Annotated in this window: 97 protein-coding genes, 2 tRNA genes and 2 pseudogenes (2 of these 101 cut by a window edge); 43 read left to right on the forward strand and 58 right to left on the reverse strand. The window is 63.8% G+C overall.

From position 1 onward, the window contains the following. The 5 genes and pseudogenes from A5636_RS01870 to A5636_RS01890 form a co-directional block, all read left to right on the forward strand. Window positions 1-1,676, forward strand: partial view of a CaiB/BaiF CoA transferase family protein gene (locus A5636_RS01870; protein ID WP_065156991.1) — the 3' portion only. Its footprint begins 673 nt before the window's first position; only the last 1,676 of its 2,349 coding nucleotides appear in the window; its start codon lies beyond the left edge, outside the window; the stop codon is at window positions 1,674-1,676. Between the two features lie 5 nt (window positions 1,677-1,681). Beyond that, window positions 1,682-1,882: a ferredoxin gene (locus A5636_RS01875; RefSeq protein ID WP_065156992.1), complete on the forward strand. Its 201-nt coding sequence runs from the start codon at window positions 1,682-1,684 to the stop codon at window positions 1,880-1,882. Further along, window positions 1,879-2,994: an NDMA-dependent alcohol dehydrogenase gene (locus A5636_RS01880; protein ID WP_065156993.1), complete on the forward strand. Its 1,116-nt coding sequence runs from the start codon at window positions 1,879-1,881 to the stop codon at window positions 2,992-2,994. The genes A5636_RS01875 and A5636_RS01880 overlap by 4 nt, the downstream gene beginning before the upstream one ends. Before the next feature lie 98 nt (window positions 2,995-3,092). Further along, window positions 3,093-4,176, forward strand: a pseudogene (locus tag A5636_RS01885) (NAD-dependent epimerase/dehydratase family protein). Between the two features lie 68 nt (window positions 4,177-4,244). Then, window positions 4,245-4,631, forward strand: coding sequence for a nitroreductase family deazaflavin-dependent oxidoreductase (locus A5636_RS01890; protein WP_065157172.1), 387 nt, complete (start codon window positions 4,245-4,247; stop codon window positions 4,629-4,631). A gap of 29 nt (window positions 4,632-4,660) precedes the next feature. On the opposite strand, the gene A5636_RS01895 is transcribed toward A5636_RS01890, so the two are convergent. The 7 genes from A5636_RS01895 to A5636_RS01925 are packed head-to-tail and all read right to left on the reverse strand — an operon-like array spanning window position 4,661 to window position 12,946. Next, a complete protein-coding gene (locus A5636_RS01895; RefSeq protein WP_065156994.1) occupies window positions 4,661-6,511 on the reverse strand; it encodes a flavin-containing monooxygenase in 1,851 nt (616 codons plus the stop codon). Beyond that, complete coding sequence (locus A5636_RS01900; RefSeq protein WP_155763496.1) at window positions 6,501-7,832, reverse strand: cytochrome P450; 1,332 nt, start codon at window positions 7,830-7,832, stop codon at window positions 6,501-6,503. The genes A5636_RS01895 and A5636_RS01900 overlap by 11 nt, the downstream gene beginning before the upstream one ends. Before the next feature lie 20 nt (window positions 7,833-7,852). Continuing rightward, on the reverse strand, window positions 7,853-9,433 hold the full coding sequence (locus A5636_RS01905) for an AMP-binding protein (protein ID WP_155763497.1): 1,581 nt from the start codon (window positions 9,431-9,433) through the stop codon (window positions 7,853-7,855). A 41-nt stretch (window positions 9,434-9,474) separates the two neighbouring features. Continuing rightward, window positions 9,475-9,843, reverse strand: coding sequence for a nuclear transport factor 2 family protein (locus tag A5636_RS01910; protein WP_065156996.1), 369 nt, complete (start codon window positions 9,841-9,843; stop codon window positions 9,475-9,477). Window positions 9,844-9,889: 46 nt separating this feature from the next. Then, entirely contained in the window at window positions 9,890-10,744 is an 855-nt protein-coding gene (locus tag A5636_RS01915) for an enoyl-CoA hydratase/isomerase family protein (RefSeq protein WP_155763498.1), read from the reverse strand. 47 nt (window positions 10,745-10,791) lie between these two features. Next, window positions 10,792-11,964: an acyl-CoA dehydrogenase family protein gene (locus A5636_RS01920; RefSeq protein ID WP_065156998.1), complete on the reverse strand. Its 1,173-nt coding sequence runs from the start codon at window positions 11,962-11,964 to the stop codon at window positions 10,792-10,794. Continuing rightward, window positions 11,948-12,946: an acyl-CoA dehydrogenase family protein gene (locus A5636_RS01925; RefSeq protein WP_065156999.1), complete on the reverse strand. Its 999-nt coding sequence runs from the start codon at window positions 12,944-12,946 to the stop codon at window positions 11,948-11,950. Before A5636_RS01925 ends, A5636_RS01920 begins: the two co-directional genes overlap by 17 nt. A 251-nt stretch (window positions 12,947-13,197) precedes the next feature. Between A5636_RS01925 and A5636_RS01930 the strand changes: the two genes are divergently transcribed. After that, a complete protein-coding gene (locus A5636_RS01930) occupies window positions 13,198-14,400 on the forward strand; it encodes an FAS1-like dehydratase domain-containing protein (protein WP_253900453.1) in 1,203 nt (400 codons plus the stop codon). After that, window positions 14,397-16,118: a class I adenylate-forming enzyme family protein gene (locus tag A5636_RS01935; RefSeq protein ID WP_253900454.1), complete on the forward strand. Its 1,722-nt coding sequence runs from the start codon at window positions 14,397-14,399 to the stop codon at window positions 16,116-16,118. Before A5636_RS01930 ends, A5636_RS01935 begins: the two co-directional genes overlap by 4 nt. A 14-nt stretch (window positions 16,119-16,132) precedes the next feature. Here the strand turns inward: A5636_RS01935 and A5636_RS01940 are convergent, their stop codons facing one another. Next, on the reverse strand, window positions 16,133-16,870 hold the full coding sequence (locus tag A5636_RS01940) for a TetR/AcrR family transcriptional regulator (protein WP_065157000.1): 738 nt from the start codon (window positions 16,868-16,870) through the stop codon (window positions 16,133-16,135). Between the two features lie 402 nt (window positions 16,871-17,272). Here A5636_RS01940 and A5636_RS01945 point away from each other — a divergent pair, with 402 nt between their 5' ends. Next, window positions 17,273-18,280 (forward strand): oxidoreductase, encoded by a 1,008-nt coding sequence (locus A5636_RS01945; protein ID WP_065157001.1) that lies wholly within the window; start codon window positions 17,273-17,275, stop codon window positions 18,278-18,280. 48 nt (window positions 18,281-18,328) lie between these two features. Here A5636_RS01945 and A5636_RS01950 read toward each other — a convergent pair whose 3' ends face one another. From A5636_RS01950 to A5636_RS01980, 7 genes are all read right to left on the reverse strand, one after another. Beyond that, on the reverse strand, window positions 18,329-19,597 hold the full coding sequence (locus A5636_RS01950) for a cytochrome P450 (RefSeq protein ID WP_065157002.1): 1,269 nt from the start codon (window positions 19,595-19,597) through the stop codon (window positions 18,329-18,331). Window positions 19,598-19,695: 98 nt separating this feature from the next. Then, entirely contained in the window at window positions 19,696-20,910 is a 1,215-nt protein-coding gene (locus A5636_RS01955) for a cytochrome P450 (protein WP_065157003.1), read from the reverse strand. Between the two features lie 42 nt (window positions 20,911-20,952). Further along, the gene (locus tag A5636_RS01960) at window positions 20,953-21,981 is read right to left on the reverse strand and encodes an SDR family oxidoreductase (RefSeq protein WP_065157004.1); all 1,029 of its coding nucleotides are present in this window, start codon (window positions 21,979-21,981) and stop codon (window positions 20,953-20,955) included. Beyond that, window positions 21,974-23,116, reverse strand: a complete 1,143-nt coding sequence (locus A5636_RS01965) for a spirocyclase AveC family protein (RefSeq protein WP_065157005.1) — start codon at window positions 23,114-23,116, stop codon at window positions 21,974-21,976. Before A5636_RS01965 ends, A5636_RS01960 begins: the two co-directional genes overlap by 8 nt. A 4-nt stretch (window positions 23,117-23,120) precedes the next feature. Beyond that, window positions 23,121-24,233: an ABC transporter substrate-binding protein gene (locus A5636_RS01970; RefSeq protein WP_065157006.1), complete on the reverse strand. Its 1,113-nt coding sequence runs from the start codon at window positions 24,231-24,233 to the stop codon at window positions 23,121-23,123. Between the two features lie 61 nt (window positions 24,234-24,294). Continuing rightward, the gene (locus A5636_RS01975; protein ID WP_065157007.1) at window positions 24,295-25,143 is read right to left on the reverse strand and encodes a CbbQ/NirQ/NorQ/GpvN family protein; all 849 of its coding nucleotides are present in this window, start codon (window positions 25,141-25,143) and stop codon (window positions 24,295-24,297) included. A 174-nt stretch (window positions 25,144-25,317) separates the two neighbouring features. Next, window positions 25,318-26,958 (reverse strand): nitric oxide reductase activation protein NorD, encoded by a 1,641-nt coding sequence (locus A5636_RS01980; protein WP_081287559.1) that lies wholly within the window; start codon window positions 26,956-26,958, stop codon window positions 25,318-25,320. A 300-nt stretch (window positions 26,959-27,258) separates the two neighbouring features. Here A5636_RS01980 and A5636_RS01985 point away from each other — a divergent pair, with 300 nt between their 5' ends. From A5636_RS01985 to A5636_RS01995, 3 genes are all read left to right on the forward strand, one after another. Continuing rightward, complete coding sequence (locus A5636_RS01985) at window positions 27,259-27,852, forward strand: nuclear transport factor 2 family protein (protein WP_301336662.1); 594 nt, start codon at window positions 27,259-27,261, stop codon at window positions 27,850-27,852. Window positions 27,853-27,972: 120 nt separating this feature from the next. After that, entirely contained in the window at window positions 27,973-29,310 is a 1,338-nt protein-coding gene (locus A5636_RS01990; protein WP_065157010.1) for a TetR/AcrR family transcriptional regulator, read from the forward strand. Window positions 29,311-29,672: 362 nt separating this feature from the next. Further along, window positions 29,673-31,178 (forward strand): MFS transporter, encoded by a 1,506-nt coding sequence (locus tag A5636_RS01995; RefSeq protein ID WP_081287560.1) that lies wholly within the window; start codon window positions 29,673-29,675, stop codon window positions 31,176-31,178. 30 nt (window positions 31,179-31,208) lie between these two features. Here A5636_RS01995 and A5636_RS02000 read toward each other — a convergent pair whose 3' ends face one another. Continuing rightward, window positions 31,209-31,835 carry a TetR/AcrR family transcriptional regulator gene (locus A5636_RS02000; protein WP_065157011.1) on the reverse strand — a complete coding sequence of 209 codons (627 nt, stop codon included), beginning with the start codon at window positions 31,833-31,835 and terminating at the stop codon, window positions 31,209-31,211. 112 nt (window positions 31,836-31,947) lie between these two features. On the opposite strand from A5636_RS02000, the gene A5636_RS02005 reads away from it, so the two are divergent. The 6 genes from A5636_RS02005 (at window position 31,948) to A5636_RS02030 (ending at window position 37,310) form a co-directional block, all read left to right on the forward strand. Further along, window positions 31,948-32,361, forward strand: coding sequence for a limonene-1,2-epoxide hydrolase family protein (locus A5636_RS02005; RefSeq protein ID WP_065157012.1), 414 nt, complete (start codon window positions 31,948-31,950; stop codon window positions 32,359-32,361). Beyond that, entirely contained in the window at window positions 32,358-33,290 is a 933-nt protein-coding gene (locus A5636_RS02010) for an SAM-dependent methyltransferase (protein ID WP_065157013.1), read from the forward strand. The genes A5636_RS02005 and A5636_RS02010 overlap by 4 nt, the downstream gene beginning before the upstream one ends. 26 nt (window positions 33,291-33,316) lie before the next feature. Continuing rightward, on the forward strand, window positions 33,317-34,036 hold the full coding sequence (locus A5636_RS02015; protein ID WP_065157014.1) for a hypothetical protein: 720 nt from the start codon (window positions 33,317-33,319) through the stop codon (window positions 34,034-34,036). Window positions 34,037-34,402: 366 nt separating this feature from the next. Then, window positions 34,403-34,963: a hypothetical protein gene (locus A5636_RS02020; protein WP_065157015.1), complete on the forward strand. Its 561-nt coding sequence runs from the start codon at window positions 34,403-34,405 to the stop codon at window positions 34,961-34,963. Next, a complete protein-coding gene (locus tag A5636_RS02025) occupies window positions 34,960-36,306 on the forward strand; it encodes a Dyp-type peroxidase (protein WP_065157016.1) in 1,347 nt (448 codons plus the stop codon). Before A5636_RS02020 ends, A5636_RS02025 begins: the two co-directional genes overlap by 4 nt. Then, window positions 36,303-37,310, forward strand: coding sequence for a hypothetical protein (locus A5636_RS02030; protein ID WP_065157017.1), 1,008 nt, complete (start codon window positions 36,303-36,305; stop codon window positions 37,308-37,310). Before A5636_RS02025 ends, A5636_RS02030 begins: the two co-directional genes overlap by 4 nt. A gap of 290 nt (window positions 37,311-37,600) precedes the next feature. Here A5636_RS02030 and A5636_RS27690 read toward each other — a convergent pair whose 3' ends face one another. Then, window positions 37,601-37,792, reverse strand: coding sequence for a hypothetical protein (locus A5636_RS27690; RefSeq protein ID WP_437339786.1), 192 nt, complete (start codon window positions 37,790-37,792; stop codon window positions 37,601-37,603). A gap of 43 nt (window positions 37,793-37,835) precedes the next feature. Then, complete coding sequence (locus A5636_RS02040) at window positions 37,836-38,288, reverse strand: hypothetical protein (RefSeq protein WP_253900456.1); 453 nt, start codon at window positions 38,286-38,288, stop codon at window positions 37,836-37,838. Window positions 38,289-38,433: 145 nt separating this feature from the next. On the opposite strand from A5636_RS02040, the gene A5636_RS02045 reads away from it, so the two are divergent. Beyond that, a complete protein-coding gene (locus A5636_RS02045) occupies window positions 38,434-38,823 on the forward strand; it encodes a hypothetical protein (protein WP_155763499.1) in 390 nt (129 codons plus the stop codon). A gap of 843 nt (window positions 38,824-39,666) precedes the next feature. Further along, a complete protein-coding gene (locus tag A5636_RS02050) occupies window positions 39,667-40,224 on the forward strand; it encodes a type IV toxin-antitoxin system AbiEi family antitoxin domain-containing protein (RefSeq protein WP_065157019.1) in 558 nt (185 codons plus the stop codon). A 158-nt stretch (window positions 40,225-40,382) separates the two neighbouring features. Here A5636_RS02050 and A5636_RS25175 read toward each other — a convergent pair. After that, a pseudogene (locus A5636_RS25175) lies at window positions 40,383-40,578 on the reverse strand (helix-turn-helix domain-containing protein); the annotation flags it as partial. A 394-nt stretch (window positions 40,579-40,972) separates the two neighbouring features. Between A5636_RS25175 and A5636_RS02055 the strand changes: the two are divergent. The 3 genes from A5636_RS02055 to A5636_RS02065 are packed head-to-tail and all read left to right on the forward strand — an operon-like array spanning window position 40,973 to window position 42,915. After that, entirely contained in the window at window positions 40,973-41,209 is a 237-nt protein-coding gene (locus tag A5636_RS02055) for a hypothetical protein (protein WP_065157020.1), read from the forward strand. 1 nt (window position 41,210) lies between these two features. Further along, window positions 41,211-42,110 carry a hypothetical protein gene (locus A5636_RS02060; protein WP_065157021.1) on the forward strand — a complete coding sequence of 300 codons (900 nt, stop codon included), beginning with the start codon at window positions 41,211-41,213 and terminating at the stop codon, window positions 42,108-42,110. A gap of 28 nt (window positions 42,111-42,138) precedes the next feature. Continuing rightward, window positions 42,139-42,915 (forward strand): hypothetical protein, encoded by a 777-nt coding sequence (locus tag A5636_RS02065; RefSeq protein WP_155763500.1) that lies wholly within the window; start codon window positions 42,139-42,141, stop codon window positions 42,913-42,915. Here the strand turns inward: A5636_RS02065 and A5636_RS26750 are convergent. Continuing rightward, window positions 42,912-43,526: a hypothetical protein gene (locus A5636_RS26750; RefSeq protein WP_216638800.1), complete on the reverse strand. Its 615-nt coding sequence runs from the start codon at window positions 43,524-43,526 to the stop codon at window positions 42,912-42,914. The two genes, A5636_RS02065 and A5636_RS26750, sit on opposite strands and share 4 nt — an antisense overlap. Window positions 43,527-44,048: 522 nt before the next feature. Here A5636_RS26750 and A5636_RS02075 point away from each other — a divergent pair. Beyond that, complete coding sequence (locus A5636_RS02075; RefSeq protein WP_065157024.1) at window positions 44,049-44,330, forward strand: hypothetical protein; 282 nt, start codon at window positions 44,049-44,051, stop codon at window positions 44,328-44,330. Window positions 44,331-44,483: 153 nt separating this feature from the next. Here A5636_RS02075 and A5636_RS02080 read toward each other — a convergent pair. The 7 genes from A5636_RS02080 to A5636_RS02110 form a co-directional block, all read right to left on the reverse strand. Beyond that, a tRNA-Ile gene (locus A5636_RS02080) sits at window positions 44,484-44,560 on the reverse strand. A gap of 71 nt (window positions 44,561-44,631) precedes the next feature. Next, on the reverse strand, window positions 44,632-45,066 hold the full coding sequence (locus A5636_RS02085; RefSeq protein ID WP_253900457.1) for a nitroreductase family deazaflavin-dependent oxidoreductase: 435 nt from the start codon (window positions 45,064-45,066) through the stop codon (window positions 44,632-44,634). Window positions 45,067-45,169: 103 nt separating this feature from the next. Beyond that, window positions 45,170-45,379, reverse strand: a complete 210-nt coding sequence (locus A5636_RS02090) for a hypothetical protein (RefSeq protein ID WP_065157025.1) — start codon at window positions 45,377-45,379, stop codon at window positions 45,170-45,172. Window positions 45,380-45,428: 49 nt separating this feature from the next. Continuing rightward, window positions 45,429-46,157, reverse strand: coding sequence for a hypothetical protein (locus A5636_RS02095; RefSeq protein WP_253900458.1), 729 nt, complete (start codon window positions 46,155-46,157; stop codon window positions 45,429-45,431). Between the two features lie 10 nt (window positions 46,158-46,167). Then, window positions 46,168-47,019 carry a carboxymuconolactone decarboxylase family protein gene (locus A5636_RS02100; RefSeq protein ID WP_065157026.1) on the reverse strand — a complete coding sequence of 284 codons (852 nt, stop codon included), beginning with the start codon at window positions 47,017-47,019 and terminating at the stop codon, window positions 46,168-46,170. Window positions 47,020-47,028: 9 nt separating this feature from the next. Next, window positions 47,029-48,402 (reverse strand): TldD/PmbA family protein, encoded by a 1,374-nt coding sequence (locus tag A5636_RS02105; RefSeq protein WP_065157027.1) that lies wholly within the window; start codon window positions 48,400-48,402, stop codon window positions 47,029-47,031. Beyond that, window positions 48,399-49,916, reverse strand: a complete 1,518-nt coding sequence (locus A5636_RS02110) for a TldD/PmbA family protein (protein WP_065157028.1) — start codon at window positions 49,914-49,916, stop codon at window positions 48,399-48,401. The genes A5636_RS02105 and A5636_RS02110 overlap by 4 nt, the downstream gene beginning before the upstream one ends. A 33-nt stretch (window positions 49,917-49,949) precedes the next feature. Between A5636_RS02110 and A5636_RS02115 the strand changes: the two genes are divergently transcribed. From A5636_RS02115 to A5636_RS02125, 3 genes are read left to right on the forward strand one after another with little or no spacing between them, the layout of a single operon-like run. Further along, entirely contained in the window at window positions 49,950-50,822 is an 873-nt protein-coding gene (locus A5636_RS02115) for a carbohydrate ABC transporter permease (protein WP_065157029.1), read from the forward strand. After that, complete coding sequence (locus tag A5636_RS02120; RefSeq protein WP_065157030.1) at window positions 50,809-51,621, forward strand: carbohydrate ABC transporter permease; 813 nt, start codon at window positions 50,809-50,811, stop codon at window positions 51,619-51,621. The genes A5636_RS02115 and A5636_RS02120 overlap by 14 nt, the downstream gene beginning before the upstream one ends. Next, on the forward strand, window positions 51,618-52,934 hold the full coding sequence (locus tag A5636_RS02125) for an ABC transporter substrate-binding protein (protein ID WP_065157031.1): 1,317 nt from the start codon (window positions 51,618-51,620) through the stop codon (window positions 52,932-52,934). The genes A5636_RS02120 and A5636_RS02125 overlap by 4 nt, the downstream gene beginning before the upstream one ends. On the opposite strand, the gene A5636_RS02130 is transcribed toward A5636_RS02125, so the two are convergent. The 4 genes from A5636_RS02130 to A5636_RS02145 all read right to left on the reverse strand — a co-directional run bounded on the left by A5636_RS02130 (window position 52,931) and on the right by A5636_RS02145 (window position 58,192). Next, a complete protein-coding gene (locus A5636_RS02130) occupies window positions 52,931-53,809 on the reverse strand; it encodes a universal stress protein (RefSeq protein ID WP_065157032.1) in 879 nt (292 codons plus the stop codon). The two genes, A5636_RS02125 and A5636_RS02130, sit on opposite strands and share 4 nt — an antisense overlap. Next, a complete protein-coding gene (locus A5636_RS02135) occupies window positions 53,806-55,227 on the reverse strand; it encodes an amino acid permease (protein WP_065157033.1) in 1,422 nt (473 codons plus the stop codon). Before A5636_RS02135 ends, A5636_RS02130 begins: the two co-directional genes overlap by 4 nt. Before the next feature lie 71 nt (window positions 55,228-55,298). Continuing rightward, a complete protein-coding gene (locus tag A5636_RS02140; protein WP_065157034.1) occupies window positions 55,299-56,147 on the reverse strand; it encodes an energy-coupling factor transporter transmembrane component T family protein in 849 nt (282 codons plus the stop codon). Beyond that, on the reverse strand, window positions 56,144-58,192 hold the full coding sequence (locus A5636_RS02145; protein WP_065157035.1) for an ATP-binding cassette domain-containing protein: 2,049 nt from the start codon (window positions 58,190-58,192) through the stop codon (window positions 56,144-56,146). The genes A5636_RS02140 and A5636_RS02145 overlap by 4 nt, the downstream gene beginning before the upstream one ends. 106 nt (window positions 58,193-58,298) lie before the next feature. On the opposite strand from A5636_RS02145, the gene A5636_RS02150 reads away from it, so the two are divergent. Together A5636_RS02150 and A5636_RS02155 are read left to right on the forward strand one after the other, a co-directional pair. Further along, window positions 58,299-58,775 carry a MarR family winged helix-turn-helix transcriptional regulator gene (locus A5636_RS02150; protein ID WP_065157036.1) on the forward strand — a complete coding sequence of 159 codons (477 nt, stop codon included), beginning with the start codon at window positions 58,299-58,301 and terminating at the stop codon, window positions 58,773-58,775. A 72-nt stretch (window positions 58,776-58,847) separates the two neighbouring features. Then, the gene (locus A5636_RS02155) at window positions 58,848-61,454 is read left to right on the forward strand and encodes an ABC transporter permease (RefSeq protein ID WP_437339787.1); all 2,607 of its coding nucleotides are present in this window, start codon (window positions 58,848-58,850) and stop codon (window positions 61,452-61,454) included. Between the two features lie 7 nt (window positions 61,455-61,461). On the opposite strand, the gene A5636_RS02160 is transcribed toward A5636_RS02155, so the two are convergent. Then, window positions 61,462-62,028 (reverse strand): methyltransferase family protein, encoded by a 567-nt coding sequence (locus A5636_RS02160; protein WP_065157037.1) that lies wholly within the window; start codon window positions 62,026-62,028, stop codon window positions 61,462-61,464. 106 nt (window positions 62,029-62,134) lie between these two features. On the opposite strand from A5636_RS02160, the gene A5636_RS02165 reads away from it, so the two are divergent. Further along, on the forward strand, window positions 62,135-64,075 hold the full coding sequence (locus A5636_RS02165; protein ID WP_065157038.1) for an acyl-CoA dehydrogenase family protein: 1,941 nt from the start codon (window positions 62,135-62,137) through the stop codon (window positions 64,073-64,075). Between the two features lie 65 nt (window positions 64,076-64,140). Here the strand turns inward: A5636_RS02165 and A5636_RS02170 are convergent, their stop codons facing one another. Then, window positions 64,141-64,635: an LppP/LprE family lipoprotein gene (locus tag A5636_RS02170; protein WP_065157039.1), complete on the reverse strand. Its 495-nt coding sequence runs from the start codon at window positions 64,633-64,635 to the stop codon at window positions 64,141-64,143. 609 nt (window positions 64,636-65,244) lie between these two features. Between A5636_RS02170 and A5636_RS02175 the strand changes: the two genes are divergently transcribed. The 5 genes from A5636_RS02175 to A5636_RS02200 all read left to right on the forward strand — a co-directional run bounded on the left by A5636_RS02175 (window position 65,245) and on the right by A5636_RS02200 (window position 72,615). Beyond that, entirely contained in the window at window positions 65,245-69,336 is a 4,092-nt protein-coding gene (locus A5636_RS02175; RefSeq protein WP_065157181.1) for a bifunctional nitrate reductase/sulfite reductase flavoprotein subunit alpha, read from the forward strand. Between the two features lie 739 nt (window positions 69,337-70,075). Next, window positions 70,076-71,008: a cysteine synthase A gene (gene cysK / locus A5636_RS02185; RefSeq protein WP_065157040.1), complete on the forward strand. Its 933-nt coding sequence runs from the start codon at window positions 70,076-70,078 to the stop codon at window positions 71,006-71,008. Between the two features lie 2 nt (window positions 71,009-71,010). Then, a complete protein-coding gene (gene cysE, locus A5636_RS02190) occupies window positions 71,011-71,706 on the forward strand; it encodes a serine O-acetyltransferase (RefSeq protein WP_065157041.1) in 696 nt (231 codons plus the stop codon). A gap of 34 nt (window positions 71,707-71,740) precedes the next feature. Further along, window positions 71,741-72,166, forward strand: a complete 426-nt coding sequence (locus A5636_RS02195) for a thioredoxin family protein (RefSeq protein ID WP_065157042.1) — start codon at window positions 71,741-71,743, stop codon at window positions 72,164-72,166. Further along, window positions 72,166-72,615, forward strand: a complete 450-nt coding sequence (locus A5636_RS02200; RefSeq protein ID WP_065157043.1) for a DUF4395 domain-containing protein — start codon at window positions 72,166-72,168, stop codon at window positions 72,613-72,615. Before A5636_RS02195 ends, A5636_RS02200 begins: the two co-directional genes overlap by 1 nt. On the opposite strand, the gene A5636_RS25940 is transcribed toward A5636_RS02200, so the two are convergent. Both A5636_RS25940 and A5636_RS02210 read right to left on the reverse strand, forming a co-directional pair. Beyond that, complete coding sequence (locus A5636_RS25940) at window positions 72,539-73,264, reverse strand: hypothetical protein (protein WP_155763503.1); 726 nt, start codon at window positions 73,262-73,264, stop codon at window positions 72,539-72,541. The two genes, A5636_RS02200 and A5636_RS25940, sit on opposite strands and share 77 nt — an antisense overlap. A 296-nt stretch (window positions 73,265-73,560) precedes the next feature. After that, a tRNA-Asn gene (locus A5636_RS02210) sits at window positions 73,561-73,633 on the reverse strand. Window positions 73,634-73,787: 154 nt separating this feature from the next. Here A5636_RS02210 and A5636_RS02215 point away from each other — a divergent pair. Beyond that, window positions 73,788-74,072 carry a hypothetical protein gene (locus A5636_RS02215; RefSeq protein WP_065157045.1) on the forward strand — a complete coding sequence of 95 codons (285 nt, stop codon included), beginning with the start codon at window positions 73,788-73,790 and terminating at the stop codon, window positions 74,070-74,072. A 13-nt stretch (window positions 74,073-74,085) separates the two neighbouring features. Here the strand turns inward: A5636_RS02215 and dnaG are convergent, their stop codons facing one another. Together dnaG and A5636_RS02225 are read right to left on the reverse strand one after the other, a co-directional pair. Next, window positions 74,086-75,951: a DNA primase gene (dnaG, locus tag A5636_RS02220; protein ID WP_253900465.1), complete on the reverse strand. Its 1,866-nt coding sequence runs from the start codon at window positions 75,949-75,951 to the stop codon at window positions 74,086-74,088. Between the two features lie 110 nt (window positions 75,952-76,061). After that, window positions 76,062-77,372: a deoxyguanosinetriphosphate triphosphohydrolase gene (locus tag A5636_RS02225; protein ID WP_065157047.1), complete on the reverse strand. Its 1,311-nt coding sequence runs from the start codon at window positions 77,370-77,372 to the stop codon at window positions 76,062-76,064. Between the two features lie 257 nt (window positions 77,373-77,629). Between A5636_RS02225 and A5636_RS02230 the strand changes: the two genes are divergently transcribed. After that, the gene (locus tag A5636_RS02230; RefSeq protein ID WP_437339788.1) at window positions 77,630-78,550 is read left to right on the forward strand and encodes an esterase family protein; all 921 of its coding nucleotides are present in this window, start codon (window positions 77,630-77,632) and stop codon (window positions 78,548-78,550) included. A 98-nt stretch (window positions 78,551-78,648) separates the two neighbouring features. Next, window positions 78,649-80,646 (forward strand): TPM domain-containing protein, encoded by a 1,998-nt coding sequence (locus A5636_RS02235; protein WP_065157049.1) that lies wholly within the window; start codon window positions 78,649-78,651, stop codon window positions 80,644-80,646. Window positions 80,647-80,850: 204 nt separating this feature from the next. On the opposite strand, the gene A5636_RS02240 is transcribed toward A5636_RS02235, so the two are convergent. The 3 genes from A5636_RS02240 to A5636_RS27015 all read right to left on the reverse strand — a co-directional run bounded on the left by A5636_RS02240 (window position 80,851) and on the right by A5636_RS27015 (window position 81,963). Further along, on the reverse strand, window positions 80,851-81,135 hold the full coding sequence (locus A5636_RS02240) for a WXG100 family type VII secretion target (protein WP_036358749.1): 285 nt from the start codon (window positions 81,133-81,135) through the stop codon (window positions 80,851-80,853). Window positions 81,136-81,197: 62 nt separating this feature from the next. Next, window positions 81,198-81,494, reverse strand: a complete 297-nt coding sequence (locus A5636_RS02245; protein WP_065157050.1) for a WXG100 family type VII secretion target — start codon at window positions 81,492-81,494, stop codon at window positions 81,198-81,200. Between the two features lie 130 nt (window positions 81,495-81,624). Further along, on the reverse strand, window positions 81,625-81,963 hold the full coding sequence (locus A5636_RS27015) for a hypothetical protein (RefSeq protein WP_253900459.1): 339 nt from the start codon (window positions 81,961-81,963) through the stop codon (window positions 81,625-81,627). A gap of 682 nt (window positions 81,964-82,645) precedes the next feature. Between A5636_RS27015 and A5636_RS02250 the strand changes: the two genes are divergently transcribed. Further along, window positions 82,646-83,353, forward strand: a complete 708-nt coding sequence (locus A5636_RS02250; RefSeq protein WP_081287544.1) for a GAP family protein — start codon at window positions 82,646-82,648, stop codon at window positions 83,351-83,353. A 15-nt stretch (window positions 83,354-83,368) separates the two neighbouring features. Here A5636_RS02250 and A5636_RS02255 read toward each other — a convergent pair whose 3' ends face one another. The 3 genes from A5636_RS02255 to A5636_RS02265 all read right to left on the reverse strand — a co-directional run bounded on the left by A5636_RS02255 (window position 83,369) and on the right by A5636_RS02265 (window position 87,966). Beyond that, the gene (locus tag A5636_RS02255; RefSeq protein ID WP_065157051.1) at window positions 83,369-84,547 is read right to left on the reverse strand and encodes a PPE family protein; all 1,179 of its coding nucleotides are present in this window, start codon (window positions 84,545-84,547) and stop codon (window positions 83,369-83,371) included. A gap of 271 nt (window positions 84,548-84,818) precedes the next feature. Next, window positions 84,819-86,000, reverse strand: a complete 1,182-nt coding sequence (locus A5636_RS02260; protein WP_065157052.1) for a PPE family protein — start codon at window positions 85,998-86,000, stop codon at window positions 84,819-84,821. Between the two features lie 544 nt (window positions 86,001-86,544). Continuing rightward, the gene (locus A5636_RS02265; protein ID WP_172827139.1) at window positions 86,545-87,966 is read right to left on the reverse strand and encodes a glycine--tRNA ligase; all 1,422 of its coding nucleotides are present in this window, start codon (window positions 87,964-87,966) and stop codon (window positions 86,545-86,547) included. A 121-nt stretch (window positions 87,967-88,087) separates the two neighbouring features. On the opposite strand from A5636_RS02265, the gene A5636_RS02270 reads away from it, so the two are divergent. After that, entirely contained in the window at window positions 88,088-88,489 is a 402-nt protein-coding gene (locus tag A5636_RS02270) for an ArsR/SmtB family transcription factor (RefSeq protein WP_437339789.1), read from the forward strand. Then, on the forward strand, window positions 88,486-88,875 hold the full coding sequence (locus tag A5636_RS02275; RefSeq protein WP_065157054.1) for a Fur family transcriptional regulator: 390 nt from the start codon (window positions 88,486-88,488) through the stop codon (window positions 88,873-88,875). Before A5636_RS02270 ends, A5636_RS02275 begins: the two co-directional genes overlap by 4 nt. A gap of 112 nt (window positions 88,876-88,987) precedes the next feature. Here A5636_RS02275 and A5636_RS02280 read toward each other — a convergent pair whose 3' ends face one another. The 3 genes from A5636_RS02280 to recO are packed head-to-tail and all read right to left on the reverse strand — an operon-like array spanning window position 88,988 to window position 91,078. After that, complete coding sequence (locus A5636_RS02280; protein ID WP_065157055.1) at window positions 88,988-89,395, reverse strand: hypothetical protein; 408 nt, start codon at window positions 89,393-89,395, stop codon at window positions 88,988-88,990. Then, window positions 89,395-90,270 (reverse strand): decaprenyl diphosphate synthase, encoded by an 876-nt coding sequence (locus tag A5636_RS02285; RefSeq protein ID WP_155763528.1) that lies wholly within the window; start codon window positions 90,268-90,270, stop codon window positions 89,395-89,397. Before A5636_RS02285 ends, A5636_RS02280 begins: the two co-directional genes overlap by 1 nt. Before the next feature lie 10 nt (window positions 90,271-90,280). Beyond that, the gene (gene recO / locus A5636_RS02290; protein WP_065157185.1) at window positions 90,281-91,078 is read right to left on the reverse strand and encodes a DNA repair protein RecO; all 798 of its coding nucleotides are present in this window, start codon (window positions 91,076-91,078) and stop codon (window positions 90,281-90,283) included. A gap of 61 nt (window positions 91,079-91,139) precedes the next feature. On the opposite strand from recO, the gene A5636_RS02295 reads away from it, so the two are divergent. Next, window positions 91,140-92,639 carry an amidase gene (locus tag A5636_RS02295; protein WP_065157057.1) on the forward strand — a complete coding sequence of 500 codons (1,500 nt, stop codon included), beginning with the start codon at window positions 91,140-91,142 and terminating at the stop codon, window positions 92,637-92,639. 90 nt (window positions 92,640-92,729) lie between these two features. Next, on the forward strand, window positions 92,730-94,373 hold the full coding sequence (locus tag A5636_RS02300) for a RecQ family ATP-dependent DNA helicase (RefSeq protein ID WP_065157058.1): 1,644 nt from the start codon (window positions 92,730-92,732) through the stop codon (window positions 94,371-94,373). Window positions 94,374-94,457: 84 nt separating this feature from the next. Here the strand turns inward: A5636_RS02300 and A5636_RS02305 are convergent, their stop codons facing one another. The 8 genes from A5636_RS02305 to hrcA form a co-directional block, all read right to left on the reverse strand. Beyond that, complete coding sequence (locus tag A5636_RS02305; RefSeq protein WP_065157059.1) at window positions 94,458-95,036, reverse strand: hemerythrin domain-containing protein; 579 nt, start codon at window positions 95,034-95,036, stop codon at window positions 94,458-94,460. A gap of 230 nt (window positions 95,037-95,266) precedes the next feature. Next, entirely contained in the window at window positions 95,267-96,166 is a 900-nt protein-coding gene (gene era / locus A5636_RS02310; RefSeq protein WP_065157060.1) for a GTPase Era, read from the reverse strand. Then, window positions 96,159-97,451, reverse strand: a complete 1,293-nt coding sequence (locus tag A5636_RS02315; RefSeq protein WP_065157061.1) for a hemolysin family protein — start codon at window positions 97,449-97,451, stop codon at window positions 96,159-96,161. The genes era and A5636_RS02315 overlap by 8 nt, the downstream gene beginning before the upstream one ends. Beyond that, window positions 97,448-97,984 (reverse strand): rRNA maturation RNase YbeY, encoded by a 537-nt coding sequence (gene ybeY, locus A5636_RS02320; RefSeq protein ID WP_065157062.1) that lies wholly within the window; start codon window positions 97,982-97,984, stop codon window positions 97,448-97,450. Before ybeY ends, A5636_RS02315 begins: the two co-directional genes overlap by 4 nt. Before the next feature lie 18 nt (window positions 97,985-98,002). Further along, complete coding sequence (locus A5636_RS02325; protein WP_065157063.1) at window positions 98,003-99,061, reverse strand: PhoH family protein; 1,059 nt, start codon at window positions 99,059-99,061, stop codon at window positions 98,003-98,005. Window positions 99,062-99,217: 156 nt separating this feature from the next. Next, window positions 99,218-99,979, reverse strand: coding sequence for a 16S rRNA (uracil(1498)-N(3))-methyltransferase (locus tag A5636_RS02330; protein WP_065157064.1), 762 nt, complete (start codon window positions 99,977-99,979; stop codon window positions 99,218-99,220). A 17-nt stretch (window positions 99,980-99,996) separates the two neighbouring features. Next, window positions 99,997-101,142: a molecular chaperone DnaJ gene (gene dnaJ, locus A5636_RS02335; RefSeq protein WP_065157065.1), complete on the reverse strand. Its 1,146-nt coding sequence runs from the start codon at window positions 101,140-101,142 to the stop codon at window positions 99,997-99,999. Between the two features lie 84 nt (window positions 101,143-101,226). Then, the gene (gene hrcA, locus A5636_RS02340; protein WP_065157066.1) at window positions 101,227-102,258 is read right to left on the reverse strand and encodes a heat-inducible transcriptional repressor HrcA; all 1,032 of its coding nucleotides are present in this window, start codon (window positions 102,256-102,258) and stop codon (window positions 101,227-101,229) included. A 161-nt stretch (window positions 102,259-102,419) separates the two neighbouring features. Here hrcA and A5636_RS02345 point away from each other — a divergent pair, with 161 nt between their 5' ends. Continuing rightward, complete coding sequence (locus A5636_RS02345; protein WP_065157067.1) at window positions 102,420-102,734, forward strand: type II toxin-antitoxin system VapB family antitoxin; 315 nt, start codon at window positions 102,420-102,422, stop codon at window positions 102,732-102,734. A 142-nt stretch (window positions 102,735-102,876) separates the two neighbouring features. Here the strand turns inward: A5636_RS02345 and A5636_RS02350 are convergent, their stop codons facing one another. From A5636_RS02350 to A5636_RS02365, 4 genes are all read right to left on the reverse strand, one after another. Beyond that, window positions 102,877-103,389, reverse strand: coding sequence for a hypothetical protein (locus tag A5636_RS02350; RefSeq protein ID WP_065157068.1), 513 nt, complete (start codon window positions 103,387-103,389; stop codon window positions 102,877-102,879). 184 nt (window positions 103,390-103,573) lie between these two features. Continuing rightward, window positions 103,574-107,068 carry a non-ribosomal peptide synthetase gene (locus A5636_RS02355; RefSeq protein ID WP_065157069.1) on the reverse strand — a complete coding sequence of 1,165 codons (3,495 nt, stop codon included), beginning with the start codon at window positions 107,066-107,068 and terminating at the stop codon, window positions 103,574-103,576. Between the two features lie 12 nt (window positions 107,069-107,080). Next, the gene (locus A5636_RS02360) at window positions 107,081-111,625 is read right to left on the reverse strand and encodes a non-ribosomal peptide synthetase (protein WP_065157070.1); all 4,545 of its coding nucleotides are present in this window, start codon (window positions 111,623-111,625) and stop codon (window positions 107,081-107,083) included. A gap of 7 nt (window positions 111,626-111,632) precedes the next feature. Continuing rightward, on the reverse strand, window positions 111,633-115,343 hold the 3' portion of the coding sequence (locus A5636_RS02365; protein WP_065157071.1) for a non-ribosomal peptide synthetase. It continues 1,263 nt past the right edge of the window; only the last 3,711 of its 4,974 coding nucleotides appear in the window; the start codon falls outside the window, past its right edge — the gene reads right to left on this strand; the stop codon is at window positions 111,633-111,635.

Below are 115,343 nucleotides of genomic sequence, written 5' to 3' on the forward strand. Positions count from 1 at the left end.
AACCGACCGCTGACGGATGGGTAGGCTTCAACACCAACACCCGTCAGCAATTCGAGTCGTTCCTGGCGATGATCGACCGGTTGGACCTGCTCGACGAGGACCCAGCCTGGGCAATGGCCACGACCCGGTGGGAACGCCGCGACGAGTGGAATCGGATTGTGCGGGACTGGACGACGAGACGTTCCACCGGCGAGATCGTCGCGCTGGCCTCCGATCTGCGGATCCCCGTTTCACCCGTGAACAACGGCCAGACCGTGTTGGACCACCCTCAGTTCGCCGCGCGCGGCGTCTGGGGCACATATGCGGACGGCAGCTTTACCCACCCGTTGGCGCCCTATCGGATCGATGGCCTACGACCCGCCCCATCCGCCGGGGCACCTCGACTCGGTGAAATGGCAAAAGTACACGCCCACAACAGGATTGCAACTGCTGACGACCGCACACCGGTACTTCCGCTGGACGGTGTACGGATCCTCGACGCGACAGCGTGGTGGGCCGGCCCCTCCTCCACCCATGTCCTCGCCGCACTCGGCGCCGAGGTCATACACGTAGAGTCGACCGACCACCCCGACGGTGCGCGGATGGCGGCCGCACTGTTCGCCGATCAGCCACAGTGGTGGGAGCGCTCCGGGATGTACCTGGCGACCAACACCAACAAGCGGGGGCTCACCCTCGACCTGTCGTCTCCCCAAGGGCGGGAGCTGTTGTTCGAACTCGTCAAATGCTCCGACATTCTGGTCGAGAACTTCTCCCCCCGCGTCTTCGAAAACTTCGGCATCACTTGGGAGGCCGTCAGTGAGCAAAACCCGCGAATCGTGATGGTCCGCATGCCCGCGTTCGGGCTCGACGGACCATGGCGCAACAATGTGGGCTTCGCGCAGACGATGGAACAGATGACCGGAATGGCTTGGGTGACGGGCCACGACTACGACCAGCCGCGAATCCCCCGCGGCCCGTGTGACCCGCTGGCAGGAATGCACTCCGCATTCGCCATGCTTGCGGCGCTCCGCCGCCGCGACGAGACCGGCCAAGGGTCCTTCATCGAAGTATCGATGGTTGAATCCGCGCTCAACGCGGCCGCCGAGCAGGTTGTCGAATTCACCGCCTACGGGAATCTGTTATCGCGACTGGGAAATCGCAGTCGCGACGCAGCCCCACAAGGGCTTTATCAATGCGCGGGGACCGAGCGGTGGCTTGCGATCTCGGTCGCGACCGACGAGCATTGGCACCACCTGAAATCGGCCCTCGGTGAACCGGATTGGGCGAATGACCCCACGTTGGACACTCACGAAGGGCGGGTTCGGGCACACGACGTGATCGACAAGCATCTCGAGCACTGGACGAGCCGTCAGGACTCCTCGGCCGCGGCACAATTACTTGTCGAACACGGCGTGCCGGCTGCGGATTTGGCGGACGCCAGGGCCGCTTCGACGCACCCTCAGCTGGCCGCACGAGGCGCTTTCGAAAGCCTTGACCATCCCATCGTGGGAACGCATCACGTGCCGGCAATTCCCTTCAAGTTCCGCAGCGTCGACACTTGGTATCGGTCAGCGGCGCCGACGTTGGGGCAGCACAACGCGAGCATCCTCGGCGATCTGCTCGGCCTCGATGCCGCATCGATCGCGGCGCTTTCGGATACGGGAGTCATCGGGACCAGACCAGGCGGATTGGACTAGGCAGCGTGAAACTCCGTGTCGACAGTGAGATGTGTCAAGGCCATAGCCGTTGTTACGCGGCGTATCCCGAAATTTTCGATATCGACGACGAAGGGACCGCCTTCGTCGTCATGGATGAGGTTCCCCCCGAATGGGAAGACCGGGCACACAACGCGATCGCGAACTGCCCCGAGCGTGCCATACACATCGTCAAGGAGTCGCCGTGAAGACCAGTGGAGCAGTTTTGTGGGGACTCAACGAGAAGTGGTCGGTGGAAGAGATCGAACTCGATCCGCCGCAGGAGGGCGAGCTACTCGTCGAGTTCGAGGCCACCGGTCTATGCCATTCCGACCACCACATCCGCACCGGCGACATGTTTGGGGTGAGTTTTCCCTTGATAGGCGGACACGAAGGGGCCGGCGTCGTTCAAGAGGTCGGTCCGGGAGTGCGCGATGTCGCGGTGGGAGACCACGTGGTCACATCTTTCCTGCCGGCATGTGGTCGCTGCCGCTGGTGCGCCACCGGTCGTCAGAACCTTTGTGATTACGGCGCGATCATCCTGGCGGGTGTCCAGGCCGACGGCACCTTCCGGCGGCGAGCCAGAGGACAGGGCATCGGAGCCCTCTCGGGTGTCGGCAGTTTCGCGCAGTGGGGCGTGTTGTCGGAAGCGTCGGTGGTCAAGATCGACCAGGATGTGCCGCTATCGCGCGCATGCCTTCTCGGCTGCGGTGTCACCACCGGTTGGGGTTCGGCCGTCAATACCGCCAACGTCAGTCCCGGCGACGTCGTCGTCGTGGTGGGCTGCGGCGGGATCGGCAGCGGCGCCATCCAGGGTGCGCGGTTGGCGGGAGCGGAGCAGATCGTGGTGGTCGACATAGAGCCGACCAAGCGCGACAAAGCGTTTCAGTTCGGGGCCACTCACTTCGCCACCTCGATGGAGGAAGCAACCCACCTAGTCGGGGAGGTCACGCGTGGTGTCATGGCCGACTCGGCCATCCTCACGCCCGGGCGACTCGAGGGTGCGATGATCAACGACGCGCTCAACGCGGTGCGGAAGGGCGGCGCCGTCGTGGTCACCGCCCTGGCGTCGATGTCCGATGTGACGCCGACGCTACCACTGACGTTGTTCACGCTGTTCCAAAAGCGGCTCCTGGGAAGCCTTTACGGTGAGGCCAACCCACGGGCCGACATCCCTCGTCTGATAAGCCTCTATCGAAGCGGCAAGCTGTTGCTGGACGAAACCGTCACCGCCGAGTACAAGCTCGATGACATCAATGAGGCTTACGACGACATGCTCGCCGGGCGCAACATTCGCGGGGTGATAATCCACGAACACTGAGAATCCGCGAATTTCCTTGCCGCGAAAGGTATAGACCGTCACTGATCGCCGCCGAAGCGGCTGATTTCGAAGACACGACTGGCACAACCGGGAGAAACATGTCAAACACTGTCCTTGTCACCGGCGGACTCGGCCTGGTGGGTTCGGCGACCGTCCGGAGATTGGCCGAACTGGGCCGCCGGGTGGTGGCGACGGACCTTGATACGCCCGCCAACCGGAAGGCAGCTGCGAAACTACCGGGAGGCGTCGAGGTGCGGTGGACCGACCTCACCGATTCCGGGCAGGTGCAGTGTCTCGTTTCCGACACCGCCCCCGGACGCGATCGTTCATCTCGCGGCGATCATCGCACCGGCCATCTACCCGATACCCAAGGTGGCGCGACGGGTGAACGTCGACGCCACCGCAAACCTGGTTCGGGTTGCCGAGGGGCAACAGCAGCCACCGCGATTCGTCCACGCGTCGAGCATCACCGTGATGGGTCCCCGAAACCCGCACCGCACCACCCCGCCACTGAAAGCGGAGGACCCGACGCGGCCCTACGACGTCTACAGCGGCCAGAAGTCCGAGGGCGAGGAGATCGTTCGGGGATCGAGCCTGGAATGGGTGGTCCTGCGATTGGGGGCCGTGCTGAGCCCGGATATGGGGGCACTGCCGGTCACCACCGATGCGATGTACTTCCAAGCCGCACTGCCCAGCGACGGCCGGGTGCAGACCGTCGACGTTCGCGACGTCGCCTGGGCGTTCGCAGCGGCAACCACCGCCGACGTCGCTCGCGAGATCCTGCTGATCGGTGGTGACGATTCCCACCGGTTGACATACGCCGAGGTCACCTCGGGCCTCGTCGCGGCCCTGGGCATCCCGGGCGCCATGCCGCCTGGCCGGCCGGGCGACCCGGACAGCGACGACGACTGGTTCGTCACCGACTGGATGGACACCACCCGAGCGCAGGAAGCGCTGCAGTTCCAGCATCATTCGTGGCCCGACCTGAGGGCCGAATTGGCGGAGAAGTACCGGCTGTTGCGCTACCCGGGCCCGCTCATCGCCCCGATTGTGCGATTTGCGATGGCCCGACGGTCGCCGTACCGAAAGGCACCCGGTCAGTACGCAGACCCGTGGGGCAAAATACGCGCCAAACTGGGCGAGCCGTTATGGGATCGGCCCAAAGAGATTCCGACGGCGTAGATTTCGCGCCAAGCGTACTTCAATCATTACGTGCGAGCCAGACCGCACGGGTGAGAAAGGAGATCTCCATGCGAGTGCCTCGTGCTGTCGCGAACTTCAATCGCCGTGTCACCAATCCTGTGGCTCGCTCGCTCACACCATGGTTGCCATGCCTAGGGACGCTTGAGCACATCGGACGCAGGTCAGGGAAGCACTATCGAACGCCCCTGTTGGTTTTCAAGACCCACGACGGCTTCGCGATTCTCATCGGCTATGGGCCCGAAACAGACTGGCTCAAGAACGTATTGGCCGGCGGACCGACGGTACTGCACAAGCGCGGCAACGCTGTTCGGTTGGCCAACCCGCGGATCGTAAGTAAGGCTGAAGCCGCACCCCTCGTCAGACCGGGGCCGCGGCTGTTCTACCGCCTGTTTCCTTACAACGAAGCGGCATTGGTGTTAACGAAAACCGCCTAGATGCGGTGACTACGTCGCAGATTCGTCTCTTATGTGTCGACTACCAAATCAGAAAGGCTGTCGTCCGAACGCCAGTCTTCGAGGAGCTTCTCAAATGCGTAGTAGCCCAGACCATATAGCTCGCCGGAATAGGTCCTTGGACGCGGCTCGCCCTCTTCGTCGGTGATCTCCTGCCCGTCGTTGTTGAAGTAGCCCGGCGTGCACTCTCGAACGAATGCAGAGGTATCGACGGCTACCTCACGAACATGTTTCACGTATGCGTCTTGCGCTTCGAGGCTGGGTTCGACGGCAATCACACTGCGCTGCAGTGCATTACTGACGATCCACGCGATATGACGACTCTGATTGTTGAACGTCTCGGTGGTCGACGCATTGAAACCGCCCTGGAAGAAGCCGATGTAGAACTGGTTGGGGAATCCGTGTGTCATCACGCCGTGCAGCGTCCGGAATTCGTGCGCCCACTGATCGTAGAGGGACCGGCCACCACGACCAGATACCTTGTCGATTCCCCATCTCCGCTGAAGATCGCTACTTACCTCGAAGCCACTCGCGAAGATCAAGCAGTCAATGCCGTACTCAGTGGACTCGTGGACGAAACCCCGGGGGGTGATGCGCTCGACACCCCGCGTCCGTGAGACGTCAAGCAGCTTCACGTTGGGCCTGTTGAAAACAGGATAGAACTCGTCGCTGGAGGCGGGACGCTTGCACATGTGGCGATACCAAGGCTTCAAGATCGCCGCTGTCTCTTTGTCTTTCACCGTCGCGTCGACGCGCCGACGCAACCGTTCCATCACTCGATAGTCCATGACCTCGCGCCTGGCGAAGAAATCCTCCGGAGACTGCGGCCATCCTATCCGATCGAACTCCGCCGAGAGATTACGATTGATCTCCGTCCAGATGTCACAGATTCCGTCGGGTTCACCGGGCATCAAACCGTCAATCGCCGCCCGATGAAAGTTCATTTGGCGTTCGCGTTGCCAACCAGGCTGCAACGAAGCGAGCCATGCTGGGTCTGTCGGCGTGTTGTGCCGCTCATCGACCGTAGATGCCGTTCGTTGAAGCACGTACAACTGCTCGGCGTACCGAGCCAGGAACGGCACCGCCTGGATAGCAGAGGCGCCGGTGCCGACAATCGCGACACGTTTGTCGGCCAGCTTGGCGAGGACCGGCTCTTCTTGACTGCCACCGGTGTACTCGTAATCCCAACGGGCGGTGTGGAACATCGTGCCCTGAAAGTCATCCAGACCCGCTACCCGCGGAACCTTCGGTGTGTTGATAGGCCCCAGAGCCATCACCACGAAGCGCGCCCGCAGGTCATCGCCGCGGTCGGTTCCGATGTGCCACCGTTTGATCGATTCGTCCCAACTCAATGCATTGACACACGTGTGGAACAGGGCGCCGCGGTAAAGATCGAATTTCGTCGCGACACTTTGGCAGTACTGCCGAATCTCGAGTCCGTCCGCGAACTTCTTCGTCGGGAAGAACCCGGTCTCCTCCAAGAGAGGCAGATAGCAGTACGAGTCGTTGTCGCATGACAGCCCTGGATATCGGTTCCAATACCACACACCGCCAAAGTCGCCTGCCTGCTCGATAATTCGAATATCCTCGACGCCTGCCATGCGCATGTGATACGCAGCCAATATGCCGGCCCAACCGCCGCCGAGGATGGCAACGTCGGCATCCTCACTTATCGCGTCGCGGGAGATCCGAGGCATGTGGGGATCGCTGAAGTCAAGTACTCGCGTGCCCTCAGAGGCTGGCGTGTACTGCTCCTGACCGTCGGGGCGAAGGCGGCGATCCCGTTCTTCCCGGTACTTCTCGCGAAGGTCCGCAATATTCACGTCCCTCGGATCAGGCAGGTGCGTGGGTTCACACGTCATCGCGATCGCCTCCGAGAGCCGGAGTAAAGGTCAACGGAAGGCTTTCCATCGCCAATAGCGCGGCGTTGGGTATGTAACGGATCTCCTCGACCGGTATTGCGAGACTGAGGTTTCGCAGGCGCCTCGCTGTCTGCTGCGCGGCGACGAGCAACTGCATACGTGCGAGAGACACGCCCAGACATACATGCACACCCGCTCCGAAGGTCATGCTCTTTCTGATGTTGGTCCGGGTCGGATCGAACTCACGAGGGCAGGCAAAGACTGACTCATCGTCGTTCGCAGAGGCAAATAGGACAAGCAGGTGCGCGCCCTTCGGCAATTCGGTCTCTCCCAACGTCACCGAATCGGTGGTGACTCGGGACAGTGCTCGCACAGGTGGATCCAGGCGCATGAGTTCCTCGATGAACCGGCCCATCTGGGAGTCATCATCGGCTGCAGCGTAGAAATGAGTGGCAATGTCAGGGTCTGTCGCTACGTGGAAGAGGATATTGGTGAATGCCGTCGACATCGAATCATGGGTGTTGATGAGAAGCGCGCGAGCGGTTGCGACCAACTCCTCGAAACTGAGTGGCGCCTCATCCTGCGTTGGGGCCGTGATGATGTCGGACAACATGTCGTCCTCGGGCTCGGCCATGCGCCTGCGGACGAGCGCTATCAAGTAGTTTTGCATCTCGACCAGATCTTGCGCCGCGCGGATCATGTCTTCGCGCGTGTTCGTGAGGCTGAATTGCGACAAATACGCGCTGCCCCAACGCTTTATGGTGCTCATGTCGAGATCGTCGACCTGTAGCTGCTGCATACTGAAGGCGATCGCCATCGGCAACGCCAGGTCATGCAGTCCGTCCAACTGTCCTTGCCCGCCCTCGACACAGCCGTCGATCAACCTATCGACAATCCCCTGAAACTGCGGCGCAAGGGATTTCATTCTCTTCCTGCCGAAGGCCTGCGACAACAGGCGGCGTACCCGCGTATGGCGTGGTGGATCGATGTTGGCGACGTCGGGAAAAAATCCGCCGCCTTCCCGTTCGAGTATGTCTTTCACCTCATCGAGGTGGCCGTGTGCCATCTGTTGGTAATAGCCGAGTTCCTGTGAGTACAGGACAGGATCACGAAGCACTTCAGTAAGGTCCTCGTGTCGTGACACCAGGTACATTCCCAGAGCCTTTTCGAAGTGGACCGGGGCCTCGTAGCGAAGCGTGCGGTAATACGCGAACGGCTTCTCTTGAACAGCAGGATCTACGAATGACACTCCATCGAGAGAATCCAGGCGCTGGACGTCAACCGGACAACCGGCTTTCGCGTTCGACTCGTCGGTTTTCACAAGCTCTCCCCTTCGTCCATTTAGGTATTGGCACCAGCGCTTGCTTGCGCGCGACGCGACTGGTGTTTGCCGTCCCACGTGTCCGGACCGACTCCCCGCTGACGTAAGTCGGCTTTGATAACACGCAGGGTCGCTTGAGTTTTCGGGAGTTCATCTACGAACTCGATGTAGCGAGGAACCATGAACCGGGTCATTCGACTCTGCAGATCCTCATAAAGGTCCTGCGGACTGATGGTGGATCCGGGGCGCCGCACCGCGAACAGCATCACCTCGTCTTCAACGCTGTCAGCGGGCACCGCGACTGCGGCACATTCGACAACCTCGGGGTTACGCAGCACGTCGGCTTCGACCTCGAACGACGAGATGTTCTCACCCCGGCGACGGATCGCGTCTTTGAAGCGGTCGACGAAGATGTAGTCCCCTTCCGGCGTGCGAACGAGCGCATCGCCGGTATGGAACCAGCCATTACGCCAGGCGGTGGCCGTCGCTTTGTCGTCGTTCAGGTAGCCCGCATTCATCACCCAGGGCACTCGAGAGCGCACCACACACTCCCCTGCGGTTCCATCGGCGACTTCGTAATCGTTGGCATCCACCAGGCGAACTTCGAAGCCAGGATAGCCATCCCGGAGCCGGCCGACGGTGCGGTTGTTGGTGGGATTCCAGCCCGACCTGATCGCCACGCCGCCTTCCGTGCTGTTGTAGACGGTGCACACGCGGACGTCGAACTTACTGCTGAACTCTTGATAGTTGGAGCCCAGCGGTGCCACGAACACATTCTTGAGAGTCGTTGGCCCCGATGGAGCATTGCGATCGCGCAGTAGCACGTCGGCCATTGAGCCGACGAGCATGCCTGTGGTGACTTTGAATTTCACGATGTCTTCCCAGAAGCTCGTCAAAGCGAACCGCGATCTCATGACAACTTGTCCGCCAACCATTGCCGCGTTGTACGGAATCGATTTCGAGCCGAAATGCGCGTGCGACGTCGTGCAGTAGAAAATGTCGGCAGACGTGAGGTCCTCGATCGGAAAAGTCCCCGAATTGATGGAGTGCAGCTGACCCCACGGCAACCGGACTGCCTTAGACGGCCCAGTGGTCCCGGACGTATAAGTGATACAGGCGATGTCGTGAAATTTCGGCACACTGATTCGATCACGCGCGGCAGCTATGTCGACATTCACAGTCGCCGTGCGTGTGATGCCAGGCAGAGACGAGCTCTGTTCGGAAACGTATCCGTCTCCGTCCAGCACAAGGACGCGGTTGACAGTCGACAAGTCTGCGCCGACAGCCTCGACCACGTTCACGTACTTGGGTGCCACAACGAGTAACTCAGGAGCGCAGTTGTTGATGGCGTAGGCGAGCATGCGCCCGCGAAACTCCGGATTGGTTGCCGCATCGATCGCGCCTATGCTGGCGAGCCCGAGCCAGACGGCCACAGAATCCAGGCCCGCGTCGAGGATTGTGACAACCACGTCGCCGCGCTTCACACCGAGTGCGAGGAAACGTGCCGCCCATTCTTCGACCGACGACTGCAGTTGACTCCACGTCGCCGACAGGCCGTCGACGGTCCAGATGAAGACGCGGTGGGGCTCCTCGGTCGCCATCCGTTTCACGATGGCGGGCAGCGTTTCCGCTGAGGGTGGAATCACGCGTACTTCCAGAACGCGCGCATTTTTGAGATCTTTCCGCTGTCGTCAAATGTGAAGTGATCGACGAGTGGGCCTACGTGTTGCATCGCGCCCTCACGTGTCACCACACCCTGCAAGATGGCGATGGCCTCGTTACCGCAGACAATGATGTCGCGCTCGAGCCAGAGCTTCATCGGAGAAAGGTCGGTGACCAGCTTCCAGAACTCCGTACGCAGCGTGTCGATACCGGTGTATGTATCCACCCCCACCGGGTCTTCCAGAACGGTGTCGTCAGCCCATAGCGCCAGCCAGCCTTCCTGGTCGTGGTCGCTGAGGGTGTCGCAATGCGCTTTGATTGCCGCGGTGATTGCATTGGCGTCCGGCATTCCGCTTCCCTTCTAGAATCTCTCGATCGGTGTTGCGTTCAGGGCTTCACACTTTGCTTACTTCATCGTCCCAACCTGTATCGCGTTCTCGTACAGCGGCTCTCACGCCCTTCTCGTATATCAGTCGGAGATGTTGCTCCTTGGCGACTGCTGCTTGCGCGCTAGGAAGGTACGGATCTCGACCCACGTCGACCATGGCCGAGAGTCCCGCGGCCTCGTAGAGGCGATGCGTGCCGCGCTTATTGGCGACGAGATCACCTGTTTCCATCCGAGCTATCTGCTCCGCGAAGCGCATCGCCATGTCTTCTTCTTCGCCAACCGGAACCACCCTGTTGACGTAGAACAGTCGATGCGCGGTCTCGGCGTCCAGCCAACCCCCGGTCATCCACAGCTGCTTCATGACGCGGATAGGAAAGTGGAAGGGCATCAGCGCGTACGGGCCGTAGGGAGGGCCGACACCGACACGAGATTCCTCCCAGCTGAATCGCGAATTATCAGCTGCGATGACCACGTCAGCGGCCAACAGGAACGTATTTGCGTGGGGTCCCACGAAGCCCTTGGCGGCGACAACAAGACCTTTCCTGAAGCGCCACGGCGGCAGCAGATCGCCGGTGTGGACCCAATACTTGTCTTCGATCGTCGCCGGGTGTTGGCCGCCAATGGTTTCGGCGGCGACCTGGGCAATGTCATGGCCAGAGGAGAAGTTCGGGCCTTCCGCTGTCAGCACGACACACTTGACATCGTCCATGCGGTCACAATCGGCGAGTACCGCATAGAACTCCTTTTCCATCACGCTGTTGATGGCGTTCATCTTCTCGGGCCGGTTCAAACGCACAGTCACGATGCTCGCGTGCCGCTGCACCTTGAGGCACGTCAGGCCAGCCCAATCCGCTTCAGGCAAAACGCGTCTCCTCTATGTTCGTGCCCTTTCTGGCCATGGCCACGGTGCTAAGCACGCGGGAGGCCCAGAACTTGTTGGGCGATGATGTTTCGTTGAATTTCAGAGGTGCCGCCGGCGATGGTCGCCGCGATGCCTCGGGTGTAGCGCTCGAAACTGCTCGCGAAATACTCGTCGTAGTTCATGTGTTCGTATCGACCGGTCACCGGATGCAACAGACCTTCGATGCCCGCCGTTTCCAAAACGACATCGGCTGCGCGCCTTTCGGCCTCAGAGCCGAACAACTTCAGCACCGACACCGAGGCCGTGTCTTCCTTGCCGCGTGCAGCGCGAGCCAGGGCTGCGGACCCCATCGCGCGCAACGCGTGATAGTCCATAATCATCGACGCGTATTTGTCCAGCTCGACCGGTGTGCGCGGCCGGCAGTCCGCGATCAGATTGTCGATCCGGTCGGCGAACAGCAGCCACATCATCGTCCGCTCCTGCCCGAGCGACCCATTGATCACCCGCCAGCCTTGATTTAGCTCGCCCACAAGGTTTTCCGCCGGAACACGCACATCGGCGAAGAAGACCTCGTTGAAGTCGAGGTTGTCCTGACTGGCGACGTCGGCAAAAGGACGGCACTCGACCCCTTCGGTATCCCTAGGGACCACCAAGGCAGAGATCCCCTTGTGCTTGGGGGCTTCGGGATCGGTGCGAACAAACGTGAGCAGGTAATCCGCGTGGTGCGCGCCCGAGGTCCACACTTTCTGACCGTTGATGACGAACTCGTCGCCGTCACGGACAGCTCTCGTGCTGAGCGACGCGAGATCAGAGCCCGCGTTCGGTTCGCTCATACCCAACGACGCGGTCATCTCACCACGCAGTACCGGTATCGCCCATCGCTGCTGCTGCTCTTCAGAACCAAACGAGATTAGCGACGTCGCGATGATGTTCACGCCCTGCGGGTTGAAGCTGTGGTAGATCCTGCGTCTGCATAATTCGTCGAGATGCACGAATTGCTGTAGCACACTGGCGTTTCGGCCGCCGAACTCTGGTCGCTGGGCGGGCAGCAACCAACCGTTGTCGAACAGCAGACGTTGCCAGTCTCTGGCCCACTGAGGCATATGAGAGACCGACTGCGGGCGCTCTAGCGTGTCGGACTCGTTGGGCAGGTTTTCGTCGAGGAATGCCGAGAACTCGGCGCGAAAGGCCTCGACGTCCTCATCAAAAGTCAGCTGCACGGTACTCCCTTGCGATGACCGCACGATGCTCCGCGGCGCTGCCGAGCATGAGTTCGCCCGCCCTCGCCCGTTTGACGGCGAATTGCAGGTCGTTCTCCCACGTGAGACCCATAGCGCCGAAACACTGCATACCGTGGCTGACAACATGCGACTGCGCTTCTCCTGCAGCAGCTTTCGCCATCGACGAGACCAGGCGACGCCTCGGATCGTCGGCTGCGATGGTCAGCGCGGCGAAGTACGCCAGCGCACGTGCGCGCGCGATGAGGACATGCATGTCGGCGGCCTTGTGCTGAATGGCTTGGAACGACCCGATAGCCACGCCGAACTGGTGGCGCTCTTTGACGTGTTGGAGGACCATGTCAAGAATCCGCTGGCAGGCGCCAACGGTATGGATGGCCATTCCGGTGACTGCAATCTGCCTGGCGCGCTCCGTATCGGTGACTATTCGGTCCCCTTCGCCCACCTCGACTCCGTCGAACATCAGGTCGACCACGTGGAGCACGGGGTCGAATACGGCCGCGCGCCGGGCCGTCACCCTATCGCGGTCGGCAATGAAGACCCCCGCCTCCGTGACGACCGCAATGTGCTGCGCCCGGTCTGCGTCGAGCACGAAACGGGAAATGCCGTCGAGCACCCAACCAACGCCCTTGCGGCAAGCGGACACACCGCTATAGACCGCAGCGCCGGATTTCTGCGGATCCAGTCGGTCGCCTACCAGAGGCGCGAATTGCGTTGTGGTGGCCAGGAAGGGGGTTGGGTCAGTGGCTCGCCCGAGCTCTTCGAGAACCAGAGCCAGTTCGACAAAGGATTCCGCGCCCCGCAAATCCGTCCAGCCCTCGCCGCGGTACCACTGCCACAGGCCGTCGTCATCGTCGCTGCCCTGTGCGACCGCCCGCACGAGGGACGGCGGGCACTGTTTGGCGACCGCCTCCTCGACCGTCTGCCTCCAGAGGCGCTGGTCGTCATCGAGCTCTAGAAGCACTGGAGTCCCATCTTCGTCGCAGCTGCAGACGAGAATACCGTTCTCATTATTTGTAAGTCAACGTGCGCAGATATTGACAATTGATATGCGCTGATAGCAGCATCCAAGCTTGACGATTGTTTTCGAGGAGAGACGACGAGTCAGTACCCCCACGGTGATGAGCAGGTACTCGCACCAGCTCGCAGGTAACCCGGCACTCGAATGAAGGGCCGCAATTCCAGCGCCCATACCCACCGTCGAAGCAGGAGATCATGATGGCCAGCAAGTCCACCTTCAACCCGTCGCCGGTCGAGCTCGACTTGTCCGACGTCGATCACCGGGTGGGGAAGCCCATTGGCGGCGGCCAACTGTGGGACCCGTGCAGTTCCTCTGACATTCGTCGATGGGTGATGGCGATGGACTACCCCAACCCGATTCACTGGAATGAACAGTTTGCTCGCTCGTCCAAGTTCGGCGGCTTGATCGCTCCGCAGTCCATCGCGGTCGCGCTCGACTATGGACACGGCGCGGCGCCGGCATGCGTCGGGCACATTCCGAACAGCCATCTCATTTTCGGTGGCGAGGAGTGGTGGTTTTACGGCTGTCCGGTGCGTCCGGGAGACAAACTGTTCCAGGAACGACGGTTTCACGATTACAAAGTGGTCGAAACCAAATTTGCGGGGCCCACCATGTTTTCGCGCGGCGACACTGTCCACCGGAACCAGAACGGCGTTCTGGTCGCCCGCGAGCGATCGACCGCGATCCGCTACCTGTACGAAGAAGCGGTGCGGCGGGGGATGTTCGAGAGCCAACTCGGCGAAGTCAAACGATGGTCGCAACTCGAGTTGGAAGAAATTGATGCGCTTCGCCGCTCTTGGCTGGAGTCGAATCGGCTCGGCGTCTCGCCGCATTTCGACGAAGTCAAGGTCGGCGATACACTGCCGCGCCGCGTCATCGGTCCGCACAGCATAGCCAGCTTCACTACCGAGTACCGCGCATTTGTCTTCAATATCTGGGGCAGCTTCGAGTGGGTAGCGCCGCCCGATGTCGATGATCCGTGGGTCTATCAAAATCCAGGCTTCGGAAAGGATTTCGCGTTCGACGAGGAGGACGCTTTCATCGATCCCCGCAAGCGCGACGGACTCTATCTCGGGCCGTCGCGGGGTCACATCGACGCCGACAGAGCGAGCGAAGTGGGCATGGCGCGCGCATACGGCTACGGCGCGACGATGGGCGCGTGGTGCACTGACTATCTCGCCTATTGGGCGGGCCACGATGGCATGGTTCGTCACAGTAAAGCCGATTTCCGCGGACCCGCGTTCGAGGGTGACGTAACGTACTTCGACGCCGAAATCATCGGCAAAGAAGCCGAGTCAGCATGGGGCGTGCCCATCGTTAAAGTGCAACTCCACCTGACCAATCAAAACGGCGAAGAACTCGTGAAGTGCGTGGCCGAGATCGAGCTGCAGGCGTGACGAAAACTTTGACACGGGATTCTGAAGCGGGTGAGCCACTTTCGCTGGTGTCGGGCCCGTTGCTGCGTGACGAGCCCGGTCTCGGGACGCTTACGCTGCCTGGCTTTCTGCGCGACGTGACGACGATGTACCGCGACCGGGAAGCGCTCGTTTTTCCTTCAGCCGAGACATGTACCCACTGGACCTACGCCGAACTTTGGGAACGAGCCGTCGAAGTAGCGCGCGCGCTTCGCGCGGTCGGGGTTGGCAAAGACACTCGGGTCGGCGTCTTGATGACCAACCGGCCTGAATGGCTCTCGGCGTTCTTCGGTATATCCCTCGCCGGGGGTGTGGCTGTCACACTCAGCACGTTCTCAACGGTTGCAGAGCTCGAATACTTGCTCAGTGCGTCCAGCGTCGCGGTGCTGTTGTTCGAGCGAATGGTGCTCAAGACAGACTTCGCAGGGGCGTTGTCAGAGTTGGTTCCCGAGATAACGACGACTGCTCCCGGAGCACTGCAATCCGAGAAATTGCCTTTCCTTCGTTACCTCGCAACTGTCGGCGATTCGACGCCGGGCATCGATTCCTGGGAGGACTTCGTGCGTCGCGGCCGAAAAGTCCCGCACGAAATCATCAGAGCGACAGCCGAATCGACGCGCCCGAGCGACGTCGGAGTGCTGTTCTTCTCGTCCGGCACGACGAGCAAACCAAAAGGAATTTTCAGCGCACACCGCGGTGTCACGATCCAAATGTGGCGATTCCGGCGAGTGTGCTGCTTCGAGCCGGACGACTACCTTCGATGCTGGTCGGCAAACGGCTATTTCTGGTCCGGGAACTTTGTGATGTCGTTGGGGGCCACGCTCGCCGCGGGCGGGAGCCTGGTGTTGCAGTCGACGTTCGATGCCGTTGCGGCGCTTGAACTGATGGCAGCCGAGCGCGTCAACTATCCCTTCGCGTGGCCCCACCAGTGGGCGCAGATCGAGACGGCTCCCAATTGGTTATCCGTGGACCTCAGCAGCATGAAGTTCGCTGACGTCAAGACGCCAATCGCCAACCATCCAACGGTCCATCGTGAATGGCATCTGCCCGACCATGCGTACGGCAACACCGAAATGTTCACGATTTCGACCATTTTCGAGTTGAACGCACCCCGCGAGGTGCACGCCGACAGTTGGGGTGTGCCGCTACCCGGTGTCACCGTCAAAATTGTCGATCCGATCAGCCAAGTGATGCTGCCGCGCGGCGAAGCGGGCGAAATCTGCGTCAAAGGTCCGACACTCATGCTTGGTTACCTCGGCATCCCGATAGACGAGACACTGGATGCGGAGGGGTTCTTCCATACGGGCGACAGCGGCCATCTAGACGAGATCGGCCGACTGTACTGGGAAGGAAGATTGACAGACGTCATCAAAACGGGTGGAGCGAATGTCTCACCGCTCGAAGTCGACGACGCGCTCGGGAAGCATCCCGATGTCAAGGTGACGAAAACAGTCGGGTTGCCACATCCGACGCTCGGCGAGATCGTCGTCGCCTGTGTCGTGCCGCGCGAAGGCGTAGATCTGGGTGCGGAGGCGGTTCGCGAGTACCTGCGCGAACGGCTGGCCAGCTACAAAGTGCCCCGGCACGTGCTCTTCTTCCGCGACACCGACATAACCCTCACCGGCAGCGACAAAATCAAGGCCGATCAGCTTCGCGATCTGGCCATCTCGCGGCTGTCCAAATCGGCAGCAGCGCAATAATTCTCACTTGAATGTCACGAGCCCTGAGCTCTCTGCAGACCGGCCGGCGGGTCACTACCGCGCAGGGCCGCCGAAGGCATGAGCGCTTGACGACACCAGGACCACACGACGTCCTCGGTCAGGCTGGCACCATCCAGCCCTTCGTGCAGCGCGTTGAACTGGCCGAAAGACGTCAGGGTGTAGCCCAGGAGCGAGGTCAACTGCGGCAACGAGAGATCGTTTCGAATCAGTCCCGCTTCGGAACATGCGGTCAGAATTTCCGTCAGCAGCTTTCGATGTGGCTCCCACACCTTGGCGAATGCCTCCGGATTGTCCAATTCGAGGCTCAGGTTATAGATCAGGACCAGCCGCCCGCCTACTTCTTGCGATGCCCCCGGGCGGGATAGGACGCCTCTGCACCATGCCTCCAGTTGCCCCATCGGGTCATCTGCGGCCTCGACCTCGGCCCGGATCGCCTCGGTGTATTTCGCTGTGACGTCTTCGTAAAGCGCCAACAACAGCTCGTCCTTGCCGGCGAAGTGCTGATAAAACGTTCGCAGGCTGAGATTCGCCCGATCGGCGAGCGCCTGCAGGGTGAAACTCCCCGGGCCGGACTCTTGGACGAGCTCAAGAGCGGTGGCCATGAATTGGGTGGTGCGAGCGACTGCCCGCGCCCGCGCCTCGCCCAGTCGCCGCTCGATAGCCCGTTCTTGCCAGGTGCTGGCGACCTCGCCATTCCCACCCGCCTGGTTGGCCGCGTCTCCCGTTTTCATCGGCGACCATCCGATCCCGATTGGCCGCTGTATCGCGGTCGCGCACTGTCACGACCCAGTACGTCGACGCGAGCAACGGTGCGTCGTAGCGGCATATCGCCACCATATCCGTCTCGCGCTATCAATCCGTAGTGCGGACTGCCGGTCAGCGAGCAAGCGTTTGTCGCCCGGATTCGCGACATCTGGTCCGAGAACATCATTCTCCTTTAGGGGGGATCATGCTCTTTGCAGCTGAAAACTCTATTTATCACTTTAAGAGTACGTGGGTTGGCAGAATCTGTTAAGCTCCCTACGGACCCTATCCGGCTGCATCTGGAATCGCGCCGCACTGAGGACAAGTCCTGGGGCTGTCCCGAGCGAGCCATCGTCGAGATCGACTCCTAGGAAAGAAGGTTCATTTTCATGAGTGACGCAACTACCTTCAAAGCACTGGTTGCGCGGAAGGACGATGACGAAGTAACGGCGGTGGTCGAGACTTTGGCGGAAGCCGACCTTCCTCCCGGCGAGGTCATCGTCCGGGTGCGCTATTCAAGCGTCAACTACAAAGACGCACTGGCACTTACGCCGAATGGTGGTGTGGTGCGCGACTATCCGATTGTGCCGGGTATCGACCTCACCGGCGAGGTGGTGTCGTCGGAATCCGACCAATTCGCCGCCGGGGACATGGTACTTGCGCACGGCTATGAGATCGGCACGGGTAGACACGGCGGCTACGCCGAATACGCACGGCTGCCTGCGGATTGGCTTGTCAAGCTGGGCTCGCTGAGCCCGCACGAGGGCGCGGCCATCGGCACCGCGGGGTTCACCGCCGCGATGAGCGTGCAGGCACTGCAGCGGCACGGCATCGCCCCTGAGGACGGGCCGATCGTAGTGACGGGCGCTACGGGCGGCGTGGGGTCGGTGAGTGTCGACCTGCTGGCTGCAGCGGGGTACGAGGTCGTCGCCTCGACCGGCAAGCCCGATGCCGCGGAGCATTTGAAGATGTTGGGCGCGACCGAGGTCATCGGCCGGCTGCCCGAAGACCCCAACGCTAAACCGCGTCCGCTGGGCAAGGCGCGGTGGGCGGGGGCGGTCGACTGTGTCGGAGGGGCAACCCTGGCCGATGTGCTGAGCAACGTTCGGTACGGCGGAGCCGTTGCTGCCAGCGGACTTACGGGAGGTGCCGGCCTTCGCACGACAGTGATGCCGTTCATCTTGCGCGCTGTCTCTCTGCTGGGCATCGACTCGGTACAGATGCCAATCGAACCGCGGCGTGCGCTATGGGAAAAGCTGGGCAGTTCTATGCGGCCACAGCATCTTTCGGATGCGCTGCATGACGTGGACGTCAAAGACGCGGTCAGCGTGATTGACGAGGTGCGGGCCGGAAAGTATTCCGGCCGCGCGGTGGTACGAGTCGCCGGCGGGTTCTAGCTACGCGCGACCTCACCGACGCCTGACTTCTCCGACGGCGTGGTGTTCTCAGCCAACCGGAGTGAAGGTCACGTGCAGTTCACGCAGACCCCGCAGAATGAAGGTTGGCTCGAATTCGTAGTGGCGCTGGCCCGCTGGGCCGTGATGTGCCTCCGAGATCGCGATATCCGCCATGCGGTCGAGCACTCTGTTCATCGAGATCCTGCCCTCCGCCCTTGCCAGAGGAGCACCTGGGCACGAGTGAATGCCGCGGATGAAAGCGATCTGTTCTCGTACATTCGGTCGATCTATGTCGAACGTGTTAGGGGAGCTGAATTTCCTATCGTCGCGGTTACATGCCCCCGGCAGCAGCATGACCGTAGTTCCCGCGGGCACCTCTACTCCCCCGACCGTGGTGGTCTTGCGAGCCATCCTGAAGTGAGCTTTAACCGGGCTCTCGGTGCGTAGGGTCTCTTCGAGGAAGGCTGGAATTTTGTTGCGGTCCTCTCGAAGAGTCGCTTGCAGTTCGGGGTTCTCAGCGATGATGCGGAACGCTGCGCTGACGAGCTTTGTAGTGGTTTCTGTTCCTGCGGCGAAGAGGAACGTCGACAAGTTCATGACTTCCTCGATCTCAGGCGTCGATCCGTCCTCGTATTTTGCCTGGGCCAGCTCAGTCAATACATCGCCACGCGGCGAGCGTCTGCGGTCTTCGATATAGGCGTAGAACTTCTCGTTGAGCCATTGCAGGGGATTGTGCGCTGTTGTCCCCTCCCCTAGCTCGCCCGCAACCTGGGTCCCGAATTGCGCTCTGAAGTCGTCGTGATCGTTTTGCGGAACCCCCAACAGATCGGCGATGACAAGCAGGGAGAAAGGGTTGGCGTAATCCGACAAGAACTCACAGCTGCCGCGCTCGAGGAAGGTGTCCAACTGGTCGTCGGCCAACCGCCACATGAACTCTTCGTTCTCTTTCAGGCGCTTCGGGGTGATCAACCTGTTCATCAGGCTTCTGGTCCGGCTGTGCAGCGGGGGGTCTTGATTCGAGATGTGCTCTGCCATGGGGGCAATATGGCGATGCTCCTCGATCAGATCGGAGACGTCGTCGGCTTCGTCGGGACCGAAGGGGAAACCAGAGAACGGACCCGCCAGGGAGTTGCACGACGAGAAATAGGCGGAGTCCTTGTAGACCGCGAGAGCTTCCTCGTAACCGGTAATGGCCATCACGTTGAACGGAGTTGCCTGGGCCACTGGACATTTCGACCGAAGGTGGTCGAAGTAGTCATACGGGTTGGGCACCAGGGTTTCATCGGTGAAAAAGTCAACTGCGTCGAAATCTGTCATGCCTTCTTCTCATTCCTGTCAACGAATACATGGCGACGATCAGCCGGCGAGAGACTCACTGACCGGCACCGCACGAGATCGCTCGGAGTCACCAAACCTCAGGCCGGGTCGAACAACACCGGCAGCGACGACGGTGAGCGGAAGACCATGCCGCGGATGTGCGGGTCGTCGCCGTCAGGATCGAGGCGGAGGTTGGGTAGTCGGTCGAGTAAGAGGTTGATGGCAGTGCGCATTTCCAATCGCGCGAGGTGCATGCCCAGGCATACGTGGACTCCGTAACCCCAGCTGATGGGAACTTTCGCCTGCCGGAAGATGTCGAAGTCGTCGGGTTTGACATACCGATCTTCTTGGCGGTTGGCCGCGCCGAGCATCGGCATGACCGATGATCCTTGAGGAATGGGCACTCCGGCCAATTCGGTATCGCGCGTGGCGACGCGAGTGATGTTGAGCAAGGGCGCATCCCAGCGCACGGCTTCTTCGATGGCTTGGGGTATCAGTGACCGGTCGGTGCGGATCGCGTCGAGTTGGTCGGGGTGGGTGAGAAGTGCGAACAGCAAGGTGCCCAGGGAGCGGTACGTGGTTTCCACGCCGGCCGGAAGAAGCAGCCGGATGAAGGAATAGATGTCTTCGTCATCGAGTTTCTGGCCGTCGATTTCGGCCGCCGCCAGGCTGCTGATCAGGTCCTCGCGCGGCTCCGCCCGACGCGCCTCCAGGATCGGGGTGAAGTAGTCGACCAGCGCCTTCGACGCGGCCAGACCGCGTTCGGGGTAGACGGTATAACTCAACATCGAGATCGACCACCGCTGGAATTGCGGGAAGTCCTCCTCCGGCAGGCCGAGAAGTGCGGCGATGATGCGGCTCGGATAAGGGAACGTAAAGGTTTTCACCAGATCGGTGGCACCGTCGGCGACGAATCCGTCGATCAGTTCGTTGGCGACGCGGCCCACGATCTCGTCTTCCCAACGAGCTAAAGCTTTTTGGGTGAACGCTTTGGTCACCAGCGAGCGCAGCCGGCCGTGGACGGGTTCATCCATACCCAACATCACGCCGTGGCCAAGCACGTCGCCGAAGATCTGGATCACGGCGCGGGACGAGAACGTTTCGTCGTCGCGCAGCATCGTCTGAATGTCCTCGTGGCGGTAGACGATGAAGACGGGTTTGCCTTCCTCGCCGGGCAGCATCGACGTTTCGATCCGCAGGATCGGAGTCTCGTGACGCTGTTTGGCCAATTCGGGGTAGGGGTCGCGGACATCGCCCGACACCATGTCGTCAAATGCGGCGAAGTCTTCGAGTGCGTCAAACAGCTCTGACATGTTGCTCCTATCAGGTCGCGGGACAAGCCTTAGATTTGTTGGTCATTGCTCCCGCTCACCCGCATTGCTCCCACTCTCCTCGGGCGCGGACTGGGTTGGTGAGAACCGCATCGCGAGCGAGGCCAACCGCGCCATGACCGGCTGTGGAAGCACCTTGGCGGCGGACACCATCGCCCGCTGTGCAGTCGTCAATGGGTAGGCGCCGCCGCGCATCGATCCAAAGCGCGGGATGCCCAGCACCATTCGCGACATGTGATGCATTCCGGCAGCGGGAAGCAACCTGCTCGATACCAACAGCATTGACGCATCGGGGCCGACGCCATGGCGGCGAAAGGCACCCTGGTCATCCAGCGCCTTCATCAAACCGTCGGTGAAGCGCTCCGGCTTGCGGGCGAATTTGATTGCGAATCGGCCGCGGCTGTTCATCGTCTGATGGAGACGTGCGTAAGCACCCGAGAAGTCACGATCGTCGGTGGTGCCGGCATCGGTGATGATCTCGGTGTCGTATGTACCGGTGACCAGGACTGTCACACCGATCCCGAAGGGGGCTACCTCGAAAGCCAGCGATTCGCCCCACCGCTCCATCGCAGCCTTGCTCGCCGAGTACGGACCCGTGGCCGGCTGCCCACGCACCCCCGCAGCACTGCTGACGAGCACGATGCGTCCCCGCCCCGCCGCCCGCATAGACGGCAGCAGCGCCTTGGTCAAGGCCACCGGCGCAATAACGTGGGTGGTGAACATGTTCTGCCACAACGTCGTATCGGTCTCTTCGACCATGCCCGCCGCCGAGATTCCGGCGTTGTGCACGATCGCATCCGGCGCACCGACACGCTCCACGATCACTTTGGCAGCCGCTGAGATCGATGCGGCGTCCATCAAGTCGAGCTGGACGCCGATGAGCCGATCGTCGTTTTCGGCCGCTCCGGTCGCATCCCGTAGCAGCGCCATCCCCGGCTCAGGTGTACGCATGGTGGCGACCACTCGCCAGCCCTCGCGGTAGAGGCGTACCGCCGACGCGAAGCCGAGCCCGCGTGAGGTCCCGGTGATCACGACGGTTCGAGGATCAGCCACGGGAGTCCGGGGTCGCGCAACGGTTGCTCTTGGAACCCAACTCCACGTCAGGGCGACCATGGGGCAGGGCGTACTGCCAGGTGGCCCACTTACCCACCGAGTACGGCCCCTTGGCGCCGTTCTCTTCGTAGTAGCCCTGCGGGTCGAAAACCTTGGCTTCGGGGTACGGCCACGGGCACGCCACCGACGTAGCCTGGCCGCTGGCTTTGATTGCCCAGAACCAGCCGCCGTAGGCGAAGTACGCGACGTTGATAATGGCAAACATGACGAGGAAGGTGCCCAGTACCGGCCGCGATGGGAACAGTTTCGCCTTTGCCGCCAGCTTCTCTGCCACCGATTTTCCCGTGTCATCGCGGTAAACGAGGATGGCCGCCGGGATCATCACGAAAGTCACTCCCAAGGACTCCCAGATCAGTGGGAACTGGAACGGCGTCCCGACATAGATCGACCCGAACGGGATCACCTGCGAATAGATGTAGAGACCGGTGCGAATTGATCCGACTTCGAGAATGGCGTCGAACACGAAGCCGATGACCAGTACCAGTCCGCCTAGGCTGATGAGCGGATGCCTGCTGACGAATGCTTCGGGACCGCGCTTGGCCTGCAGCTTGCGCAGTATCCACACCGCAACGAAATACGGTCCGAAATAGAACGTCACGTAACCGAACACGATGAACGGTTCAACCGTCGGCGACATCATGATCAACAGCCAGGATTCCGGCCAATGCAACAGATCTGGGTTGTACACCGCGTACGGCGCCCAGTTCATGATCGGGTCCTGCCACACAATCAGCGTCGTGACCAAAAACATCAACATCACCGGACTGCCGGGATTGCGACGCCAACCGACAATGAAGACGGCTACGAGGATCGCGAGCATGATTGCCGTACCGAACTGGATCATATTCATCCAGCTGAATCCGAAGAGGTATTCGACCGGGCGGGGCCTACCCTCGGTGTTCGGATTCGCCACTCGCGGATCGAGTTTCGTGCGCGAGACCGCGATGAACAACCCGACGAAGGCGAGCAGACCGATGCCGGCCAGCCACGAACCTACGCTGCCAGTACCTCTTCGTCCGGTGGGTGATTGCTTCTTGGCATCATCCAGCACTGGCGTTGACTCTCCGGTCCCCATGCGTTCACTCCTGACCAAATCGGTCGACTAGGTGCGAGTTGACGCCGTCGGCGTCCAATGTGCGGGCGACGAGGTACCCCGCGCCCATCCAGGCCCGGCGGGTCCACTTCCCGAATGAAACTCGCGTGCCGGGCGCACCGGAGGCCGCAGGCATCATTTTCACCCGCTCGAGCGCTTCTTTGACTCCGCGCGGGCTCAACGGGTGGGCATCGCCGAATGCCCGCACCAGCGTCGAGGCGATATCGTGATTGACCACAGAAACGCAGTACTCCGGACGGTTCCCGTACTTCGCCTCGTAGCGGTCGAGGAAGTCCTGCCCGAGCTGGTTGGCCTCGTCATACTGGTCGACACCGATCCAACCCATGAACGCTTGCCACATCACCGGATTGATCCACGCGTTCTGAAACGCGGTGGTCGTGAAACGCGGTGGATCCCAACCAACAGCTTCCAGTGCGGGATTGATGAATACGATGCCGAAGCCGAAGCCAAAGTGAACGATCGCTTCGGACCGCGCCTCGTGGAGGGATGCGACCGCGGCATTGATGTCTTGGGCCGTCTGCGCAATTGGCGCCTCAGCGACGATTCGAAGTCCTCGACGTGCGCAGGCGCGCCGAAAATTACCCAGGTAACTCTCGCCGATCAGGTTCTGTTCGACCAAGACACCAACCGTGCTCAGGCCCCTCTTGGCGATCAAGTCGGCTATGAAGATGGGCTCGTCGGTCATCGACCCCTGCGGGAAGGAAAACGTCCACTCTCCCAGCCAGTCGTCTGTCCCAGTGACACTGATCGCCGGCACCTTGAACCGCTCCTCGATCGCCTCACGCGTCGGCACCACGTTGTCAGTGATGTTGGGCCCGAACACAACTAGGCAACCCTCGTCGACAAGTTCAGCGTAGGCGTCGATCACCGCCTTGACTGTCCCCTTGGGCAGACCCTCCACTTCCTTGTAGATCACCTCTACCTGCCGATCAAGGATCCCCTTCTCCTGGGCATCCTCGAAGACGAGGTCCAAGGACTGGACGAACGAATCCAGCAACTCCTTAGGGAAATTCGCGGCAAGCGTGAAGTCCATCAAGTAACCGAGTTTGATCGGGTGGGTTTTGCTCTCGTAGGACACAGCACCTCCGCCGCCACAGACCTAATATTTGTTCAGAACCTAACGCCTGCTCTGCGCGACGTCAATCAGGCCGGCGGGCGGACCCACCCAGGTAGATGTCGATCATCTCGTTGAGGCCCCGGGAAACGCTCACGTCGTCGGTGAGCGGGCCTGCGATCGCGGCCCTTGCTGCATCGGTGATGGAAAGGCCTTCGCTGATCAGCTGACCTGCTGCGATAAGCACGCGGGTGGACGCCACCTCGCGCAGTCCCCCAGTCTCCAGGCGGCGGATCGCCTGACCGAAGCGAACCAGTTCGGCAGCGGTCGCTGACTCAACGCCCGACTCGTGGACGACGATCCCCTGCTCGACCTCTGGGGCGGGATATCCGAACTCGATCGCGACCATGCGCTGCCTGGTCGAGTCTTTGAGGTCCTTCAGGACACTCTGATAACCGGGGTTGTAGGAGACGACGAGACCGAAGCCCGGCGCTGCGTCAAGGGTGATGCCGAGCCGCTCGATCGGCAGCTGACGTCGGTGATCCCCCAGCGGGTGTAGCACGACGGTGGTGTCTTGGCGGGCTTCCACAACCTCGTCGAGGTAGCAGATCGCACCCTCGCGGACCGCGCGGGTCAACGGTCCGTCAACCCAAGCTGTTTCATCACCACGCAGCAAATAGCGGCCCACCAGGTCGGCGGTCGTCAGGTCGTCGTGGCAAGAAACCGTGATCAACGGCCGGCCGAGATCATGGGCCATCGCCTCCACGAATCGAGTCTTGCCACACCCGGTCGGACCCTTCAGGACCAGCGAAAGCCCTTGCCGGTAGGCCGCCTTGAAGATCGCCTCCTCGTTGCCCACCGACCGGTAGTAAGGACGTGCCCGATCGGTCTGGGGCCCGGCGCCGTTCTGCGGGAACCCGGCCTCGTTGTTCATCCAAACCTTCCTTCGTCCGCACCGTTGCGGTCAGTTTCGCCGAGCGCTATCAGGCGCGACCTATGCAGCTTAGACGGAACAGATGTTTGTTTTCAACTGTGGGCGGTGGGACCTGGACACTGGTAGTCGGCGAGTATCGTTGCCGGACAATCTGACTCGACGCACGGCAGACTCTCATGAGACTCGTCTTTGCACTTCGGCGGCCCGCACGGCGGACCTGAACAGCGGACCGATGACACCTGCGAGTTGTTCGGGTCGGCCAACGGACGCATGCGCTGTGCTGCCGAAAATTCTCCGCAGCGATCCGACGTCCGTCCCGGCCCCCACGGTGAGACAAACACAGCCGATCCCGCGACGCCGAGCCTCGTTGAGCGCACGGCGCGCGTCGGCCGCGCCGTAGCCACGTTCGTAGCCGTGATCGTAGGCGAGCCCGTCGGACAACACGACAAGCAATCGCCGCGACGTTCCGCCGCGGTGCTCAAGCACGGTCGAGCCGTGCCGAATAGCCGCACCCAGGCGTGAGTATGCGCCAGGTTCCAGACTGTTCAAGCGCCTGAATATGCCCGCGTCGAGATGGTCGTCGAACCGTTTGACCGGCACCATGCTCACCGCCGCGCGGCCCTGTGAATAGTAGCCGTACAACGACACTCGGTCGCCCAGGTCATGCAGCGCGACGGCAAGATGGGCCGCAGACGTCCGCTGTTGTTGATGCACAGTCCGCCCGAGCGTCCCAGGCTCCGCAGCCGAGCCCGAGATATCCAACAACAGCAGGACCGACAGATCGCGCCGCCGCCGGAGGCTGTCGAGATACACCGCATCGGAGGGCGCCGATCCCGCCAAAACCTCGACGCGCGATTCGACGGCCGCGTCGATGTCGATGTCGTCGCCCTGGTACTGACGGTGCCGCCGGTGCAGACTCATGCCGAGCCTCGCCAGAGGCCGCCGCACCCCGATAGAGCTCTCGATGAGCTGTGTCGCGGCAGGCTTGACTTTCGGCTCGACCTCGCGGACGGTGCACCAGTCGGGACGATACGCGCCGCGGGTCGCATCCCATTCCGGATACTTCACACCGTCCTGTTTCACATCGGCAGCGGCCTCCGCAAACCTCGAGGCTGTCGACGACACCGAGTTGGCGCCGCGATTGGCCGAATTCGTGCGGTGAGTCGGGGTATCCGCCCCGGGTGGGCCGGCACCCTCGTTCCCCGACTTTCGCGACGAGGAAAGCATCTTCTTGAGCCACTTGCCGATGAAGCCACCACCGCCGATGGGACTGGTAAACATGTCGGGATCGTCGCTGTCGTCAACCGCCTCCTCGGCGAGCTCCTCCAATGCGCCCTTCGCTTCTTTGCGCGCGACGTGGCCGGGCTGCGCGTCATCCAACTCCGCACGCTTGATGTTTGCCGCGAGTTTCTTAGCCCGGATGACTCCAAAATTCCGAGGCGGCTCGGCTGCTGCACCTTTGGCTGCGGCGATGGCGAGTGAGCCCGCGGCCGAGCTACTAAGGGAAGCGAGCTCACGATCGGCCAAGGTAGTCAAGGTCGCGGGTAGCAGATCGTCGTTGGCAACCAATGCCCGGTGTGCTTCGACGGCAAGGTAGCGGCGCGCAAGCTTGGGGTGACGTATCAGTCGATCGACGACATCCCGCGTCAAGCTGTCCGCCGCGATCATCGACGCGTGCACGGCCACCGCTTCGACATTGGCGCGAGGCTCCGCGGCGGGATCGACGAACACGGTCTGCCCGTCGGTCCAAGACAGGTCACCTGCGCCTCCTGCGGCCACGGCTAGCGGACGCCCGCCGAGTGCTGAGGCCAACATCCCGAGCGACTGCAGTCGCTCGTCGTCAACCACTCCTTCCACGGGACTATCCCCTCCGCATTCCGACCACTGTTGACCTAATAATTGTTTCACCGTAGAGTCCGCTCTGGTAGGAGTCAATCAGCTGCTTGTGCCGAGGAGGCACCTCAGGCGCGAGTTCCTCACTCGTTCAAGATATTTGGCACCCGAAAGCATCGACCAGGAGGTGCGCGATCTACCGGGAATATCGCGGCGTTCGTGCGGGGTTGCCTTCTTCCCGTCACGCAATAGTGCAGAGGACGCGTCGTCGGACGACGCCTAGTGCCGCCGACTGAGCTCGACACCCTCCGACGAAGAGGTAGTGAATTGAATGCCGAACTACAGGAACGCGTTGCCCGTCTCGAGGCTCACGCCGAGATCAAGGCGTGCATAGAAAGGTACGCACGAGGGATGGACCGGCGGGACCGAGAGCTCCTCCGTTCGGCATACCACGACGGAGCCATCGACGATCACGTCGGCTTCATTGGAGAAGTCGACGAGTTCATCGATTGGGCGTTCGCTTACCACTCGACTCAGACCAGATATCAGCACTACCTGCTTAACCACACCGCGCAGATCGACGGCGACGAGGCGCACGCCGAGACTTACTATCTGTTCGTCGGCACCGACCGGGAGCCGGCGAATCATATGACCCTATCGGGCGGCCGATACGTGGACCGCCTGGAACGACGCGACAAACGCTGGGCCATCGTCGACCGCGTATGCGTTGTCGAGTGGAATGCCGAGTCGACGTCATTCGTCACCGACGAACTGGTCGCAATCATTGCCGAAACCGCCAGGGTGGCAACGCATGACCGAACCGATCCCTCCTACGACCGACCCCTGCGCGCGTCGCGACCCACAGCACCGACGTGAGGCTGCGCGCTACCCGGCACAACGCGTCGAATCGCAACATCGTTGCTGCTTGGGTTGCAATCGAAGTATCCATATCCACGTGCACGCCATCAAGAGGACCCGCGACGGGAGGACTCGGCGATGACTGACACCGTGAAGCGAGGCGCCGCCCGCAGCGGGTCGGCGAGCAGAAAAGGTCATCGCAACCCCAAGCTTGCCGCAGTAGCCGCCCAACGATCGGACGACGCCACCCGGCGTACCGAAATCTTGAAGACGGCAAGCACGGTCGTCGCCGCTACGGGTTTGAGGACTTCGTTGCAACAGATCGCGGATGCCGCGGGCATTCTGGCCGGCAGTCTGTATCACCATTTTGATTCGAAAGAAGCCATATTCGTCGAGCTTATTCGGCGCTATCACACCGATTTGGACCGTATCGGCGACCTTGCCCTCGATCGCATCGACGAACCTGACCGTCGCCCAGTATCCGACCAGGTCAGCGCGCTCGCATGTGAAATTGCCCGGTGCGCGGTCGAACATCTTGCCGCACTACAGATGTCGTTTTACGAAGGTCCCAGCAACGATCCCGAGCTCGTCCAGTTGGCTAAGCGCCCGCCGGCCAAGATCCAAGCCGCGATGCTGCAGGTGCTTCGGGCGGGTGTTTGGCGGGGCGATATTCGAACCGACTTCGATTTGCCGACTTTGGCCGATCGCATCTGCCAAAGCATGTTGCACGCCGGTCTCGACCCCGTCCGGCATAACGCCTCCGTCGACGAATTGGCCAAACTGAAAAGCCGGATCCTGCTGGGGGGTCTGGCAATCCACCCGTCTGCCGACGCCGAACTCGACAAGTCGCAGGCGTTCGCTATGGCGCAGGACGTCATCGAGAGTTGGGGGGACTCCGCTGATGACACCGATCTCAAGGCCGCTCACCTGCGGGCGGTGGCGCGCGCCGAATTCGGCCGGCGCGGGTATGAGATGACGACCATTCGCGACATCGCCGCAGCCTCTGGGTTGTGCACCGGGACGGTATACCGAATGATCGGCTCCAAGGATGAGCTGTTGCTGTCGATCATGGTCGAGTTCGGACGCAAGGTTGGCGGTGCGTGGACGGACATCGTCCGGTCGGATTCGACGACCGTCCAGAAACTGGATGCGTTGAGCTGGCTGAACATCAATGCCCTCGACCAATTCCCCGACGAGTTCCGCATACAGTTGGCGTGGCTGCGCCAAACGCCTCCCGACACGACCACTCCGGGATGGTCGTTCACCACCCGAATTCGGCAGATGAAAGCGCTTCTCGCCGAAGGGATTCGCGCGGGCGAGATACGAGACGAGAGCACTCCCGCGGAACATTTGGCTCGCTGCATTATCGGCGAGCAGTGGATCCCCGAAAACATCCTTCGGAACATCGGCGCGCGGAATTCGCTTTTGCTCGCCCGAGACACAACCTTGCGGGGAATCGCTCACCGCGACAAGTGACGATCGCGCATTTGGAAATCGCGCTTCTCGCGGCCGTGAATCGCGTGCCGCCGAGTTGCATACATGCTGTATGTGACATACAGTTTGCATGTCGAGTAGACGTGGGGGGTGTTGCCATCCGTCCGACTTGGAGGTTCGTCTTGGCGACGAGATCAGCGCGCACGCAGCAACCGCGACTGCGAAATGACTGATAAGCCACAGGTATCGGGCCGAGCAGCGACGGAACAGGAACGCAGACTGCGGTGAATACTGACGCGACGAGCGACGAGGTCGACGAGCAACAATCCGAAACTATTGCTGACCCGGCCGAGTCGACCCTATTATCGGGCCGTTCCAGGCTCTGGCTGCTCGTCGTGTGCTCGATGGGTGTACTTCTGGTCATTTCGTCGATGGTGGCGCTGAACGCCGCGTTGGGCGCTATCGCGAAGGAAACCCTTGCGACACAATCACAATTGACGTGGATAGTCGATGGCTACACGCTGGTGATGGCGTGTCTGCTGTTGCCTGCCGGCGCATTAGGGGATCGATACGGGAGGCGCACCGTCCTCCTGATCGGACTCGTCATCTTCGCCGCCGCGTCGCTGGCACCCATCTATTACGACAGCCCAACGTCCCTCATCATTGCGCGTGGTGTGACAGGAGTTGGCGCGGCAGCCATACTGCCGGCCACCCTCTCGTTGTTGACCGCGGCCTATCCGGAAGAAGAGCGCAACAAGGCAATTGGCATCTGGGCCGGCGTGTGCGCTTCGAGTGCGATAGTCGGCTTCATGGGGACCGCGATACTGACGCAGTTCGGTCCGTGGCAAACGATCTTCTGGGCATTCGTGGGATCAGCGGTACTGCTGTTTGTCTTGGCCCTCACCATCCCGTCGTCGAAGGATCCCGAGGCAACACCTATCGATTGGCTGGGTGCCCTGCTGATCGGTTCTGCGGTAGCAGTTTTCGTCTTCGGCGTTATAGAAGCTCCGCTTCGCGGGTGGAGCAACGCCACCGTGTACGGCTGCCTCGCCGGTGGCATTCTGCTCGCGATCATTTTCGGTTTTGTGGAACTGGGCCGCAAGCATCCATTACTTGACATCCGTGTATTCAGAAGACCCGACATGCTGACCGGGTCCATCGGCATGACGACATTGTTCTTCGCCATTTTCGGATTCTTCTTCTTGATCATGCAGTACATGCAGCTCGTGATGGGTTACAGCCCACTGCAAACCGCTGTCGCGCTGTGTCCGCTCGCGATCCCGCTACTCGTCTGTGCCGCGCTCACCCAGTGGTACCTGCCCCGCCTAGGGTTACGTATCTCCGTAGCAGCGGGACTCGCGATCCTGGCAGCAGGACTGTTATGCATGCGCCTGCTCGATGTCGACTCGACCTACTTCGACCTGGCCTGGCCGATGTTGGTCCTCAGTACCGGGATGGGCATTTGCAATGCGCCATCAACCACCGCGATTACCGGGGCAGTCCCGCTGAGTAAGCAAGGCGTGGCCTCGGCAATCAACGACACGACTCGGGAGGTTGGCGGTGCGCTGGGCATCGCTCTCGCCGGTTCGATCCTCGCTGCCGGATACAACCACGCCCTCGTCTCCTCCATTTCGGCATTGCCACCGACTATCAGGGAACCGGCGCTCGGTTCCCTTGCTCAAGCGCTGGCAATCTCTGATCGCATGGGTCCGCAAGGACGTGATTTGTCCAGGCACGCGAAGGACGCCTTCATGCTCGCGATGCATTCGTCTCTGTTGATGCTCGGAATAGTCGTACTGATTTCTGCTGCCGCCGTGGTTATCTGGGGCCCCGGACGGGATGGGCGGCAATTGCGCATCATCCGGCGCCTGGCTACCAAACGCAGTCATTCTGTTCGACGCGTTCGATGAGAGCTGGCATGCAAGGGGTGTTGTGCTGGGCTATTTCGCTCGCAGTCCATCCAGCAGGACGTTCAATGCCTGCACTCCCCTGTCCCGCGCGGCTTGCTGATCCGGTGCATTCGCGATGAACAGTGCCGTCTCGTTCGCGGCGGCCAGCAGGATGTGCGCCAACACGTCAGCCGGCCGTTCGGGTGCGATGTCGCCCTCTTCGATTGCACGCTCCAGCATTGCGCGCATGGCCCCCAGTCCGTAGACACTCTCCAGTTCGCGCCACCTCGCCCAGCCCAACACCGCCGGCCCGTCGATCAGAAGGATCTGCTGAACGTGGGGGGTGAGTGAAGCGTCGAGAAAGCCGATCAACCCTTGGTGCAATTGGTTCAGGGCGCCGTCCGCGGGATCGGCAAGACTCTGCGCAGCCGCCATGACAAGGTCCTCTTCCACCGCGATGAACACGGCTTCGAACAGCGCTTGCTTGTCGGCGAAGTGATGGTAGAGCGCGCCTCGTGTGCCGACTCGCGCCTCAGCGACGACTTCCTCTGTGCCCGTACGGTGGTAGCCCTTCTCCACGAACAGACGTCTGGCGGCGGACACCAGCGCGGCGCGCGTCGACTCTGCTTGCTGGGCACGCCGCGCCTTGGTGTCTAGCTCCTCGTCGCCGTTCGGCACCGCTACAGCCTATTGCATACAACCTGTAGGTCACCTACGCTCGGTTATCACATACAGTCTGTAGGTGATGCTCAACGCTGGCGTCATCTCCACCCCCGGAAGGGATTCGCTCATGTCTTCGCCAGCCGATGTTGTCCGCAACTTCTGCGCCCTGATGGAGCAGCGGGACGCCGAAGCGTTGCGTCCATTACTCGCCGAAGGGGCCGTTTATCAGAACGTGGGAATGCCCGCCTTCACCGGACCAGACGCGATCGTGGAGAACATGGCAGCGCAGTTCGCGATGTTCCCGGACGCCTACGCCTTCGAAATCGTCAACCTCGCCAGCGATGGATCCGTGGTGCTCACCGAACGGCTCGACTACATCCAGACTCCTGACGGAAGCAAGCCGGCCATCCCGGTGATGGGAACCTTCGTCGTCGACGACGACGGACGGATCACTCGCTGGACCGACTATTTCGACCTGAATCTGACGATCAAACTCCTTCAGGGCGAAGACATCAGCGCCCTAGTGCCTGCCACCACATGAGCTGGGACATCAACACTGACCTCGGCTCAACGGCGCTTGCTGTCGCTGCTCAACGGGCGGCAGAAACGGCACAGGATGACCCGCTGATCCAAGACGAGTTTGCGGCGGTGTTGGTGGCGGCGGCCAACGAACCGGGATGGCAACGGATCGCAGCCGGGGACCTGTCGTGGATGGGCACCGAGGATGCTGTCGGGCGTCGGGTTGCGCGAACCGGCCGGGAGTACGTCGCGACACGGACCGTTTTCTTCGACGAATTCTGTACTGACGCAGCCAGTTTAGGAATCAACCAATTCGTCATCTTGGCCGCCGGCCTCGACGCCCGTGCCTATCGCCTAGTCCCTCTCACCGGCAAGCGTGTGTACGAGATCGACCAACCCGCAGTCCAGGCGTTCAAAGACGCCGCCTTGACTGCGCATGGCGCTGCGCCGCTGGCCGACCTTCGCGCTATTCCTGGTGATCTGCACGATGAACGTTGGCCGCTGCTGTTGATGGAAGGGGGATGGGACAAGTCGCTGCCGACCGCTTGGCTCGTCGAGGGAATACTGCCCTACCTATCGTCGACCGAGCACAACGCACTGTTCGACACGCTCACCGAGCTCAGCGCACCGGATAGCCGACTGGCCGCCGAGGTATATCACCACGCGACAAAGCATTTCGGTGACGAACGGCTGAGCGCTTGGCGCGACGGAGCTGCCGAGATTGACGACGCGCTGGGCGTAGACGTGGATGTCACGACCTTCATCAAGAATCACGATGCCAGCAATACGGCGTCGTGGCTGGCCCAGCACGGGTGGAAAGTGGAATCCCTGGACAGCCGCGATTTGATGTCGCGCCTAGGCAGGCCAATCCCGCCTGACCTCCGCGACGTTGCGCCCGTTAGCTCACTGGTAACAGCGGTGCGCGTTGGTCCCACTATTAGCCCCACTTAGCCGACACTGAGCCATACACTTGCCGCGTGAATATCAGCGAGCTCATTGTCGGCGTAGCGACAGCCCCTGTCCGGGCTGGCGTCAAGGTAGCGGACGCCGGACTCGCCGCGGCGGCCATGGCGCTCGGGGCCGTGAAGCAATCATTGGGCGACGAGAGCGCGAAGCCGGTGGACCCGATCAACGATCTATTTCCGTTGCGCGGCGCAATCGTAGGCGCGAACCGAGTTGCCGAATTAACCGAAAGCGACAGGGCGATGGGCCGCGCTCTGGCCCGCGGCGGGCCAGCAGACAAGCTGATGCGTCCGGGTGGGGTTGTCGATATGTTGGACGCGCCCGGCGGTTTACTCGATCGGGTATCCGCGGGAGGTAGCTCCTCACTGGAGCGGATCCTGGCGCCCGGTGGGCTCATAGACCGACTGCTCGCTGAGGACGGACCGTTAGAGCGGATGTTCGCCGAGGACGGCATTATCGAGCGGATGTTTGTCGAGGACGGCATTGTCGACAAGCTGCTGGCCAAAAATGGACCGCTTGAGCAACTCACCGAGGCCGCCGAAATCCTGAGTCGGCTACAGCCCGCAGTGGAGAGGCTGACGCCCACCGCCGACACCCTTGAGTCTGCGGTCGACACCCTGAACAGGATGGTCAACTCGCTCAGTGGCATCAGCGAGCGCATTCCGCGGCGGCGTGCGACGCGGCCGCCTGTGCGTGCGAAGCGTGCCATAGACCAGGGTGCCGTCGAGGAGTGAACCGACCGGGTCACCGGTGCACGGTGGTGTCTCACACATAACCGAGAGTCGATGTTGACGAGATGTGCTTGTAGCACCGAAACACATCAATTCGTTTCGCGCGCAAAACGTTACCGAACAAAGTTCCTGATCGTTTGCATCTATGCATATACACCTTCGAGGCATCGTTGGCCCCAATCAATCGTGCTGCGTGCGCCGGTGAGGACAACCGCGCTCGCCGATGACGACGGGACTTTATCGCTGTGGCGCCGGTCGCCGTCGCGTCAGTGACCGCTCGGCCAAGATGGCTCGCGTCCGAAACTGGTTCTATCGGCGAGATCGAGTGCTAACGTCGCGCTCACCTGCAGTAACAAAGGGAGACCCACAATGGCGGCACCTGATCAGGACTGGACCACACCCGCGATGATGGCAATCCCGGCGGGTGGGTACTTCGAGCTCGAACGTGGCCGCTATGGTCCGGTCTTCCCTCGCACTCCGGCGTGCTACGGCTTCACCATCATCGCCAAAGTGAAGCCCGGTCAAGAAGAGACGATTCGTCAGCATGGCAGGAACCTGGAAGCCGCGGTGACGGCAAACCCGGAAGTGCTGGCTCCGCTCAAACTGCATTATTTGAGATGGCAGTTGTTCAATATCGGCTCGGATCTGTACTTCCAGTATCAGGGCATCTTCGACACGGACTTCGACAAGTACACCGAGGACGCAGTGCAGCTGTTCAGCCAGACGGGTATCGACACGATTTTCACGACCCTGGAGGGATTTCCGGAGGACTGGAAGGAACGTCCGGAAGGCTTCGTGCAGTTCGTCCGAGAGCACCACGTGCCCAGCTTCGTCGAATACGGCGAGTATCCATATGTCACTGCCGACGAAATCAAAAAGGCTCTGCGACTCAAGGCGGCGTTCTCCGACATGCTTGATCAGATGCAGTGACGGGCACTCAAGTCGGCGAACTCGAGTTCGACGACATTCAACACATCCTCCTGACGCGCACGCCGGCCATTACCGGACGCTACGAATTTCTGACCTTCGACACGTCGTCCGGCGGACGAGCGTGGCTCGCGGCGCTGCTCGACAAGGTCCAGTCCGCAGCCAATGCCCGCTCGACGATCGATACGTCCGACCGCTGGGTCACGCTGGCCTTTACCTGGCAGGGCTTGCGCGCACTCGGGGTGCCCCAAGACGCACTCGCGACGTTTCCCGACGCGTTCCGTGAGGGCATGGCAGCTCGTGCGGGCATCCTCGGCGACACCGGTGCGGCCGCACCACAACACTGGCTCGGCGGGCTCGCCGACGACCACCTGCATGCCATCGCGATTCTCTTCGCCCGCACCGAGGAGCAGTCCCGCGAGTCGATGGCCAACCATGACGAGCTGCTAGCCCGCACCGACGGAGTGCGCAGCCTCTCGCACCTCGATCTCAACGCGACGCCGCCGTTCAACTACGCCCACGATCACTTCGGTTTTCGCGACCGGATGTCCCAGCCGGTGATAAAGGGCTCCGGCGAGGATCCGACGCCCGGTTCCGGAGAGCCGCTCGAACCGGGCGAGTTCATCCTCGGCTACCCCGACGAAAACGGCCCCGTCGCCGACTTGCCGCAGCCCGAGACGCTGTCACGCAACGGCAGTTATATGGCTTATCGCCGACTCGAGGAGCACGTCGCCTTGTTCCGCGACTACCTACGGGCGAACTCCCAGACCGCGCAAGACGAAGAGCTTCTGGCCGCCAAGTTTATGGGCCGCTGGCGCAGCGGCGCGCCTCTGGTTCTCGCGCCCGACCGCGACGACCCGGAACTGGGCGCTGATCCGATGCGCAACAACGACTTCAACTACAAGGAGATGGACCCATTCGGTTACGCGTGCCCGTTGGGCTCGCATGCCAGGCGGCTCAACCCGCGCGACACCGCGCATTACATGAACCGGCGCCGGATGATCCGCCGCGGCGCGACCTATGGTCCCGCCCTGCCAGAAGGGGCACCGGACGACGGGGTGGAACGCGGCATCGCCGCCTTCATCATCTGCGCGAATCTGGTGCGGCAGTTCGAGTTTGCGCAGAACGTCTGGATCAACGACCAAAGCTTTCACGAGCTCGGCAACGAGCACGACCCGATCTGCGGGACCCAAGACGGAACTCTGGATTTCACGGTTCCGAAACGACCGATACGCAAGGTGCACAAGGGCATACCGGCATTCACCACCTTGCGCGGCGGTGCCTATTTCTTCCTCCCTGGCATCCGCGCGCTGAACTATTTAGCCACTCTGAGTGAAACGCCATGAGCGCCAAGGCACGTACGTACAACCAGACCCACATCGCGCGTCGCCGCAACGGCCGCCGACGGATCAGCATCTACTGGACGTGGAGCTACCCTTGGGAAGCGCAGCGCGATCCCGCCGAGATGTACAACCGGTTCTCCACCATGACCGAGGTGCGAAACGCGTTGTGGCCCAGCTACGAGACCGTCGAGTACGACCACGACCATTTTCTTCAGGGCATCGACGGAACCCTGGAGCTATTCCACCGTTCGACGCTGGCGTTTCAGGACCTCGCGGGTGAGGCGACCGGCCATCCGGTAGCGGTGTTTCAGCGCATCGATCAGGCCGGTTATCGGCTGCCGATCGACGAGCGGATCCTGGACGACACCGACACGCTGATGGTCTTCGGACTCGACCACTTACTGTCCGAACAACAAGCCACGGCTGCCGAGATCGCGGCGATCAGCCAATGGCTGCAACGTGAAGGCACGTGCCTGCTGCTAGCGCCGCATCACGATGTCGGCTTCACCGACGACTTCGACCAACGCCGGGTGGAGTACGCCCATCACGGCGATCCCCTGGTACCGCGCCAGCAGCGCTTTGGTCAGTACACCCGGTCCCTGATGAGTGCACTGGCCGTGCCGGTGCACAACACGTGGGGCTTACGTCCGGCGGTGGTGGAAGGAACCCGAGAAATCGCACCGCTGACAGGATTTCGTGACCTTGATGCGCTTGGGCTGCTCGACAATGTGACAACGTTCAACTTTCACCCGCACCTTCCGCACTACCAATTGACAGTCCCCGAAAGCGAAGGCTTACGCGTTCTGGGCCGACAACGCGTCGATCCGAACCGGCCGCACCCGTTCACCGCCGACGGCAACTCCGAGTTCAACGCTTTGATCTGGATGCCGCCAACCGGCGACCGTGCCGGAGACATAGTGCTCATCGACTCGACGCACTTCACCACGCTGTTCGGCGGCACCGACAGCCTCCGCAACCTCTGGCGCAACCTCGCCACCATGAGATGACCGTCGGCCTTTAGTCGCCTGGGACTGCGAGTCACCTGAACTCGGAACAATCCCGACGTTCGGGTTGTTCGCGCATAACGACGCGTTGCACGCACCGCACGTAAAATCCTGCTGGACAGGGGCGTTCCCTGAAAAGGCTGTGCTGATGTGAAGTGCGCTTTGGTCCCTGGCGTCGTGTGTCCACAAGGTCGCAGACTTAGTCGACCAATGTTGTCATCTCGAGGAGCGGGTTCGCGGGCGTTGGAGGTTGAGCGGGCGCGAGTTCCACGATCAAGCCGCAGGGCGCTGCGTCAGCGCAAGGAGCTACGCCGCCTAGTGGACCAGGCTCGGTATGCCCGGTAGGCCATCAACACTGCGAGGAGCCCGGTACTCACTAACCCCAAGGCGGTGCCGTGGGTGCATGCATTCAGCACAAACAAAGCCAGGAAGAGCACAGCCATCGCCGCGAAGAACGCCGGGCTGTACAGAGAGGTCATCTTCACGCGCGCGTCATGCCTGTAATTGGCGTGTCCGGAGTTCGGCATGCTAGTCATCATTCCAGTGCGCTGCCTCAATCGAGCATTTGTCCGCGGCGTCGATGCCGTCAGCGACGGCCCCGGTGCTGACGGCGATTTGACCGATCGCGGCAGGAATCCCCACGCCGGTTCCACCTTCGGGGACTGCAGTCAGGATTCCAACTATGCCGCCTGCGGGCTCCAGGAGGGCCTTCGTCATGTCGTACGTGCTGCATGGGGCTTTGGCCGGCGCGGCGGGGGCCGGACCGACGGCCGCGGGGTTCGGAAGTGGCGTCGTCGAAGGGCTCGGCAGCGGCGATGCGGGCAGACCAGGCTTAGGCGCTGGGGGTGCGGTCATGCTCTGTTCCAACTGGGGGATGACGCTGGGCTGGGCCGGTGGCGGCGGCGTCCCATCCGGGGTGTCCCAAGGGGCAAATGGTGGCGGGTTGGTGCCGGAACCGTTGTCTTGGGTGAACTCGACCAATCGGACGCCGTGGTGGTTGGTTCTTGGAGTTTGTGGCTGCGAAGCGTTAACGGCGGGCTGTGGCTGCCCCTCATTGCCATTGGTAGTTTGCGCTTGCCCGCAGCGGAATCTCCACATGTCACCGGCCTGTGCGACGCTTGCGGACGTGGTTGACCCTAGCCCCCATCACGACGAGATCCTCGACCTGCTGCGTCGTGCCTACTGTCACTACGGCTTCGCGCTGCGCGACGAGGATGCCGGCCTCTCTATCGCCGCAGCGGCCGCCAAGCGCGACGAGGTGAAGCTGGACCGGATCGTGGACCTACGGCGCGCGGTGCACCAGGTAGCCGAGAGCATTCACTCCGTCACGAAGAAGGAAGCCGGCCACGAAGACGGGGTGCTGCGGGCGCTGCTGCACTTCGAGCCCGAGATGTCGCGCGAATTGCGCGAGCACATCTATGGCCGACTCGCAGCGACGCAGCAAGAGTTCGGGTTGCGGGAAACGACGCAGCCGTTGCGCTGCGTGACCCGTGGCGCTCAGGCACGGCGACAGTGAACGTCAAGCGACCGGAACCTCGTCCCCGCCGAGGGGCCTCATCACCCATTGCGTCAGTGACATCTGCCGGCGGTCTTCCGTTCATGTCATAGCCCCACCCCGCGGCGATCCGCGGACTCGGTGGGGCTACCTGTTCCGAGGATCTCCCGTGTCCCGTACCGATGCCCATGCTCCGTTCCACGTCCGCATTGCTCGCCGTGAAATCGCCGTAACTCCCGTTCACCGCTGCCCTGGCGGTGAGTGTGACCTTCCTGACCTCGTTCCAGGCTGGGCAGACGCCGGCTCCCGCTGCTATCGGCAGTTCACCTTCACCGGCCGCTGCATCTGCTCGTGTTGGATGTGCCACTGGCACCGTCGTCCGGTGCAGCGCCGCGCGGTGGTGCGTGCCGATCTCCGGGCGGCGGCCCGCCACTGGAACAGCGGAGAACCGGTGGATGGTTGGGAGGTGCCAGATGACGGTGTCGCACCTGCGAGGGGAAATCAGGTTTGAGCAAACTGGGCACAATCTTGCCGTGTCACCATATTGCGTAACCTTCAGCGCCGCAATGGATTAGCCGTCCCAATGAGCCCGACAAAGCGAGCGGATCGGGGCTTATCTCAGTCATTCGCGATGAGTAAACGATGACTGCTGCGCCACCCCAAGCGCGCTCTGTCACCGTGGGAGCGGCCATATCGCAAGCGAAAACCTATCCGCAATCAGCCTGTTACCACACGCCACGCACGATGCTGAACGTCCCGCCTGTCCTCGTTCCTATCTTTGCCACAGCTCGAGACATAACGTCTACAGATACGATTATCTGTAGACGTTATGTACCATTAAACCTTGAGAAGAGGAGGTGACGGATGGAGGCCCTGACGCCGCGCACTGCGGGCCAAGCCGGCCTGTCGCGCAGCGGGCTCTACCGCGGCGCGCGCGCGGGTTGGTTGGATCGCATCGCTCGCGGCATCTACCTACCCGCGGATGCGTCGGCCGCCGATTGGGATCAGATCGAGGCCGCTACCCGCCGCCCCGACGCAACGATTTGCCTAACATCCGCGCTCGCCCATTACGACCTGATCGACGCGATTCCTGCCGCGCTGGACATCGCGATCCCACGGGGGTCGAGAACACCCACGAGCACAGGTGCGATCGCATGGCATCAATTCGACAGGGCCACATTCGAGATCGGACGTGAACAGATCGCGATCACCGGATCAGATCAAACGATCGGGATCTACTCTCCCGAGCGGTCGATCGCCGACGCGTTCCGGCTGCGCGGCGAGATCGGATACGAACTTGCCCGAGACGCGCTGCGGGAATGGTTGCGCCGTGGCGGCAAGCCAGCCCAGCTGATGGACATTGCTTCCCGCCTACCGCGGACCAAGTCCCCTGTCCTACGGGCATTGGAGATGCTGGGATGAGAGTCGGCGACGCGGTGTTTCGCCGGATTCAGTCGGTAGCCCGTTCCGCAACGGCCAAGAGCGGGTCTGGCACACCGACGCAGGAGTACCTGATCCGGCACACTCTCGAATCTTTCCTGGATCGGCTCACCCGCACCTCGCACCACCGCCGACATCTAATGCGGACACGACACCGGCCGATGCGACCGATCCACCAATCCCTCCATGCCCCCTGCCTCATACCGGGCCAACCAGGCATGCAGCGTTTGCCGCGACACCCCCGACTTCTCCGCCGCCTGACTAATCGACAACCCATCAGCAATCACTGACATCACGGCTTGATACCGCTGCTCAGCCACCGGTCAACTCCCTCATGGAGGGAGTGTCAAGGATCAACCGAAATAACTGTCAAGCATCAGCCGGAACACTTTCGCGCATCGCCGGAAACAGAATCCAGCCCAAAGCCCAGCTCAGGGGTTAAGAGTGGGGCGGGCGGGGCTCGAACCCGCGACCAACGGATTATGAGTCGGACGGTCTACGTTTCTAGCAAACCGGATTGGATCGCTCGACGGCCCAATCTCGCCTCTAAAGCCCTAGTCAGAAACCTTCCCGATTGGATTTCGGGTCGTTTCTCGCCAGCTTCGCAAACGCCGCTGGCAGGGGTGTACGCGAAAGTTCGCTGTCACGCTGCTGTCACGGGCACGCGCTGAGGTGGGGTCTAAGCAAGAGCGGGGTTAGTTTGTCAGTGCCGTGTGGGACCCTCGAAGCCGTGAGTGAAGAGCAATGGGACGGCCACCGCATGTGCGACGCCAACTCAGGACAGACCGTGTTTCGTGTGCGGGGTGCCCGCGTTTGCAATGCCAGCAGTGGCATGACCGAATACCGCATCAGGGACGACGGCAGAGTAGTACACGCCAACAGCGGACAGCTGGCGTTTCGGATCCGCGACGACGGACGTGTTGTGGAAGCAAATAGCGGCCAACTTCGGTACCGGCTGCGGGACTGACATGACCCAGGAAGACGACGACTACCAACACCCAAAGTGCTACGCCAACACTCGGGGTGGCTGCTCCAGCAAGATTTCCGGCGAACACTATGTGTCGCTAGGGCTGATCAAGCTGTATGGAAGCAACGATCCGGATTTCACAATCCAGCACAGAAGCGGCAAGGGCGTGGGTCACCCAGTGACGCCGAAGAACTTCAAAGCAAACATCCTGTGCCAGAAGCACAACACCGCGCTCAGCCCTGCGGATGACGCCGCGCTGGCGTTCGCGACCTTTCTGCGTCGCATCGCGCTTCAGTACGACGCCGGGGCGGGCGAATGGGGTGACGCCGAGCAAATCACCATCTCCGGTGACGATATGCAGCGGTGGGTGCTGAAAGTGTTCCTGAACCACGCTGTAACAGGACACTTCGCAATTCAACAACGCAAGTCGGTCACGTTTCCGCCGGAGGCGATTGATCTGCTGCTGGATCGGGCAGCTTGGCCGTCCACCTGGGGCCTAACGGTGCCAGGTGAACTAGGTAGAACCGACGTTCGGTGCTGTCCGTTCCAGACGAAGGACGTTGTTAACAGCCATTGGTGGGGCGTTGCGCCCTTTGTCCACAAGGACGAAACGTGGATAGGCGGCGGTGTAGTTGACCTGGCGCACGTCAGTTTTGGTCTGACGCTATTCAACCCGGGCCGCGGGATGCCGGGGTGGAACAATCCTGGGAACACACTGCGTGGATCCCTGCAGCGGCCAAGCTTCATCGGCTGGGAGATGGACGGCGTAGAGAAACGCATCAGGTTCGAGTGGGATTATCCGTTGCACCACATGGGCCTAACGTACAAGTTGACACCGCAGAACAAGGTTGATCGGCTTGCCGGCAAACTGCCAGTGGGACAGCACATCTGGCTTGAATAGCTAAGCCTCCAATCGATAGGGTTTCAACATGCATGCAGACGCTTGGGCAGCCTGGGGGACATGTATCGCGGCGGGTTTTGCTGGCCTGACGACGGTCATCGCCGGTGCGGCTGCTTGTTTTGCACGCGGCCAAGTTCTGGAAGCTCGCAGAACTCGCGAAAGAGTCGCCCAACCTAATGTTGTTGGCTTCGCTGACCACAACCCAACTAACTGGCAGTATCTGGACGTGGTGATCAGGAACTGTGGTCAGACACCGGCTTACGACATCGCCATCCAGATGAAGCCCTTAGATGTTTCTCCGTACCACAACTTGATCACGGGCGAAGATGTCGGCGTTTCCAATCTTTACGTGCCCAGCCACATTCCGATGCTCGCACCAGGACAAGAGTGGCGAACGCTGTGGGACTCTGCTGTCAAGCGCAAACAGCACGCAGATCAACTATCCGACGATGACATCGTTGGAGATATCTCGTTTCGGGACAACATGAATGACGAGCCGGGCAAGGGTCGGCCCTACAAGTCTCGAATCTGGATCAACCCTGGGATGTTTCGGAACATGTTGCGCCTCACAGAAATCGAACCGTCAAAACAAATCGCGAGTGAAATTGGCAAGATTGCAAGCACGATCAGTGGCTATCGCGATGACGAAAAGCCCATTTGGGTCTACACGCTGCCAGGCGAGCGCGAACACCAACGCCGCGAGGACAAGAGAGCTGACGAACGGCGGAAGTTAACCGAAGTGCACGACCACATAATCAGCAAGCTCACCCCAGAGGAACGGGAACAGCCGCGGAAAAAAGTCTAGCTGGATCGCTTCGACGCAAAGGACACGACATTATTGGCGCTCTGGGCAACCGGCCTACCAAACTTCGGTGCCGCCGTGTCATCCTCGCGGATGTAGTCGGCGTAGGTAGACAGCGTGAGAACGTAGCTGCTATGTCCCAACCACTTTGACACCTGCATGTAGTGCTCAACCTGTACCACAACTACTTCCAACCCGCCTTGTCCACCGGCCCAGTTGAAGTCCGCCACCTCCACAGCGGTGCTTCCGGCGCGGGTGCGCTTGCCGGGAAACAGCGGTGCGTGCGCAATGTACCTCTGGCCTTGTGTGCTCATCGCCGAGAAAGGGTGCACGGTCGTCAGGTAATCCCGCAGGTCGTCAGCCAGCCAGGTCGCTAGGGGCACTACGCGATCACTCTTGGCGGTCTTGGGTGTGCCGGCAATCCACTCCCCCTGTCTCTTAGTGGCAGTACGCCGAACACGCACAGCACCGACGGTGCCTGGGATGTCCGGTAGCGTTACATCGCCAACCTGCAGGCCCTGCAACTCCGCCGCCCGTACTCCGGTGTAGGCGGCGAACAGCACCGCCAGGGCGTACACGGGGTTGTTGCGCTGTGGGGCAATCCAGTCATGCAACGCCGCTACTTCACTGGACGCCAGCGGCCTGTGCTCAAACGGCTGCTTGGCTCGCAGGCTGGTGCCGGAGGGGTGTGGGCTGACAGCCTGCCGCTTAGTGCTACTGCGCCTACCGGAGACAACGGGGTTGGCGGCAATGGCTGATCGTCCACGGCGGTGTCAAGGATGCGCTTGAGCGTTTTGACAATCTGTTTCACCGTCTTCGGGCTGCGCACGGCAGTGTGTGTCTTTGCGCGTGCGAGTTGCTGCTTGCTGCTCTGCCGCTTGGTGACTTTTGCAGCTCTGGGTTTGCCGCGTGTTACGAAGTTGCGCTGGTAGGGCTTCAGCAGCTCGGCGCGAAAGCGGGCCACGTCGGCTGGGTCTGCTGCAGGGGGTGTGCATGGTTGCTGGCAAACTCTTCACCGATTTTTCGGGCAGCGGCGTTTCCGCCCACTCCGCACTTCCCAACGGTCCGTGTCGGCCCGCGCCCGCTGCGGCCTGGTCCATTGACACGCGTTTACTGGCAGATCCAAGCTGAAGGACATGAGCAAGAAGCTGATCACCGCAGCTGTGTTGGCGTTCGGGGTAGCCGTCGGGCTTGCACCGGCTGCACACGCTGACATCAATCGGGAAGTCTGCCTAGCCGTGATGGCTATGGGCGTAAATCCCTACGATCCCAGCGACCACTACGCCCTGAACATGCTCGAACGGTATCCGAACATGACTTTTAACCAGGCTAATGATCTGGTGAAACAGGCGTTTGGCTCGGTCCGATGGCACAACAACCCAATGTGCAACGGAGTAACGATTCCCGAGAACTACTGACTGCCGCACTCTGGGCGCACCTGTCGCAAAGGCCAACGGGTCAGAAAGAAGGTTGCGGCGCGCTCGCTGTCACACGCTGTCACAGTGCCGTTTCGGGCCGTCGAGGCAGTGCGGATCAAGAGCGTCCGCAAGCCTTCTAGCTGCGCAAAAATTTGGTGGGGCGGGCGGGGCTCGAACCCGCGACCAACGGATTATGAGTCCGCGGCTCTAACCAACTGAGCTACCGCCCCAGGCGCGGCGCACGACGAGTGCGCATCGCAGTAGACACTAGCGCGCAGCAACACCAGCCAAGCACCTGCACTCACTCAACCGGCCGCAGTCGGAACACCCTGATCTCCCGCGGCGCCGCCTGCTCGCGGTAGGCCTCGTACCCGGCGTAGAAATCCACCGCGGTCTTCCACGCCGCCTCCCGTTCCGGACCGCTCAACAGTTCAGCCCGATACCGGCGTGGTGGGCCGTTGTATTCGACCGTGCACTCCGGATTCGCCTTCAGATTGGCACTCCACGCCGGGTGCTTGTCCCTCCCGTAGTTGGACCCGATCGCCAACAGCCCGACGCCATCCCTGATCAGCGTCAGCGGATTCGTGCGCTCCTGCCCCGACTTGGCACCGATAGACGTAACAAGGCCGATCTTGCCGAAGCCCATGGTGCCGAACCGGCCACCCGTCCACGGGATCAGCCGCTTGTCGATGTGTGGCGCCACATGAACGGCCATCTGATAGCCGAACCGACTCATGGCTATGCGTTCGAAAACTGCCTCGTCAAACCGCAGCCGCCGCCCACGAAGAGGGCTTTCCCGTCGAAGAGACACACCATGCCGATACCCACCCACCGCGCCGCTAATCCTCGCCTTTACGTGCCTTGCGCCGCGCCTCCCAGGTGTATTGCTTGTACTCGTCCTGCACGTGCGTATCGCGGTGGTTGGCCGGACACAGCCACTGCCGGTCCATCCGGTCGCCATTACCTGTCATGTCGATGATCTGATAGTCAGCGTCGGCGCGACAGCTCAAGCAGTAGCTGGTGCCAACCTCAAGGATCTCCCCGATCACCTAAATCTTCCCCTCGCGCAACAAATGCCGAAACCGGCTGAAACACAACTCAATACAGGTAAACCACGGCGCCGTCTCCGCCATGGCACACCACCAATGCGCCGTCACCGGAGCAGGTCATCGCGTAGTGCCGACGCGTCACCGGACTCATCGCATCGACCTGCCGCGTCTCCGAGCTCACCGGGCCATTGGCGGCATATGCCAAACGAACCGCTTCGGCGAACTGACAGGTCGTATCGGAAGACCCGACCGCTGATGACGTCAACCCGCCCGCCGGCGCAGCCGTAGCAGGACAGACCAGCGCACCCGGCGGCAACGTCACGGGCTTCTTGGATGTGGACGTCGTCGACGTAGGAGCGTCCGCCGCCGGCACCCACGTCGGACAGTGCTGGGTCTTGAACGCCAGATCCGACGGCATGATCTGCACCAGCTGCGGCCAGCTGCCGGCGCCGTTGGCGATGGTGTCCGACAGGGTCCCGGACAACCCGCGCAGCCGCTCCCAATAACAGTCGTGCGCGCCTTCCGACCGGTAGGTGCCGGGCGCGATGTCGACGCCCACCTTGAAGGTGCCGTCTCCCGGGAAGGTAGCCGGTGCCCCGGCGACCGGGGTGGACGACGACGGCGGCAACGGCGGCACCGTTGTCCCGGGATAGATCGGCGGCATGTAGGACGTGGTGTCGCTGCGCCGAGTGATCGTGGGCGCGGCGGTTTTCGGACCGGCTCCCGAACACCCGGCCAAGACGCAAACCAAGAGGACGAAGACTACGCGACGGGCCATCTCGCGGCCGTCAGCTAAACACCGTCTGACCATTGACATCGATCAGATATCGCTCGGTCCCCGACTCCACCCGCGCCGCGTCCGCCCCCAACGACACCGCGATCTTGTTGCAGGAATTGCGCATGATGTCGAAGGTCAACTCCACGGCCTCGGCTTCGCTGAAGCAGGAGCGCACCTCGGCGGCATCGTCGACGGCGAGGTGCGCAGGGGTCCAAATTAGCGCATCTACATACCGCAGCGCTGCTTTAGCGCGCGCGTCCAGGACCGATGATGTCTCGAATCGGGCGATCTCGTCGTACAACGTCTCCGAACCGCCCGCATCCAGCGCATGCCCTTCCCGCAGCGACTTGCACAGCCGGCAGTTGTGCGCGTCGGCCACCCGCAGCCGCACCAGCTCAGACGTCACGGGGTCCAAGTCCCGCATCCGGGCCACCGCGGGCGCGAACTCGCCCAGTAACACTGCGGACGGCTCGCTGCCGTCGTCCCAATCGACGGCCTGGCCCACCCACTCCAAGTACGCAGCACCAACACCCAACGCTTCCAGGCCGGCTCGCACTCGCGGCACGAAGTCGGCGATAAAGATCGCCACGACAGCGCGAAAAGTGCTGTCGCCCAGATGCTTGAACATAGAAGACCGTTGCTCGACGGTGATCATCGAGACGTCGGTGCTGAATTGCTCGGCGAAGGCCGCCACCACCGCGTCGGCCTCCGATGGCGGCGCGTCAGACGGGGCGATGGGCAGCGGCGGTAACCCCAGCACCGAAGCGCACACCCGCCGCACCATCCCCGCCAGCGGCGCGTTACCACAAGACAACGCGACCAACCGCGCCAGTTGGTCAGTTTCGAGGGCAGCCACCCCCATACGGTAAACCTATTGAGCCTGGCTAACCGAGGACATGTGAAAGTCCGGTATCCGCAGCGACGGCATCGCGGCGCGGGTCGCCCAGTCGCCCCATTCCCGCGGCAGCGTCTGTTCGCTGACGCCGGCCTCGGTGGCCCGGCGCAGCAGATCCAGTGGGCTCTCGTTGAACCGGAAGTTGTTCACCGCTCCGGTCACCTCGCCGTCCTCGATCAGGTACACGCCATCTCGTGTCAGGCCCGTCAGCAGCAACGTCGTCGGGTCGACCTCGCGGATGTACCACAGCGTGGTCAGCAACAACCCGCGCTCGGTCGACGCGATCATGTCGGCCAGATCCGCCGACCCGCCCGTCATCACCAGGTTGTCGGCACCGACCGCGACCGGTACGTCGAACCGTGCGGCCGTGGCTCGCGGATAGGCCAGGGCGTTGATCACGCCGTCGCGGATCCAGTCCACCTGGCCGATCTCCATGCCATTGTCGAACACCGACGCCGTCTCACTTGAATTGCTCACCGCCACAAACGGTGTGCAGGCCAGGCCGGGCGCCATCGGGTCGGAGAACAACGTCAACGGCAGCGATGTAAGTCGCTCCCCCACCCGGGTCCCGCCGCCGGGCGCCGACAGGGCCGTCCGGCCTTCCTGTGCACCCCGGCCGCCCATCTTCCAGTTCAGGTAGATCATCATGTCGGCCACGGTCGAGGGCGGCATGATTGTTTCGTACCGTCCCGCAGGCAGTTCCACCGTTCGCGACGACCAGGACAACCTGGTGGACAGATCCGACAGCAGCGAATCAATCGACACATCAATGAAATCCGATGTACCGACGCCTGCCCAGGCGGACGCGTCGCCACGCTTGGCGTTGAGTTCGATGGCCCCGGTAGGCAGGGTGTAGCGCCGCCGCAACCCCGTCGAGGACGCCAGGAACGTCGTCGAACGACTGTGGTGGGCATAGCCGAACAACCGGTCCGCGCCGCGGAACGCCTTGCTCAACGGACCGGCGATCCCGGTGAATGCCGCCACCCCGGTACCGGGTACGGGGGCGTCCCAGTCGGCGGGCTCCCCCACATCGCCCAGCAGCGGGGCCGCGTCACCGGCTTCGGGCGCCGAGCGGGCCGCATCCTGCGACGACACCACCAGCCCCGGCAGTGCCGACGGGTCGGCGTCACCGGAGACCACAGAGCCCACATAAGCGCTAGAGCCCTGTCGCACAATGGAAATCACGGTCACGCTGCGGCTGACCGCAACGCCGTTAGTGGTCATCGTGTTGTTCGCCCAGCGCAGTGTCGCCTCGACCGTGTCGGTGACCAGCACCATGGTTTCGTCGGCCCGGCCGGCCTTCGCCGCCTCGGCCAGGACGATCTCGACGACGTGCTGCGGTGTGATCATCGGCCGCCCTCGGTCCGGGTATTGAGCACGTTGATGCTGCGGAACAGCGCGGACGGGCAGCCGTGACTGACCGGGGCCACCTGGCCGGGCTGCGCTTTACCGCAGTTCAACGCACCACCCAGCCGCCAGGTCGACTGCCCTCCAACAGCTTCCATCGAATTCCAGAAATCCGTGGTCGTCGCCTGGTAAGCGACGTCGCGCAACTGCCCGTACAACGCACCGTCCCGTATTCGATAGAAACGTTGTCCGGTGAACTGGAAGTTGTACCGCTGCATGTCGATTGACCACGACTTGTCGCCGACGATGTAGATGCCGTCGTCGATGCGTGCGATGAGATCTGCGGTGGACAGATCCGAAGAGCCCGGCTGCAGCGACACATTGGCCATCCGCTGAATCGGCACGTGGTGCGCCGAGTCGGCGTAGGAGCAGCCGTTGGAACGCTCCTGACCCAACCGCGGTGCGAACACCCGGTCCAGTTGGTAGCCGACGAACACTCCGTCGCGCACCAGGTCCCAGCTTTGCGCCTCGACCCCTTCGTCGTCGTAACCTACTGTGGCCAGGCCGTATTGGACGGTGCGGTCGGCGGTCACATTCATCACCGGCGAACCGTATTGCATCGACCCGAGTTTGTCCGGGGTGGCGAAGGACGTCCCGGCGTAGGCGGCTTCGTAACCGATAGCACGGTCGTATTCGGTTGCGTGGCCGATGGATTCGTGGATAGTCAGCCACAGGTTGGACGGGTCGATCACCAGATCCGTGGGGCCGGGCATCACTGACGGCGCGCGCATCTTCTCATACAGCAGGTCCGGGAGTTCGGCGAGCTCGGCGGTCCAGTCCCACACAGAATCGCCGGCCACCGCTTCCCAGCCGCGCGCGGTCGGCGGGGCCAGCGTACGCATCGAGTCGAAGCTGCCCGCCCGGGCGTCGATGCTGACGGCCTCCACCGAGGGTTGCAGCCGCACCCGCTGCTGGGTGATCGAGGAACCGAAGCTGTCGGCGTAGAAAGTCTGCTCTTTGACCGCGGTCAGACCGGCCGACACGTGGTCCACGCCGTCGGCGTCCAACAGCCGCCCGGAATAATCCTGCAGCACCCCGATCTTCTCCGACGCCGAAACGGTGAACGGGTCGATCTCGTAGTCCGACACCCAGCTGGCGTCGGCGTACACCGGCTCGGCTGCCAACCGGACCTGTTCGGTGTTCAGGGCCGCGAGGACGGTGGCTATCTGCGCGGCGTGCCGCGCGGTGCGGGCCGCCACCTCCGCCGACAGCTCGGCGTGCGAGGCGAACCCCCAGGTCCCCGCCACGATCACCCGTACCGACAGCCCAACCTCACGGCTGATCACCGCGGTCTCCAACTCGCCGTCGCGCAACTGGATGATCTCGGTGCTGATGCGATGAATCCGCAGGTCGGCGTAGCTGGCTCCGGCCTCCCTGGCCGCCGACAGTGCGGCGTCTGCCAGCTGATGGCGCGGCAGGTCCAGGAAGTCGGAATCGATCCCCCGGTTCGATGTCACGGTCCCACCGTAACGACCGGCTTTAATACATTCATGTCCGCCACGCCTCGTCGTTCCACCGCGCTGGCGTACGGGTTGCTGGCCCCGAGCCTGTTCGGTGTGGTCGCGTTCCTGTTGCTGCCGATTCTGGTGGTGATCTGGCTGAGTCTGTACCGGTGGGATCTGCTGGGTCCGCTGCGTTACGTCGGGTTCGCGAATTGGCGCTCAGTATTGCGCGACGGCGATTTCGGCGACTCGCTGGTGGTGACCGCCATTTTCGTGGCGATCGTGGTGCCGGCGCAGACGGTGTTGGGGTTGTTGGCCGCGATGATGCTGGCCCCGAAGCTGCCGGGCACCGGGCTGTTCCGCACGCTGTATGTACTGCCCTGGATCTGCGCGCCACTGGCCATCGCGGTGATGTGGCGCTGGATTCTCGCCCCCACCGACGGTGCCGTCAGCACCCTGCTGGGCCGGCGCGTGGAGTGGCTCACCAATCCCGACCTGGCGCTGCCGATGGTCTCCTCGGTGGTGGTCTGGACCAACGTGGGCTACGTGTCACTGTCGTTCCTGGCCGGGCTGCTCGCGATTCCCGACGACATCCACAACGCCGCGCGCACCGACGGCGCCAGCGCCTGGCAGCGGTTCTGGCGCATCACGTTGCCGATGCTGCGTCCGACGATGTTCTTCGTGCTGGTCACCGGAGTGGTCAGCGCCGCACAGGTTTTCGACACGGTATACGCGTTGACCGGCGGCGGACCGGAGGGCAGCACCGACCTGGTGGCTCACCAGATCTACGCGGAGGCGTTCGGCGCGGCGGCCATCGGACGAGCCTCGGTGATGGCGGTGATCCTGTTCGTCATCCTGGTTGGCGTCACCTTCGTGCAGCACCTCTACTTCCGTAAACGGATCAGCTATGACCTCACGTAACACGCTGATCTACGTCGGCCTGGTGTTCGGGGCGCTGATCACCCTCGCCCCGTTCGCTCTCGGCCTGTTGACCTCGTTCACCTCCGCGCATCAGTTCGAGACCGGTTCACCGCTGCAATTGCCGCGCCCGCCGACACTGGCGAACTACACCGATCTGGCGGGCACCGGGTTCGGGCGGGCGGCCGCGGTGACCGCGCTGATGACCGCGGTGATCCTGCTCGGCCAGTTGACGTTTTCCATCCTGGCCGCGTACGCGTTCGCCCGGCTGCACTTCCCCGGCCGCGACGTGCTGTTCTGGGTGTATGTCGCGACGCTGATGGTGCCCGGCACGGTGACGGTGGTTCCGCTGTATCTGATGATGGCCCAGCTTGGAATGCGGAACACATTCTGGGCGTTGGTGATTCCGTTCATGTTCGGCTCACCGTATGCAATCTTCTTGCTGCGTGAGCACTTTCGTCTGATACCCGACGACCTGATCAAGGCCGCGAACCTGGACGGTGCCAATACGCTGGACGTGCTGGTGCATGTGATTCTGCCGTCCAGCAAGCCGGTGCTGGCCGCGCTGACCATGATCACGGTGGTCTCGCAGTGGAATAACTTCATGTGGCCGTTGGTGATCACCAGCGGCCGCAAGTGGCGGGTGCTGACAGTTGCGACCGCCGACCTGCAGTCGCGGTACAACTCGCAGTGGACGCTGGTGATGGCGGCGACGACGGTCGCGATCGTGCCGCTGATCGTGTTGTTCGTGGCGTTCCAGCGCCACATCGTGTCGTCGATCCTGGTGTCGGGGTTGAAATGAACCGCCCCCGATTTTCCACGCTGTCCGCCCTCGCCCTTGCCACGGTCTCGGCGCTACTGCTGGTAATGGCTGTGCTGATGGGCCGTTCGGATGACAACGGCAAGATCGTGGTGACCGTGCGGTTGTGGGCCGAGCCGATCGCGCAGGCGTATCGGGACTCGTTTCAAGAGTTCTCCAGGCGCCACCCCGACATCGAGGTGCGCACCAACATGGTGGCGTTCTCCAACTACTTCGACACCCTGCGCACCGATGTGGCCGGCGGCAGCGCAGACGACATCTTCTGGCTGTCCAACGCCTACCTCGACGCCTACGCCGACAGCGGACGGTTGATGAAAATCAATAAGGCGAAGGAGGATTGGGAGCCGGCGGTCGTCGAGCAATTCACCCACAACGGCACGCTGTGGGCAGTGCCGCAGCTCACCGACGCCGGGATCGCCGTCTTCTACAACACCGACCTGCTGGCCGCCGCCGGCGTCGACCCCGCGGTGCTGGACAGCATCAAGTGGAGCCCCGGCAGCGACGACACCTTACGGCCGCTCCTCGCCAAACTCACCGTCGACGTCGACGGACACCGCGCCGACTTACCGGATTTCGAATTCCGCCGCGTCCGCCAGTACGGGTACAACGCCGCCAACGACCCGCAAGGCATCTATCTCAACTACATCGGGTCGGCAGGTGGTGTATTCCAACGCGGCAACGAATTCGCGTTCGCCAATCCCGAAGCGGCAACAGCGTTTCGTTACCTGGTCGGCCTGATCAACACCGACCATGTCGCACCGCCGGCTTCCGACACCAACGACAACGGCGACTTCTCCCGCAACCAGTTCCTGGCCGGCAAGATGGCGCTGTTTCAGTCCGGCACTTACAGCCTGGCCTCGATAGCTCGTGATGCCACCTTCCGGTGGGGTGTGGCCATGCTGCCCACCGGACCCAAAGGCCGGATCAGTGTCACCAACGGCGTTGCCGCGGCTGGCAATTCAGCCTCTCACCATCCCGAGGCGGTACGGGAGGTGCTGCAGTGGATGGGTAGCAGCGACGGCAACGCGTACCTGGGCCGCGAGGGCGCTGCCATCCCTGCGGTGCTGTCGGCCCAGCCGGGCTACTTCGCCCATTGGAAATCCCGCGGCGTCGACGTCACGCCGTTCTTCGCCGTCCTCGACGGCCCGCGCATCCCTGCGCCCGGTGGTGCCGGATTCGCCGCCGGAAACGAAGCGCTGCAGCCGTTCTTCGACGAAATGTTCCTGGGCCGAGGCGATATCGAAACGACGCTGAGGCGGGCGCAGGAGGCGGCGAACGCCGCGGCGCTCCGCTAGCCGGGCACGACCAGCACCGGCACCGGACTGTGCCGGATGATCTTGGCGCTGCGTGTGCCGAGAAAGGCCCGCCGAACATCGACGCGCGGCGTGGTGCCCACCGCGAGGATCTCGCCGTGGATCCACTCCGGTTTGTCCAGAACTTCCATCCAACTGTGGCCGGTCACCACCTCGAGCACAGTGTCCTCGCCGACGGCTCCGTCCTCTTTCAGCGCCTGCAGACTGGCCATCGCCTGGGCAGCCCAGGCCTTCAGAATGCTGTCCTCGGCCTCCAGCCCCACCTCCGGCGGGTACATGGTGCGGCCACGGACCGCAAAGGTGATCACCCGCAGTGGGACACCGTAACGCTCGGCGGCAGCGGCGCACCGCCGCACCAACGCCAGTGATTGCTCGCTCGTGGAGTAGCCACAGCTCATCCGCCGAAAACCGCCGGTGTGCACGTGGTATCCGGGTGCGCTGATGGCCACGGGCACCCGCGCGGCATGCAGCAGCCAGTCTGCCGTCGACCCGATCAACATGTGGGCCCGCCCGCCGGCCGGCAGTGACCCCAGCACCAGGATCCGGCCGTCGACCTCGTCGACGATCTCGGCTAGTCCGGCTGCTACCGAACGATTCGTCCGCTGCCGAAATTGCACCTCGATCCCTTCGGCCAACGGCCGCAGGTATTGCCGCGCCTCCCGCTCCGAATCCTCCGCCAGGTGCGCCGCCCAGTTCTCGAACTCGGCGTCGACTCGCGCGAAAGACGGTGTCGGCCAAGGCTGGGGCACCACGGTGGCCACCGTCAGTGAGGTGTCCAGCGTCCGCGCTGCCCCGACAGCAAAATACAGGCCCGGGAGTCCGATTTTGCTGGCTCGGTACCCGACCACCACGGTCATGGACGATCCCGATTGAGCACACTGTGGTGACGGCCCCAAACCAGGTAATACACCAGCGCCACCACTATCCAGCCACTGAACGCCAGCCACGTGTACCAGTGCAGACTGAACAGAATGTATCCGCATGCCAACACCGAAAGCAGCGGCGTCACAGGGTAACCCGGCACCCGAAAGGCGCGCTCGAGGTCGGGTTCGCGCACCCGCAGGACGATCACCCCCACCGACACCACGATGAACGCCGTCAGCGTGCCGATGGACACCATGTCGGCCAGGCTGTCCAGTGGCACCAGCGCGGCCAGCACCGACGCGACGATAGCCACGAGCACGGTGTTGTTCACCGGCGTCATGGTCTGCGGATTCACCGCCGCGAACCGCTTGGGCAGTAACCCGTCGCGGCCCATCGCGAACAGGATGCGGGTCATGCCATACAGGGTGACCAACGTGACGGTGAAGATGGAGATCACCGCGCCGGCGGCCAGAATGGTGCTGGCCCACCTGCTGTGCGTGACGTTGTCGAGAATGGTGGCCAGCCCGGCGTTTTCTTGCTTGCCGAAGTTCTGCCATGGCTGGGTGCCCAAGGCCGCCAGCGCCACGAGCACGTACACGCTGGTGACCACCACGAGCGCGGAGACCAACGCGCGCGGCATGGTTTTCTGCGGGTTCTTCACCTCTTCACCGGCGGTCGACACCGCGTCCAAACCGATGTAGGAGAAGAAGATTGTGCCCGCCGCCGCTCCGATGCCGGACACCCCGAAAGGGGCGAAGTCTTTGAGCTGGTTCGCGTCATAGGCGGTGAACGCGATGATCACGAACATACCGAGTACCCCGAGCTTGATCAGCACCATGATGGTGTTGACCTTCGCCGACTCGCTGGCGCCACGGATCAGCAGCAACGCGCACAACCAGATCAGGATGACCGCGGGCAGATTCACCCATCCCCCGGGCACCCTGTCCCAGGGTGCCGCCGACACCGCGGTCGGCAGTTCCAATCCGAACAGGTTGTGCAGCAACTTGTTTACGTAACCGCTCCACCCGACCGCAACCGCGGCGGTGGCCACCCCGTATTCCAGCAGCAGACAGGCCGCCACGACGATCGCTACCACCTCACCGAGCGTCGTGTACGCGTAGGAGTACGACGAACCGGAAACGGGCACGGCCGAAGCCAATTCGGCGTAGCACAGGGCGGCGAGTCCCGCCGCGATCCCGGCGATCAGGAACGAGAGGATCACCCCGGGACCCGCCTCGGGCACGGCTTCGGCCAGTACGAAGAAGATTCCGGTGCCGATCGTGGATCCGACGCCGAACATGGTCAGCTGGAAGGTGCCGAAGCTGCGTTTGAGGCCCGAGTCTGCGTTCGCCTTGCCGACTGGGCGGCGGCGCAGCATCTGCTCTTTGAGGCTGATCGATGTCGCCGGCAACTGCGCCTCCCGTCGGTGGGTCAGCTAAGTATGAGCCTCGAGGGGTGCTTCGGCGAGCTAACCGAGAAACCCTACCTGGCAGAGATGATGGTCTGGATCGCAATCCCGGCACCGCCGGCCACCACAGTGATTGCCAGCGTTAGCCAGTCGGCCAGTTTGGGACGCTGCGGGTTCGCCGACAGCTGTCCGGTGCCGCCGCGGGCGGTGATCGCATCACCCATCTCGTCGGCGCGGCGCAAGGTCACGGTGATGGTCGCGGCGAGCAGGTCGATGACCTCCAGCCGGCGTTGCTGGCGTTTTTCCTTGCGGTTGCGCGGTGTCGGCTTGGGCCGCAATCGGCGGGCGGCATACAGCACCTGAAATTCGTCGATCAACATCGGGAAGGCGCGCAGCGCCAACGCCAATGCGACCGCCCATTCATCCACCGGCAACCGGAATAGCCGCAGCGGTCGCCCCAAACTCGCTACCGCGGGACCGATTTCGGCGACGTTGGTCGTGTAGGACACCAGACCACCCAGCGCCAGCAAAACCAATGTCAGCGCCGTGATCCGCAGGAAGTTCAAAAACCCGCCAAGTCCCAGTTCGACGCTGCCGATGACGATCTCGGGGCGTCCGCCCGCCAAAGCCGCAGTAAAGCCGCCGATAGCCAACACAATCCACAGCCAGCGGGGTATCGACGGCAACGCGCCGCGTGGAATGCGGGCGATTCGGATCGCGGCCACCACCAGGGCCGCCATCAACCCGATGGTCACCCAGCCCGGGTAGAACGCCAGCAGCGCCGAGATACCGAACACCACCAGAAGCTTGGTGCCGGCCCACAAGTCATGGATCGGGGAACCGCCCGGGATCGGAACCAACAGCACCACGGGACGTCCGTGCTTGCGCGTCTCCCGTTTAGTCGGCGCCGAAGTCGTTGTCACGACACACCTCCCGCGGAGGTCGACGCCGACACCGATTCCAGCGTCCCGTTATTCAAATGAAGGATGCGCGGACAAAGGGTCTCCATCCCCAGGTAGTCGTGCGCGATCACGACCACCGTCAGTCCGCTGTCCCGGCGCAGACCCTCAAGCAGGCGCAGTAGCCCGCGCTGGCTGTCGGTGTCCAGACCGGCCAGTGGTTCGTCCAGAATCAAAGCCCTGGGCTTGCAAGCGAGTAGTCCGGCCAGCACGACGCGACGCATCTGACCCCCGCTGAGTTTGTCGATGCTGCGGGTGGCCAGCGCGGGGTCCAATCCCACCACGCCGAGCGCCGCGGCCACCCGGTCGGTGTCCTTGTGCGAAAACCCGGCCGCGGAGGCGACTTCCAGGTCCACTCGGCTGCGCATCAGCTGCAATCGGGCCGCCTGGAACGACAACGCCACCGCGCCGACCTGTTCGTGGGTGGGGCGGCCGTCGAGTAGGCATTGCCCGCTGGTCGGTGTCGTCAGCCCGGCCATGATCCAGCCCAGCGTGGACTTGCCAGTTCCGTTGCCACCGTGGATCAGCACGCCGTCGCCCTGCTCGACGACAAAGTTGATGTCGTGCAGCGCGGTCTTGGCCCACGGGGTGCCGATCCCGTATTCGTGGCCGACATCGATGAGTTCCAGCGTTTTTTGCCGGACGTCGCCGACTCCCACGGCGGGCGCTGGCGCATCCGCTGCTTGCACCATGCCGGTGTTGTCCGGCGAATCACTGAGTTTGATTGTGCGGTCCGCGGATTCGGCCTCGTTGTTGTAGTGCGTGATGTGCACCAGCGCGGTGCGGTGTCGCTTCGTCAGACCGGACAGCACACTGAGCAACCCGTCCCGGCCTTGCTGATCCACCATGGTGGTGACCTCGTCGGCGATGAGCATCGCCGGTTCCCGGGCCAGCGCCGCCGCCAGCGCGAGGCGCTGCAGTTCACCGCCGGACAGGCTGCCCGTCTCGCGTTCGGCGAGATCGTCCAGACCCACCTCGCGCAACAGCTTGGCGACGTCGGTTTTGGTTCCCGGTGGCAGACCCCACACCACGTCGTCGGCAACCCGAGTGCCGAGCACCTGGCTCTCGGGGTGCTGCAGCACCACGGCTGTACCGCCGAGCTTGCCCAGACCAACCGCGCCGGGCCGGTCCACAGTGCCCGCCGTCGGTTGTCGGCCGGCCAGGATAAGCATCAACGTGGTCTTGCCGGACCCGTTTGCACCGGTGATCGCGACGTGTTCGCCGGCGTCGATCTCCATGCTGATCTCGCGTAATGCGTCCTGCCCCGCGCCCGGATAGCGGAAGCGCACGTTATTCAGCCGCACCGGAACCGGTCCGACGGCGGCGTTTTCAAGATCACCTGCGGGCGCGTCCAGCTTGTGCACGTCCGGAATGCCGCGCATCCGTTCCAGCAACCGGGACAGGGCCCACCAACCCACCAGCGACATCACCATCACTCCGATGGCGACCAGGCCGAGGAGCACCACGTGCCAGTACCGCAACGCGAAGGCATAACCCACCTTCAGCCAGGCGCCGACCGCCTCGAGATGAACCCGGCTGAGGAAGGAGGCGAGCCCGTCCACGTTGGCGGTGATGGCGTCGCGCATCAGATGCCGCAGCCGAGTGAGGACCATCAACAACCCGACGTTGCCGGCGCCGAACAGCACTCCGGCAAAGAAAGACGTCACCACCACGGTGGGTGTGCCGCGGCCCTTGCGTTTGATGAACCCGGTGAGGCCCCCGATGTAGGCGCTTTGAACCACGCCCATGAATCCGCCGCCACCGGCAATGAGGAATGCGATGAGTCCGGCAGCAATGGTCGCGGTCAGCAACACGCGCAGGCGGTGCCGGTAGGCCAGCAGCCCGGCGGGGACGGTACCCAGCAGGGCGATTCCGGCGGCAAACGGCACCACGACCGAGACAATGGCGGTCACCGCGCACAGCGCTGCCATGACCGAGGCTTGCGCCAGTTCAGTCGGTTGCAGCGGTCCACCCCGAACGCGCGACAGGGGTGGTCCGGTCTCACTCACTCGACCGATTCTGCCAGGTCTACTCGCCGCCGGTTGCGCCAAGCGCGTTTCGTGGGACGGCCCGTGCGAGTGGTTCCGCATAGCAAAGCTATGCAACGATGGGCGCATGAGTTCGCCCGCTGCAGCAAATGACACGAAGGCCGTCCACGGCCTGGGAGCGGATCTGCTTGCCGTGGTCGCGCGGTTGAATCGGTTGGCAACCCAGCGAATCCAGATGCCGTTGCCCGCGGCCCAGGCCCGGTTGCTGGCGACGATCGAGGCGCAGGGGGAAGCCCGCATCGGCGACCTGGCCGCGGTCGACCACTGCTCACAGCCGACGATGACGACGCAGGTGCGTCGACTCGAGGAAGCCGGATTGGTGTCGCGGACCGTCGACCCGGGCGACGCGCGCGCGGTCCGGATCCGGATCACGCCGCAAGGCGTAGACACCCTCAACGCGGTGCGTAGAGACCGTGCCGCGGCGATCGAACCGCAACTGGCCAGGCTCGATCCGGCCGACCGTGAGGTGTTGGCCGACGCGGTCGGGGTGTTGCGGCGCCTGTTGGAGAACGCGGCCACTGCCCCGGGGCGCCATACCCTCTGAGGACAAGGTGGCTACACCGCCGCAACGGGTAGAAACTGATGTGGATATCCGCTGAGGATCCGCTGAGGAAAGGTGACGGCCATACCTGACGTCTCCCCGTTGACCGTGTGGGTCGGATCCACGCGGTACGACTTCGTGCCGGGCCGCGACGTGACGGTGGGCATCGGCGATCACTGCGACATCCCCCTGGAGCCCGAAGGGCCCGTGGGACCCGAGGCCGCCGCTCACCCGATCCTGGTGTTGCGCTTCGCCGGTACGCATTGGCTTGCCGTCGATCAGAGCCACCGGGGTCTCTTTCTGGACGGTGCCCGGATGTCGACGATCGACGTCCAGGACGGTCAGATGGTCGCGATCGGTGATCCACAGCACGGTCCGCGGCTGATGTTTCAGGTCGCTGCGCCCTCCGACGCGCCGCCGCCACGCACCGACCCGTTGGGAGTTTCGGTGCCGGCCCCGTCGCCGTTGCCGTCCCCCGAAGAAGCGCAGCCCGACGGACCGCCGCCGTTGCCCGAAGAAGCGCAACCGTTGGCACACCCGTCGCCGTTGCCCGAAGAACCGCCGACCGGACGCATGGCGGTCGAGCCGGAAACACGTCGGCTTCCGGCGGTATCGGCGGCCGCACCGCAGCCAATCCCGGTGCCCGAACCACCGGTTGCGGCGATTCCGGCGCCCGCGCCCCTCGAGCCGGAGACCACCCAACTTCCGACCGGCGCCGAGCCGGAGACCACCCAACTTCCGACCGGCGCCGAGCCGGAGACCACGCAACTTCCGACCGGCGCCGAGCCCGAAACCACCCACCTTCCGACCGGCCCCGTCGAACGTTCTCCGCTCGAACGCCCCACCAACCCGTTTCGTTACGTCCCCGTCGACGCCACCGCATCCGACGATGCGCCGGCCAAGGGCCGCGGACTCGTCGAGCGGATGGCCGGGGCAGGCCGCAAGCTGCTGCCCACCCGCGCCGAGTCCGGCCCGGACGAACCTGCCCCACAGACCGGTCGGCTGCCCTTGCAGCCGGGTGCCCGCACCCTCGGGGTCACCGCCCACGACCTGGGACTCGTCATCAACGGCCGCGAGGTGCTCTCGAACATCTCGTTCACGACCCCTCCTGGGTCACTGATCGCTGTGGTCGGGCCGTCCCCAGCCCGGAATTTCGCGCTGACCGGACTGCTCGCCGGGACGCGGCCGCTCAGTTCCGGCGTCCTGACCGTGGACGGCCACGACGTGCACGCCGAGCCCGAGACGATGCGGTCCCGCATTGGTGTGGTGACGCGCGACAACCGCGTGCATCCCAGCTTCACCGTGGAACGGGCCCTGGACTACGCGGCTGAACTACGGCTGCCGTCGAACACCTCACCGGAAAACCGCGAGCGGGTCATCGACCAGGTTCTCGACGAACTCGAACTCACTGCGCACCGCGGCACCCGGATCGCCAAACTGCCGCCCGAGGCGCGCCGCTGCGCGTCGCTGGCCGTGGAACTGCTGACCCGCCCGTCGTTGCTGATTGTCAACGAGCCCGGCGAAGGACTCGATCCCGCGCAGGCAAACCACGTGCTGGGATTGCTGCGCCGCCAAGCCGATCTGGGCTGCGTCGTCGTGGTGGCAAGCACGTCGCTGATCCACGTCGATCTCTGCGACCAGGTGTTACTGCTGACGCCAGCCGGCCAACTGGCTTTCGCCGGCCCCCCAGCCCACATCGAGCCGGCACTGGGCACCAGGGACTGGTACCAGATCTTTGCGCGGATCAGCGCCGACCCACTCGGCGCACATCGCGCCTTCCTGGTCCGGCAGCACGGGTCGATATCCCCGAGTCCGCCGCCGGTGACGAAGCCCGAACGACTTGCGCCAGCGCCGGGTTTCGGCCGGCAGTTCCGGTTGCTGGCGGGTCGTCAACTCCGGCTGATGGCGACCCGCCCGATCTATTCACTGCTGTTATTGCTACTGCCGTTCGCGCTGGGCGCGCTGACGTTGCTGATCCCCGGCGACGCCGGTCTGAACCGGCCAGATTCCGCAGCGCCGAACACCCACGAAGCCCTGGAGATCTTGGCTGCCCTCAACTTCGCCGCGGTGCTATTAGGCACCTTCGCCACGATCGGTGACTTGGTTGCCGAGCGGCGAGTCTTCCGGCGCGAACAGGCCGTCGGGCTGTCGACGTCGGCTTATCTGCTCGCCAAGCTGGTGGTGTTCAGCGTCATCGCGGCCGTGCAGGCGGCGATCCTGACCACCGTGGTCGTGGTCGGGAAGGGCGGCCCTCGGCACGGGGCGGTGCTGCTCGGCAATGCGAATGTGGAGCTGTACGTCAGTGTGGCGGCGACGGCCGTGGTCTCGGCGATCGTGGGGTTGGCATTGTCCTCGCTGGGCAGGTCCAAGCGCGAAACGCTGCCGCTAGCGATTCCGGCAGTGCTGGCGTCGTTGCTGTTCGCCGGGGGCCTGGTGTCGCTGGTGGGTACCTGGGGCTACGACCAGGTCTCCTGGTTCGTCCCGGCGCAGTGGGGGTTTGCGGCGTCCGCCGCCACGGTAAATCTGCGCCGGGTCGAGAAGCTGGCGCCGGACAACCTCGTGTGGACGCACTACTCGGGGTGGTGGGTGTTCGACATGCTGATGCTGCTGGCTCTGGGCGCGCTGTGGGCCGGGTTCCTCCGATACCGGTTACGGCCGCCCGCGGGTGGCGGCTACACATAACGTCGGATTACACATAGCGTCGGACGCGGCGACAATAGTCGACGAATTGCTGCCCGTAGTGCTGGCGCATGAAGTCCTCTTCGCGCAAAACCTGCCGATGGAACAGCCAGGTGGCGGCGAACAGGTAGACCAGCGGAACCCAGTTGGGGAACACCAACAGCTGGCCGACCATGAACAAGAAGAACGCGACGTAGATCGGGTTGCGGCTGACCGCGAAGATGCCCGACGTGACCAACCCGCCGGGCCGGTCGACATCGATGCCGACCCGGAAGCTTCGCCCGAACGACACCAGGCTGAGCACGAGGATCACGATTGCGATGGCGCAGCAGGCCACACCGATCCAGGCCACAGCGGCGGAGTGGAAGAACCTTTCCGAGGTAAGCACCGGCCAGCCGAACGCGACGGCAAAGATTGTGTAGAAGTAGAACAGCGCGACCGGGGGGATCGCGAAATCGGACTTGTCGAGCCTGCCGAAATGCATCGCCCGGATACCGGATCGCTTGAGCAGCAACACCCTGCCCAGGACGGTGCCCATCAGCAGGACCACCAGGAGTGCTGCGAAATAGTGCGGCATTTTGCCGTTCCCTCTGTCGCCGTGCTGACCTAACGATTACATGACACCGCAGCGTCCTGAAGTGTGACTTGTTTCAGCGGCACGGGCGACGGGTTACGGTCGTGGCATGGCGTCAGACAACAAGAGCACTGCCGATCATCTGCGGGACGCACTGGACGGGCGGTGGCGCGATGTGCGGAACCAGACTCGGGCCCAGCTCTCCGAGGAGGCGTTCCGCCCGCACTACACCCCCAACACTGTGATCGCTCGTGCCAAAGTGGCCGAGCAGATGCAGATCATGGCGACCTCCGGGATCTCCGATGAGGGATTCCGCAAGGAACACGGCGGCACCGGTGACGTCGGCGCGGCGGTGACGATGATCGAGATGCTGGCCATGTCGGACCTGTCCCTGATGGTCAAGGCCGGGGTGCAGTGGGGACTGTTCGGTGGTGCGGTGGAGAACCTGGGCACCGAACGCCACGGCTCTTACATCAAGGACATCATCACGTTGGATCTGCTCGGGTGTTTCGCGATGACCGAGACCGGGCATGGCAGCGACGTGCAGTCGTTGGAGACGACGGCAACCTACGATCCTGAGACCGAAGAGTTCGTCGTCCACTCCGAGACACCTTCGGCCCGCAAGGACTACATCGGCGGTGCCGCCGAAACAGCCCGAATGGCAGCGGTTTTCGCGCAGTTGATCACCCACGAGGACGGCAAGCCGGTCAACCACGGGGTGCACTGCGTGCTGGTCCCGATCCGCGACGAGGACGGCAACGACCTACCCGGCGTGACCACGTCGGACTGCCAGTACAAGGGTGGCCTGCCCGGCGTCGACAACGGCCGCATCATGTTCGACCATGTCCGGGTTCCGCGGGTCAACTTGCTGAACAAGTACGGCGACGTTGCGGCCGACGGCACCTACACCTCGCCGATCGAAAACCCGAACCGGCGATTCTTCACCATGATCGGCACCCTGATTCGCGGCCGGGTCACGGTAGGCGGCAGCGCGGGCGCCGCGGCCCGGGTCGCGCTGGACATCGCCACCCGATACGCGTTGCAGCGCAGGCAATTCAGCGCGCCGGACGACGATGACCGCGAAGTGCTGATCATGGATTATCTGGTGCATCAGCGCCGGTTGTTCCCGCTGATCGCGCGGTCCTACGCGCTGCAGTTCGCGCAGAACGAGTTGGTTTCCAAGACCCATGACCTGCAGACCTCCGATGTGGTGGACGCCGAAGAGCAGCGCGAACTGGAAGCGCGCGCCGCGGGTTTGAAGGCGGCCAACACCTGGCATGCGTCGCGGGCCATCCAGGAGGCCCGGGAGGCCTGTGGCGGCGCCGGTTACATGGCCGAGAACCGGCTCATCGCGTTGCGCGCCGACACCGACGTGTTCACCACGTTCGAGGGCGACAACCACGTGCTGACCCAGTTGGTGGCCAAAGAATTGCTCACCGCCTACGCCGACGACATCAAGAGCATGAGCCCGGTGGAATGGGTGCGCTTCGCGGCCAACACGGTTGGTGACCGGGTGATGAAACGCACTGCGGCCGAAGCGATTATGCAGCGGATCATCGATTCCAGGCAGGACAGCGAAGAGGAAGGCAGCCTGTTCAACCGCGGAACACAGGTCTCGATGTTCGAAGACCGCGAGGACTACCTGCTGTCCTCGGTGGCACGCCGGCTACAGGGTAAGTCCAAGGAGATGTCGGCATTCGACGCCTTTAACGCCGTACAGGATCACGTGCTGCACGCGGCCCAGGCGCACATCGACCGCATCGTGCTGGAAGCCTTTGTCGCCGGGATCGATGCGTGTCCCGACCCCGAGGCGCGCGAGTTGCTGGATGTGATCTGCGACCTTTACGCACTGACCGTGATCGAGGAGGACAAGGCCTGGTTCATCGAACACCGGTACCTGTCGACCGAGCGAGCCAAGGCCGTCACCCGGGGCATCAACGACAGGTGCCGGGTGTTACGTCCCCATGCCCGGACGCTGGTCGACGGGTTCGGAATCCCGGAGTCGTTGCGCTACGCCGAGATGTTGCACCCGGAGAATCTGCCTGATTAAGACCGGTGAATCTGCCCGACCAAGACCGCGGAATCTGCCCTACCAAGACCGGAGAATCTGCCCTACTAAGACTGGTGGGGAATCGGGCCGAGCGCCTTGAGCTTGCCGTCCGGTCCGATCTGGAACTTCACTGTGCCCCGTTGGCTGGGGCAGCATTCCTCGTCGTTGCCGGTCCGCCACTGATACTGGACGGTCACCGTGTCATCACCGGGCGGCAGCACGGTCAGATACGGCTTCGGGTTGGGCGTCGCCGGGCCCAGCGGGGTGTTGCGGTCGAAGAACAGCACCTGTTGCGGGGTGGACTCGGAGGCGATGGTGGGGATGATCTGCACCCAGTTCAACCGGCACTTGCGGGTCCGGCCACGTCCGATTTCCACCCACGTCGAGCCAGGCACTTCGATGAGAACTTGGGCGATCGCCCGGCGCACCGTCTCAGGCGTCGGGTTGTCGGATAGTTTGCAGCCGTCCGGCTTGGCTGGAGGTGGGGCCGACTGTTTGTCACCGCACCCGGCGGCCGCGAGGGCGATCAGTACCGAGATCACTATTTGGCGGCATCGCACGGCGGTAGCCTAGCTTCCCCGCTGGGGCCGTGCTTTCGGGAGGCCGTTGGATGTTTGCCCGGCTTGTAGCGACAGCTCGTCAGACAGCTCGGCAGGGGTTGTCGCGCTGAGGCGGGCAAAGGGAGAACCGTTCCTGGAAGGCACCGGTGTGACGGAGGCAACCCCGGCGTCTGATCTACGTCACAACCGCACCCGCACAACACATTTCGTCTTATCACTCGTCCCGCATACCTGGACGGCGCCTGTGAATGTGCCCCTGGTTTCGTCAAAACCCCAGACTCAGGGCCTAAATCCGTTCTCCCCGTGGGTAATCTGGCCGCAGACCACTGGTCGACGACGACCAAGCTTCCGGGCTGGTCACACGGACTTTCCTTGCTTTCTCGTTGATTTTCCTCGCTTTTCTCCTCGCTTTTTTACTCGCTTTCCCGCTGCCTTTTCCCGTCTTTTTCCTCGTCTTTTTCCTCGTCACTTTCAAGCCCCGCACACGCGCCACGCCCCACTGCGAGAAGTCTGTAAAACGGTCGAAACCTGGGAAGTGCCGTACCGAAACATCATTGCCGCAGGATTCTGGCGGATACCCCGCCGCGATTCCGAAAGGAAGTGGACACCATGCAGTCCGAATCCGACGCCGTGCGCACCCAGTGCGCATACTGCGGCGTCGGCTGCGGCATGGTGTTGCAGATCACAACCGATCCCGAAAGCGGCCGTCGTCACATTTCGAAATCTATTGGGCACGACGACCATCCGGCGAATTTCGGCCGCCTGTGCACCAAGGGCGCCACCACCGCCGAGTTTCTGAACGGCCCGGGACGTGCTGAGTCGGCATATGTCCGCACGGACCGTGGCCAACCGCTCGAGCCTGTGGACACGGACACCGCGATCGCCAGATCCGCCAAACGGTTGCGGGCGATCATCGACAAGCACGGCCCGGACGCGGTGGCAGTCTACGTCTCGGGGCAGATGTCCCTCGAAGCCCAATACCTGGCCAACAAGCTGACCAAGGGCTTCCTTCGCACCAACCAGATCGAGTCGAATTCACGGTTGTGCATGGCCGGCGCCAGTTCGGGATACAAACTCTCCCTGGGCGCCGACGGCCCCCCCGGCTCCTACCAGGACTTCGAACACGCCGACGTATTCTTCGTCATCGGCGCCAACATGGCCGACTGCCACCCAATCCTGTTCCTGCGCATGATGGAGCGGGTCAAGGCAGGTGCAAAACTGATCGTCGTCGACCCGCGCCGCACGGCCACCGCCGCCAAAGCCGACCTGTTCATGCAAATCGCACCGGGCACGGATCTGGCGCTGCTCAACGGATTACTGCACCTGATCGTGGAAAACGGGCACACCGACCCGGACTTCATCGCAGAGTTCACCACCGGCTGGGATGCGATGCCGAGCTTCCTCGCACAATTCGCGCCTGATTACGTCAGCGAGATCACCGGTATCCCAGCCGAAGACATCCGCACCGCAGCCCGCTGGATAGGCGAGGCAGCGAATTGGGTGACCTGCTGGACCATGGGGCTCAATCAGAGCACGCACGGCACCTGGAACACCAACGCGATCTGCAACCTGCATCTGGCCACGGGCGCCATCTGCAAACCGGGCAGCGGACCGTTCTCCCTCACTGGCCAGCCCAACGCGATGGGTGGCCGCGAAATGGGTTACATGGGACCGGGATTGCCCGGTCAGCGCTCGGTGATCAGCACCGACGACCGCGAGTTCGTTGAGGACCAGTGGGGCATCCCGCGCGGATCGCTGCGCACCGATGTCAGCGACGGTGTGATCGACATGTTTACCCGCATGGCCGACGGACAAATCAAGGCCTGCTGGATCATCTGCACCAATCCCGTTGCGACGGTTGCTAATCGCAAGACAGTGTTAGCAGGCTTGGAGAAGGCCGAGTTGGTGATCGCCCAGGATGCGTACCTGGAGACTGAGACCAACGAGTACGCCGACGTGTTGTTGCCGGCCGCCCTCTGGACCGAATCGGACGGGGTCATGGTGAACTCCGAACGCAACCTGACCCTGTCACAGGCAGCGGTTGCCGCGCCGGGGCAGGCGTTGCCGGACTGGCAGATCATCGCCCGGATGGCCTGTGCGATGGGGTATTCCGAGTTCTTCGACTACCTCTCCGCCGAAGAGGTGTTCGAGGAGCTCAAGAACTTTTGGAACCCGAAGACCGGCTATGACATCCGCGGCATCAGCTACGACCGGTTGCGTCAAACATCGGTCCAATGGCCATGCCCGCCGGACAGCACCGAGGACCGCAACCCCATCCGTTACCTCAATGACGGTGTCAGTCAGTACCGACTGGTCCGGGAAGACGGCCACGCCCCGAGAATTGCCTTCCCCACCCCGAACGGGCGGGCGGTGTTCTATGCCCGCCCGCATCTGTTGCCGGAGGAGATGCCGGACGCTGACTACCCGTTCCTGCTCAACACCGGACGCCTGCCGCATCAGTGGCACACGATGACCAAGACGGGCAAGGTCGCGAAGCTCAACAAGCTGAATCCCGGCCCGTTCGTCGAGATCCACCCCGGGGACGCGGCCCGCCTGGACATCTGCGAGGGCGACCGGGTGGAGATCGCATCGCGGCGCGGGCGCGCGGTGCTGCCCGCCGTCGTCACCGATCGCGTGCGGCCCGGCGACTGCTTCGCGCCGTTCCACTGGAATGACGTGTTCGGCGAATACCTCGCGATCAACGCTGTGACCAGCGACGCCGTCGACCCGGTCTCCCGTCAGCCCGAATACAAGGCGTGCGCGGTCACCCTGACCAAAGTCGCAGCCGCCGGACAGACCCACCTCGCCACGCGCTACCAGGCACCGGAAGTCAGCCTGGCGCAAATCGACGCCGTTGCCGAATTTCTCGGCGTGGCCGCCGAACCGATCCCCGAGTTCGACGGTGGCGGTCGCGCCTATCTGGCCGGGTTGCTGTCCGGCCTGCGCTTGGAAGCCGGCCGGCCGATGACCGGATTGCCCACGCTGCCCGCCAGCGCTCCCTTCGACACCCGCACCCGGTTGTGGGTGGACGGGGTGCTGGCCGGAATGCTGTCCCGCACTCCGGCGGAGGTTGAAAGCCCGGGCACAGAACAGGCCCCGGTCGTCGTGTTGTGGGCCTCCCAGACCGGTAACGCCGAAGAACTCGCCGCCGACATTGCCTCGCGGCTCCGTGACGCCGACGTCGCCGTCGCGCTGCACGGCATGGACGAATTTCCGGTCAGCGATCTGCCCCACGCGCAGGAACTGCTGCTGATCACCAGCACCACCGGCGATGGCGACCCGCCGGACAACGGCATCGCACTGTGGCAGGCCTTAACCGCGGCGGACGCACCACGGCTGGCCGAGACGCGCTACGCCGTTCTCGCCCTGGGCGACTCCAATTACAGCGACTTCTGCGGCCACGGACGCAAGCTCGACGAACGGCTCGCACAGCTGGGCGCGACCCGCATCACAACCCGCGTCGACTGTGAACCTGACTACGACGACGCCGCCGCCCGATGGCTCGACGACATCCTGCGTGCGCTCACGCAGCAAACAAATCCGCTACCCCAAACCGCTCCCGCGCCGAAGCAGTACTCCAAGAAAAGCCCCCTGGTCACCGACCTCATCCGTAACACCACACTCAGCCGCCCCCGGTCGGCTAAAGACGTGCGGCAGCTCGTGTTCGACCTGCCCGACGAAACGGTCAGCTACCAGGCCGGTGACGCCCTCGGGGTATGGCCGCACAACAACGATGCGCTCGTCGAGGAATGGCTGACCCGCACCGGGTTGGACGGCCACACCGAGGTGGAGGTCGCCGGGCACGGCTCGATGTCGCTGCGCACCGCGCTGACCGACCGTTTCGAAATCGCTCACCTGAGCCCGGATCTGCTTCGCTTCGTCCGGGAGCGCACCATCGACGCACACGCGGCCGGCCAACTCGCCGACCTGATGAAGCCGGAAAACAAAGCGGCACTGGCGGATTGGATGTGGGGACGCCAGTCGGTCGACTTGCTGGCCCAGGCGCCCGTCGCGGCCTCGGTCGACGAGTGGCTGGCGGTGCTCAAACCGTTGCAGCCGCGGCTGTATTCGATCTCCTCCAGCCCCAAGGAGCACCCCGGCGAGATCCACCTGACCGTCTCGCCGGTCCGCTACAACTTCCGCGGCATCGCACGTCGCGGCGTCTGCTCGACATATCTGGCGGACCGCTCCCCCAGCGATCAGATCGCGGTCTACGTGCGGACCTCGAAGAACTTCCGGCCGCCGAGCGATCCGCGGACCCCGATGATCATGGTCGGCCCAGGAACCGGGATCGCCCCGTTCCGCGGTTTTCTGCAGGAACGGCGAGCCTTGGGTCACACCGGCCCGAACTGGTTGTTCTTCGGCGAACAGCACGCCGCCACCGACTTCTACTATCGCGACGAGATCCAAGCCATGCACCACGACGGCCTGCTCACTGAGCTTGACCTGGCGTTTTCCCGGGACCAGCAGCAGAAGGTCTACGTGCAGCACCTGATGCGCAAGCGCGGGGCCGAGCTGTGGCGTTGGCTGCAGGAGGGCGCGCAGCTGTACACATGCGGCACCGCCGATCCGATGGCAAAGGACGTCGACCAAGCCATCTGTGACATCGCGGCCGAACACGGCAAACTCGACCCGACCGCGGCGCGCGCCTTCGTGCAGTCGCTGTGCGCAGAAAGGCGCTACCACCGCGACGTGTACTAACGACAACTTGTGGGTAACTCCGTAATTTGACGGAAACGTCACGAACCAATCTTTGACACATCGGAGTCGCACCATTCACCCAAGAGATTCGCGGACTCTAGGGAGGGTCGTACGCGTGACTTGGCAGCTCGAGGGTTCCAACGGGACAGAAGCGAACCCTGCGTGTCCCCTGCACAGCCCCTCACGAAATGGCGATGGACAGCTTGAGTGGGCCGGTTTGCCGGTCAACCTCGACCTGGCTTTTTCGCAGAATCAGCGCGATAAGGTCCTGGCCCAGCACCAGATGCTGCGACGCGGCACGTTGTTGCGGAGTTCTAATTCTGACGCCGCGCAAGCGTGCGTCTGCGAAGACGCCAACGAATCCGTCACCAGTAGCTAGTCGACCGGCGTCATGCCGGCTCAACTTCTGCGTCTTGGCTCAACTTCTGCGTCTTGGCTCAACTTCTGCGTGCCGATGCGAACTTATGCTGGCAGGCCTGCCGAGACCGTCTAGACCTATAGTGGGGACATGCAACAGGCCGTACAGCTGCGCTTTGCCCGCACGCGCTGTCTCGCCGTGGAATGTTGTTGTTGTCGTCCCTGTTGATTCCTGACGCCGTCTGAACGCTCAGCAATCGTCGCACTCCGCCGCCGTCGAACTCGGCAACTGCTACAGGTCTTGAGGGAGAAGCAACCCACCAATGACTAACGTGAACAGAACAGCCCACCAAGCCCACGCCTACATCGTTGGGGAGTGTGTATGACCATCGCCGAGAACATCACACAACTGATCGGCAACACGCCGCTGGTCCGTCTGCGCCGGGTCACCGACGGCGCTGTCGCAGACGTGGTGGCCAAGTTGGAATCATTCAACCCCGCGGGCAGCGTGAAAGACCGCATCGGGGTGTCGATGATCGACGCCGCCGAGAAAGCAGGCTTGATCAAGCCGGACACCATCATCGTCGAACCGACCAGCGGCAATACCGGCATCGCGCTGGCGTTGGTGGCCGCCGCCCGCGGCTACAAGCTGGTACTGACCATGCCGGAGACGATGAGCGTCGAACGCCGAATACTGCTGCGCGCCTACGGTGCTGAGTTGATCCTCACCCCCGGCCCCGAGGGCATGGCAGGCGCCATCGCCAAGGCCGAGGAATTGGTCAAGAGTGACGAGCGCTATTTCATGCCGCAGCAGTTCGAGAACCCGGCAAACCCGGCCGTGCACGCCGTCACCACCGCCGAGGAGGTCTGGAAGGACACCGACGGCAAGATCGACATCTTCGTTTCCGGCATCGGGACCGGCGGCACCATCACCGGCGTCGCACAGACCATCAAGGAGCGCAAGCCGTCAGTCCAGTTCATCGCGGTGGAACCGGCCGCGTCGCCGGTGCTGTCCGGTGGCCAGAAGGGCCCACACCCGATTCAGGGCCTCGGCGCCGGATTCATTCCGCCGGTGCTGGACATGGCCCTGGTCGACGAGGTCGTCACCGTCGAGAACGAGGACGCGTTCACCCTGGCCCGTCGGCTGGCCAAGGAGGAAGGGCTGCTGGTCGGGATCTCCTCGGGTGCCGCGGTCGCGGCCGCGCTCGAGGTGGCGCGCCGGCCCGAAAATGCCGGCAAGCTGATCGTGGTCGTGCTGCCCTCGTCCGGTGAGCGCTACCTGAGCACCGCCCTGTTTTCGGATCTGAACGACTAGCGATGCTCCAGGCGATACGGCGCGACATACGAGCCGCCCGGGAACGGGACCCGGCCGAGCCCACCGTGCTCGAAGTCGTCTTCGCCTACCCGGGTGTGCACGCCATCTGGGGCCACCGCATCAACCACTGGCTCTGGCAACGGGGAGTGCGACTGCTGGCGCGGACCTTGTCGGAACTGAATCGGATCCTGACCGGGGTCGACATCCACCCTGGCGCCCAACTAGGGCCGGGCCTGTTCATCGACCACGCGACCGGCGTCGTGATCGGGGAAACGGCAGAGGTGGGCGAAGACGTCACGATTTTCCACGGCGTGACCCTGGGCGGCACCGGCCGGGACCGCGGCAAACGCCACCCCACCATCGGAGACCGGGTGACTATCGGTGCCGGAGCCAAGATCCTCGGCGCGATCAAGATCGGTGACGACAGCCGAATCGGTGCCAATTCCGTTGTGGTCAAAGAGGTTCCGTCCAGTGCAGTGGTGGTCGGCGTCCCCGGTCAGGTGGTCAGCCGTCCCGGTCCAGCCAGCGAGGACGAATCCAAGCTGCCGGATCTGGTTGGTGTCAGCCTGAAGTCGTTGCTTACCCGGGTGGCCAGGTTGGAGGGCAAAAGCAACGGTGCACCCGCCGAGCAGCGGACCGAGCGTGTCATCCGACCGCCGGAAGCCGGGGTTTGGCACGGCGAGGACTTCTCCATCTAAGGAATATCGCGGTGCGGAAAGTGTTGGTGCGCTCGTGAGTTCTGTGGTGATCGCAGCAGTGGCGATCGGTGCGGCGCTGGGTACCGCTAGCGTCCTCGGCGTTGTGGTCAACCGCCGCTCGGGTGTATTGCGGAACACCAATACTGTTGTTGGACAAGATAATTCAGATCTCAGCCTGTCGGAACATGGTCCGACTGTGGTGCATTTCAGCGCCGCTTGGTGTGGGCCGTGCGCTGCGGTGCGCCGCGTGGTCGACCAGGTGTGTGCCGATCTGCCCGATGTCGCTCATGTAGAAGTCGACATCGACGCGAACCCCGCCGCGGCCAAGCGACTGTCGGTGTTATCACTGCCCACCACGTTTATCTTCGATGCCGAAGGCCAGCAGCGTTACCGCAGCGCGGGGGTACCGAAAGCCGCCGATCTGCAGACCGCTCTGCAGCCCCTCAGAGGAGCACATTGATGCCATCCGATCCCAGCCAGGTAGATGTCCGGGGCCCGCGTTTCGCCGCGTGGATCACCACCACGGTGCTGGTATCGACGCTGGTGGTGTCGGTATTCAGTCAAGTCGCGGCGGCGGTGATTCTGGGCGTGCAGGCAATCGTCTTCGCGCTCAGCGCGGTTCGCGGCCCGCGCAACAGTCCGTACGGATTGGTGTTCGCCAAACTGGTGGCGCCGCGGCTGAGTCCGGTCCGCGAGCGTGAGCCGGTGCCGCCGTTGAAATTCGCGCAACTAGTGGGGTTGGTGTTCGCGGTGATCGGAGTGATCGGTTTCGCGGCCGGGCTTACTTTGACCGGCGTGGTCGCGACCGCCTTCGCCTTGTTCGCCGCTTTCCTCAATGCAGCCTTCGGGATCTGTCTGGGCTGCCAGATGTACCCGTTGGTGGCACGGTTTCGCCGGGCACCTGCGTAATCGTCGAATTATCTACTGGTAGATCGGAAGGCGACGGATCCCCAGGACGAACTGTCTCGGCCTGCTGCAGGCCGGGTTGTGCAACTTGTACCACCAGATCGGCGTCCCACGCGCGCCGCAGCAATCCCGGCACGTCGATGTGCATCGCAGCGTCGAAGCTGGGACTCGACATCAGGTCTTTCACGTAGGACAGGACTTGCTCGGCGACCGTTTCCTCTACCCCGCCGACCCAGCCGATAACGCGAGCACCAACGCCGCCAGGATCAACGGCCGTACGAATGTGATGTTTCTGCACTTCCTCGAGTTCGACCGTTACCGTGCACGGCGGGTCCAACCGCAACCGAAATCTGATCTGCACCTCTACCTTGCCGCGGTAGCGGAAGATTTGCTTGGCCAACTGCACCTTGACCCGTAGGGCTATTGGGACCGTGACGATTTGGCGCCAGTAATCGTCTTCGCACACAGCGACGCCGACCGCACCGCGGGTTCCGAGCGCTGTTGCGGACGCGATCTTGCCCGGGCCAGCCGCAAGGGGACCGATCGCGATCTGATCGCCGACCAAGCGGGCCACTACCTCAGCAACCCGGTCCGGCGGCGCCGCTGCAAGTAGAACGAGGCGAGTGAATTCTTCGGCGGTTAATTCGCCCACGGAATTCTCCCTGCCACGTCGCATGTCGATCCGGATGTTGCTCCAACGCTCGCCTCGTCAGCACATGTGCGTCAAAGCGTGCGTTGCGACCTACTAGCGGGCAACTTAGTGCCCGAGCTAGGTGACCGAAGACCAGGGATGCTGAGCCGTCCGAAGCGCGTTGTGAGTGAGATAGCCCGCAAGAACTTTCACGGGGACATGCCTGGCACGTCACTGCTCGCCACGCCTACTCAGGAAACACGCTCGACGTGCATGACCCAGTTATTAGCCGAGCAGAACAAATCCGCCAAATCAGGCTCCCCCGGAAGGACTCGAACCTTCAACCCTTCGGTTAACAGCCGAATGCTCTGCCAGTTGAGCTACAGGGGACTATCAGTCCAGCGGAGGCTGGTGCTGATCGCGGGATGACTCTAGCGTACTGGCAAGGCTGGACCCAACCGGACCCGACTCGAGCGGGCGCGGCCATTCTCAGCCGAATGAGGCAGGATGGAGCCAGTCGCAATTCTTTCTCGGAGGGACCGTTTTGATCGGGTATGTCGCTGTGTTGGGCGTGGGTTACGTGCTGGGCACGAAGGCGGGGCGCCGCCGCTACGAGCAGATCGCAGGCACCTACCGCGCGGTCACCGCAAGTCCCGTTGCCAGATCGCTGATCGAAGGCGGCCGTCGCAAGATCGCCAATCGCATTTCCCCCGATACCGGATTCGTGACGCTGGCCGAGATCGACAGTCAGACGAGCGTGGTGGATCGCGAGGTCGAGCGCCTTGACCTCCACCCGGAACGCGAACCGCAGGTGAACGCCGCACGCTGACGTACAGCGCGCGTCAGGCGGTCAGGTCGTCGCCACTGGCCTGTTGCAGCAGGCTGCGCCGGTAGGCCTCCATCGCGACCAGGTCGCCGAACAACGCGTGGTATTCGTCGCCTTGTTCGATCGGTGACATACGCTGCAGCTTGGACTTCACCTCGGCGATCTGCCGGCCCATCCACACCTCCTGCAGGCGGGCCAATACCCCGGAGATATAGCGGGGCAGCTGCTCGTCCTCAGCACGGATGGATTCGACCCCCAACTCACTGATCAAGCCCGCGGTCAGTGTCGAATCGGTCTGCTGGCGCACCATGTCCAGCCACTGCGCGCCGCTGACCCCGGTCGAGGTGCCGCCGGCAGCCTCGACAGCTGCCCGCACCGCCGCATACCCGGGATGGGTGAAACTCTCCACGGTCAGCGTGTCGAACACCGGCCCGGCTAGTGCCGGAAACTGCAACGCGGATTTGAGCGCCTCACGCTGCGGCCACAGCGTCGGGTCGCGCGGATCAGGACGCGCGCCCGCGGACCCCCCGCCGGCGGATCCGGGAGCGGATTCCCGCAGGGCGCGGCGCGGCGCCCTGGCACCGGTCCCGGGGCCGGTGGGCTTCTTGGCGTCGCCGCGCACCCGGTCGATGACCTGAGCGACGTCGTCCCAACCGACCCACCCGGCCAATTGCCGCGCGTACTCGTCGCGCAGCGTGGGGTCCTTGATTCGGGCCACCATCGGAACGCAGCGACGCAGTGCTGCCACCCGACCCTCGGCGCTGTCCAGGTCCAGCTCGGCAAGCGAGGCGCGAATCGCGAACTCGAACAACGGTGTTCGACGGGCGACCAGGTCACGCAGCGCCCCGTCACCGGACTTCAGCCGCAGGTCGCACGGGTCCATGCCGTCGGGTGCGACCGCGACGAAGGACTGCCCAGCCAAATTCTGCTCACCCTCGAAGGCCTTGAGCGCAGCGGACTGTCCGGCCTGGTCGCCGTCAAAGACGTAGATCAACTCGCCGCGAAAGAAGCTGTCATCCATCATCAGCCTGCGCAGCATGGCGAGGTGCTCGTCACCGAACGCAGTGCCGCAGGACGCGACCGCGGTGGTCACCCCGGCCAGATGCATCGCCATCACGTCGGTATAGCCCTCGACAACCACCGCCTGGTGCCCCTTGGCTATGTCGCGTTTGGCCAGATCGAGCCCGAACAGCACCGACGATTTTTTGTACAGCACCGTCTCGGGGGTGTTGACGTATTTGGCTTCCATGGGGTCGTCGTCGAACAAACGCCGGGCCCCGAACCCGATGACCTCGCCGGTCGAGGTGCGGATGGGCCAGAGCAGCCGCCGGTGGAAACGGTCGATCGGACCGCGGCGCCCCTGCCGGGAAAGGCCGGCGGCTTCCAGCTCTTTGAACTCAAAGCCCTTGCGCTGCAGATGTTTTGTCAGCTTGTCCCAACCCGACGGGGCGAAACCACAACCGAATCGACCGGCCGCCTCGGCGTCGAAGCTGCGCTCGGTCAGGTACTTGCGGGCCGGGGCGGCCTCATCGGACTGCAAAGCCTCGGCGTAGAACGCGGCCGCTGCCGCGTTGGCGGCGACCAGCCTGCTGCGGCTGCCGCGGTCGCGCTGCACACTAGTGGCCGAACCGGTGTAGGTGATGGTGTGACCGATCCGGTCGGCCAGCATTTCCACGGCCTCGACGAAGCTGACGTGTTCGATCTTTTGGATGAACGCATAGACGTCCCCGCCCTCACCGCAGCCAAAGCAGTGAAAGTGCCCGTGATTGGGCCGCACGTGAAATGACGGTGATTTCTCGTTGTGGAACGGGCATAGACCTTTGAGCGAGTCAGCGCCCGCGCGCTTCAGCTGAACGTAGTCGCCGACGACGTCCTCGATCATGGCCCGTTCCCGGATAGCGGCGATGTCGCGGTCGGCGATCCTGGATCGCCCGCCGGAACGGCCCGTATCCCTTGGACCCAGCGGACTCGACACGGGGCTAGTCTAGGCGCTCAGCGCGTGGCGGCATCCCCAAGTTGACCAACGTCGATGCGCTCCAACCGGCCTTCGGTGTACGAGGCGATCTGATCGACGATGACGCGCAGTCGCGCCGCGTCGTCTGCTGCGCTGCTGAACGCCGCGGCAAACATGGGGTCCAGCGTTTGGGGGGCTCCGGCCTGCAACCAGTGCGCTACCCGGTGGATCCGTTCGCGCTGCCGTGCCTGGGTTTCGAGATGCCGCGGATCGGACATGATGAATTGCAGCGCAAGGATTTTCAATAAGGCTACTTCCGCGCGCACCAACTCAGGCACCACCAGATCAGCCTGGTAACGCACCACCGGGCCGGGGCCGGCCGCGGCACGGGTAGTCGCGATCGCGGCGGTGGCGAAGCGGCCGACCAGCTCGCTGGTCAACCGCTTCAGCGCGACCGCCGCTGTCAGCGTCGCGTCGTACTTGCCGACCGCGGCAACCACCGGCAGCCCCGACAATCGCCGCGCGGCCTCCATCAATTCGTCGGCGCGGACCCGGGGAAATTCGCGCTCCCCCAGCTTCGCCAGCCCGGCCGCGTCGTCCTCGTCGCCTAGCACCCGCAGGTCGATGCGTTCGGAGACGACGCCGTCCTCCACGTCGTGCACGGAATAGGCGACGTCGTCGGCCCAGTCCATCACCTGGGCTTCCAGGCACGGACGGCCGGACGGGGCACCGGTGCGCAACCAGGCGGCGGCCGCGCGGTCGTCGTCGTAGAAACCGAACTTGCTGCTGTTGCCGGGCCCGTCCCCTTGCGACCACGGATATTTCGTGACGGCGTCGAGCGAAGCGCGCGTCAGGTTCAGTCCGGCGCTGCGACCGGCCGGGTCGAGGACTTTGGGTTCGAGGCTGGTCAGAATTCGGAAGTTCTGCGCGTTGCCTTCGAAACCGCCGTAGCCTGCGGCGACCTCGTTGAGCGCCCGCTCGCCGTTGTGTCCGTACGGCGGGTGTCCGATGTCGTGTGCCAGGCCGGCCAGCTCGACCAGATCGAGGTCGCAGCCCAACCCGATCGCCATCCCCCGCCCGATCTGGGCGACCTCAAGCGAATGCGTCAATCGGGTGCGGGGAGTATCGCCTTCACGAGGGCCGACGACCTGCGTCTTGTCCGCCAGCCGACGCAGCGCGGCACTGTGCAGCACCCGCGCCCGGTCGCGGGCGAAGTCGGTACGGTGCTGTCCTTCCGTGCCCGGCAGACCTGCAGACTTCGGCGCTTCGAGTACCCGCCGTTGACGGTCCACCTCGTCATAGGGGTCGTCATAGGGGTCGTCGTAGGGGTCGCGCTGATCGGTGCTCACCGACCCACAGTCTGCCAGGGACGTCCGGGGAACTCCGTCAACGCCGGTGGTCGTCGTCACGCGGGTGCGGACAGGCGGTTAAGCCGGGACAAGACGGGTACACGTCGGCTCTCTGGGTCGGATCCAGCGTTGACGAGAGTCAGCGGTTAGAAACCGTGAACTGGCCCCGGCCGACTACGGCGTGACGCCGGTAAAAGAATCCTGGAAATGCTGCAGGGGGACTGGAGAGAAGAATGTACGTGCCCAACAGACGCTTGATGCGTCGACTAGTGACCGCGGCGTTCGCGGCGACCACCTTGCCGGGATTTCTCGGTCTAGTGGGAAGCGAACCGGCCGCCCGCGCGGCAACCCCAGAGTTCTTGCAGGTCCCGTCGGCAGCGATGGGCCGCGATATCACCGTGGAATTCCAGCAGGAGGGTGCGCCGGCCGTCTACCTGCTGGACGGCTTGCGCGCCCGGGACGACCGCAACGGCTGGGATATCGAAACGAATGCGTTCGATGAGTATCGAGGGTCGGGCATCTCGGTGGTCATGCCCGTGGGCGGGCGCTCCAGCTTCTACGCCGACTGGTACGGGTCGGCCAACGGCGCCACCTACAAGTGGGAAACCTTCTTGACCAGCGAGCTGCCTTCTTATCTGGCCGGCAAGGGCGTTCGGAGCACCCGCAACGCGGTGGTGGGCGTGTCGATGTCCGGCTCGTCCGCCTTGATCCTGGCTGCATACCACCCCGGACAGTTCGCCTATGCCAGCGCACTGTCGGCATATTTGACGCCTTCCAGCGGCAATGGACCGACCCTGATCAAGTTCGCGATGAACGACGAGGGCGGCTTCAACCCCGAAGACATGTGGGGGCCGTCGGGCGGACCGGGCTGGCAACGCCATGACCCGACCGTGCAGGCGGGGCGTCTGGCCGGCAACAACACCCGGCTGTGGGTTTACAGCGGAAACGGCAAACCGTCGGAGCTGGGCCAGGGCAGCATCCCGGGCACGGTGATCGAGCAGGTCGTATTGCAGAGCAACGTCGACTTCAAGAACGCCTACACCGGCGCCGGCGGGCACAATGCAACCTTCAATATCGATGGCAGCGGGGTGCACAGCTGGGGCTACTGGAATGCGCAGTTGGTCGCCATGAAGGGCGACATGCAGCGCACCTTGGGCGCTGGCGGCGGCCAAGGCTGACTTCTGGCTGGGGGCGCGGTCCGGCCCGCGATCGACCGCGCCCCCGCGCTTACCGGCACCAAAACCACCATCGCCGCACCGAAGGTTTAATTGGCGATATGCGCATTGCCCGGCTACTGAGCCTGTTACTGACGATCGCGGGTCTGGCCGGGGGGTTGTTGTTGCTGGCACCGCCAGCCGATGCGCAGCCACCGTTCCGGTTGCCCAGTCAGATCACCGACAACGCGGGGGTGTTGTCGGACCCCGACCGCGCCGCCGTTTCCTCCGCAGTCGACAAGCTCTACGCCGATCGCCACATCCGGCTGTGGGTCGTCTACGTCGACAACTTCTCCGGACAAACCGCGATGAACTGGGCCCAGCGCACCTTGCAGGCGAGCGAGTTGAACAACCGTGACGCGCTGCTGGCGGTGTCCACCACCGGTCGCGCGTACGCCTTCCTGGTGCCCAACGGGGTACCGAACGTCAACGCGAGCCAGGTCGACAGACTGCGACAAAACCAGATCGAACCCGCACTGCGCAACGGTGATTGGCGCGGGGCGGCCATCGCCGCCGCCACCGGGCTCAATGCATCGCCCAGTTCGACGGGGCCCTACGCGCTGCTGGGCGTGCTCGGCGGCATCGTCATCGCCCTGCTGGTGCTGCTCCTGGTGATGCGCGTCCGCGCCCGGCGACGACGCGCGAACGCCACCGCCGCCGCTCGGCGCGTCGATCCCACCGACGCGAACGCGCTGTCCGCGGTGCCGCTGGACATCCTCGACGACCTTTCCCGGACGAAGGTAGTCGAAGTCGACAATGCGATACGGACCAGCTCCAACGAGCTCGCACTGGCGATCGAGGAGTTTGGCGAAGAACGGACCAGGCCGTTCACCGAGGCGGTGAACAGCGCCAAAACCGCTCTGTCCCAAGCGTTCACGGTGCGACAGCAGCTCGATGACGCGATACCTGAGACGCCGGCTCAGCGCCGAGAAATGCTGACCCGGGTGATTGTTTCGGCGGCCAACGCCGACCGCGAATTGGAGTCGCAGACTGAGGCGTTCGAGCAGCTGCGCGATCTGGTGATCAACGCGCCCTCGCGCCTCGATGCGCTGACCCAGCGTTACGTCGAACTCACCACCCGGATCGAGCCGGCCCAGCGGCACCTCCTCGAGTTGCACGAAGAGTTCGGCGCGACGGCGCTCACCCCGGTATCGGGCAACGTCGAGACCGCCAAGGAACGGCTGGAATTCGCCGACCGCAACATCAGCGCCGCCCGCGAGCTGGCCGGCCAAGCAGTCAGTGGCCAACAGAGCCGGCTGGTGGATGCGGTGCGTGCGGCGGAATCCGCACTGGGACAGGCTCGTTCACTGCTCGATGCGGTGGACAGCGCGGCCGGCGACATCCGGCACGCCGTCGCAAACCTGCCGGCGCTCGTTGCCGACGCACAAACGGCCATCAAGCGTGCGAACGAGCAGTTGCATCAGGCCGGCACCAAGTCATCCCACAGCGGCGAGTTGATCGCCGCGCGTGATGCGACCGCCCGCGCGCTGGACGGCGCGAGTGGCGGTGTTCGGGACATTGCCGATCCGTTGGGCGCCTTCGCGCAGCTAGCCAAGACGGATGCGGAACTCAACCGGTTGCTGGCCACCATGGCTCAGGAGCGGGCCAACGCCGAACGGCTCAACCGTTCCTTCGAGCAGGCGCTGTTCACCGCGGAGTCACGGGTGCGTGCGGTGTCTGAATACATCGACACCCGCCGCGGCAGCGTCGGTCCCGAGGCCCGCACCCGGCTCGCCGAGGCCAAGCGCCAACTCGAGGCCGCGCACGAGAGAAGAGCGACAAATCTGACCGAGGCAATCGCTTACGCCAACGGGGCGTCGACGCTGGCCGCTCACGCGCAGTCTCTGGCCAACGCCGATGTTCAGTCGGCCCAACGCTCCTACACCAGTCGCGCGGACAGCAATACCGGCGCGATCCTGGGCGGCATCATCATCGGCAACCTGCTGAGCGGCGGCCTGCGAGGTGGCTTCGGCGGTTGGAGCCCGACCTCGTTCGGTGGCTCCGGTTCCTCCGCAGGCTCATCCGGTGGTGGCTGGATGGGTGGCGGCGGCCGATTCTAGGCGCTCGGTTTTTACTCGGCTTACCGTCTTCCTCGGCTCAGCGTCTCTTACCCGGCTTAGCGTCCTACCCGGATAGCCCGGAAATGGGACTGCGCACGCCTGCGGGCGGGAGCGTGAGCCCCCACGCGCAGGACGTGCGCAGTCAATCGGTGCGGACTAGCACACCACCGCTAGCCGAGCGGTGCGCTGCCGCGATCCGTTCTCTCAGGCCCAGCTGGACCCGACGGCGCTGTCCGTCTGCGCCATGTTGTTGCCGGCGCTCTGAACCTTCTGGCCGTGCTGGTTGGCCTGCTCGTAGATCACCTGGAAGTTCCGGCCCAGCTGGGCAATGAACTCCTGGCAAGCCACCGAACCGGCGCCGCCCCAGAAGTCACCGGCAGCCAGCACATCGCGAACGATGGCCTGGTGCTCGGCCTCCAAGTTGGCGGCCTGGGCGCGGATGAGCGCGCCGTGCGCGTCGACGTCACCGAACTGGTAATTAATGGTCATTGAACCTGTTCTCCTTGTTTTGTGAATGTTTATGCGTTGCAGCGGCTTTCGCCGCAGACGAGTTAGCTGCTCAGGATCTGCTGCGAGGCCTGCTCTTGCTGCTCGTAGTTGTTCGCGTCACGAACGAGTCCGTCACGCACCCCATGCAACATGTTCACAATGTTGCGGAACGCCTGGTTCATCTGTCCCATGGTGTCCAGCGAGGTGGCCTGGGCCGTACCACTCCAGCCCGCACCGGCGATGTTCTGCGAGGACGCCCACATGCGACGGGCCTCGTCCTCGACGGTCTGGGCGTGCACTTCGAAGCGGCCCGCCATGTCCCGCATTGCGTGCGGGTCAGTCATAAAACGTGTTGCCATTTTGGCTGTCTCCTTGTTTCGACCTAGGTTGCCTGGATTGTCCAGGCAGTTTGACTGTTGTGACAGCCGGTTGCAGGGATACCGAACCGTCCATCACCCGTTAGCAACGACAGTCGTCCCCCTCTCTTGATCAACCGGCCGCCGGAGAATGTGGAACCACGCTGCTGGGACGTGGCATCTGGAACTGAGGTTCGGCGTTTTCGGCCTCCCACTCTCTCCATTCCGCCCATTCGTCCCACTCATCCGTGCCTGTGGCTATCGCTTCGACTGGCTCCGGGTCTAACGCACCCGGCACGGCGACGACTTCTTCGGCTCCTGACTCGGAGTCCTTAGCCCAGTGGTTGTACTCGTCCGGGGGGACTGCAGTACCCCAGCTGAGCGGAACAGACAACCCGCCTAGCACGCCGGACTCACCCCGCTTCGCCGCGACGGAGTCGGGCGGTAAGGGCGGACCAAGAGGCAATAGCACGTTGTCTCCTTTCAGGGCCGATCTCGATACATCATCACTCGGTAGCAAGTACCACACCACCGAGCCCTTGAATCCTAAGACAATCCGGGGCGGAAAGTCCCCTTTTTTCCGAATATTGCTTCGGTTACCGACGTTCTCATTGTCGGACTGCCACCGGAGTCGCCGCGATGCGGCCCCGATGCGGCCCAGCAGCTGCCGGAACCGGACCCGTGCGGCAGCCCGGCACCGCGTCAAAGGGGTTGGCCGCCAACGTCTTGCGGATCGATCTGCCGTCCGAGCGTGGTCGGAGCCCGAGACCTATCGGACCGGCGGATGCGCCAGAGCCTGTCACCGGCTTTGTATTGGCATCTGGGGTGCTCAGCCGTGCGTGGCCACGTGCGGCCTGCTCCACCAGGCGCGTCCAATGTCCGGGCCACCTGATGCAAAAAAAATTTATTCAATCCAACATTCCTAATCGATCCCTCAAAAAGCCATTTCACCTCGTCGGGTCGATGTGGTTGCCCGTCAGAGTGTGCGAGGTCAGCGGTTTTTCGATTGCCGGCGCGACGAGAGCGTCGGTCGTCGTCACTCTTATTGGGACGTAAGAAATAAGAAGACAACCCCAGACCTCGGTTGCGACCGCCGGATTGGTGGCCTCGAACGGGTTCCGCTGCAGCGGCACCGGACTATAGCGTCCGTGGTCATGTGGTGCATGGTGCTGGTGTTAGCTCTAGTGGCGACCGTGGACCCGGTACGGATCGGTGTCACTGTGGCGCTGTCGTCGCGGCCGCGGTCTCTTGGCCCACTGGTGGCGTTCTGGCTCGGCGGGCTTGCCGTCAGCACCGTTGTGACCGCGACCGTGTTGTTCGGTATGCGTGACGTCACCCTCGCAGCGGTGCATCGAGTGCAGCTCGCCGCGGCTAGCCCGAACGCCGGTCATATCCAGGTCGCGATGGGTGTGCTGGCTCTGGCGGTCGCCGCGGTAACCATGGGTCTTTCGCCGCATCGGCAGGTACGCGAGGGCCTGGCCAGCACCGATCTCACCGAGCCGCGTGCGTTGTCTCGACTGGTGACGCGAGGCGAGGAGGCGCTGCGATCCAGGCCGCTGGGTATGGCATTCGCCCTCGGGGTGGGGATGCTGGTTGACTTCCGGTTGCTGGCCGCGCTTACTGCGATCGCGGCCTCGGGCGCCGCACCCGGCGTGCAAATCGGCGCGTCGGGAATGTACATCCTGATTGCGTTGAGCTTCGTCGAGATCCCGCTCGTCAGTCAGCTGGCGGCGCCGGCGACGACCGATCGGATCATGGGGTCGGTGCACCGGTGGACCAAGGATCGCCGGCAACAGGTCGCCGCGGTCGTGATCGGCGTGGTCGGCGTGCTCCTGATGACGCGTGGCATCGGCCACGCCTGAGAGATTGTCGCTGGCTTATCCGACGCCGGAACGTGGGATGACGCTCGGCCGGTTCTGCACCACATGTGGACTTGCCCCGCCGCGGCCCATCATGCCGCCCGGCATGCCGCCTCCGGCGCCACCCATACCCATCGGCATCGGCATCATCGGCATCCCGCCGGTCCCAGCCGCCCCAGCCGCTTGCGCCATCTCCGCGGCGTTGGCACCCAGGCCGCTCATTGCCGTGCTCGCCATACCCTTAGGCACCGAGCCCTGCCACGTCGGCGGCACCGACATTGCTCCCACCAAACGCGCCTGACCCAGGTTGGCCGCCATCCCAGCACCCAGTCCGGCGCCACCGCCACCCATACCAGTCATCGGAGCAATGTCACCGGCCAGCTTCGGCATATCGGCCAACGCGGTGGCTCCGGCGAGTCCGGCCGTGCCCGCGTTGGCGGTTGAACCTAGCTGCATCAACGGACCCATCAGCATGCTGGCCGGCATCGCGGCCATCTGGGCCGCCGACATCACCGACTCCACGGGCAATCCCGCGGCGAGCGATTGCGCACCCGCCACCAAAGCCGGGGCTCCCGCCGTTATCCCCTGGACCATCGGACTCAACGCGGCCGACGCTGACGTCGCCAGCCCGGTGAACTGCGCGCCGACGCCCGTAGCCAGCCCGGCCAGGTCGACCGGTGCGGCGGGAAATGGCGTCAACGTCTCGGCCACTGCGGTCGCGCCGCCGTGGTAACCGAGCATGGCCATGACGTCCTGAGCCCACATCTCGACGTAGTCGAACTCGGTGGCCGCGATGGCCGGCGTGTTCTGACCGAGGAAGTTCGTCGCGATGAGCGTCATCAGCGACACGCGATTCGCAGTCACCGCCACCGGGTGCACGGTGCCGACCACCGCGGTCTCGAACGCCGTCGCGGCCGCCCGGGCCTGGCCCGCAGCCAGTTGCGCCTGCGCCGCCGCATCGCTCATCCAACCGACGTACGGTGTCGCCGCGGCGGCCATGGCCGCTGACGCAGGACCGGCCCACGGTCCGCTGGCCAAGCCGACGATTACCGAGTCAAACGAGGACGCCGAGGCGGCCAATTCCGCCGCCAGGCTCTCCCATGCGGCCGCGGCCACATGCAGTGGACCCGATCCGGCACCGGCAAAGATCCGCGCCGAGTTGATCTCCGGCGGCAACCATGCAAAGTCCAAAATCATCGCATCCCCAAACCAACCAGCCGCGTCAACGGCGCCAACGTGCACTCATTATTCGACCTGCCAAACCAACCAGCTCGTCGCTGGATCGTAAGGCAACCCACACCAAAAGTCTGATTTTTCACTAAATTCCCGAACCTAGGTATTTCCAGTAGCGGGATCGAGTTTGCCCTCGATCAGTATATTCGGTTCCCGACATGCTCCGTGCAGCAATCATGCGCCCTCTCGCGTTGCACATTCCCGCGTCGGCGCTGCGCGATCGACCAGCGCGCCGTTATCCGACGCCCGTCCGGGGAATGACGCTCGGCCGGTTTTGCACAACGTGCGCAGCAGCTCCGCCGCGCCCCATCATGCCGCCGGGCATTCCGCCGCCAGCGCCGCCCATACCCATCGGCATCGGCATCATGCCCATGCCTGTGCCGGCACCGGCGGGTGCTGCCATCCCAGCCGGGCTTGACATGGCGCCCAAACCGGCCATCGCCGAGCTGGACAATCCCTTGGGTACCGAACCCTGCCAGGTCGGCGGAACCGACATCGCGCCAACCAGGTGTGCCTTGCCCAGGTCGCCCGCCATGCCCGCGCCAAGACCGCCGGCACCACCCAAACCCTTTGCCGCAGGTCCAATATCGCCGACGAACTTCGGCACGTCGGCTAATCCCTCGGTGGCGCTGGCCAACCCGGCTGTGCCCACCCCCGCTGTCTGACCCAGCTGCATCAACGGACCGATAAGCATGCTGGCCGGCATCGCGCCCATTTGGGCCACCGACATGATCGACTGCACCGGCGCGCCCGTCGCCAACGACTGCACGCCCGCCGCGAGGGCCGGCGCTGCCGACAGCGCGCCTTGCACCAGGGGGCTCACCGCCGCCGATGCCGTCGTCGCCAATCCCGCGATCTGGCTATTGATGCCTGATGTCAAACCGGCCAAAGTCAACTGCGGCAAAGAGAACGGGGGCAGGCTCTCCGCGACCGCCACTGCACCGCCCTCGTAACCGAGCATCGCCATGACGTCTTGGGCCCACATTTCGACGTAGTCGAATTCAGTGGACGCAATCGCCGGTGTGTTCTGCCCCAAGAAGTTTGTCGCCACCAAAGAACCCAGCGCGACCCGGTTGGCTGTGACAGCGGCCGGATGGACCGTCGCGGTCACTGCGGCTTCGTACGCGCTCGCCGCCGCGCGGGCCTGGCCCGCAGCCAGTTGCGCCTGCGCCGCCGCGTCGCTGAGCCACCCGACATATGGTGTCGCGGCGGCAGCCATCGAGACCGAGGCCGGCCCGGCCCACGGGCCACTGGCTAAGCCGACGATCACCGAGTCAAAGGACGAGGCGGACGCGGCCAGCTCCGCGGCCAGACCTTCCCACGCCGCGGCCGCAGCATGTAATGGTCCGGACCCTGCTCCGGCAAAGATCCGGGCGGAGTTGATCTCCGGCGGCAACCACGCAAAATCGAAGATCATCAGTACCCCCTACCCTGCCAGCCGTCGCAAACCCAACCCGGGCCATCCTGACGCGCGGAGCAACCCATGGCTGGGATCGTAAGCCAGATCGGGGAAGAAATCTGCAGTTTGGCCGGATCTTTTGGTGCGAATTCGCCTCCGCGACCCCCGAAACCTATGCATGGTGGAGCATCTGTTCCCAGATTGGTCGCTTAAGTTGGCCGAATGCAATACCGGTGGACGGCGAATGTGTGCATCACGCATGCCATTCAGGAGTCCACACACCGCGTTACTTGGGCTAACGAGCCCGACTTGCCATTTCCAGAATTGACAATGTCCGAGTTTATTATTCCGGCGACGACGCGCACCCGTTCTGAGCGGCAGCATTGGCGATTCTCCCGGACCGCAGACAGAATGTCCGGGCCCCAGAATTGCGTCTGTGGCTGCTGGATTCTTCGAAACTCGACTTTGAGTCGCCGCACTCACACCTGACGGTTTCAGACGGGATCAAAACGTGCGGCAGTCGCCCCACCTCTCGGGAACCCACAGGCAGGCGATAGGGCGATCAACCGCCTTTCAGGCGCACCGCCAGATAGTCGGCCACGTTGTCGATCGAGACCCGCTCCTGCGTCATCGCGTCGCGCTCACGCACCGTGACGGCATGGTCTTCCAGGGAGTCGAAATCGACGGTCACGCAGTACGGGGTGCCGATCTCGTCCTGGCGCCGGTAGCGGCGCCCGATGGCGCCGGCGTCGTCGAAATCGATGTTCCATGACTTGCGCAATTCAGCGGCCAAATCGCGCGCCTTGGGACTGAGGTCGGCGTGCCGGGACAGCGGCAGTACCGCCGCCTTGACCGGCGCCAGCCGGGGATCCAGGCGCAGCACCGAACGCTTGTCCATGCCGCCCTTTGCGTTGGGAGCCTCGTCCTCGGTGTACGCGTCGATCAGGAACGCCATAAAAGACCGGGTCAGTCCGGCAGCGGGCTCGATGACGTACGGCGTATACCGGGTGTCGCTGGCCTGGTCATAGAACGACAGCTCCGTCCCGGAATGCTTTGAGTGCGTTGACAAATCGAAGTCGGTACGGTTCGCGACACCCTCCAGCTCACCCCACGGATTGCCGGCGAAACCGAACTTGTACTCGATGTCGACGGTGCGGTCGGAGTAGTGCGACAACTTGTCTTTCGGGTGTTCGTACAGCCGCAGATTTTCCGGGTCGATGCCGAGGTCGATGTACCACTGCTGTCGCGTGTCGATCCAGTACTGGTGCCACTCCCGGGCCGTCGACGGCTCGACGAAGAACTCCATCTCCATTTGCTCGAACTCGCGGGTCCGGAAGATGAAGTTTCCGGGGGTGATCTCGTTGCGGAAGCTCTTGCCTATCTGGCCGATGCCGAATGGAGGCTTGCGGCGGGCCGTGGTCATCACGTTGGCGAAGTTGACGAAGATGCCCTGGGCGGTCTCTGGGCGCAGGTAGTGCAGCCCTTCCTCGGTCTCGATCGGCCCGAGATAAGTCTTGAGCATCATGTTGAATTCGCGCGGTTCTGTCCATCGGCCGGGCTCACCGGTCTCCGGGTCGCGGATGTCGGCGAGGCCGTTGGGCGGCGGGTGTCCGTGCTTGGCTTCGTAGGCCTCGATGAGATGGTCTGCCCGGTAGCGCTTGTGCGTGATCAACGACTCGACGAGTGGGTCGTGGAACACCTCTACGTGACCGGAGGCCACCCATACCTCACGCGGCAGGATGATCGACGAGTCGAGTCCGACGACGTCGTCGCGACCGGTGACGACTGAACGCCACCACTGCCGCTTGATGTTCTCTTTGAGCTCTACCCCGAGCGGACCGTAGTCCCAAGCAGACTTGGTTCCCCCGTAGATCTCCCCCGAGGGAAAGACGAAGCCGCGGCGCTTGGCCAGGTTCACTACGGTGTCGATGACGGACGCCACGGGGTGTTGCGCTCCCTTCGGACGAGGTGCAGAGGTGTGCAGCGATGACCGCTGCCCGGGCAAACATCAGTCATGTTAGCGATCACCGCACCGCTTTTTGACATGCATCATCATGCATGTGACAGTGGAGGGGCGATCCGAATGCTCAGTACTTATTGAGGTGGTGACTCCGAAGGTGACGTCGCCGTCGACCCCTACCGCCGAAGATGACCTGGTGGGTCATCACGATCACAGTCCGGTCGATTTCGTCGGACGCCCCGCATACCCCACGCCGCCGCCGCGGGAGATCCTCGACGGTGCCGGCGAGTTGCTGCGTGCGCTGGCCGCTCCGGTGCGGATCGCGATCGTGCTGCAGCTGCGCGAATCTCACCGCTGCGTGCATGAATTGGTTGACGCGTTGGGCGTTCCCCAGCCGCTCGTGAGCCAGCATCTGAAGATTCTGAAGGCGGCTGGTGTGGTGTCGGGAGAGCGATCTGGACGCGAAGTGATGTATCGGCTTGCCGACCATCACTTGGCCCACATCGTGGTCGACGCGGTGGCGCACGCCGGCGAGGAGACGCCATGACCGACACCGGTGTCCGCTCCACCCGGCAGCGGGCCGCCATCTCGACGCTGCTGGAGACGCTCGACGAATTCCGGTCGGCGCAGGAACTGCACGACGAGTTGCGCCGGCGCGGCGAGAACATCGGCCTGACCACCGTCTATCGCACGCTGCAGTCGATGGCGGCGGCAGGGATGGTCGACACACTGCGCACCGACACCGGGGAGTCGGTCTATCGCCGCTGCTCGGAACACCATCACCACCATTTGGTTTGCCGCAGCTGCGGATCCACCATCGAGGTCGGCGACCACGAGGTCGAAACCTGGGCCGCTGAGGTCGCGGCCAAGTACGGCTTCTCCGACGTCAGCCACACCATCGAGATCTTCGGTACCTGCTCCGACTGCCGCTGATCCGCCGCCGACTATGCGCCGAGCGTGAAGCTGGCTTCACATTCGGCGTCCAACGTGAAGCAGGCTTCACATTCGGCGTCCAACATGAAGCTGGCTTCACGTTCGGGGAGAGTCAGCCGGTCAGCTCGGCGCGGATCCGGGCGCCGGTATCGAGGACCAACAGGATCAGGGTACGCAGGGCATCGTCGGTGAGACCTGCGCCGGGAAAGTTGTACCGCAGCATCACATCCCCCGTCTTCGCGGATTTGGTCCCCTTCTCACCCTTCTCCAGCAGGGTCACCGAGCCGAAGTTCACCTCGCGCGCCTCTTTGGCCACCCGGTCGCTGACCTTCTTGGTAAGTGGGAGGTCCCACACCAGTACCTGCGTCAGCGAGACCAGGTCTAGGTCATCGGCGATGGTCACCACCCGCAGTGAGGCGAACGTGCCGTTGTGCCGGACCGTCAACGCACCGTCGGATTCCTGGTCAACGGGCAAGATGTCGCCGAGGATCGCCGTCAGCCGCTCCGGTAGGGATGGCACTACGCGCTCCCGAACCGACGGTTGCGCGACGCGTACTCCTCGCAGGCCGCCCACAGATCACGGCGGTCGTAGTCGGGCCACAGCTTGTCCTGGAAGATGAATTCAGCGTAGGCCGCCTGCCACAACATGAAATTGCTGGATCGCTGCTCCCCCGAGGTGCGCAGGAACAGGTCGACGTCGGGTATGTCGGGCCGCTGCATGTGGCGGGAGATCGTGGACTCGGTGATCCGGTCGGGGTTGAGCTTGCCCGCCGCGACCTCGTTGGCGATCCGGCGCGTCGCTTCGGCGATCTCGGTGCGGCCACCGTAGTTGACGCAGTAGTTGATGGTGATGACGTCGTTGTTCTTCGTCACTTCTTCCGAGATGGCCAGTTCTTTGATGACGCTGCGCCACAGCCGGGGAGCCGAGCCCACCCACCGGATGCGAACCCCCATGTCGTTGAGCACTTCACGGCGTCGTCGTACCACGTCACGGTTGAAGCCCATCAGGAAGCGGACCTCCTCGGCGGAGCGCTTCCAATTCTCCGTGGAGAACGCGTACAGGCTGAGCCACTTGATGCCGAGTTCGACTGCGCCGCAGGCGATGTCGATCACCACCGCCTCACCCATCTTGTGGCCCTCGGTGCGGCGTAGCCCTTGTTGGGTGGCCCAGCGACCGTTGCCGTCCATGACGATTGCCACATGGTTGGGCAACTGTCCGGCCGGAATCCGCGGGGCGACCGCCTTGGAGATGTGCTGCGGCGGCCGGCGGGGGCCGCCGTCGGGCGCGGGCGGCAACTCCGGGAAGACCACAGGCCACGTCGACGTGTCGGGAAAGGTCGGGTAGTCGTCGGGCGCCGGGGGGAGCTGCGGGAAGTCAGTCGGCTTCAGCTTCAGCGCCGCCTTTCTAGCCACACTCCGTATCCTGCCCGATCAGTTCGGCGCGACGCTCGGCAACCGAGCGGTCAGCCTGGTACACCCGCTCTACCAGCGGCAGTGTCTTGAGTTGGCGCTCCAGATGCCACTGCAGGTGTGCGGCCACCAATCCGCTGGCGTACCCGCGGTGCGATTGGGGCGCCTGCTCGGCGCTCTCCCAATCGCCGTCGTGCAGCGCGGACATCAGGTCCAGCACGCCCAGCGGCGGTGTCGTCGCCCCGGCCGGGCGGCAGTGGGCGCACACGCTGCCCCCAGCGGCGATGTGAAACGCGCGATGCGGACCGGGTGCGGCACAGCGGGCACACTCGGTCAGTGCAGGAGCCCACCCGGTGGTAGCCATGGCGCGCAGAAGATAGGCGTCCAGCAACAGATCGCGAGCGCGACGGCCGTCCGCGACGGCCCGCAACGCACTCACCGTGAGCCGGTGCAGGGCCGGGGCAGGGGCCCGCTCCTCTCCGGCAAGACGTTCGGCGGTTTCCAGCATTGCGCAAGCGCACGTGTAGCGGCCGTAGTCACTGACGATGTCGGTGGCGAAGGCGTCGATCGAAACGACCTGGGTGACGATGTCGAGGTTGCGGCCGGGGTGCAGTTGTGCGTCGATGTGCGCGAACGGCTCCAGCCGCGCCCCGAATTTGCTGCGGGTGCGTCGCACCCCCTTGGCCACCGCCCGAACCAGCCCGTGATCACGGGTCAATAAGGTGACGATTCGGTCGGCTTCGCCAAGCTTGTGCTGACGCAGCACAACAGCCCGGTCTCGATACAGCCGCATCAGGATATTTTTGCACCCCACCGCGACATTGCATGCATCCGCGCCGATAGTCTCGTACCCCGTGGTTGGCGCTTCCAGGTCCACTTCCGGGGTCGATTCCGGCTCCGGCAACCGGCGCTTGCCCACGTTAACCGACCTTCTCTACCAACTGGCGACCAAACGCGTGACGGCCGCTGAACTGGCCCGTCGTTCGCTGCACGCGATCGATATGAGCCAGTCCACCTTGAATGCCTTCCGCGTCGTGCTGACCGAGTCAGCCCTGGCCGACGCGGCGGCGGCCGACCGGAGGCGGGCCGCTGGGGACACCGCGCCGCTGTTGGGCATCCCGATCGCGGTCAAAGACGACGTCGACGTTGCTGGGGTTCCCACCGCGTTCGGCACCGACGGGTACGTGCGACCCGCTACCCACGACAGCGAGGTGGTGCGGCGGCTGAAGGAAGCCGGCGCGGTGATCGTCGGCAAGACGAACACCTGCGAACTGGGCCAGTGGCCGTTCACCAGCGGTCCCGGCTTTGGCCACACCCGCAATCCCTGGTCGCGCCGGCACACCCCGGGTGGCTCCTCGGGTGGCAGCGCCGCCGCGGTGGCCGCGGGCTTGGTCACCGCCGCCATCGGCTCCGACGGTGCGGGCAGTGTCCGCATCCCGGCGGCGTGGACCCACCTGGTGGGCATCAAGCCTCAACGCGGCCGCATCTCCACCTGGCCGCTGCCCGAGGCGTTCAACGGCATCACCGTCAACGGCGTGCTGGCCCGCACCGTGGCCGACGCAGCCCTGGTACTGGACGCTGCTTCCGGGAACGTCGAGGGTGACCTGCACAAGCCGCCACCGCTGACCGCATCCGAATACGTCGGCATCGCACCCGGCCCGCTCAAGATCGCCCTCTCGACTGGCTTCCCATACACGTTCTTCCGAGCCAAACTGCACCCCGAGATCTCGGCTGCCACCCAGAAAATGGGCGAACAACTGGAACTGCTGGGCCACACCGTGGTCAAGGGAAACCCTGATTACGGGTTACGGCTGTCCTGGGACTTTCTGGCGCGGTCCACCTCCGGGCTGTGGGACTGGGAGGAAAGGTTGGGCGACGGCGTCAACTGGGACCCTCGAACCCTGGCCAACATGCGCACCGGTCACATGCTTTCGCAGGCCACTCTGCGCAGCGCCCGCCGCCATGAGACCACCGACCAACTGCGGGTGGGTTCGATCTTCAACATCGTCGACGTGGTGCTGGCACCCACCACCGCACAGCCGCCACCACAGGTTCGCGCTTTCGACCGGCTGAGCAGCATGGGCACCGACCGCGCCATCATCGCGGCCTGCCCGTACACCTGGCCCTGGAACGTGCTGGGTTGGCCGTCGATCAACGTGCCGGCGGGCTTCACCTCCGACGGGCTACCCATCGGTGTACAGCTGATGGGCCCGGCCAACAGCGAGGGCATGCTCATTTCGCTGGCCGCCGAACTGGAAGCCGTCAGCGGCTGGGCGGCCAAGCAACCCGAGGCGTGGTGGAACACCGGGAACAGCACACCACCTGATTACCTCGCGCCTTCGTCGCGGCGATAGGCCAGTCCGATTCGAACGTTGTGACCAAGCGACTCAAGGTAATTCGCCGGGTGACCGTTTGCCGACCGGGACATCGGGTAGAGAACGACGGTGAAACGATCGACCCATTCTTCCGTCGACCTAGACGACTTCGCCCGGTCCAAGTTCGGCTGGGAAAGTCTGACCGACGAGCAACGTGCGGCGATGCAGACGGTAGTGCAGCGCCGGGATCTGCTTGCCGTGCTACCCACGGGGTCTGGCAAGTCGGCGATCTACCAACTTCCGTCCTTGCTGACCGATGGCGTCACCCTGGTTATATCGCCGCTGATCGCTCTGCAGCAGGACCAGATCGTCGCCCTCGAAAGCCACGACGCGGGCGTAGCTGTTGCCGTCAACTCCCGGCTGAGTGCTCATGAGCAGCAACAGAACTGGGAGTTGATCGACCAACACCGCGCCGACTTCATCTTCGTCTCACCCGAGCAGTTGGCCAATGAGGACGTGGTCGAAAGACTCGGCCGGGCTGCGGTGTCGCTGATCGTCGTCGACGAGGCGCACTGTGTCTCGGCATGGGGACACGACTTCCGCCCTGACTATCGGCGTCTGGCAGACGTGTTTCACCGGTTCGGTACATCGATTCCGATCGTCGCGCTGACCGCCACCGCGTCCGTGGTGGTACGCCGCGACATCGTGGACCGGCTGGGACTGCGCGATCCCGCAATCATCGTAGGAAGTTTCGACCGCGCCAATCTGCGTCTGAGAGTCGAACGTCACACCGACGCCGATCGCAAGCGGGCTGCGGTGCTCGAATCCATATTCGCCTTGCCGGGTCCCGGGTTGCTCTACGTGGCGACCCGCAAAGAAGCGGAGGATTACGCGAATGCTCTGCGCGACAACGGAGTTGCCGCAGCCGCATACCACGCCGGCCTCTCGGCCGACACGCGCGACGCGGTGCACGCCGGCTTCCAGGACGACGACTTCGACGTCGTGGTGGCGACATCCGCGTTCGGCATGGGGATCGACAAACCGAATGTGCGATTCGTCGCACACGCGTCGGTTCCCGACTCGCTGGACAGCTACTACCAACAGATCGGCCGTGCGGGTCGCGACGGCGCGCATGCACAGGCGCTGCTGTTCTACAGGTCCGAAGATTTAGGGCTGGCAAAGTTTTTCACCACCGGACGACCCGACGAGCGGTTACTCCGTTCGGTGTTCACCGCACTGGATCCTTCACGGCCGACCAAGCTCAAGGAGCTGCGCGAAAGACTCGGCACGAGTGGCCGAAAACTGACCAACGCTGTCAATCTCCTCGAGGAATGCGACGCTGTCCACTCCACCCGCAAAGGCTTTGTGAAGGAACGCATGTCAGTCAAGAAGGCGGTTGGGCAAGCGATGCAGGAGGCCGAATTGCGTGAGCGCATCGATCTCAGCAGAGTGGACATGATGCGCGGCTATGCCGAGACCCACTACTGCCGAAGGGTTTTCCTGTTGTCCTACTTCGGTGAGCACTACTCGGGGCGGTGCGGAAACTGCGACTCTTGCACCGAAGAACTCGATGACGCCGACCTCGCCGGTCCCGCCATAGCCGTCGGGACCGACGTGGAGCACGTTCAGTGGGGACACGGAGTGGTCATCGGCGGGGACCCCGAGCGCATCACGGTACTCTTCGACGAATTCGGTTACCGGACATTGTCGATGGCAGCGGTTCGCGAGCACGGGCTTCTCGAGGTGACCGGAACGGTCGCCGAGCCGGCGTAATACTCCCTGCTCCCGGCGACTTGACCCGCGGCTCCGGCTCCGGCTACTTGACCTGCGGACTCGGCTCACTTGACCTTTGGATCGCTACTTGACCTGTGGATCCGGCGGATTGTCCTTCGCGCGGCCCGTGACGGCGTCGCGCACGTGGTCCATGACCGCCGCACCCATACCCATGGTTTTCAGCACCGTCGCATTCGGCGGGGTGTTCGGGTGTGGCCGGGTGGGCGCCATTTTCTTGCCCGCTTCAAGCTTGCTGCCGATTTTCTCCAGTTCCTCGCGACTGAGCGCCGCCTCAACCTGCGGCCAGACGACGTCCTGCTCGTAGGCGATGTGTTCCCGGCCGAGGGCAATGAACTCCTGCAACGCTTCGTGGTAGTCCGGGTCGCCCGGTTTGCCGTCTTCCAACCGCTGCAACAACTTCTTGCCGGCCTGTTCCTGTTCGATCGCTTTGTCGGCGATCGAGTCACCGATCGCATCGCGAACAGCCGGCCAGAAGAACTGCTCCTCGATGGCCTCATGCTGCGACTCGGCGATGATCAGGTTGTTCACCACGGTCTCTAATCCGCTGGCCTCGGCCCCCGTGCCCGACGGCGCCCCGTCGAGGGTCTCGAACAGACCGAGCACACTCTTGTGGTCCTGACGGAGAAAAGTTAAAGCATCCATATTTTGCCTTCCGATTTGGGCTGTATCGGTTGACGAGTGGTACCCGGGCACCTGGTGTTCAAACGAGGCGCCCACCGTACGAAAACGATGATCGCGAAACGAAATTCAGCGCTGAAGCGCGTCCGGTGCGCTGTGAAAGCTGTTGCGGCTGCGCGGACAAAGCCCGCCAGAACCTTCGGGAATGGTCGCCGGCGTTGGTGGCCAAACCGAAAGCGACTACGGGTGCCGCACTAAAACCCCAGCCGGCCCAGCTGTTTGGGGTCGCGTTGCCAGTTCTTGGCGACCTTGACGCGCAGGTCCAGATAGATCTTGGTGCCCAGCAACTTTTCGATCTGGTTGCGCGCTGCGGTACCAACCTCTCGCAGTCGGGCGCCACCCTTACCGATCACGATGCCCTTCTGACTGTCCCGCTCGACATAGAGCACCGCGCGCACGTCGACCAAGTCGTCGCGCCCCTCCCGTGGTTCGACTTCGTCGATAACCACCGCCAATGAGTGCGGCAACTCGTCGCGCACTCCCTCGAGCGCGGCCTCGCGTATCAGCTCGGCCATCAACACTTCCTCGGGCTCGTCAGTCAGCTCGCCGTCGGGGTAGTACGGCGGACCGGGCGGCAATGCCCCGGCAAGCACCTCGATCAGTACTTCGACCTGGGCCCCCGATACGGCGGACACCGGTACGATCTCGGCGGCATCAGGGACCAGTTCGCTGACCGCGACCAACTGCGCGGCCACCCGGTCCCTGGGTACCTTGTCGATCTTGGTCACGACGGCCACGAGGGTGGTTTTCGGGGCGACCGCACGGATCTGGTCGACGATCCAGCGGTCGCCCGGACCGATCTGCTCGTCGGCTGGGATGCACAGACCGATGATGTCGACTTCGCTGTAGGTGTCTCGGACCAGTTCGTTGAGGCGCTTGCCCAGCAGGGTGCGTGGCCGGTGCAAACCGGGGGTGTCGACCAGAACCATCTGGAAGTTCTCGCGATGCACGATTCCGCGGATGGTGTGCCGGGTGGTCTGCGGGCGCATGGACGTAATCGCTACCTTCGCACCGACCAGCGCGTTGGTAAGCGTCGATTTGCCGGTGTTGGGTCGCCCCACCAAACACACGAAGCCGGAACGGAACTCAGTCATCTTCGTCACTCGGCTCCGGTTCGACGCGGCTCAACAGCACAGTGCCGACCCGGACTCGTCCGCGTTGATCGCGACCGCCTTCGGCATGTAGTCGTAACCCGTGCGATACCACCTCGGCGCCGGGCAGCGGAACCCGGCCGAGTTCCAAAGCCAGCAAGCCACCCACCGTGTCGACGTCGAGGTCGTCGTCGAACTCCACGCCGTACAACTCACCGACGTCCTCGATCGGCAACCGCGCCGAAACCCGAAACCGGTTGTCGCCGAGGTCTTCCACCGGTGCGGTCTCGGCCTGGTCGTACTCGTCGGCGATCTCGCCGACGATCTCCTCGAGCACGTCCTCGATGCTCACCAGGCCGGCGATGGCGCCGTATTCGTCGACCAGCAATGCCATGTGGTTGCGGTCGCGCTGCATTTCACGCAACAACGCGTCCAGCGGCTTGGAATCAGGCACGAACACGGCTGGACGCATCACCTGCGCCACGGTCGTTTGCCGGGCTCCGTTCCGGGAGAAGACGGATTGCTGCACAAGATCTTTCAGGTAGACGACGCCGAGGATGTCGTCCACGTTCTCGCCGATCACCGGAATACGCGAATGCCCGCTGCGCACCGCCAGCGCCATGGCCTGACGAGGCGACTTGTCACTCTCGATCCAGACCATCTCGGTGCGCGGCACCATTACCTCGCGCGCCGGGGTATCCCCCAGTTCGAACACCGACTCGATCATCCGGCGTTCGTCGGCGGCGACCACCCCGCGCTGCTGCGCCAGGTCGACCACTTCACGCAGTTCGATCTCGGAGGCGAACGGACCGTTGCGTAAACCCCGGCCGGGGGTGAGCGCGTTACCCAACAGCACCAGCAGCCGGCTGATCGGCATCAGCAACCACGAGATCACCTGCAGCGGAAGGGCCGTCGCCAGCGAGATGGAATAGGCATGCTGGCGTCCCAGCGTGCGGGGCCCGACACCGATAACGACGAAACTGGTGACGCTCATGATGGCCGCGGCGTAGAACAGGCCCCAGTCCGCGCTGACTTTGTGTCGGAAATAGACCACCAGCAGCGCGGTAGCGGTGATCTCGCAGACGATGCGCAGCAACACCACCAGGTTGATGTACCGTGGCCGGTCGGCCATCACCTTGCGCAACGACCTCGCGCCGGGCCGCTCGTCGCGCACCAGTTCGCGCACCCGGGCCAGTGACACGGTGCTGATCGCGGCGTCCAGCGCGGCGAAGATACCGCCCAGACCGATCAACACGACCGCACTGAGCAGCTGATAGAAACTGGTCACGGCTGGTCGAAATATCTTGACTTGTCCAGCAACCGGCGGTCCCGCTCGTACTGGCGGTCGTGCTGGTAGGCCTCGACCTGCTCGGCCACCCACTGCTCGAGCAAGCGGCCCTGCAGGGCGAACATCTCCCGTTCCTCGGCCGGCTCGCCGTGGTCGTAGCCGAGGAGGTGCAGTACGCCATGGATGGTCAGCAGGGCCAGCTCGTGACCAAGGCTGTGACCCGCCGCTTCGGCCTGTCCGGCGGCGAACTCCGGGCAGAGCACGATGTCGCCCAGCATGGCCGGACCCGGTTCGGGCGCGTCGGGGCGACCGCCAGGTTCGAGCTCATCCATCGGAAAGCTCATGACGTCCGTCGGGCCGGGCAGGTCCATCCAGCGCATGTGCAGGTCGGCCATGGCAGCGGTATCCAGCAGCACCATCGAAAGCTCAGCGGCCGGGTGGACATCCATCTGGTCGATCACGAATCGCGCGACGCTGACCAGTTCGGCTTCGGAGACGTCGATACCCGACTCGTTGGACACTTCGATGCTCATATGGCGTTCACGCACTCATCATCGACGATTGCGTCCACCGGACGCCCGCCGAGCCGCCCGATTCATCCCGGAGCCGGGCTCCTCGTACCGCGCGTAGGCGTCGACGATTTCCGAAACCAGCCGGTGCCGCACCACATCCGCACTGGTCAACTCGGCAATATGGATATCGTCGATGTCCTCGAGAATGTCGACGGCGGCCCGCAGGCCGGACCGTGCGCCACCTGGGAGGTCAATTTGGGTGACGTCGCCGGTGACCACCATCTTGGATCCGAAGCCCAACCGGGTGAGGAACATCTTCATCTGCTCGGCGGTGGTGTTCTGCGCCTCATCGAGCACGATGAACGCGCTGTTGAGACTCCTGCCCCGCATGTAAGCCAGCGGCGCCACCTCGATAACCCCGGCGGACATCAGCTTCGGAATCAACTCGGGGTCCATCATGTCGTACAGCGCGTCATACAAAGGCCGTAGATAGGGATCGATCTTCTCGCTGAGCGTGCCGGGCAGAAACCCAAGGCGTTCACCCGCTTCCACGGCCGGGCGGGTCAGGATGATGCGGGTGACCTGCTTGGTCTGCAGAGCATGGACGGCCTTGGCCATGGCCAGATACGTCTTCCCGGTGCCGGCCGGACCGATGCCGAAGACGATGGTGTGGGCGTCGATCGCGTCGACGTAATGCTTCTGGTTGAGCGTCTTGGGACGGATCGTCTTACCGCGGCGGGCAAGGATGTCAAGGGTGAGAACCTCGGCCGGCGACTCGTTTCCGGAACCGATGAGCATGGCGACGCTGTGCCGCACCACCTCCGGCGTCAGCGCCTGCCCCCGGCCGACGATCGCTACCAACTCGGAGATGGCCCGTTCTGCCAGGGCGACATCGGCCGGCGCTCCGGAGAAGGTGACCGTGTTACCCCGCACATGCAGGGTGGCATCCAGGTTGCGCTCCAGGGCACGTAGATTTTCGTCGGCCGAGCCGAGCAGGCCCATGACGAGGTCGGGCGGAACATCGAAGCTGCTGCGAACTTGAGCGTCAGCCTGGCGGGCTACACCAGCGTCAGCGGCGCGGGTCTCGCGTGGCGTCACGTGGTTTCTGCTGCCTGCTTTCTGGCGTATACGTTCTGCGTGTGGACGGGAAATGCCGGAATCAAGTCTACCGCCGGTCGGTGACCGGTTCCCAAAAATCCGGTTCCTGCCAGCAGGACGTGCGGCCCACGACGCAAGTCAGCCGTCGCCGACGAGCTAAAGACTCGATGGCGAATCCCACCTCGCGGTGAGCACACCCAACGCCCCCAAAGCAACCGCGGCTGCGGTCGAAGTGCGCAACACGGTCGGGCCCAGCCGAACGGGGACGGCACCGGCCGCGGTCAGGTCGGCGATCTCCTCCGGCGCGATACCACCCTCGGGCCCCACCACCAACGTTACCGAGTTAGCTTGTGCCAGAACACTATCGACGAGCCGTACGGTGGCCGACTCGTGCAAGGCCAACACGGAGCCACCGGCGGCGACCTCGGCGCGGACCCGGGCGATCAATGCTTTGGTGGTCAATACGCCGTCGACCGGCGGGATATGTGCTCGGCGGGATTGGCGTGCCGCCGAGCGGGCCACCGCCCGCCATCGGCGCAAGCCCTTCTCCACACGCGCGCCCTCCCAGGTGGCCACGCAGCGCGCCGCCTGCCAGGCCACGAATGCGTCGGCACCGGCTTCGGTGGCCAGCTCGACGGCGAGTTCGGAGCGCTCGGATTTGGGCAGCGCCTGTACCACCGTCACCGGCGGTTGGCCGGGCGGAACGTTCCAGCGGTGCAGCACCCGAGCCTCTAGGCCGTCGCGCCCGGAGTGCTCGACGCGGCATCGGGCCAGCTCTCCGACCCCGTCGCCAAGGACCAATTCCTCGCCGACCCGGATCCGCCGAACGGCGGCCGCGTGGAACCCTTCGTCACCGTCCACGGCCGCCAGTCCGCCGACCGCCGGGAGTGCGTCGATGTAGAACAGCGTCGCCACCATCAGCGGCCCGGGCGTGATCAGCGTCCGGTGAAGGTTTCGCGCAGCCGACTGAACAACCCGCCGCCGCCACCATGCGACGAGCGGACTTCCGCGACGTCGCGGCCGCGACGGTTCTTCAGCTCGCGCAACAACTCCGTGTCGTGGTGGTCGAGCCGGGTGGGAACCACCACCTCGACGTGGACGTGCAGGTCGCCGCGTGTGCCGGAGCGCAGCTGGGGCATCCCGCGGCCGCGCAGCGTGATGGTCGCCCCGGGTTGCGTACCCGGCGGAACGACGACCTCACTGAGGCCGTCCAGGATCGCGTCCAAGGTGACCGTGACACCCAGGGCGGCATCGACCATCGGTACCGAGACCGTGCAGTGCAGGTCGTCGCCCTCCCGGGCGAAAATGTCGTGGGCCTGCTCGTGGACCTCGACGTACAGGTCACCAGCCGGCCCGCCCCCGGGCCCCACCTCGCCCTGTGCGGCGAGCCGCACCCGCATGCCCTCTGCGACGCCGGCTGGGATCTTGACGGTGATGTCGCGGCGGGCCCGCACCCGGCCGTCGCCCATGCACTGATAGCACGGGTCGGGGATCACCACGCCCACCCCGCGGCAGGTCGGACATGGACGGGAGGTCAACATCTGGCCCAGCAGCGACCGCTGCACAGTTTGCACCTCGCCGCGCCCGGCGCAGGTGTCACACGGCACCGGCGCGGAGTCGCCGTTGGTGCCCTTGCCTTGGCAGCGGTCACACAACACGGCCGTGTCCACGGTGACCTGCTTGGTGACGCCGGTCGCGCACTCCTCGAGATCCAGACTCATCCGCAGCAACGAGTCCGAGCCAGGCCGCACCCGGCCGATGGGACCGCGCGAACCTCCCCCGCTGAACCCGCCGCCGAAGAACGCCTCGAACACATCGCCCAGGCCACCGAAGTTGCCGAACCCGCCCGCCGCCGCGCCGGCACTTTCCAGCGGATCGCCGCCCAGGTCAACGATGCGGCGTTTCTCCGGATCGCTCAACACCTCATAGGCGGCGCTGATCTCCTTGAATTTCGCCTGCGCGGCCTCATCAGGGTTAACGTCCGGATGCAGTTCGCGCGCCAGCTTGCGATAAGCGCGTTTGATCTCGGTGTCGCTCGCGCCCCTGTTGACGCCGAGCATCCCGTAGTAATCGCGTGCCACGATTAACCCTTCCCAAGCCTCGTCAAGAGCCCTGTAAGCCCGCCCCCTACGGGGCCGTCTCCAAACTCTGCTGCGGGCGCGCGATCATCGAGCACCCAGCACTTCGCCGATATACATGGCAACCGCGGCGACACTGGCCATAGTTCCCGGATAGTCCATTCGGGTGGGTCCCAGCACGCCCATGCCGCCGTAAACGGTGTCGCTGGTGCCGTAAGCGGTCGACACCATCGAGGTGCCGGCCATCTGCTCCGCCTCAGTCTCGTGACCGATGCGCACGGTCACCTTGCCGGCTTCCTGCTGGGCGGCCAGCAACCGCAACACCACGACCTGCTCCTCCAGCGCTTCCAGGATGGAGCGCAATGAGCCGCCGAAATCGGCGGCATTGCGGGTCAGATTGGCGGTGCCGCCCATGAGCAGACGTTCCTCGGTGTGCTCCACCAGTGATTCCAGCAACACCGTCGCCGAGCGCCCGACGGCGTCGCCCAGACGGTCCCCGCCATGCAACCCGCCGGCAAGGTCGGCCACTGCGACCGAAGCCGCTGCCAGCCGCTTGCCCACCAGCGCCTGGCCGAGCATGTCCCTGAGCTGACTGAGTTGTTGGTCATCGATCACGTCGCCGAGTTCGACGATGCGTTGATCCACCCGGCCGGAGTCGGTGATGACCACCATCAGCAGTCTGGCCGGGGTCAGCGCGATCACTTCCAGGTGGCGGACGGTCGAGGTGGACAGTGTGGGGTACTGCACGACGGCCACCTGACGGGTCAGCTGCGCCAACAGGCGCACCGCCCGGCGCAGCACATCGTCGAGATCGACGGCGGACTCCAGGAAGCTCTGAATCGCACGCCGCTCCGCGCCGGACAGCGGCTTGACACCGTCGAGGCGGTCGACGAACTCTCGGTAACCCTTCTCCGTGGGCACCCGGCCGGAACTGGTATGCGGTTGGGCGATGTATCCCTCGGCTTCCAGTACCGCCATGTCGTTGCGGATGGTGGCGCTGGAGACGCCCAGGTTGTGCCGCTCCACCAGGGACTTAGACCCGATCGGTTCATGGGTGGACACAAAATCGGCGACGATCGCACGGAGCACCTCGAAACGACGCTCGTCTGCGCTTCCCATGAATTGTCACCTCCTGCACACCCACTGGCCGCGTTCATTTTACGGTCTGCGCAGCAACCAGCCCGCCAACCAGGGTCAGCGGTCGATACCTCGTCCGTTCGCGGGGCGGTCTAGCCTTGCCAAATGGTCTTCCAGAGCACGCCGGGCGAAAGCAACTGCGAATGATCTTCAAGGGCGTACGTGAGGGCAAGCCCTATCCGGAACACGGGCTGTCTTATAAGGACTGGTCCCAGATTCCGCCTCAACAGATCCGGCTCGATGAATTGGTAACCACTACCACCGTGCTTGCCCTGGACCGCCTCCTCTCGGAAGACTCCACCTTCTATGGCGACCTCTTTCCGCACGCGGTGAAATGGCGGGGCATCGTCTACCTGGAGGATGGTCTGCACCGCGCGGTGCGCGCGGCGCTGCGAAACCGCACCGTGCTGCACGCGCGGGTCTACGACATGGACATGTCGCCCAACGGCCAGCGGTAGCCTTTGGCTCGTTCGCGTGCCGCGGGAGCCGTGCGGATGCACTCGACCCGCATCCGTGCGTGCCTAGATGCGCGAAAGCACCCTTTCTCGGTAGGCGGCAGTAACCGCCGGCCTGAGAAGGGTGCCTTTGCGTTTTCGGGGTTTAGCCGGAGGCGGCCTGCAGCAACTCCATCGCGGAGCCACGTGACAACATCCAGCCGCCCTGGTTGACGAAGGTGACGTTTTGCGTGACCGGCGGCGACAGCTTCGGACCGGAGACGGCAACGTCGGCCGTGGCCGAGCCGGGGGCGGCGGGTTGAATGTTGGCGATGTTGAACTGCAGCGGCAGCTGACCGTTCTTGGCCGCCTTCTTCAGCTTGTGGTCGGCGAGCTTTGCCTCGGTTCCGCCGATGCCACCTTCCACCAGGTTGCCCTTGTTCGCGAACGACACGTTGGGGTCGGCGAGGTTGCTCAGGATGCCGGTCAGCTGGCCGGGGGTGGGCAGGTTCGCCGACGCCGGGTTCGGTGCGGGGTCCAGTGGCAGCGGCGCACCGTGGACGACCGGTTGCACCTGGTAGGCCGCCGGTGAGCCGGCGATGGATGTCGCACCCGCCGCGGCGGCTCCGATTGCGGCGACCGCCGCCGCCCCGACAACTAAAGATTTCACGATCTGCATGGGTGGTTCTCCCCCTCTGTATCCGCGCCACTCGGTCTTGTGGCTCTTGCGCGGGATTGTGGTTGCTGTGACTTATGTGTCGTTTGGTGACTAAGTTGCGTTACATCCACGCTGCTATGCACACGATTGCGGCGGCTGTGGCCAAGCTGTGTAGCGGCTATGAAAGGCTGCACCGTCGTTCACCCTACCCTTCGGCGAGAACCTCCTCGTCGGTCAACGCCGCGACGTCGAGGTAGTGGCGGGCGACCACGGCCAGCCGCGCCGGGGTACCGCGAGCGGCCTCACGCTTGCTCAGCCGCTCGGCCAAACCGGCCACGGTCCGCGCCGCGAACAGATCCGTGACCACCGCATGGTCCACATCCAGCCAATCCCGCACCCGTGCGACAGCGGCGGTGGCCAGCACCGAATCTCCACCCAGCGCGAAAAAGTCGTCATGCACGCCGACCGCGGCCACGCCCAGCACCTCGGCGACGATCTCGGCCAGCGCGGCCTCCAGATCGTCGCGCGGGACGCTGCCGAGCGACTCGGCCGGCGTTTCGGATTCCCCGAGCAGCGCAACGACGGCGCGACGGTCAAGTTTCCCGTTCGCAGTCAAGGGAATTCGTTCGAGCGAGACGATCCGCGCCGGAATCATGTAGTTGGGCAGCAGGTCTCGGAGCGCTGCGGTGACGTCACCGCTGTCCACCGAGTCACGCGCGATGGCCGCCACCAGTTTGGGCGCATTGGTGCCGACTACGGCGGCGACGGCGTGCCTCACCCCGGGCAGGGTACGCAACGCGTTCTCCACTTCCCCGAGTTCGACACGGTATCCCCGGATCTGCACCTGATGATCGGCGCGGCCGAGAAATTCGATGGTCCCGTCGGGCCAGTACCTGGCCAGATCACCGGTCTTGTACCAGCGAATGCCGTCGTGCTCGACGAAACGCTCCGCAGTGCGTTCCGGGTCGTTGCGGTAACCGGCCGCGACGTTCGCACCGCCCACCCAGAGCTCGCCGGGAACCCAGTCCAGGCAGTCGCGACCGGCCGGTGACACCACCCGGCACCGAACGTTGCGCAGCGGAACGCCGAACGGCACCGTCGTCCAGTCCGCGGCTGGCTTGCCCACCACTTCGCAGATCGTGCTGTGGATTGCAGTCTCGGTGGCGCCGCCGAGCCCGGCGAACCGACAACCAGGCACCAGCCTGGCCAGTGTGCGGGCCAGTTCGGCCCCAACCCAGTCACCGCCGAGGATCACCGCCCGCAAGGAATCACCAAGGCGGTCTCCACCTACTTCCAAGATCATGTCCAGGATTCCCGGCACGCAGTTAAGGATCGAAACCCGATGCCGGCGAATCAGTTCCACCCATGCTGTCGCCTCGGCCCGTTGTTGGTCGTCCACGACGACGACCGCACCTCCGGCCGAGAACATCCCGAAGATGTCGTAGACGGACAGATCGAACTCGAGGGCAGAGAATGCCAGTGAACGATCCGAACTGCCAACGTCAAACCAATCATTGACCGCGTCGATGGTGTTCATCGCCGCGCTATGCGGCACGTCCACGCCCTTGGGCAGACCCGTCGAACCCGACGTGAACAGCACGTAGGCGACCGCACCAGTACTCGGAAAGACAGCCGCCGACAACGGTTCTGGGTGGTTTCGCGCCGCGTCGATGGACAGGCAGGCAAGGCCGGGATGCACCGGCGACCCGTCGACCGTCAGCACCGCGGCGACGCCGGCGCTAGCCAGAATCTTCGCGCGCCGGGCATCCGGTTGGTCGATACCGATCGGCACATAGGCCGCGCCAGCGGCCAGCACACCGAGCACGGCAAGTATCTGGTCTCGCCCCTTGGGCAGCTGCACGGCAACCGCATCGCCCGGCCCCACCCCGTGAGCGCTCAACGCTCCCGCGACCGCGAGGGCACCCTCGGCCAGTTGCCGGTAGCTCCACTCGCCGGCGGATTCGTCCAGACCCCACAGGACGGCTGGGTGGTCCGGATGCGCCGCGGCGTGCTCGAAAAAGCCTTGGTGTAAGCATCGTCCGGTCACCGGGCCGTCGGTGACATTGACCGCGGCGCGCACCTTTGCCTGACCAACCGGCAACTGCACCGCCGCCTCGGCATCCCAGCCCGACTCGCCGTCACCGAGACGCCGGACGGCCTGGGTGAACCGGTCGAACATCGCGTCCACCAGGCCCGGCGGAAACGCCGCTTCGCGGACATCCCAATTGATCAGCAATCCGCCACGCAGCTCGGTGATCTGGGCATCGAGCAACACCTGCGGTCCCTGAGAGATGATCCACACCGGCTCACCGAAGGTCTGGATGACGTTCTCGGCGAACAGCTCGCCGAGATCGAGCGCACTGGTGAATACCACCGGTGCCAGCACCGGCTCACCCCGGTGCCTACCCAGATCGCGCAACACCTCCAGCCCCGAATAGGCGGCGTGCGAGCCGCTTTCGTACATGTTCTGCTGAACGGCCTGGGCCCGCTCCGCAACCGACATGTTCTCGCTGATGTCGACTTCAAGCATGAGCGAGGCGGTGAAGTCCCCGATCACGCGGTCGATGTCGGGATGTACTGCTTCTCTTTGGAACAGCGGCACATTCAACAGAAACCTGTCTGTGGCCGACCATCCGCCGACAGTATCGGCGAATACGGCGGCCAGCGCCGCGGCCGGGGTGACGCCGCGCGCATGCGCCCCGGTAACCAATCGTTGTCTGGCTTGCGGCGGCAGCCAATGGTCGTGACGGATGGTGCGATGCGGTGTGGCGCGCTCCCCCACCCTGGTGACCGGAAGTTCAGGTGCACCAGCCATTTCGGGCAGATGCTGGTGCCACCACTGCCGGTCGCGCTCGCGTGCGGCGTCGCGGCCGTGGTCCTGCTGTTGCCGGCTGCGGTAGCGCTGATAGCTGTACCCGGGGGTAGGCAAGGCCGCACCATGATAGGCAGCGGCGAGATCGGTGACCAGCACCCGGTAACTCATCGCGTCACCGGCCAACATATCGACGTCGAGGTGTACCCGTGCGCGGTCCCCGTACAGCGTCAGGGTGATGTCGATGACCTGTCCGTCTTCGATTGCCAACCGCTGGTGGGTTTTCCGGTGGCGCATCGCCGCCAGCTCGACTTCGACGGCGGTCGCGTCGCGGCCTCGCAGATCGACGACCTCGAAGACAGCTCGGCCCGGTCGCGGCATGGTCTGCTGGGTTCCGTCCGGCAGGAACCGGGTGCGTAGCATAGGATGCACCTCGACGAGTGCGTCGACGGCACGCTCGAGTCGCTGCGGATCTATTGCGGTGCCGTCGAACTCGACGTAGAGGTGCGCTGCAACCCCGCCTAGTTCCTGCTCATCGGATCTGCCGATCCAGTAGGCATGTTGCATGGGGGCAAGTGGGAATGGCGCACCGTCGGCGACCGGTTCGGCCGGCTCCGGCCGCTCGGGTGGTAACGAGCTGCCGGTCTGATCCCCGCTGAGCAACCCGTGCCACGCATCGACTGTCGGACTGGCGGCCAGCTCGGCAAAGGTGATACCCGCACCCCGCTTACGCCAGCCGCCCGCCAACGCCATCATGCGGATCGAGTTCAGCCCCATCTGGATCAGGTCGTCGTGGTCTGCGACTTCGGAGGCTGCGCAACCGAGTTGGGCTGCGATCGTAGCCTTGATCTCGTCCTTGCTGATCCACTCCTCGCCGAGCGGCGGCATGTGCAATCCTTCCTAATCCGCGTCGGGATCCAGGGCCGCCGCGAGCACCGCGAGTGCGCGCTGCCAACATTCGGTCAGACGATCGATGTCGGCGTTGGTGAACAGCGCATCACTCCACAACAGGTTGTTGATCAGTACCCAGCCGGCGGGGGTGGCACCCACCAGCACGCTCATGTTCACCGCGAAACGTAACGGCAGGTCCGGCTCGGGATCGACCGGCAACGTCTCGATTTCAGCGCCGCTGAGCAGTGACCATGGTTCGTTGGTGGTGCGGCTGAGATCCAGGCGGCCCATATAGTTGAACAACACTTGCGGTTCGGCAACCTGCTGCAGCTCGGGGATCCGGGCGACATAGCGAAGCAACCCGTAATCCAGTCCTTCATAGGGGATTTCGTCGATGTGGGAGGTCACCGATGCTAGCAGTGCCCGTGCTGCTGCGGGATCCGCTTCGAGGAGCTCGAGATCGTAGGTGTCCGGTGTGCCACCGACGCCCAGGCGTACCGGGAATGGGTTGGTGAACCACCCAACGGTGTTCGCGGTATCGGTATCGAGGACCGTGTCGGCGCGGCCGTGGCTGTCCAAGACGATCAATGCCCCGGAAGACGGATCCTGGCCAGCGGCGCGGCGATAGCTGCCGATGGCGATCGTGGCAGCGCACAGCAGTATTTCACGCATCCGATCATCTCGGGTCAACGCAGCTTGCAGGCGCTCGGTGATCTCCACCGGGGTGTACACCGTGGTAACTCGAAGCTGCGACCAGGTGTCGCGGGTCGGGTCCAAATGCCGCGTACCCAGCGCGGGATCGACGTCGCGGATCTGCGCCAGCCAATAGTCGCGCTGGGCGAGGACCTCCGGTTGTACCGCCCTCTCCCACATCAGCCGGCACCAGTGGCGATAGGAAGTGAACTCCGGCAATGCCTTCGGCGTCTCACCGGCCTGCAACGAACGCCACGCTTCCTGAATGTCGCTGACCAGAATGTGCCACGAGACCACGTCCACTACCAGATGATGAATGGTGAGCAGCAGCAGCTGCCGATCGTCACCGGCACCGGTGAACCACACCGCCCGCACCATTGCACCCGCGTGCGGGTCGATCTCGTCCATCACCGCCCGCGCGGCATCGGAGATGACTGTCGGGAAGTCGGTACCGGCGGGCACCGCTACCTCAGAGAGCAGCTCCGCGGCGTTCACCACTCCCGGCTCGCGGGTTACCAGGCGAGGCCCGTCAGGTGTCTCGGTCAGAATCGACCGCAGCACTTCGTGTCCGTCGAGCACCATTTGCAGCACGAGTTCGATGACGGAGCGCTCGATGCCGGACGGCAGTCGCATCACGATGGTGTTGGTGAAGCGGCGGTAGTTGCCGTATTCGTTCACCCAGGTCACCACCGGCAGCGGCAGCACCTCGCCGTATTCGCCGGCCACGGCCGCTACATCCGAGCCGCTCCACGCGTCGACCGCAGCCGCAAGCTGACGAATGGTCGGACAGCTCAACACCATTCGCGGGGTCAACGGGATATCGCGGCGTTGCGCTTTGTGCACCACCGAGATGGCCATGATGCTGTCCAACCCGAGTGAGAAGAAGTCGTCATCGACACCCGGCATCACACCACTGAATTGTTCGGCGAACAGCTCGGACAGCGCCCGTTCGGTCGCGGTGGATGCTGTCGCGCCGCTCCCGATCACCTGGGTCATGGCTTCGTGGGCCAGCCGGTCCAGTTCGGCCACATCGAGTTTGCCGTTGGCGTTCACCGGCAGTTGCGGTACTGCCACAATCCGGGCCGGGACCATATATGACGGCAGGTGCTCGGTGAGGGCGGCACGCAACCGGGCCGGGTCGCCGTCCGCGTGCCGTTGCCAGACAACGAAACCCACCAGAACGGAGCCGTGGTCGCGACGCAGGACAGACACAGCGGCGTCGTGCACCTCGGACTGATTTCGCAGCGCGGACTCGATCTCCCCGATCTCGACCCGGTAGCCCCGGATCTTGACCTGGGCATCATCGCGCCCCAGGTACCCGTAGCCGCCGTGCGGCAGACGGCGCACCAAGTCGCCGGTGCGATACATGCGATGGCCGGGGCGAAACGGGTCCGCGACGAAACGCGCGGCCGTCATCGCGGGCTTACCGACGTAGCCGCGGGCCAGTTGTGCGCCGGACAGATACAACTCTCCTACGGCGCCCTGCGGTACTGCCCGCAGCGCCGAATCCAGTACATAGCCGAAGGTTCCGGCGTTGGCGGTGCCGATCGTGGGTGCCAGGTATGCGTTGACCTGGCCGACCACGGCTTCGACCGTTGTCTCGGTAGGCCCGTAGCAGTTGTAGACCGCCGTGGGCGCCAACGCGCGCAGTTGCTGCCAGAGCGTGCTGTTGATCGCTTCGCCACCGAGCGCCAGCACGGACAGATTGCGCTCCGCCAAACCGGCGGCACGCAACTGGACGAACATCGACGGGGTGGTGTCGATCATGTCGACGCCGAAACCGGCGAGACCGCTGACCAGGCGGTCCGCATCGCGCATCTCCTCCGCGTCGAAAAGGTGCAGGCTATGGCCATCGAGCAGGCCGACCATCGGCTGCCACGAGGCATCGAAGCTCAACGACCAGGCATGCGCAATACGCAACGGCCTGCCCAGACGCGTGGTGGCCGGCCGGTACACGCGGTCACGATGGTCGGCGAAATAGCTCAACAGTGCGGCGTTGGTGCCGACCACGCCTTTGGGTTCACCAGTCGAGCCGGAGGTGAAGATGACGTAAGTGCTGTGCTGGGGAAGACGCCGAACCGCGGGTGCGGCGGGATCGTACTGCGCGAGGCGTTGTGCCACAGCGGGATCGTCGATGACCAGGGTGGCGAGCTGCCTGGCGACTCGTTTCGCCTGGCTCGCATCGGTGATCGCGAGCACCGGATCGGCTTGCCGTAGCAGGGAATCGATACGCGCATCCGGCAAGGTGGTGTCCACGGGAAGGTAGGCGCCACCGGCAGCGAGCACAGCCAGGATCGCGATGATGGACTGGGTGGAGCGTGGCAACACAAGCGCGACAACGGTTTCCGGAGATACACCGTGGGCGGCCAGCTCGCAGGCCAATCGTGCGGCCTCCGCATGGAGTTCGGCGTAAGTGTGGCGCACCCCGTCACCGGTAGTCAGGGCGACCGCGTCCGGTGTGGCACGGACCTGCCGCTCGAAACTGTCCCACACCGAAGTTTCCAGCACCGTAACCGGTTCGACCGCGAGGTGGTCGAACTCGGCACGTTCTGCGGCGGTCAGCACGTCCACGGCATCCGGGCCGCGGTCCCCGATGTCGGGGAGCTGACGCAACACCGCGACCAAACGCTCGCAGAGCTGTGCGGGCGAAAGGTGCGGCAGCGCTTCGCGAATCGCCTCGACAACCACCACCAGGGCGTCTTCGACCTGGTGCGAGACCACCGTCAACGGGTAGTGCGTAAGGCTCTCGCCTTCGACTGGAGTGAAACGGGTCCCGTCGGTGGCGGTCACCGGCCGGACAGCGTCCTCCAGCGGTGCGTTCTCAAACACGAACAGGGTGTCGAAGAGACTGCCGCGACCGTGTGCCCGCTGCAGCTCGGACAGGCTGAGGTAGGCAATGTCACGCAGCACCGACGATTCGCGCTGCAGCTGCCTGCATTGGGTGACCACCGAATCGGAGCTGGTGAGCTCGTGTACCACCGGAACGGTGTTGATGAACATCCCGACCATCGTCTCCACACCGGGCAGATGCTCGGGACGACCGGAAACGACGGTCCCGAACACCACATCGCGGCGGTCGGTTAGCCTGCTGAGCACCACAATCCAGGCGAAGAGCACCGCGGTATTGACGGTGAGTCCATTGCTGCCCGCCCACTGACGCAGCCGTGCGGTGTCGTTGGGAGACAACAGCAGGTTGGCTGTCTCCGGCACGCCATGATCTACCGTGGCCATGCCGTCGGCCACCATGAGCGGCGCGGAGACACGCTGCAGATATTGAGTCCACTTGGCAGTCGCGACGTCCCGGTCCTGTCGGGATAGCCAGGCGATGTAATCGCGGTACGGGCGCGGCGCGGGTAATCCGTCGGTCGAGCCACCAGCCTGATACACCGCCAGCATCTCGGTGAAGAACACCCCGAGTCCCCAACCGTCCACCAGGATGTGGTGGGCGGTGAAGATCATTCTGCGCCTGGTCTCGCCCGGCACCGCGAGCAGCACGACACGCAAAGCCGGGCCGCGGCTCAGGTCGAACGGGCGGCGCCGTTCCGAACGGGCGATCGAGTCGAATTCGCTAGGCGTCGTGACCCGTTCGGACCACGGCAGCTCGGCGTGCGCCGGCACGATCTGGACCGGCCGCGGTACATCGCGGTCCCAGAAGGCGGCGCGCAAATTCGGGTGCCGTTCCAGCATGGCCTGGGCGCTACGACGCAGCAGCGCAACATCCAGCGGTCCGTCGATGTCGGCCACCAACTGCATGGTGTAGATGTCGAGACTGTCTTCGGCCAAGCGGTATAACGCGAACAACCCCTCTTGCAGCGGGCTCAGTGCAAGCACATCCTCGATCTGCGGCGGTGCGGCGGTCACGGTCGCCTCACGACTGGCTCTGCCACGATGCGGTCAGCGCGGCTAACGCGTCCGCATCCAGGCCGGATGCGCTCATCGGTGCGCTCGTCGCACTCAGTTGTTGCTCTGACCGCGAATCCGGCGCGCCCGCTGCATCATTGGCTGCATCGACCGCGGCAGCCACCTCGGCGATCGTCATGTGCTCGAAGACCATCGCCGGGGCCAGCGCGAGCCCCTGCGCGTTGGCCCGGGCCGACATCTGCACGGCGATGATGCTGTCGCCGCCCAGGGCGAAGAAGTTGTCGTCCGGTTCGACATCGCTGATTTCGAGGAGTTCTTCCAAGAGGGCGATGAGTGCCTGCTGAGTTTCCGCAGAACCGCAGACCTCCGGTTGCGCGGGGCTGGCGCCGGCCGGCGTCGGCGGCGCCAGCAATTTAACCATGACAGCCGCCGGCGCCAACTGCAGTGTCGACAACGCGGAGTCGGGCGTCACCGCAAAGGCTTCCAACGCGGCGTCCAGCGCGTCGGCGATGTGTTGCACCGTCTCTGGTTCGTACAGATCAGCGTTGGCGACAATGCGCACGTCGAGATTCTCATCGGGCATCGCGCTCACGCTGACGTTCAGATCCAGCAGGGACACCTCGAATTCCATCGGAATAGGCACCACCGTCGTCTCTGGGGTGAGGTCGCGCGGTGCGGTTGCCCAGTCTTCGGCCCGGAAGTGGATCGAGCTCTGGAAGAACGGATGGTTGCGCGACCTCGAGCGCGGTGGGTTCAGCGCGTCGACCAGCCGGTCAATGGGTAATTCCTGGTGCGCCAACGCATCGAGCACAACTTCGCGGCACCGGGTGAGGGTGGTGCGCAGACTCGGGTCGTCCGACAGGTCGTTACGCAGCGTCACCACATTGGCAAAGGGCCCATTCACCTGTGTTACGGCCAGTTCACCACGGGCCGCCACCGGGCTGCCGACGGCAACGTCAGTGCCGCCACCAATCTTGTGCAGTAGCACCGCAAGCGCGGCTTGATACACCATGAATTCGCTGGCGCCATGCTCGTCGGCGAGCCGGGTCAGAACAACGCGGCGCGCCGCCGGCACCGCGAAAGTTGCTACCGCCGCGCGCCTTCCGATCACCGGCGGCCGCGCACGGTCAGCACCCAGTGCTATCTCGGTGGGCAGCCCGGCCAGTGCATTGCACCAATAGTTCAGCTCGCCCAGTGCCCACTCGTTCGGTACATCGAAGGTATTCCGCTGCCACAGCGCGTAGTCGATGAACTGAAAGGGCAGCGGATCCCAGGTCGGCGCCGCACCGGCTAGCCGGGCGCGGTAAGCGCTGAGCAAGTCTTCGTAGATGACGCCCAGAGAGTTGTGATCGGTGACGATGTGGTGGATCAACACGATCAGCACGTGGGTGTCGGGGCCGAGCACGATCAGCGTCGGCCTGATCAGCGGTCCTGACTCGAGGTCGAACAGAAACCGCCGCAGCTCGGTCACCTGCTGGTCCAGTTGTTCGGCGGTGGTCTCGACGACCGCGAGGTCCAATGTCAGGGCCGGCTGTACGCGTTGGTACGGCATCCCCTCGTGCTCGGCGAACGCGGTACGCAGCGCCTCGTGTCGCGCCACGACGTCATTGAGCGCGGCCTCAAGAGCGGTCGTGTCCAGTGGACCGGTGAATCGCAGCGACAGAGCCAAATTGAAAACGTCATTGGCGCCGCGCATCCGGTGCTGGAACCACATGGCGAGTTGAGAGTAGGACAGCGGCGGCCGGTCCGGACGGACTACGTCGACCAGTCCTGGGCGGCCGGTGCCGGACTGCTCGGCCAATAGCGTGGCCAAACCTGCCGGCGTCGGGGCGTCGAAGACAGCGCGAACATTGCAGTCAACGTCGAACTCCGCGCGGATCTGGGCGACCAGGCGTGCCGCCAGCAGCGAATGCCCGCCCAGGTCGAAGAACGAATCGTCGGCCCCCACCTGCTCCAAGCCGAACAGCCGACCGAAGATTGCGCACATGCGGTGCTCCCCATCGGTCGCCGGTTCCCGGTAGCTGCGGGTGGTGACCGCGGTGGGCTCGGGCAGCGCCCGTTTGTCCAGCTTCCCGTGCACAGTCAGCGGGATCTCGGAGATGACGCCAAACGCACTGGGCACCAGGTATTCCGGCAATACCGACGCGGCATGTGCGTGAATCTCACTCAGCTCGATGTCGTTTCCGGCGACCGGTACGACGTAGCCGACCAGCCTCGGGCCGATCTCGGTTTCTTCGGCAACGACCAGGCAGTGCCGCACCTTGGGGTGCAGCGCAATCACTGACTCGACCTCGCCGAGTTCGATGCGGAAGCCCCGGACTTTAACCTGCTCGTCGGCGCGGCCGACAAACTCCAGCTTCCCGGTAACGTTGCGGCGAACAAGGTCTCCGGTTCGGTACAGCCGCATCCCCGGATTGAAGGGGTCGGCGACGAACCGTTGTGCGGTCAATGCCGGACGGCCCAGGTAGCCACGCGCCAGCTGATTGCCGCCCAGATACAGCTCACCGACCACCTCGGCCGGCACGGGTTGCAGTTCCTGATCGAGTACATAGGTATAGACGTTCCGATTGGCGACCCCGATCGGCACGACACCGGTGCCTTGCGGGCCTTCGACGGACATATGGGTAGCGCAGATGACGGCCTCCGTCGGACCGTAGTGGTTGCGCAACGTCGCGTCGAAGTAGCCGGCGAATTTGTCGGCCACTTCCCCGGACAGCGCCTCACCGCCCACCGGCACGTGGCGCAACTGCCGCCATTCGTTCACTTCGGGCAGCAACAGCAAGGTGCTCAACATCGACGGCACCATGTGCAGGGTGGTTACTCCGTGCCGGCCGACAACGTCCGCGACGTACGGAATGTCGTTGAAGGCGTTCGGTTTCGGGACGATCAGGCACGCCCCGAGTGACAGCGGCGCGAAAATCTCCATGAGAGATGCGTCGAAACTGACCGACGACGACTGGAACACCCGGTCGGATGCGGTCAGGCTCCATTCGGCGACAAACCCGTCCATGTGCTCGGCAATCGCGTGATGCGGCACCGCGACCCCTTTGGGCTGGCCCGTGGAGCCCGAGGTGTAGATGACGTACGCCAGATGTTCTGGATGTAGCGGACGCAGCCGGTCGGCGTCGGTGACCACCGCGTCGGACAGGAGCGTCGCAGTTCCTTCGGCTGCGATCAATTCCTGTTGCCCGATAACGATTTTGGGGCCGGCATCGCTGACCAGGTAGTCGATGCGGTCCTCGGGGAAAGCAGGGTCGATCGGCAGGTAGGCTGCACCGGCCTTCAGTACGGCGAACATTGCGACGATGAATTCGACGGAGGTGGTCATGCGCAACCCGACGATGTCCTCCGTCCCGATTCCGTTCCCGATCAGCCAGCGCGCCAACCGATTCGCGCGGCCGTGCAGCTCGGCATAGGTCAGCTGTACGTCGTCAGAAACCAGCGCCAGTGCCTCCGGCGCAGCGGCAGCCGCCGATTCCAGTGCGGCGACGATGGTCGAAGCGGGGGTGGCGACCAGCTCACCATGCGATTGTGCGAGGACGGCGGCTCGTTCGCCGGGGCCGAGCAGATCCAGTGCAGCGATGCGATGTGCCGGCGTATCCAACGCGCGGTCCAGCAATTGCACGTAGTGCGACAGCATCTGATCGACAAGGGCGCTCGACAGCACCTCAGTCTGGTATTCGAATTCGGTCGACATGCCCTCCGGATCGAGGACAAT

Origin of the sequence: Mycobacterium asiaticum (assembly GCF_001673315.1) — a bacterium.
Taxonomy (GTDB): domain Bacteria; phylum Actinomycetota; class Actinomycetes; order Mycobacteriales; family Mycobacteriaceae; genus Mycobacterium; species Mycobacterium asiaticum_B.

What these genes read in the sequence shown, in the direction of transcription:
- A5636_RS01890 (WP_065157172.1), top strand. Translation starts at nt 4,245, where the DNA reads ATGCGAGTGCCTCGTGCTGTCGCGAACTTCAATCGCCGTGTCACCAAT.
- A5636_RS01895 (WP_065156994.1), bottom strand. Translation starts at nt 6,511, where the DNA reads ATGACGTGTGAACCCACGCACCTGCCTGATCCGAGGGACGTGAATATT.
- A5636_RS01905 (WP_155763497.1), bottom strand. Translation starts at nt 9,433, where the DNA reads ATGGCGACCGAGGAGCCCCACCGCGTCTTCATCTGGACCGTCGACGGC.
- A5636_RS01910 (WP_065156996.1), bottom strand. Translation starts at nt 9,843, where the DNA reads ATGCCGGACGCCAATGCAATCACCGCGGCAATCAAAGCGCATTGCGAC.
- A5636_RS01930 (WP_253900453.1), top strand. Translation starts at nt 13,198, where the DNA reads ATGATGGCCAGCAAGTCCACCTTCAACCCGTCGCCGGTCGAGCTCGAC.
- A5636_RS01940 (WP_065157000.1), bottom strand. Translation starts at nt 16,870, where the DNA reads ATGAAAACGGGAGACGCGGCCAACCAGGCGGGTGGGAATGGCGAGGTC.
- A5636_RS01945 (WP_065157001.1), top strand. Translation starts at nt 17,273, where the DNA reads ATGAGTGACGCAACTACCTTCAAAGCACTGGTTGCGCGGAAGGACGAT.
- A5636_RS01950 (WP_065157002.1), bottom strand. Translation starts at nt 19,597, where the DNA reads ATGACAGATTTCGACGCAGTTGACTTTTTCACCGATGAAACCCTGGTG.
- A5636_RS01955 (WP_065157003.1), bottom strand. Translation starts at nt 20,910, where the DNA reads ATGTCAGAGCTGTTTGACGCACTCGAAGACTTCGCCGCATTTGACGAC.
- A5636_RS01965 (WP_065157005.1), bottom strand. Translation starts at nt 23,116, where the DNA reads ATGGGGACCGGAGAGTCAACGCCAGTGCTGGATGATGCCAAGAAGCAA.
- A5636_RS01975 (WP_065157007.1), bottom strand. Translation starts at nt 25,143, where the DNA reads ATGAACAACGAGGCCGGGTTCCCGCAGAACGGCGCCGGGCCCCAGACC.
- A5636_RS01980 (WP_081287559.1), bottom strand. Translation starts at nt 26,958, where the DNA reads ATGTTGGCCTCAGCACTCGGCGGGCGTCCGCTAGCCGTGGCCGCAGGA.
- A5636_RS01990 (WP_065157010.1), top strand. Translation starts at nt 27,973, where the DNA reads ATGACTGACACCGTGAAGCGAGGCGCCGCCCGCAGCGGGTCGGCGAGC.
- A5636_RS01995 (WP_081287560.1), top strand. Translation starts at nt 29,673, where the DNA reads ATGGGTGTACTTCTGGTCATTTCGTCGATGGTGGCGCTGAACGCCGCG.
- A5636_RS02005 (WP_065157012.1), top strand. Translation starts at nt 31,948, where the DNA reads ATGTCTTCGCCAGCCGATGTTGTCCGCAACTTCTGCGCCCTGATGGAG.
- A5636_RS02010 (WP_065157013.1), top strand. Translation starts at nt 32,358, where the DNA reads ATGAGCTGGGACATCAACACTGACCTCGGCTCAACGGCGCTTGCTGTC.
- A5636_RS02020 (WP_065157015.1), top strand. Translation starts at nt 34,403, where the DNA reads ATGGCGGCACCTGATCAGGACTGGACCACACCCGCGATGATGGCAATC.
- A5636_RS02030 (WP_065157017.1), top strand. Translation starts at nt 36,303, where the DNA reads ATGAGCGCCAAGGCACGTACGTACAACCAGACCCACATCGCGCGTCGC.
- A5636_RS02050 (WP_065157019.1), top strand. Translation starts at nt 39,667, where the DNA reads ATGGAGGCCCTGACGCCGCGCACTGCGGGCCAAGCCGGCCTGTCGCGC.
- A5636_RS02060 (WP_065157021.1), top strand. Translation starts at nt 41,211, where the DNA reads ATGACCCAGGAAGACGACGACTACCAACACCCAAAGTGCTACGCCAAC.
- A5636_RS02065 (WP_155763500.1), top strand. Translation starts at nt 42,139, where the DNA reads ATGCATGCAGACGCTTGGGCAGCCTGGGGGACATGTATCGCGGCGGGT.
- A5636_RS02075 (WP_065157024.1), top strand. Translation starts at nt 44,049, where the DNA reads ATGAGCAAGAAGCTGATCACCGCAGCTGTGTTGGCGTTCGGGGTAGCC.
- A5636_RS02085 (WP_253900457.1), bottom strand. Translation starts at nt 45,066, where the DNA reads ATGAGTCGGTTCGGCTATCAGATGGCCGTTCATGTGGCGCCACACATC.
- A5636_RS02095 (WP_253900458.1), bottom strand. Translation starts at nt 46,157, where the DNA reads ATGGCCCGTCGCGTAGTCTTCGTCCTCTTGGTTTGCGTCTTGGCCGGG.
- A5636_RS02100 (WP_065157026.1), bottom strand. Translation starts at nt 47,019, where the DNA reads ATGGGGGTGGCTGCCCTCGAAACTGACCAACTGGCGCGGTTGGTCGCG.
- A5636_RS02105 (WP_065157027.1), bottom strand. Translation starts at nt 48,402, where the DNA reads ATGATCACACCGCAGCACGTCGTCGAGATCGTCCTGGCCGAGGCGGCG.
- A5636_RS02115 (WP_065157029.1), top strand. Translation starts at nt 49,950, where the DNA reads ATGTCCGCCACGCCTCGTCGTTCCACCGCGCTGGCGTACGGGTTGCTG.
- A5636_RS02120 (WP_065157030.1), top strand. Translation starts at nt 50,809, where the DNA reads ATGACCTCACGTAACACGCTGATCTACGTCGGCCTGGTGTTCGGGGCG.
- A5636_RS02125 (WP_065157031.1), top strand. Translation starts at nt 51,618, where the DNA reads ATGAACCGCCCCCGATTTTCCACGCTGTCCGCCCTCGCCCTTGCCACG.
- A5636_RS02130 (WP_065157032.1), bottom strand. Translation starts at nt 53,809, where the DNA reads ATGACCGTGGTGGTCGGGTACCGAGCCAGCAAAATCGGACTCCCGGGC.
- A5636_RS02150 (WP_065157036.1), top strand. Translation starts at nt 58,299, where the DNA reads ATGAGTTCGCCCGCTGCAGCAAATGACACGAAGGCCGTCCACGGCCTG.
- A5636_RS02160 (WP_065157037.1), bottom strand. Translation starts at nt 62,028, where the DNA reads ATGCCGCACTATTTCGCAGCACTCCTGGTGGTCCTGCTGATGGGCACC.
- A5636_RS02165 (WP_065157038.1), top strand. Translation starts at nt 62,135, where the DNA reads ATGGCGTCAGACAACAAGAGCACTGCCGATCATCTGCGGGACGCACTG.
- A5636_RS02175 (WP_065157181.1), top strand. Translation starts at nt 65,245, where the DNA reads ATGCAGTCCGAATCCGACGCCGTGCGCACCCAGTGCGCATACTGCGGC.
- cysK (WP_065157040.1), top strand. Translation starts at nt 70,076, where the DNA reads ATGACCATCGCCGAGAACATCACACAACTGATCGGCAACACGCCGCTG.
- cysE (WP_065157041.1), top strand. Translation starts at nt 71,011, where the DNA reads ATGCTCCAGGCGATACGGCGCGACATACGAGCCGCCCGGGAACGGGAC.
- A5636_RS02200 (WP_065157043.1), top strand. Translation starts at nt 72,166, where the DNA reads ATGCCATCCGATCCCAGCCAGGTAGATGTCCGGGGCCCGCGTTTCGCC.
- dnaG (WP_253900465.1), bottom strand. Translation starts at nt 75,951, where the DNA reads ATGATCGAGGACGTCGTCGGCGACTACGTTCAGCTGAAGCGCGCGGGC.
- A5636_RS02230 (WP_437339788.1), top strand. Translation starts at nt 77,630, where the DNA reads ATGCGTCGACTAGTGACCGCGGCGTTCGCGGCGACCACCTTGCCGGGA.
- A5636_RS02235 (WP_065157049.1), top strand. Translation starts at nt 78,649, where the DNA reads ATGCGCATTGCCCGGCTACTGAGCCTGTTACTGACGATCGCGGGTCTG.
- A5636_RS02240 (WP_036358749.1), bottom strand. Translation starts at nt 81,135, where the DNA reads ATGACCATTAATTACCAGTTCGGTGACGTCGACGCGCACGGCGCGCTC.
- A5636_RS02245 (WP_065157050.1), bottom strand. Translation starts at nt 81,494, where the DNA reads ATGGCAACACGTTTTATGACTGACCCGCACGCAATGCGGGACATGGCG.
- A5636_RS02250 (WP_081287544.1), top strand. Translation starts at nt 82,646, where the DNA reads ATGTGGTGCATGGTGCTGGTGTTAGCTCTAGTGGCGACCGTGGACCCG.
- A5636_RS02255 (WP_065157051.1), bottom strand. Translation starts at nt 84,547, where the DNA reads ATGATTTTGGACTTTGCATGGTTGCCGCCGGAGATCAACTCGGCGCGG.
- A5636_RS02260 (WP_065157052.1), bottom strand. Translation starts at nt 86,000, where the DNA reads ATGATCTTCGATTTTGCGTGGTTGCCGCCGGAGATCAACTCCGCCCGG.
- A5636_RS02275 (WP_065157054.1), top strand. Translation starts at nt 88,486, where the DNA reads ATGACCGACACCGGTGTCCGCTCCACCCGGCAGCGGGCCGCCATCTCG.
- recO (WP_065157185.1), bottom strand. Translation starts at nt 91,078, where the DNA reads ATGCGGCTGTATCGAGACCGGGCTGTTGTGCTGCGTCAGCACAAGCTT.
- A5636_RS02305 (WP_065157059.1), bottom strand. Translation starts at nt 95,036, where the DNA reads ATGGATGCTTTAACTTTTCTCCGTCAGGACCACAAGAGTGTGCTCGGT.
- era (WP_065157060.1), bottom strand. Translation starts at nt 96,166, where the DNA reads ATGACTGAGTTCCGTTCCGGCTTCGTGTGTTTGGTGGGGCGACCCAAC.
- ybeY (WP_065157062.1), bottom strand. Translation starts at nt 97,984, where the DNA reads ATGAGCATCGAAGTGTCCAACGAGTCGGGTATCGACGTCTCCGAAGCC.
- A5636_RS02330 (WP_065157064.1), bottom strand. Translation starts at nt 99,979, where the DNA reads ATGGTGGCGACGCTGTTCTACATCGACGCACTCCCGGCGGTCGGCGGA.
- hrcA (WP_065157066.1), bottom strand. Translation starts at nt 102,258, where the DNA reads ATGGGAAGCGCAGACGAGCGTCGTTTCGAGGTGCTCCGTGCGATCGTC.
- A5636_RS02345 (WP_065157067.1), top strand. Translation starts at nt 102,420, where the DNA reads ATGATCTTCAAGGGCGTACGTGAGGGCAAGCCCTATCCGGAACACGGG.
- A5636_RS02350 (WP_065157068.1), bottom strand. Translation starts at nt 103,389, where the DNA reads ATGCAGATCGTGAAATCTTTAGTTGTCGGGGCGGCGGCGGTCGCCGCA.
- A5636_RS02355 (WP_065157069.1), bottom strand. Translation starts at nt 107,068, where the DNA reads ATGCCGCCGCTCGGCGAGGAGTGGATCAGCAAGGACGAGATCAAGGCT.